Source organism: Mucilaginibacter arboris, assembly GCF_009754915.1.
Classification (GTDB): Bacteria; Bacteroidota; Bacteroidia; order Sphingobacteriales; family Sphingobacteriaceae; genus Mucilaginibacter_A; species Mucilaginibacter_A arboris.
This window is the reverse complement of the sequence record NZ_WPIK01000004.1, coordinates 115,344-230,686: the sequence shown is the minus strand read 5'-3', so window position 1 is coordinate 230,686 and position 115,343 is coordinate 115,344. Positions and strand designations below refer to the sequence as shown.

At 36.6% G+C, this 115,343-nt stretch carries 102 protein-coding genes and 5 tRNA genes (2 of these 107 cut by a window edge); 65 read left to right on the top strand and 42 right to left on the bottom strand.

All coding sequences use genetic code 11. From position 1 onward, the window contains the following. On the top strand, positions 1-602 hold the 3' end of the coding sequence (gene rny, locus GO621_RS05765) for a ribonuclease Y (protein WP_157565052.1). 961 nt of this gene lie to the left of the window's left edge; the window shows 602 of its 1,563 coding nt (coding positions 962-1,563); its start codon lies off the left edge, out of view; it ends in the stop codon at positions 600-602. Positions 603-745: 143 nt separating this feature from the next. Beyond that, positions 746-1,252, top strand: a complete 507-nt coding sequence (locus GO621_RS05760) for a DUF962 domain-containing protein (RefSeq protein ID WP_157565050.1) — start codon at positions 746-748, stop codon at positions 1,250-1,252. A 74-nt stretch (positions 1,253-1,326) separates the two neighbouring features. Here GO621_RS05760 and GO621_RS05755 read toward each other — a convergent pair whose 3' ends face one another. Continuing rightward, on the bottom strand, positions 1,327-3,081 hold the full coding sequence (locus tag GO621_RS05755; protein WP_157565048.1) for a lysophospholipid acyltransferase family protein: 1,755 nt from the start codon (positions 3,079-3,081) through the stop codon (positions 1,327-1,329). Positions 3,082-3,169: 88 nt separating this feature from the next. Here GO621_RS05755 and GO621_RS05750 point away from each other — a divergent pair, with 88 nt between their 5' ends. The 47 genes from GO621_RS05750 (at position 3,170) to GO621_RS05520 (ending at position 52,354) form a co-directional block, all read left to right on the top strand. Beyond that, complete coding sequence (locus GO621_RS05750; RefSeq protein WP_157565047.1) at positions 3,170-4,090, top strand: ComEA family DNA-binding protein; 921 nt, start codon at positions 3,170-3,172, stop codon at positions 4,088-4,090. 318 nt (positions 4,091-4,408) lie between these two features. Continuing rightward, positions 4,409-4,600: a 30S ribosomal protein S21 gene (rpsU, locus tag GO621_RS05745; RefSeq protein WP_157565045.1), complete on the top strand. Its 192-nt coding sequence runs from the start codon at positions 4,409-4,411 to the stop codon at positions 4,598-4,600. Between the two features lie 81 nt (positions 4,601-4,681). Continuing rightward, the gene (locus tag GO621_RS05740) at positions 4,682-5,560 is read left to right on the top strand and encodes a tyrosine-type recombinase/integrase (protein WP_157565044.1); all 879 of its coding nucleotides are present in this window, start codon (positions 4,682-4,684) and stop codon (positions 5,558-5,560) included. Positions 5,561-5,574: 14 nt separating this feature from the next. After that, positions 5,575-5,910 carry a ribosome hibernation-promoting factor, HPF/YfiA family gene (gene hpf, locus GO621_RS05735; RefSeq protein ID WP_157565042.1) on the top strand — a complete coding sequence of 112 codons (336 nt, stop codon included), beginning with the start codon at positions 5,575-5,577 and terminating at the stop codon, positions 5,908-5,910. Between the two features lie 157 nt (positions 5,911-6,067). Beyond that, positions 6,068-6,140 (top strand) — tRNA-Thr (locus GO621_RS05730). Between the two features lie 34 nt (positions 6,141-6,174). Continuing rightward, positions 6,175-6,255: transfer RNA gene (locus GO621_RS05725), tRNA-Tyr, on the top strand. A 10-nt stretch (positions 6,256-6,265) separates the two neighbouring features. Then, positions 6,266-6,338 (top strand) — tRNA-Gly (locus GO621_RS05720). Between the two features lie 71 nt (positions 6,339-6,409). Then, a tRNA-Thr gene (locus GO621_RS05715) sits at positions 6,410-6,481 on the top strand. Between the two features lie 56 nt (positions 6,482-6,537). Further along, positions 6,538-7,725 carry an elongation factor Tu gene (gene tuf, locus GO621_RS05710; protein WP_157565041.1) on the top strand — a complete coding sequence of 396 codons (1,188 nt, stop codon included), beginning with the start codon at positions 6,538-6,540 and terminating at the stop codon, positions 7,723-7,725. A 62-nt stretch (positions 7,726-7,787) separates the two neighbouring features. After that, positions 7,788-7,858 (top strand) — tRNA-Trp (locus GO621_RS05705). Between the two features lie 18 nt (positions 7,859-7,876). Further along, positions 7,877-8,071, top strand: coding sequence for a preprotein translocase subunit SecE (gene secE, locus GO621_RS05700; RefSeq protein ID WP_157565039.1), 195 nt, complete (start codon positions 7,877-7,879; stop codon positions 8,069-8,071). 9 nt (positions 8,072-8,080) lie between these two features. Further along, on the top strand, positions 8,081-8,623 hold the full coding sequence (gene nusG, locus GO621_RS05695) for a transcription termination/antitermination protein NusG (RefSeq protein WP_157565037.1): 543 nt from the start codon (positions 8,081-8,083) through the stop codon (positions 8,621-8,623). An 80-nt stretch (positions 8,624-8,703) separates the two neighbouring features. Beyond that, positions 8,704-9,147 (top strand): 50S ribosomal protein L11, encoded by a 444-nt coding sequence (gene rplK / locus GO621_RS05690; RefSeq protein ID WP_157565036.1) that lies wholly within the window; start codon positions 8,704-8,706, stop codon positions 9,145-9,147. Between the two features lie 26 nt (positions 9,148-9,173). After that, complete coding sequence (rplA, locus tag GO621_RS05685; protein WP_317163393.1) at positions 9,174-9,872, top strand: 50S ribosomal protein L1; 699 nt, start codon at positions 9,174-9,176, stop codon at positions 9,870-9,872. 2 nt (positions 9,873-9,874) lie between these two features. After that, positions 9,875-10,393 (top strand): 50S ribosomal protein L10, encoded by a 519-nt coding sequence (rplJ, locus tag GO621_RS05680; protein WP_157565034.1) that lies wholly within the window; start codon positions 9,875-9,877, stop codon positions 10,391-10,393. A 60-nt stretch (positions 10,394-10,453) separates the two neighbouring features. Continuing rightward, the gene (gene rplL / locus GO621_RS05675; RefSeq protein ID WP_157565032.1) at positions 10,454-10,834 is read left to right on the top strand and encodes a 50S ribosomal protein L7/L12; all 381 of its coding nucleotides are present in this window, start codon (positions 10,454-10,456) and stop codon (positions 10,832-10,834) included. Between the two features lie 151 nt (positions 10,835-10,985). After that, positions 10,986-14,789: a DNA-directed RNA polymerase subunit beta gene (rpoB, locus tag GO621_RS05670; RefSeq protein ID WP_157565030.1), complete on the top strand. Its 3,804-nt coding sequence runs from the start codon at positions 10,986-10,988 to the stop codon at positions 14,787-14,789. A gap of 211 nt (positions 14,790-15,000) precedes the next feature. Further along, a complete protein-coding gene (gene rpoC, locus GO621_RS05665; RefSeq protein WP_157565028.1) occupies positions 15,001-19,287 on the top strand; it encodes a DNA-directed RNA polymerase subunit beta' in 4,287 nt (1,428 codons plus the stop codon). A 348-nt stretch (positions 19,288-19,635) separates the two neighbouring features. Further along, positions 19,636-20,739, top strand: a complete 1,104-nt coding sequence (glf, locus tag GO621_RS05660; protein ID WP_157565026.1) for a UDP-galactopyranose mutase — start codon at positions 19,636-19,638, stop codon at positions 20,737-20,739. 87 nt (positions 20,740-20,826) lie between these two features. Next, the gene (locus GO621_RS05655; RefSeq protein WP_157565024.1) at positions 20,827-21,135 is read left to right on the top strand and encodes a DUF3467 domain-containing protein; all 309 of its coding nucleotides are present in this window, start codon (positions 20,827-20,829) and stop codon (positions 21,133-21,135) included. Positions 21,136-21,431: 296 nt separating this feature from the next. Further along, on the top strand, positions 21,432-23,789 hold the full coding sequence (locus GO621_RS05650) for a GumC family protein (protein ID WP_157565022.1): 2,358 nt from the start codon (positions 21,432-21,434) through the stop codon (positions 23,787-23,789). Positions 23,790-23,883: 94 nt separating this feature from the next. Further along, positions 23,884-24,945, top strand: a complete 1,062-nt coding sequence (locus tag GO621_RS05645; RefSeq protein WP_198170146.1) for a ferredoxin--NADP reductase — start codon at positions 23,884-23,886, stop codon at positions 24,943-24,945. A gap of 13 nt (positions 24,946-24,958) precedes the next feature. Beyond that, positions 24,959-25,729 carry a glucose-1-phosphate cytidylyltransferase gene (gene rfbF, locus GO621_RS05640; RefSeq protein ID WP_157565019.1) on the top strand — a complete coding sequence of 257 codons (771 nt, stop codon included), beginning with the start codon at positions 24,959-24,961 and terminating at the stop codon, positions 25,727-25,729. Next, on the top strand, positions 25,677-26,840 hold the full coding sequence (gene rfbG, locus GO621_RS05635) for a CDP-glucose 4,6-dehydratase (RefSeq protein ID WP_198170145.1): 1,164 nt from the start codon (positions 25,677-25,679) through the stop codon (positions 26,838-26,840). Before rfbF ends, rfbG begins: the two co-directional genes overlap by 53 nt. Continuing rightward, entirely contained in the window at positions 26,840-28,123 is a 1,284-nt protein-coding gene (rfbH, locus tag GO621_RS05630; RefSeq protein ID WP_157565004.1) for a lipopolysaccharide biosynthesis protein RfbH, read from the top strand. Before rfbG ends, rfbH begins: the two co-directional genes overlap by 1 nt. A 273-nt stretch (positions 28,124-28,396) precedes the next feature. Then, a complete protein-coding gene (locus GO621_RS05625) occupies positions 28,397-30,871 on the top strand; it encodes an SLBB domain-containing protein (protein ID WP_157565002.1) in 2,475 nt (824 codons plus the stop codon). Between the two features lie 42 nt (positions 30,872-30,913). Continuing rightward, the gene (locus tag GO621_RS05620; RefSeq protein WP_157565000.1) at positions 30,914-31,975 is read left to right on the top strand and encodes a Wzz/FepE/Etk N-terminal domain-containing protein; all 1,062 of its coding nucleotides are present in this window, start codon (positions 30,914-30,916) and stop codon (positions 31,973-31,975) included. A gap of 4 nt (positions 31,976-31,979) precedes the next feature. After that, the gene (locus GO621_RS05615) at positions 31,980-32,381 is read left to right on the top strand and encodes a sugar 3,4-ketoisomerase (RefSeq protein ID WP_157564998.1); all 402 of its coding nucleotides are present in this window, start codon (positions 31,980-31,982) and stop codon (positions 32,379-32,381) included. Continuing rightward, positions 32,378-32,788, top strand: a complete 411-nt coding sequence (locus tag GO621_RS05610) for a sugar 3,4-ketoisomerase (protein WP_317163392.1) — start codon at positions 32,378-32,380, stop codon at positions 32,786-32,788. The genes GO621_RS05615 and GO621_RS05610 overlap by 4 nt, the downstream gene beginning before the upstream one ends. Then, complete coding sequence (locus tag GO621_RS05605) at positions 32,785-33,852, top strand: ATP-grasp domain-containing protein (RefSeq protein ID WP_157564996.1); 1,068 nt, start codon at positions 32,785-32,787, stop codon at positions 33,850-33,852. The genes GO621_RS05610 and GO621_RS05605 overlap by 4 nt, the downstream gene beginning before the upstream one ends. Continuing rightward, entirely contained in the window at positions 33,852-34,757 is a 906-nt protein-coding gene (locus tag GO621_RS05600; protein ID WP_157564994.1) for an NAD-dependent epimerase/dehydratase family protein, read from the top strand. The genes GO621_RS05605 and GO621_RS05600 overlap by 1 nt, the downstream gene beginning before the upstream one ends. Further along, the gene (locus GO621_RS05595) at positions 34,738-35,352 is read left to right on the top strand and encodes an HAD family hydrolase (RefSeq protein ID WP_157564992.1); all 615 of its coding nucleotides are present in this window, start codon (positions 34,738-34,740) and stop codon (positions 35,350-35,352) included. The genes GO621_RS05600 and GO621_RS05595 overlap by 20 nt, the downstream gene beginning before the upstream one ends. A gap of 55 nt (positions 35,353-35,407) precedes the next feature. Continuing rightward, positions 35,408-36,517 (top strand): DegT/DnrJ/EryC1/StrS family aminotransferase, encoded by a 1,110-nt coding sequence (locus GO621_RS05590; protein ID WP_157564991.1) that lies wholly within the window; start codon positions 35,408-35,410, stop codon positions 36,515-36,517. After that, entirely contained in the window at positions 36,514-37,779 is a 1,266-nt protein-coding gene (locus GO621_RS05585; protein WP_157564989.1) for an O-antigen translocase, read from the top strand. Before GO621_RS05590 ends, GO621_RS05585 begins: the two co-directional genes overlap by 4 nt. Before the next feature lie 91 nt (positions 37,780-37,870). Next, positions 37,871-38,794, top strand: a complete 924-nt coding sequence (locus GO621_RS05580) for a glycosyltransferase family 2 protein (protein ID WP_157564987.1) — start codon at positions 37,871-37,873, stop codon at positions 38,792-38,794. A gap of 300 nt (positions 38,795-39,094) precedes the next feature. Then, complete coding sequence (locus GO621_RS05575) at positions 39,095-40,168, top strand: hypothetical protein (protein ID WP_157564985.1); 1,074 nt, start codon at positions 39,095-39,097, stop codon at positions 40,166-40,168. A gap of 23 nt (positions 40,169-40,191) precedes the next feature. Then, positions 40,192-41,379 carry an O-antigen polymerase gene (locus tag GO621_RS05570; protein WP_157564983.1) on the top strand — a complete coding sequence of 396 codons (1,188 nt, stop codon included), beginning with the start codon at positions 40,192-40,194 and terminating at the stop codon, positions 41,377-41,379. Between the two features lie 16 nt (positions 41,380-41,395). Beyond that, on the top strand, positions 41,396-42,526 hold the full coding sequence (locus GO621_RS05565; RefSeq protein ID WP_157564981.1) for a glycosyltransferase: 1,131 nt from the start codon (positions 41,396-41,398) through the stop codon (positions 42,524-42,526). 16 nt (positions 42,527-42,542) lie between these two features. Continuing rightward, the gene (locus GO621_RS05560; RefSeq protein ID WP_157564979.1) at positions 42,543-43,580 is read left to right on the top strand and encodes a polysaccharide biosynthesis protein; all 1,038 of its coding nucleotides are present in this window, start codon (positions 42,543-42,545) and stop codon (positions 43,578-43,580) included. 8 nt (positions 43,581-43,588) lie between these two features. After that, entirely contained in the window at positions 43,589-44,026 is a 438-nt protein-coding gene (locus GO621_RS05555) for a WxcM-like domain-containing protein (RefSeq protein WP_157564977.1), read from the top strand. Between the two features lie 25 nt (positions 44,027-44,051). Then, positions 44,052-45,170 carry a non-hydrolyzing UDP-N-acetylglucosamine 2-epimerase gene (gene wecB / locus GO621_RS05550; protein WP_157564975.1) on the top strand — a complete coding sequence of 373 codons (1,119 nt, stop codon included), beginning with the start codon at positions 44,052-44,054 and terminating at the stop codon, positions 45,168-45,170. Continuing rightward, entirely contained in the window at positions 45,158-46,018 is an 861-nt protein-coding gene (locus GO621_RS05545; RefSeq protein WP_157564973.1) for a dTDP-4-dehydrorhamnose reductase family protein, read from the top strand. Before wecB ends, GO621_RS05545 begins: the two co-directional genes overlap by 13 nt. A 7-nt stretch (positions 46,019-46,025) precedes the next feature. Next, positions 46,026-47,237, top strand: coding sequence for a glycosyltransferase family 4 protein (locus GO621_RS05540; protein ID WP_157564971.1), 1,212 nt, complete (start codon positions 46,026-46,028; stop codon positions 47,235-47,237). Continuing rightward, positions 47,230-48,132 carry an NAD-dependent epimerase/dehydratase family protein gene (locus tag GO621_RS05535; RefSeq protein WP_157564970.1) on the top strand — a complete coding sequence of 301 codons (903 nt, stop codon included), beginning with the start codon at positions 47,230-47,232 and terminating at the stop codon, positions 48,130-48,132. The genes GO621_RS05540 and GO621_RS05535 overlap by 8 nt, the downstream gene beginning before the upstream one ends. A gap of 3 nt (positions 48,133-48,135) precedes the next feature. Continuing rightward, the gene (locus tag GO621_RS05530; RefSeq protein WP_157564968.1) at positions 48,136-49,107 is read left to right on the top strand and encodes an MraY family glycosyltransferase; all 972 of its coding nucleotides are present in this window, start codon (positions 48,136-48,138) and stop codon (positions 49,105-49,107) included. 196 nt (positions 49,108-49,303) lie between these two features. Then, positions 49,304-51,256, top strand: coding sequence for a polysaccharide biosynthesis protein (locus GO621_RS05525; RefSeq protein ID WP_157564967.1), 1,953 nt, complete (start codon positions 49,304-49,306; stop codon positions 51,254-51,256). A 96-nt stretch (positions 51,257-51,352) separates the two neighbouring features. Next, positions 51,353-52,354, top strand: coding sequence for a glycosyltransferase family 4 protein (locus GO621_RS05520; RefSeq protein ID WP_157564965.1), 1,002 nt, complete (start codon positions 51,353-51,355; stop codon positions 52,352-52,354). A 3-nt stretch (positions 52,355-52,357) separates the two neighbouring features. On the opposite strand, the gene miaA is transcribed toward GO621_RS05520, so the two are convergent. From miaA to GO621_RS05485, 7 genes are all read right to left on the bottom strand, one after another. Then, positions 52,358-53,275, bottom strand: coding sequence for a tRNA (adenosine(37)-N6)-dimethylallyltransferase MiaA (gene miaA, locus GO621_RS05515; protein ID WP_317163391.1), 918 nt, complete (start codon positions 53,273-53,275; stop codon positions 52,358-52,360). 53 nt (positions 53,276-53,328) lie between these two features. Then, positions 53,329-53,973, bottom strand: coding sequence for an IS1096 element passenger TnpR family protein (locus tag GO621_RS05510; RefSeq protein ID WP_157564963.1), 645 nt, complete (start codon positions 53,971-53,973; stop codon positions 53,329-53,331). Positions 53,974-54,005: 32 nt separating this feature from the next. Further along, a complete protein-coding gene (locus GO621_RS05505; RefSeq protein ID WP_157564962.1) occupies positions 54,006-55,424 on the bottom strand; it encodes a CCA tRNA nucleotidyltransferase in 1,419 nt (472 codons plus the stop codon). Positions 55,425-55,514: 90 nt separating this feature from the next. Then, the gene (locus GO621_RS05500; protein WP_157564960.1) at positions 55,515-56,081 is read right to left on the bottom strand and encodes an L-threonylcarbamoyladenylate synthase; all 567 of its coding nucleotides are present in this window, start codon (positions 56,079-56,081) and stop codon (positions 55,515-55,517) included. After that, positions 56,074-57,216: a glycosyltransferase family 4 protein gene (locus tag GO621_RS05495; protein ID WP_157564958.1), complete on the bottom strand. Its 1,143-nt coding sequence runs from the start codon at positions 57,214-57,216 to the stop codon at positions 56,074-56,076. The genes GO621_RS05500 and GO621_RS05495 overlap by 8 nt, the downstream gene beginning before the upstream one ends. Before the next feature lie 67 nt (positions 57,217-57,283). Then, on the bottom strand, positions 57,284-58,102 hold the full coding sequence (locus GO621_RS05490) for a 2,3,4,5-tetrahydropyridine-2,6-dicarboxylate N-succinyltransferase (protein ID WP_157564956.1): 819 nt from the start codon (positions 58,100-58,102) through the stop codon (positions 57,284-57,286). A 256-nt stretch (positions 58,103-58,358) separates the two neighbouring features. Beyond that, the gene (locus tag GO621_RS05485; protein ID WP_157564954.1) at positions 58,359-58,571 is read right to left on the bottom strand and encodes a hypothetical protein; all 213 of its coding nucleotides are present in this window, start codon (positions 58,569-58,571) and stop codon (positions 58,359-58,361) included. 680 nt (positions 58,572-59,251) lie between these two features. Between GO621_RS05485 and GO621_RS05480 the strand changes: the two genes are divergently transcribed. Continuing rightward, positions 59,252-59,656: an RNA-binding S4 domain-containing protein gene (locus GO621_RS05480; RefSeq protein WP_157564953.1), complete on the top strand. Its 405-nt coding sequence runs from the start codon at positions 59,252-59,254 to the stop codon at positions 59,654-59,656. 48 nt (positions 59,657-59,704) lie between these two features. Here the strand turns inward: GO621_RS05480 and GO621_RS05475 are convergent, their stop codons facing one another. Then, positions 59,705-60,187, bottom strand: a complete 483-nt coding sequence (locus tag GO621_RS05475) for a nucleoside deaminase (RefSeq protein WP_157564951.1) — start codon at positions 60,185-60,187, stop codon at positions 59,705-59,707. A gap of 66 nt (positions 60,188-60,253) precedes the next feature. Then, a complete protein-coding gene (locus tag GO621_RS05470; RefSeq protein ID WP_157564949.1) occupies positions 60,254-60,847 on the bottom strand; it encodes an OmpH family outer membrane protein in 594 nt (197 codons plus the stop codon). A 150-nt stretch (positions 60,848-60,997) separates the two neighbouring features. Here GO621_RS05470 and gyrB point away from each other — a divergent pair, with 150 nt between their 5' ends. Both gyrB and GO621_RS05460 read left to right on the top strand, forming a co-directional pair. Continuing rightward, the gene (gene gyrB / locus GO621_RS05465) at positions 60,998-62,965 is read left to right on the top strand and encodes a DNA topoisomerase (ATP-hydrolyzing) subunit B (RefSeq protein WP_157564948.1); all 1,968 of its coding nucleotides are present in this window, start codon (positions 60,998-61,000) and stop codon (positions 62,963-62,965) included. 1,247 nt (positions 62,966-64,212) lie between these two features. Beyond that, positions 64,213-65,316 (top strand): TlpA family protein disulfide reductase, encoded by a 1,104-nt coding sequence (locus tag GO621_RS05460; protein WP_198170144.1) that lies wholly within the window; start codon positions 64,213-64,215, stop codon positions 65,314-65,316. A gap of 85 nt (positions 65,317-65,401) precedes the next feature. Here the strand turns inward: GO621_RS05460 and GO621_RS05455 are convergent, their stop codons facing one another. Continuing rightward, positions 65,402-65,839 carry an aspartyl protease family protein gene (locus GO621_RS05455; RefSeq protein WP_157564944.1) on the bottom strand — a complete coding sequence of 146 codons (438 nt, stop codon included), beginning with the start codon at positions 65,837-65,839 and terminating at the stop codon, positions 65,402-65,404. Between the two features lie 370 nt (positions 65,840-66,209). Between GO621_RS05455 and GO621_RS05450 the strand changes: the two genes are divergently transcribed. Both GO621_RS05450 and GO621_RS05445 read left to right on the top strand, forming a co-directional pair. Next, complete coding sequence (locus GO621_RS05450; protein WP_157564943.1) at positions 66,210-66,815, top strand: hypothetical protein; 606 nt, start codon at positions 66,210-66,212, stop codon at positions 66,813-66,815. A 122-nt stretch (positions 66,816-66,937) separates the two neighbouring features. After that, positions 66,938-68,809 carry a DNA topoisomerase IV subunit B gene (locus tag GO621_RS05445; RefSeq protein ID WP_157564941.1) on the top strand — a complete coding sequence of 624 codons (1,872 nt, stop codon included), beginning with the start codon at positions 66,938-66,940 and terminating at the stop codon, positions 68,807-68,809. A 5-nt stretch (positions 68,810-68,814) separates the two neighbouring features. On the opposite strand, the gene GO621_RS05440 is transcribed toward GO621_RS05445, so the two are convergent. From GO621_RS05440 to GO621_RS05430, 3 genes are all read right to left on the bottom strand, one after another. Further along, positions 68,815-68,976: a hypothetical protein gene (locus GO621_RS05440; protein ID WP_157564940.1), complete on the bottom strand. Its 162-nt coding sequence runs from the start codon at positions 68,974-68,976 to the stop codon at positions 68,815-68,817. Between the two features lie 502 nt (positions 68,977-69,478). Continuing rightward, positions 69,479-69,760, bottom strand: a complete 282-nt coding sequence (locus GO621_RS05435) for a hypothetical protein (RefSeq protein WP_157564938.1) — start codon at positions 69,758-69,760, stop codon at positions 69,479-69,481. A 131-nt stretch (positions 69,761-69,891) separates the two neighbouring features. Further along, positions 69,892-70,320, bottom strand: coding sequence for a nuclear transport factor 2 family protein (locus GO621_RS05430; protein WP_157564936.1), 429 nt, complete (start codon positions 70,318-70,320; stop codon positions 69,892-69,894). A gap of 216 nt (positions 70,321-70,536) precedes the next feature. Here GO621_RS05430 and GO621_RS05425 point away from each other — a divergent pair, with 216 nt between their 5' ends. Then, positions 70,537-73,233, top strand: a complete 2,697-nt coding sequence (locus GO621_RS05425) for a DNA gyrase/topoisomerase IV subunit A (RefSeq protein ID WP_157564934.1) — start codon at positions 70,537-70,539, stop codon at positions 73,231-73,233. A 376-nt stretch (positions 73,234-73,609) separates the two neighbouring features. On the opposite strand, the gene GO621_RS05420 is transcribed toward GO621_RS05425, so the two are convergent. The 8 genes from GO621_RS05420 to GO621_RS05385 form a co-directional block, all read right to left on the bottom strand. Beyond that, positions 73,610-74,989, bottom strand: coding sequence for an aspartate kinase (locus tag GO621_RS05420; protein WP_157564932.1), 1,380 nt, complete (start codon positions 74,987-74,989; stop codon positions 73,610-73,612). A gap of 133 nt (positions 74,990-75,122) precedes the next feature. Continuing rightward, complete coding sequence (locus GO621_RS05415; protein ID WP_157564930.1) at positions 75,123-75,413, bottom strand: type II toxin-antitoxin system RelE/ParE family toxin; 291 nt, start codon at positions 75,411-75,413, stop codon at positions 75,123-75,125. Further along, positions 75,410-75,688, bottom strand: a complete 279-nt coding sequence (locus GO621_RS05410; protein ID WP_198170143.1) for a hypothetical protein — start codon at positions 75,686-75,688, stop codon at positions 75,410-75,412. The genes GO621_RS05415 and GO621_RS05410 overlap by 4 nt, the downstream gene beginning before the upstream one ends. A 257-nt stretch (positions 75,689-75,945) precedes the next feature. After that, complete coding sequence (gene msrA, locus GO621_RS05405; protein ID WP_157564929.1) at positions 75,946-76,485, bottom strand: peptide-methionine (S)-S-oxide reductase MsrA; 540 nt, start codon at positions 76,483-76,485, stop codon at positions 75,946-75,948. Positions 76,486-76,557: 72 nt separating this feature from the next. Beyond that, a complete protein-coding gene (locus tag GO621_RS05400) occupies positions 76,558-77,595 on the bottom strand; it encodes a hypothetical protein (protein WP_157564927.1) in 1,038 nt (345 codons plus the stop codon). 173 nt (positions 77,596-77,768) lie between these two features. After that, positions 77,769-78,650: a class I SAM-dependent methyltransferase gene (locus GO621_RS05395; protein ID WP_157564926.1), complete on the bottom strand. Its 882-nt coding sequence runs from the start codon at positions 78,648-78,650 to the stop codon at positions 77,769-77,771. A gap of 141 nt (positions 78,651-78,791) precedes the next feature. Next, entirely contained in the window at positions 78,792-79,544 is a 753-nt protein-coding gene (locus tag GO621_RS05390) for an ABC transporter ATP-binding protein (protein WP_157564924.1), read from the bottom strand. Further along, a complete protein-coding gene (locus GO621_RS05385) occupies positions 79,541-80,275 on the bottom strand; it encodes an MlaE family ABC transporter permease (protein ID WP_157564923.1) in 735 nt (244 codons plus the stop codon). Before GO621_RS05385 ends, GO621_RS05390 begins: the two co-directional genes overlap by 4 nt. Before the next feature lie 69 nt (positions 80,276-80,344). Between GO621_RS05385 and GO621_RS05380 the strand changes: the two genes are divergently transcribed. From GO621_RS05380 to GO621_RS05365, 4 genes are all read left to right on the top strand, one after another. Then, positions 80,345-81,049 (top strand): SDR family oxidoreductase, encoded by a 705-nt coding sequence (locus GO621_RS05380; protein WP_157564921.1) that lies wholly within the window; start codon positions 80,345-80,347, stop codon positions 81,047-81,049. 19 nt (positions 81,050-81,068) lie between these two features. After that, positions 81,069-81,587 (top strand): PspC domain-containing protein, encoded by a 519-nt coding sequence (locus GO621_RS05375; protein ID WP_157564920.1) that lies wholly within the window; start codon positions 81,069-81,071, stop codon positions 81,585-81,587. Between the two features lie 3 nt (positions 81,588-81,590). Beyond that, positions 81,591-82,568, top strand: coding sequence for a LiaI-LiaF-like domain-containing protein (locus GO621_RS05370; protein WP_157564918.1), 978 nt, complete (start codon positions 81,591-81,593; stop codon positions 82,566-82,568). 343 nt (positions 82,569-82,911) lie between these two features. Next, a complete protein-coding gene (locus GO621_RS05365; RefSeq protein ID WP_157564917.1) occupies positions 82,912-84,237 on the top strand; it encodes a peptidoglycan DD-metalloendopeptidase family protein in 1,326 nt (441 codons plus the stop codon). Positions 84,238-84,303: 66 nt separating this feature from the next. Here GO621_RS05365 and GO621_RS05360 read toward each other — a convergent pair whose 3' ends face one another. From GO621_RS05360 to GO621_RS05320, 9 genes are all read right to left on the bottom strand, one after another. Then, positions 84,304-85,581: a sensor histidine kinase gene (locus GO621_RS05360; protein WP_157564915.1), complete on the bottom strand. Its 1,278-nt coding sequence runs from the start codon at positions 85,579-85,581 to the stop codon at positions 84,304-84,306. Between the two features lie 3 nt (positions 85,582-85,584). After that, the gene (locus GO621_RS05355) at positions 85,585-86,148 is read right to left on the bottom strand and encodes a carboxymuconolactone decarboxylase family protein (RefSeq protein WP_157564913.1); all 564 of its coding nucleotides are present in this window, start codon (positions 86,146-86,148) and stop codon (positions 85,585-85,587) included. Positions 86,149-86,426: 278 nt separating this feature from the next. Next, positions 86,427-87,758 carry a TldD/PmbA family protein gene (locus GO621_RS05350; RefSeq protein WP_157564911.1) on the bottom strand — a complete coding sequence of 444 codons (1,332 nt, stop codon included), beginning with the start codon at positions 87,756-87,758 and terminating at the stop codon, positions 86,427-86,429. Positions 87,759-87,857: 99 nt separating this feature from the next. Further along, a complete protein-coding gene (locus tag GO621_RS05345; protein WP_157564909.1) occupies positions 87,858-89,495 on the bottom strand; it encodes a TldD/PmbA family protein in 1,638 nt (545 codons plus the stop codon). Between the two features lie 83 nt (positions 89,496-89,578). Next, on the bottom strand, positions 89,579-91,384 hold the full coding sequence (locus GO621_RS05340; RefSeq protein ID WP_198170142.1) for a hypothetical protein: 1,806 nt from the start codon (positions 91,382-91,384) through the stop codon (positions 89,579-89,581). After that, positions 91,384-93,528 carry a DUF4175 family protein gene (locus tag GO621_RS05335; RefSeq protein ID WP_157564905.1) on the bottom strand — a complete coding sequence of 715 codons (2,145 nt, stop codon included), beginning with the start codon at positions 93,526-93,528 and terminating at the stop codon, positions 91,384-91,386. Before GO621_RS05335 ends, GO621_RS05340 begins: the two co-directional genes overlap by 1 nt. Then, entirely contained in the window at positions 93,521-95,053 is a 1,533-nt protein-coding gene (locus tag GO621_RS05330) for a BatA domain-containing protein (protein ID WP_157564903.1), read from the bottom strand. Before GO621_RS05330 ends, GO621_RS05335 begins: the two co-directional genes overlap by 8 nt. 207 nt (positions 95,054-95,260) lie before the next feature. Further along, complete coding sequence (locus tag GO621_RS05325; RefSeq protein WP_232335597.1) at positions 95,261-96,145, bottom strand: DUF58 domain-containing protein; 885 nt, start codon at positions 96,143-96,145, stop codon at positions 95,261-95,263. Between the two features lie 38 nt (positions 96,146-96,183). After that, complete coding sequence (locus GO621_RS05320) at positions 96,184-97,185, bottom strand: AAA family ATPase (protein ID WP_157564901.1); 1,002 nt, start codon at positions 97,183-97,185, stop codon at positions 96,184-96,186. Between the two features lie 159 nt (positions 97,186-97,344). On the opposite strand from GO621_RS05320, the gene GO621_RS05315 reads away from it, so the two are divergent. From GO621_RS05315 to ispG, 3 genes are all read left to right on the top strand, one after another. Next, positions 97,345-97,968: a DUF4159 domain-containing protein gene (locus tag GO621_RS05315; protein ID WP_157564899.1), complete on the top strand. Its 624-nt coding sequence runs from the start codon at positions 97,345-97,347 to the stop codon at positions 97,966-97,968. A 118-nt stretch (positions 97,969-98,086) separates the two neighbouring features. Further along, positions 98,087-99,289 carry a GAF domain-containing sensor histidine kinase gene (locus GO621_RS05310; RefSeq protein WP_157564897.1) on the top strand — a complete coding sequence of 401 codons (1,203 nt, stop codon included), beginning with the start codon at positions 98,087-98,089 and terminating at the stop codon, positions 99,287-99,289. A gap of 103 nt (positions 99,290-99,392) precedes the next feature. Beyond that, positions 99,393-101,486 (top strand): (E)-4-hydroxy-3-methylbut-2-enyl-diphosphate synthase, encoded by a 2,094-nt coding sequence (gene ispG / locus GO621_RS05305; RefSeq protein ID WP_157564895.1) that lies wholly within the window; start codon positions 99,393-99,395, stop codon positions 101,484-101,486. Between the two features lie 78 nt (positions 101,487-101,564). Here ispG and GO621_RS05300 read toward each other — a convergent pair whose 3' ends face one another. Genes GO621_RS05300 through GO621_RS05290 form a run of 3 tightly spaced genes read right to left on the bottom strand, consistent with a single transcriptional unit; the run spans position 101,565 to position 103,415 of the window. Beyond that, positions 101,565-102,086, bottom strand: a complete 522-nt coding sequence (locus GO621_RS05300) for a hypothetical protein (protein WP_157564893.1) — start codon at positions 102,084-102,086, stop codon at positions 101,565-101,567. An 11-nt stretch (positions 102,087-102,097) separates the two neighbouring features. Then, positions 102,098-102,811: a hypothetical protein gene (locus GO621_RS05295; RefSeq protein ID WP_157564891.1), complete on the bottom strand. Its 714-nt coding sequence runs from the start codon at positions 102,809-102,811 to the stop codon at positions 102,098-102,100. Positions 102,812-102,860: 49 nt separating this feature from the next. Then, entirely contained in the window at positions 102,861-103,415 is a 555-nt protein-coding gene (locus GO621_RS05290) for an RNA polymerase sigma factor (RefSeq protein ID WP_157564889.1), read from the bottom strand. A 169-nt stretch (positions 103,416-103,584) separates the two neighbouring features. Between GO621_RS05290 and GO621_RS05285 the strand changes: the two genes are divergently transcribed. Next, a complete protein-coding gene (locus GO621_RS05285) occupies positions 103,585-103,998 on the top strand; it encodes an EamA family transporter (RefSeq protein ID WP_157564887.1) in 414 nt (137 codons plus the stop codon). A 4-nt stretch (positions 103,999-104,002) separates the two neighbouring features. Here GO621_RS05285 and bcp read toward each other — a convergent pair whose 3' ends face one another. The 4 genes from bcp to GO621_RS05265 all read right to left on the bottom strand — a co-directional run bounded on the left by bcp (position 104,003) and on the right by GO621_RS05265 (position 107,442). Continuing rightward, positions 104,003-104,470 (bottom strand): thioredoxin-dependent thiol peroxidase, encoded by a 468-nt coding sequence (gene bcp, locus GO621_RS05280; RefSeq protein ID WP_157564886.1) that lies wholly within the window; start codon positions 104,468-104,470, stop codon positions 104,003-104,005. 26 nt (positions 104,471-104,496) lie between these two features. Then, entirely contained in the window at positions 104,497-106,233 is a 1,737-nt protein-coding gene (locus tag GO621_RS05275) for a M23 family metallopeptidase (RefSeq protein ID WP_157564884.1), read from the bottom strand. 1 nt (position 106,234) lies between these two features. Beyond that, positions 106,235-106,846 (bottom strand): fumarylacetoacetate hydrolase family protein, encoded by a 612-nt coding sequence (locus tag GO621_RS05270; protein ID WP_157564882.1) that lies wholly within the window; start codon positions 106,844-106,846, stop codon positions 106,235-106,237. An 83-nt stretch (positions 106,847-106,929) separates the two neighbouring features. Then, on the bottom strand, positions 106,930-107,442 hold the full coding sequence (locus GO621_RS05265) for a T9SS type A sorting domain-containing protein (protein ID WP_157564880.1): 513 nt from the start codon (positions 107,440-107,442) through the stop codon (positions 106,930-106,932). 184 nt (positions 107,443-107,626) lie between these two features. On the opposite strand from GO621_RS05265, the gene GO621_RS05260 reads away from it, so the two are divergent. Next, positions 107,627-109,570 (top strand): KUP/HAK/KT family potassium transporter, encoded by a 1,944-nt coding sequence (locus GO621_RS05260; protein WP_317163396.1) that lies wholly within the window; start codon positions 107,627-107,629, stop codon positions 109,568-109,570. A 54-nt stretch (positions 109,571-109,624) separates the two neighbouring features. Here GO621_RS05260 and GO621_RS05255 read toward each other — a convergent pair whose 3' ends face one another. Further along, positions 109,625-111,325: an APC family permease gene (locus GO621_RS05255; protein ID WP_157564878.1), complete on the bottom strand. Its 1,701-nt coding sequence runs from the start codon at positions 111,323-111,325 to the stop codon at positions 109,625-109,627. 82 nt (positions 111,326-111,407) lie between these two features. Between GO621_RS05255 and GO621_RS05250 the strand changes: the two genes are divergently transcribed. Further along, the gene (locus tag GO621_RS05250; protein WP_157564876.1) at positions 111,408-112,073 is read left to right on the top strand and encodes a phosphatase PAP2 family protein; all 666 of its coding nucleotides are present in this window, start codon (positions 111,408-111,410) and stop codon (positions 112,071-112,073) included. Between the two features lie 15 nt (positions 112,074-112,088). Here GO621_RS05250 and GO621_RS05245 read toward each other — a convergent pair whose 3' ends face one another. The 3 genes from GO621_RS05245 to GO621_RS05235 all read right to left on the bottom strand — a co-directional run. After that, on the bottom strand, positions 112,089-112,295 hold the full coding sequence (locus tag GO621_RS05245) for a DUF433 domain-containing protein (RefSeq protein ID WP_157564874.1): 207 nt from the start codon (positions 112,293-112,295) through the stop codon (positions 112,089-112,091). Between the two features lie 41 nt (positions 112,296-112,336). Beyond that, the gene (locus tag GO621_RS05240; RefSeq protein WP_157564872.1) at positions 112,337-113,530 is read right to left on the bottom strand and encodes a cation:proton antiporter; all 1,194 of its coding nucleotides are present in this window, start codon (positions 113,528-113,530) and stop codon (positions 112,337-112,339) included. Between the two features lie 118 nt (positions 113,531-113,648). Then, positions 113,649-115,343, bottom strand: the 3' portion of a protein-coding gene (locus GO621_RS05235) for a M3 family oligoendopeptidase (RefSeq protein WP_157564871.1). Its footprint extends 6 nt past the window's final position; 1,695 of the gene's 1,701 nt are visible here — the last part of the coding sequence; its start codon lies off the right edge, out of view; it ends in the stop codon at positions 113,649-113,651.

Sequence of the window (115,343 nt, the reverse complement as noted above, 5' to 3'; positions counted from 1 at the left end):
GAATGGTTGGCCGGATGCGCTACCGTTCATCTTACGGACAAAATTTGTTGCAGCACTCGCGCGAAGTAGCTAATTTTTGCGCAACGATGGCAGCAGAATTAGGTTTAAACGTGAAAATGGCAAAACGTGCAGGTTTACTGCATGATATTGGTAAAGTTCCTGATGATAATCCGGAATTACCTCATGCGATTTTGGGAATGCAGTTAGCCGAAAAATATAAAGAGAACCCGGAAGTTTGTAATGCCATCGGCGCCCACCATGATGAAATAGAAATGACTTCCATGATTTCGCCTGTTATCCAGGCTTGTGATGCTATTTCCGGCGCTCGTCCGGGTGCACGTCGCGAAGTAGTTGAAAGTTACATCAAACGGTTAAAGGAACTGGAGCAGTTGGCGATGTCCTATCCGGGAGTTGAAAAAACTTTTGCTATTCAGGCTGGACGTGAGTTGCGTGTTGTGGTAGAAAGTGAAAAAATAACCGATGCGCAGGCAGAAGTTTTAGCAGCAGATATTTCAAACCGTATCCAAACAGAAATGACTTATCCGGGACAGATTAAAGTAACTGTGATCCGCGAAACAAGGTCAGTATCTTTTGCTAAATAAAAAAGGTTGATAAAAGAAGCATATAATCTGCAATGCTTCTTTTATCAACCTAAAATATGCAACTGTTTAAATCAGTAAAATTGGACCTTAAAAAAGCGATGGACATTTCATCGCTTTTTTTGCTTAATCAGCTTTAACAAATTATGGTTAAAAAAGAAACGTCGCAACGAAAAATTGATAGCTACTTTAATTACTATTCAGAAAAATTTCCAAACTTAAATAGTAAAATTATAAACGGAATTTGTGCAATAGGAATGTATTTTGGCTTGTTAGGTTTAAGCTGGTCCATTCCGTTCCCGCATTTTAATTTTCTGGGCCAATACAACAGCTACTTCAATTGGGCATCTTTTGTAATTGCTTTCAGCATTTATTACTATTCAAAATTGTCGCCTTTATTGTCATACCTCATGCTGTTTTTAGCGCTTGTTTTTACTTACGTCATCTCTTTGCTGGCAAGCTATCAGTTAAAAAATGGATTAATTGCTGTTCAATTTTATTTTTTAATCTTATTTGTATGCGGACTGGTCCATTACCTTGCTTACAAAACAAGCGGTAAAAGCAGTACGTTAAAAATGGAATTGTTGTTTATTTTGATCGGGCCAATCTGGGTATTTCATTTTATGCTGAAAAAATTCAACATTAGATACTAATCAGCCTGATGCTTCTTTTATCGCATAAAAACTGTTGATAAAAGAAGCATCAAGCTAATTTTCTTTTGTATGGATTATAGGTTTTTGCCTAACTTCTCCAACATTTCCTGCGGGACTTTTTCCAGGTCAAGCACTAAAAATCCGTCTAAACAATCAGAAAATTTAGGGTCGATATTAAAGCAGATGATTTTTGCATTAAGCGAAATATACTGCCGGAGCAAAACCGGAATTTTCATGTTCCGGCTTTCTACTTCGGATATCAGGTTATCTAAAACTTTAAATGAATTTTCTCCTGCTAAAAGAAGCTCGGTATCAATCTTCGAAAAATCGACCTTAAACTTCTTTCTCGGTTTAACATATTGTGCCATCTCGTGGTCGAAATGGCTTTTGCTGATGTAATCAACAATTAAAGATTTGGAAAATTTGGAGAAGCTGTTGCTGATGCTAACCGGACCGATCAAGTAACGGTAACGCGGATTATCGATCAGGTATTTTAAAATCCCTTTCCAAAGTAAAAACAACGGCAAAGGTTTTTGCTGATATTCTTTGCGGATAAAAGAACGGCCAAGCTCCAAACTTTTTTTCAAAACAGGTGCAAATTCACCTTTAATTTTAAATAGTTCGGCTGTGTAAAAGCCTTTTTTGCCCATGCTGTAATAAATCTCGTCGCCTTTGCCAATACGGTAAGCGCCCACAATTACTTTAGCTTCTACATCCCAGATAAACAAGTGGTTGTAGTAAATATCGTATTCATCTAAATCAGAACTTTTGTTCGTTCCTTCGCCAACTTCCCTGAAAGTAACTTCCCTCAACCGGCCAATTTCTTTGATAATATTGGGCAGTAAAGAAGGCGGAGCAATAAAAACCTCATAATTTTTCTCGACCCAAACTAAATAGTTTTCTCTTAAAGCTTCAACTTCCTGCTCTATCAGGTTTACTTTTACCGGCAAAGCAATCGGTTCAGGCGTTTTTTTTATTTTGAAGAGGTTTCTTGGGTTAAAAATCTTTCTTTCTTCTTCCAGTCCTGTTCCTAACGAATAAGTTTTGGCGCGAAGGAAATTGAGCAGTTTGGTTGTGTTGCCAGCATAAGGAACTTCGTCCAACTGGATCGGTTTACCAATCCGCAGTTTAATTTTGTGGCCTTTTTTATTAAACAATTCTGCCGGAAGCATGGCCGTTCTTAAAGTAGGATGGATTAAACTCAGTAAATTAAACAGTAAGCCATTATTGCCATGAAAATAAATGGGTACAACCGGTACTTTTGCCTTCGCTATAATTTTACCAACAACCGGGTGCCATTGCCTGTCGGTTACTTCTTGGTTTTCAATTTTATAAGTAGAAACTTCGCCTGCAGGGAAAATACCAATTGGTGTGCCGTTCCGCAACATTTCCAACGTATTTTTAATACCGCTGATGCTGGAAGAATGCTCAATATTTTCAAAAGGGTTTACAGCGATAAAATAGTCGCTTAAATTAGGGATTTTTTTAAGCAAAAAATTGGCCATCAGTTTTGCATCAGGCCTTACCATACACAATATTTTCAGTAAAACCATACCTTCCACACCACCGTAAGGATGATTGGCAATAGCTACAAAACCGCCGGTAGTTGGAATATTTTTAAGTTCAGATGGGTCAAACTCAACTTCAACGCCCATGCCAGCTAAAATAGCATCAACAAATTCTGGCCCTTGTTTGGGCTGCGCCTGTGCAAACAGTTTGTTCACATCGTTAATTTTCATAATTTCCATCAGAAAAGCTGCCAGGCCAGGCATCTTCAGCTTATCAATTTTAGTAGCCTTGGCAAATTCTTCTTTGGTAATAACTTTCATTATAAAAATTTAGATATTGTGATTATTTAGATTTAAAAAGTAAATATCTCATTATTATACCTAAATTTCTAACTTAAACTGCTGATGTATGCTTTCTGCTTTTAAAAACTACTTTTCAATTACTAAAAAAGAATGGAACGGAATGCTGGTTTTGGCGGTTTTGATGATAATGGTATTGATTGCGCCGGATGTCTATCAATTTTTTGTTGTGCCGGAACAGGTAGATTTTAGCCGGATAAAAGAAGCACAACGGATTTTGGATGGAGCAAAGGAAGAACAACCAGCTTATAATCGTAGCAGTTATCATCATTATGATAAAGTTGATGCTTCTTTTAGCAGCAAAAAATTGAAGCCTGAATATTTTACTTTCAACCCAAATAACCTTTCGGAAGAACAATGGAAAAAGTTAGGTTTAAGCGATCGGCAAATTAAGGTCATTAAAAATTATGAAGCAAAAGGAGGGAAGTTTTATAAAAAAGAAGACTTGCAAAAAATTTATTCTGTTACGCCCACAGATTATGCCCGCTTAGGACCTTATGTTACTATTCCAGACAGAAATTTCAGTAAAAATTATCCTGCTGCTGCTTCATCTCCTAAAGTAAAACCACTTGTTGTAGTTAATATTAACCACGCCGATTCTGCCCAATTAACCGAAATAAGAGGAATTGGGCCAGCTTTTGCCGCCAGGATTTTGAAATACAGAAGCAGGCTGGGTGGCTTTTACCAGAAAAAGCAGTTGATGGAAGTTTACGGACTGGATTCGGCCAAGTACAACGAAATAGAGAAACAGGTTGAGGTGGATGCTTCAGGTATCAGCAAAATTAACATCAATACCTGTAATTTCGATGATTTAAAACGAAACCCTTATCTCAGTTTTAAACAAATGAACGCGCTTATTCAATACCGCAAACAGCATGGTAATTATAGTTCAATAAAAGATATGAAAAACGTATCCATATTAAATGATGAAGTTTTGGGTAAGATAGAACCTTATTTGATGTTTAAATGATAAAAACAGATTTTTTGAAAATTATTTATTTGAACTGCCAGGAAAAAGGCCAATGTTAATTATTTAAAAACTTCAAATCCTTGGAAACAAAAAGCATGAAAGTTTATATTTTTCAGGTGATAAAAGAAGCATCATAAATTGGACAAAGTTTAAACAAGCTCTTACAGCTAATTATCCAATATTTTGTATTTGTATATTTTTTGCCGGTAAAAGAAGCATTATGATAAATCAATAGCTATAGATTTTTTTTAAAAATTTAATATCAATCTGAAATCTTTACTTAACTTTGCCCTCCCTGAAAGGAGGTATTGTAGGAAAATGATTATTATCAATGTAAAAGACGGCGAATCTTTAGATAAAGCGCTGAAACGTTTTAAAAAGAAATTTGAAAAAACAGGTGTTTTAAGAGAACTTCGCAGCCGCCAGGCATACGAAAAAAAATCTGTGGCCCGCAGAAATGTTGTTAAACATGCCGTTTATAAACAGAATATGTTTGCCGATAACGCGTAATTTTCTTTTAAGGATTTTTCCGCTTACTGATATTTAAAAACTATTTGTATCTTCATATTTAAGAAGATACAGATAGTTTTTATGCATTTAGACCGTTTTTATACATATCTCCAGCACGAGAAACGCTTTTCGGCCAATACTTTAATTGCTTATAAAACTGATCTGTTACAGTTTTTTGCATTTATTAAAGCTGAAGCGGATGCTTCTTTTACCGATGTTTTTTTAATACGTAACTGGATTGTCCATCTTTTGGACAAGCAAACAGATTCCCGGTCTGTAAACCGTAAAATATCTTCTTTAAAAACATATTTCCGATTTTTAGTACGCGAAAAATTGCTGGCAGAAAATCCGATGTCTAAAATACAAAGCCCAAAACTGGCTAAAAAGCTTCCTGTAATTATCCGAGAAGAAACAGTTACGGCTTTACTGGACAGTGACGATATTTTTGAAAATGATTTTACAGGGACACGCGATAAATTAGTGGTTGAAATACTGTTTGGCACAGGTATACGGCTGGCAGAACTGCTTAGTTTAAAAGAAACAGACATTAATTTTTATGAAAATACAATAAAAATTATCGGTAAAAGAAGCAAGCAGCGGATTGTTCCGTTAAATAAAGAACTGTTAATATTAATTAAAGAATACCTTAGCATTAAGAAAAGACAAATTTTTAATAACAATTCTTCAAAATTAATTGTTACCGATGCAGGAACTGATGCTTATCCGAAACTAATATACCGCATTGTGCAGAAATATCTGGGTTATATAACCACTCAAAACAAAAAAAGCCCTCACGTACTTCGTCATACGTTCGCCACATCATTATTAAATAATGGTGCGGATTTGAACGCAATAAAAGAACTTTTGGGCCATGCTAATTTAAGTGCCACCCAGGTTTATACCCACAATTCTGTAGAAAGGTTAAAATTAATTTATAAACAAGCCCATCCAAAGGCATAACAAAAGGAGGAACAATGAAAATTACAGTTCAGGCAATACACTTTAGTGCTGACAGTAAATTGGTAGATTTTATTCAGAAAAAAGCGAACAAGCTAGATCAGTTTTTTGATCAGATTATTACCGGCGAGGTTTATTTAAAACTGGAAAAAGTGGAAGATGAAGCGAATAAAATCTCGGAAATTAAATTAATGATCCCTGGAAATCAATTATTTGCAAAAGAGCAATGCAAAACATTTGAAGAGGCAACAGACCTCGCCATAGAAAGTTTACGTAAGCAATTAGAAAAGCACAAGCAAAAAATCCGTACAAAAGAAACCTCTTTAAAAGAAGTAATAAACAATGATCTTTAAGAGGGTTTAATTATATAATATGCATAAAAAGCCAGCAAAATATTTTGTTGGCTTTTTTTATAAAAAAATTTTGTTCGATGTATAAAAAGTGTAGATTTGCATTCCGTTTTCAAAGGCATGTTCTTAAAGCGGCTTTGTTCTTTTAAAATATATAATTGCCTCCTTAGCTCAGCTGGTAGAGCGACTGACTTGTAATCAGTAGGTCATTGGTTCGATCCCGATAGGAGGCTCTTAAAAGGAGTATCAATAGTATTTCTTTTAAATGGGGGGATACCAGAGCGGTCAAATGGGACGGACTGTAAATCCGTTGCTTCGGCTACGAAGGTTCGAATCCTTCTCCCCCCACAATTTTTAAGCGGAAGTAGCTCAGTTGGTAGAGCGATAGCCTTCCAAGCTATAGGTCGCGAGTTCGAACCTCGTCTTCCGCTCAAATAAAATTACGGGCTACGATTGACGATTACGGATTTGTAAGATATTTAATCGGCATGCGTAAACAAAAGCCGACGTAGCTCAGCGGTAGAGCACTTCCTTGGTAAGGAAGAGGTCATGGGTTCAAGTCCCATCGTTGGCTCGCATTATTATAATGTATTAAAAAGTAAAATTAACCTAATAACAACATAAACAATCATGGCAAAAGAAAAATTTGACCGAAGTAAACCGCACTTAAATATCGGTACTATTGGTCACGTTGACCACGGCAAAACTACTCTTACCGCAGCTATTACAAAAGTATTAGCCGATAAAGGTTTTTCAGAAGCTCGTTCATTTGATTCAATTGACTCTGCTCCGGAAGAAAAAGAACGTGGTATTACTATCAATACAGCACACGTTGAATACTCAACTGCTACCCGTCACTATGCACACGTTGACTGCCCGGGCCACGCGGATTATGTGAAAAACATGGTAACAGGTGCGGCTCAAATGGATGGTGCAATTATCGTGGTTGCAGCAACAGACGGTCCGATGCCACAAACTCGTGAGCACATTTTGTTATCACGCCAGGTAGGTGTGCCTTCATTAGTTGTGTTTATGAACAAAGTTGACATGGTTGATGATCCTGAATTGTTAGAATTAGTTGAAATGGAAATTCGCGAATTGTTATCATTCTACGATTTCCCTGGTGATGATATTCCTGTTATTCAAGGTTCAGCTCTTGGTGGCTTAAATGGTGAGCCAAAATGGGTTGACAAAATTATGGAGTTAATGGATGCTGTAGATAACTACATTCCAATTCCTCCACGTTTAACTGACCTGCCTTTCTTGATGCCGGTAGAAGATGTTTTCTCAATTACTGGTCGTGGTACTGTTGCTACAGGCCGTATTGAAAGAGGTATCATTAACTCTGGTGAGCAAGTTGACATCCTGGGAATGGGTGCAGAAAACTTAAAATCAACTGTTACTGGTGTTGAAATGTTCCGTAAAATTCTGGACAGAGGAGAAGCTGGTGATAACGTAGGTTTATTATTACGTGGTATTGAAAAAGAAGCTATCCGTCGTGGTATGGTTATTTGCAAACCAGGTTCAGTAACTCCTCACACAGATTTTAAAGCTGAAGTTTACGTATTATCAAAAGCAGAAGGTGGTCGTCACACGCCGTTCTTTAACAAATACCGTCCGCAATTCTATTTCCGCACTACAGACGTAACTGGTGAAATTTCATTAGCTGAAGGTGTAGAAATGGTAATGCCAGGTGATAACGTTACTATAACAGTAAAACTGATCAACGCTATTGCGATGGAAAAAGGTCTTCGTTTTGCAATCCGTGAAGGTGGCAGAACAGTAGGTGCCGGTCAGGTTACTGAAATTTTAAAATAAAATTTAAAAAGGTTAATTAGAAACATAAGCCCGTTTATCAGGCTTATGTTTTCTTGTAATAAACGGGCATAGTTCAATGGTAGAATAGAGGTCTCCAAAACCTTTGATCAGGGTTCGAATCCTTGTGCCCGTGCATAGTAAAGTAAACAGAATGGCTAAAGTAACTGAATACGTTAAGGAGTCTTACATAGAGTTAACCCAAAAAGTAACCTGGCCAACATGGGGCGAACTTCAGAATAGTGCTGTTTTAGTACTTATTGCTTCTATTATTATAGCTTTGATTATTTTGGCAATGGATGAATCTGTTGGAAATTTACTCAAATATTTTTACAAATCTCTTGCATAATATTTGAACATGAGCGATCAATTGAAATGGTATGTGGTGAGAGCCATAAGTGGGAAAGAAAAAAAGGTTAAACAATACATAGAGGCAGAAGTAAACCGTTTAGGTATAGCGCACCAGATCCCGCAGGTATTAATTCCTATGGAAAAATATTATCAGATGCGGGAAGGAAAAAAAATTGCAAAAGAGCGCAATTACTTTCCTGGATATGTATTGATTGAAGCGGCTTTAGACGGTGAGATGGAACATATAATCAAAAACACAAATAGTGTAATTGGTTTTTTAGGAGATAAAGCAGGTAATGCTGTACCGTTGCGCCAGGCAGAAGTAAACCGCATATTAGGCAAGGTTGATGAAATGACGGTTCAGGCAGAAACCATGAACGTACCTTATTACGCAGGCGAAAACGTTAAAGTGATGGACGGCCCTTTTAACGGTTTTAACGGTGTTATTGAAGAGGTAAACGAAGAGAAAAAGAAACTGAAAGTTATGGTTAAAATTTTCGGGCGAAGAACACCGCTTGAATTGAACTATATGCAGGTTGAAAAGGAATAATAAACAATTAATTTGTTCAAAAAGCTTAAATGTTACATTGCTTCCACATTATAACATTTGTTGTTAAATAAAATAGTAAAATGGCAAAAGAGGTTAGTGCGTTAATCAAGTTACAAGTAAAAGGCGGCGCTGCAAATCCATCTCCACCAATTGGTCCTGCATTAGGAGCAAAAGGTGTTAATATTATGGAGTTTTGCAAGCAGTTTAATGCGCGTACACAAGATAAGGCAGGTAAAGTATTACCTGTTGTAATAACTGTTTATGCTGACAAATCATTTGAATTTATCATTAAAACACCTCCTGTTGCTATCCAGTTATTGGAAGTATCCGGTTTGAAAGGTGGATCGGCAGAACCAAACCGTAAGAAAGTTTCTAATATTTCTTGGGACCAGGTAGAAACGATCGCTAAGGATAAAATGACTGATTTGAACGCCTTCACCGTAGAATCAGCAATGAAAATGGTGGCAGGTACAGCTCGCAGTATGGGGATTACCGTAAATGGTAATGCACCCTGGAATAATTAATTAAATTAAAATTCAGTTTAAGACAAGTGGCTAGATTAACAAAAAATCAAAAAGCAGCACTTTCCAAGATTGAGGCAAACAAGTTATATTCTTTGCAGGAAGCTGCTTCTTTGGTGAAGGACATAACAACCACTAAATTTGATTCATCGGTTGATATTGATGTTCGTTTAGGGGTTGATCCACGTAAAGCTAATCAAATGGTTCGTGGTATTGCTACTTTGCCTCACGGAACCGGTAAAACTGTTCGGGTTTTAGTTTTGTGTACTCCTGATAAGGAAGAAGAAGCTAAGGCAGCCGGGGCAGATTACGTAGGTTTGGATGAGTACATTACCAAGATTGAAGGTGGTTGGACAGATGTTGATATCATCATCACTATGCCAAGCGTTATGGCAAAAGTAGGTAGGTTAGGCCGTATTTTAGGCCCGCGTAACCTAATGCCAAACCCTAAATCTGGTACGGTAACTACTGAAGTTGGCAAAGCGGTAACAGAAGTTAAAGCTGGTAAAATTGATTTTAAAGTAGATAAAACAGGTATTGTTCATGCATCTATAGGAAAAGTTTCTTTTTCTCCGGATAAAATTTATGAAAATGCGATGGAAGTTATCCAAATAATTTCAAAATTAAAACCTTCTTCAGCAAAAGGGACTTACTTCAAGAGTATTCATCTTTCTTCTACTATGTCTAAAGGTATAGAAATAGAAACTAAATCAGTAGCAGGTATTTAATCATGAAGAAAGAAGAAAAATACGAAGTAGTTAATGCCCTTGCAGAGCAGATTAAAGAGTATGGTAATTTCTATGTTACTGATACATCTAATTTAACGGTTGCAAAAATTAATGTAATCCGTAGAAAATGTTTTGAAAGTGATATCAAAATTCAGGTTGCTAAAAATTCACTGATAAAAAAAGCAGTGGAAGCAATCGGAGGAGACTTCACACCCATGTATGATGCATTAAAAGGTTCTTCATCTGTAATGTTCTCTAAATCAACAACTGCTCCGGCAAAATTGATTAAAGAATTAAGAAGGACGGGTGATAAACCAATTTTAAAAGCAGCATACATTGAATCATCATTTTTTATTGGCGATAACCAATTAGATGCACTGGTTAACCTTAAATCTAAAGAGCAACTGGTTGGAGAAATCGTTGGATTATTGCAATCTCCTGCTAAAAATGTTATTTCTGCACTTCAATCTGGCGGAAATATTATAGCAGGTGTTGTTAAAACATTACAGGAAAGAGGTTAACAGACACCTGAAGTTCTGAAATTTATTACAAAAAAGCATTAAAATTAAATTTTAAATAAAATGGCAGATTTAAAAGCGTTTGCTGAGCAGTTAGTAAACTTAACAGTAAAAGAAGTTAACGAGTTAGCTCAGATCTTGAAAGATGAATATGGTATTGAACCAGCTGCTGCAGCTGTTGCAGTTGCAGGCCCTGCCGCTGGTGGTGATGCCCCTGCTGCTGTTGAAGAAAAAACAGCTTTTGACGTTATCCTGAAAGAAGCAGGCGGCGCTAAATTAGCAGTAGTAAAATTAGTGAAAGACTTAACAGGCCTTGGCTTGAAAGAAGCTAAAGACTTAGTGGACGGTGCACCAAAAGAAGTTAAAACTGGTGTTACTAAAGAAGAAGCAGAATCACTTAAAAAACAATTGGAAGAAGCAGGAGCTGTTGTTGAGGTTAAATAATCTCGCAAATCCTATCCATATTTCACAAGACTCCGGCCTGTTTAGCCGGGGTCTATTGTTGTTTATAACACACCCATTTTTGTTTGAAGTTCAGGAAACAAACTTTAATCAAACAAGTGAAAGTTTATTCATAAACTAAAAAATTAATCCCTTGGCAAACAAAAATAATCAAAGAGTAAACTTTGCAACCAGTAAGCACGTAATTGATTACCCTGACTTTCTGGATGTACAGTTACAATCTTTTCAGGAATTTTTTCAATTGGAAACTACTTCAGACAATCGCCACAAAGAAGGCTTGTTTAAAGTTTTTGCAGAGAACTTTCCAATTTCCGATTCCAGAAACATCTTTGTTTTAGAATTTCTGGATTATTTTATTGATCCGCCCCGCTATGATATTCAAGAGTGTATTGAGCGTGGTTTAACTTATAGCGTGCCGTTAAAAGCAAAGCTTCGTTTATCATGTAATGATGAGGAACACGAAGATTTTGAAACAATTGTTCAGGATGTGTATTTGGGAACAATCCCTTATATGACTCCAAAAGGAACTTTTGTGGTTAACGGAGCAGAACGTGTAATTGTTTCTCAGTTGCACCGTTCTCCTGGTGTGTTTTTTGGCCAAAGCCGTCACACTAACGGAACAAAATTGTACTCAGCCCGTGTAATCCCTTTTAAAGGTTCATGGATTGAGTTTGCTACAGACGTAAACAACGTAATGTATGCTTATATAGACAGGAAAAAGAAGTTTCCTGTTACTACCTTGCTTCGTGCTATTGGTTACGATTCTGATAAAGATATTTTAGAATTATTTGAACTGGCAGATGAAGTAAAAGTGAGTAAATCAGGCTTGAAAAAATTTATCGGTCGTAAGCTTGCTGCAAGGGTACTGAAAAAATGGGTGGAAGATTTTGTGGATGAAGATACTGGTGAGGTAGTTTCTATCGACCGTAACGAAATCATCCTGGAGCGTGAAACCATTTTAGAAGATGACCATATTGATCTGATCATTGATGCGGGTGTAAAAAGTATTATCCTGAATAAAGAGGATGCAGCTACCAGCGGTGATTATACCATTATATATAATACATTACAAAAAGACACTTCCAACTCCGAAAAGGAAGCAGTAGAACATATTTACAGACAGTTACGTAACGCGGAACCGCCTGATGAAGAAACAGCTCGCGGCATTATAGATCGCTTGTTCTTCTCTGATAAAAGGTATGATTTAGGCGATGTAGGCCGTTACCGCATCAACCGTAAGTTAAAACTGGATACTTCTTTTGAGACCAAAGTTTTAACAAAGCAGGATATTATTGCAATTGTAAAATACCTGATCAAACTGATAAACGTTAAAGCAGAAGTTGATGATATTGATCACTTGTCTAACCGTCGTGTACGTACAGTAGGTGAGCAGTTATATGCGCAATTTGGCGTTGGTTTGGCAAGGATGGCTCGTACAATCCGTGAGCGGATGAACATTCGCGATAACGAAGTTTTTACACCAACTGATTTGATTAATGCCAGAACTTTATCGTCTGTCATTAACTCTTTCTTCGGTACAAACCAGTTGTCTCAGTTTATGGATCAAACCAATCCATTAGCAGAGATTACGCACAAACGCCGTTTATCAGCGCTTGGGCCTGGTGGTTTATCCCGTGAACGTGCAGGTTTTGAAGTCCGTGATGTTCACTACACACACTATGGCCGTTTATGTACAATTGAAACACCTGAAGGACCAAATATCGGTTTGATCTCTTCACTTTGTGTACATGCTAAGATCAATAATTTAGGCTTTATTGAAACTCCATATAAACGTGTGGTCGCCGGGAAAGTATCTGTTGATGAGCCTGTAATATATTTATCTGCAGAAGATGAAGACGGTAAAACCATTGCACAGGCAAATGCGCATTACGACGATAAGGGCAATTTTGAAACACCACGTGTAAAAGCACGTTTCGAAGGTGATTTCCCGGTAATTGAGCCAGAAAGGCTGGATTACATGGATATTGCGCCTAACCAAATCACGTCTATTGCTGCATCTTTAATTCCGTTTTTGGAACATGATGATGCTAACCGTGCTTTGATGGGTTCTAACATGCAGCGCCAGGCTGTTCCTTTATTACGCCCGGAAGCGCCAATTGTAGGTACTGGATTGGAAGGGCGTGTAGCAAAAGATTCACGTACTTTAATTAATGCAGAAGGTGACGGAGTTGTAGAATATGTAGATGCAAACGAAATCAAAATCAAATATGATCGTAATTATGACGATCGTTTAGTTTCTTTCGAAGGCGATACACAAACTTACCGTTTAATCAAGTTTAAGAAAACCAACCAAAGCACAACTATCAACTTAAAACCAATTGTTAAAAAAGGACAACGGGTAGAAAAAGGTCAGGTGTTGTGTGAAGGTTATGCAACACAAGACGGTGAATTAGCTTTAGGACGAAACATGAAAGTTGCTTTCATGCCTTGGCAAGGTTACAACTTTGAGGATGCGATTGTAATTTCAGAACGTGTAGTATCTCAGGATATTTTTACTTCCCTTCATATTGAAGAATTTGAATTGGAAGTCCGTGATACCAAACGTGGTGAAGAAGAGTTGACACCAGATATTCCAAACGTTTCCGAGGAAGCAACGAAAGACTTAGACGAAAACGGCATCATCCGTGTTGGTGCTGAAGTTAAAGAAGGCGATATCCTGATTGGTAAAATTACACCAAAAGGAGAATCTGACCCTTCACCGGAAGAAAAACTTTTACGTGCAATCTTCGGTGATAAAGCAGGTGATGTTAAAGACGCTTCTTTAAAAACGCCTCCTTCTATCAGTGGTGTAGTAATTGATACTAAATTATTTTCCCGTGCTAAAAAGACTTCTAAAGCAGAAGAAAAAAGTGCATTGGAAAAATTAGATAACAAGCATGACAAAAGCATTAAAGACCTTAAAAATTCTTTGATTGAAAAGCTTTTTGAAATTGTAAACGGTAAAACATCACAAGGAGTTTACAATGTTTACAAAGAGTTGCTTGTTGCTAAAGGTGTTAAATTCACGCAAAAGATTTTAGTTGAATTAGATTACAACAATATCAATCCAACAAAATGGACTACTGATGAAGACAAAAATGAAATGATCAAGCTGCTGCTTCATAACTTTAACATTAAAGTTAATGAAGAATTAGGCGCTTATCGTCGTGATAAGTTTGCAATAAGTGTAGGTGATGAATTGCCGTCTGGTATTGTGCAAATGGCAAAAGTTTATATTGCTAAAAAACGCAAGCTTAAAGTTGGTGATAAAATGGCTGGCCGTCACGGTAATAAGGGTATTGTTGCCCGTATTGTCCGCGATGAAGATATGCCGTTCCTGGAAGATGGAACACCTGTGGATATTGTATTAAATCCGCTTGGTGTACCTTCCCGTATGAACTTAGGACAGATTTACGAAACTGTTTTAGGCTGGGCCGGAAAAGAACTGGGAATGAAGTTTGCCACACCGATTTTTGACGGTGCATCACATTCAGAAGTGGAAGAATGGGTAGCTAAAGCTGGTGTTCCTGCATCTGGAAGAACCTATTTATACAATGGTTTAACTGGTGATCGTTTTGATCAGCAAACTACTGTTGGTATAATTTATATGCTGAAATTAGGCCACATGGTTGATGATAAAATGCATGCTCGTTCCATCGGACCTTATTCATTGATTACACAACAACCATTGGGCGGTAAAGCACAATTTGGAGGTCAGCGTTTTGGTGAGATGGAAGTTTGGGCTTTGGAAGCATTTGGTGCTGCCAATATTTTGCAAGAAATTCTCACGGTTAAGTCAGATGATGTGATCGGACGCGCTAAAACATACGAAGCAATCGTTAAAGGTGAAAATCTTCCTACACCATCAGTTCCGGAATCTTTCAATGTATTGGTCCATGAATTGAGAGGTTTAGGTTTGGATATCACGTTAGAATAAGTTCTAAAACGTAGGTTTTGAGTGATGAGATTTTAATTTTATCACTCAAAAATCTACAACTATTACCTATAGCTGATGTATGATGCTTCTTTTATCACACTAAAATTAAAATCTAAGTTTAACTTTTCAGAAAAAGCATAATTAAGAATACCAATTTTTAGTTGATAAAAGAAGCATTACATATTCAGCTTTCAAAATTAAAAAAAGAACTATGTCGTATAAAAAGGATAATAAAATCAAAAGTAATTTCACCACAATTACGATCAGCCTGGCTTCTCCCGAATCCATTTTGGAACGTTCGAGCGGTGAAGTTTTAAAACCAGAAACCATTAACTACCGGACTTACAAACCCGAACGTGATGGTTTATTTTGCGAACGTATTTTTGGCCCGGTAAAGGATTACGAATGCCATTGCGGAAAATACAAACGTATCCGTTATAAAGGAATTGTTTGCGACCGTTGCGGTGTTGAAGTAACCGAGAAAAAAGTACGCCGTGAGCGTATGGGACACATTAACTTGGTAGTTCCGGTTGCCCATATCTGGTATTTCCGTTCGTTGCCAAATAAAATTGGTTACCTTTTAGGACTACCGACTAAAAAATTAGACCTGATTATTTATTATGAACGTTATGTTGTAATAAAACCAGGCATAAAAGAAGCAGACGGGATTTCTAAAATGGATTTCCTGACTGAAGAAGAATACCTGGACATTTTAGATACACTTCCTAAAGAAAACCAATACTTAGACGACAAAGATCCGCAGAAATTTGTTGCTAAAATGGGTGCAGAAGCTTTGGAAGAATTGTTGAAAAACCTGGACCTGGATCAGTTATCTTATGATCTTCGTCACCAGGCTGCAAATGAAACTTCCCAGCAGCGTAAAAACGAAGCTTTGAAACGTTTACAGGTTGTAGAAGCTTTCCGTGATTCTAAAACCAGGATTGAAAACAATCCGGAATGGATGATCGTAAAAATTGTTCCGGTTATTCCACCAGAATTACGTCCGTTAGTACCGTTAGAAGGCGGCCGTTTTGCTACTTCCGATTTAAATGACTTGTATCGCCGGGTTATTATCCGTAACAATCGTTTAAAAAGATTAATTGAAATTAAAGCACCGGAAGTAATTTTACGTAATGAAAAACGTATGCTTCAGGAAGCAGTAGATTCTTTATTTGATAACTCACGTAAAGTAAATGCTGTTAAAACGGAAGGTAACCGTGCTTTAAAATCATTATCTGATATTTTAAAAGGTAAACAAGGCCGTTTCCGTCAAAATTTATTGGGTAAACGGGTAGATTACTCAGCACGTTCTGTAATTGTTGTTGGGCCAAACCTGAAACTGCATGAATGCGGTTTACCAAAAGATATGGCTGCTGAACTTTTTAAACCGTTCATCATTCGTAAAATGATTGAAAGAGGTATTGTAAAAACAGTAAAATCAGCCAAAAAAATTGTTGACCGCAAAGACCCTATTGTTTGGGATATTCTGGAAAATGTATTGAAAGGACATCCGGTATTGTTAAACCGTGCACCAACATTGCACCGTTTGGGTATCCAGTCTTTTCAGCCAAAACTAATTGAAGGAAAAGCCATTCAGCTTCACCCTTTAACCTGTACTGCTTTTAACGCGGATTTTGACGGTGACCAGATGGCTGTACACGTACCATTAGGTAATGCTGCAATTTTGGAAGCTCAGATTTTGATGCTTGCTTCACACAATATTTTAAATCCGGCCAATGGTACGCCAATTACTGTTCCTTCCCAGGATATGGTTTTGGGTTTGTATTATATTACTAAAGGACGTAAAACAGATGCCGTCCGGGTTGTAAAAGGCGAAGGATTGACTTTTTATTCTGCAGAAGAAGTTCTTATTGCTTATAATGAGAAAAAGCTTGATTTACATGCTTTTATTAAGGTAAAAGCTAAAGTAAAAGAGCGTGATGGAAGTATTGTAAGCAAAATTATTGATACAACGGTTGGGCGTGTATTGTTTAACCAACATGTACCTGAAGAAGTAGGTTATATCAATGAATTGCTTACTAAAAAATCTTTACGTGATATTATTGGTGAGGTTGTAAAAACTACCGGTATGGCGCGCGCTGCACAATTCCTGGACGAAATCAAAGAACTTGGTTTCCAAATGGCGTTCCGTGGCGGTTTATCTTTCAACTTGCAGGATTTAAACATTCCTGCAGAAAAAGTCACCCTGATTGATCAGGCTTCTAAAGAAGTTGAAGAGGTAATGAACAACTATAACATGGGTTTCATTACCAATAACGAACGTTACAATCAGATCATCGATATCTGGACCCGTATCAACAATCGTTTGACAGCAAACGTGATGGAGATATTATCTACCGATAATCAAGGCTTCAATTCTGTATATATGATGCTAGATTCTGGTGCACGTGGTTCTAAAGAGCAGATCCGTCAGCTTTGTGGTATGCGTGGTTTGATGGCAAAACCTCAAAAATCAGGTTCAGGTGGCGAAATTATTGAAAACCCGATCTTATCTAACTTTAAAGAAGGATTATCGGTATTAGAGTATTTTATTTCCACACACGGTGCCCGTAAAGGTCTGGCAGATACAGCTTTAAAAACGGCTGATGCCGGTTACTTGACCCGTCGTTTGCATGATGTTGCCCAGGATATGATTGTTGGCGAAACAGATTGCGGTACTTTAAGAGGTATTTACACAACTGCTTTAAAAGATAACGAAGATATTGTTGAGCCGCTTTATGATCGTATTCTTGGCCGTACAACTTTAAGTGATGTGCGCGATCCTTTAACTAATGAGTTATTGATTGAAGCAGGAAACGATATTACCGAGGAAATTGCAAAAAGAATAGAAAACTCTCCGTTAGAAGGTATAGAAATTCGTTCTGTATTAACCTGCGAAGCAAAAAGAGGCGTTTGTGCACTTTGCTATGGCCGTAACCTGGCCAGTGGTAAACGGGTACAACGTGGTGAAGCAGTTGGTGTAATCGCTGCACAATCTATTGGTGAGCCGGGAACGCAGTTAACTTTGCGTACTTTCCACGTGGGTGGTACTGCTTCTAACATTGCAGCAGAATCTCAGATCAATGCCAAATTTGATGGTATTATTGAATTTGAAAATGTTAGGACCGTACAATATAAAACAGAAGAAGGTGACGTCGATGTAGTGTTAGGCCGTTCAGGTGAATTCAGGATTGTTGAGAAAGATACCAACAAGGTAATCATGACCAACAATATCCCTTATGGTTCTTACCTGTATGCTAAGGACAATACGCAAATTACCAAAGGGGACCGTATTTGTTCATGGGACCCTTATAATGCGGTAATTCTTTCTGAGTTTGCTGGTAAAGCACAGTTTGATGCTGTTCAGGAAGGTATTACTTTCCGTGAAGAATCTGATGAACAAACTGGCCACCGCGAAAAAGTTATTATTGACACACGCGATAAAACCAAAAATCCGGTTATTCAGATTATCGATAGCGGAAAAAATGTGATCAAAGGATATAATATTCCGGTAGGGGCACATATTGCTGTTGATGAAGGAGAGAAAGTACAAACCGGGCAGGTAATTGCTAAAATCCCTCGTTCTACAGGTAAAACCCGTGATATTACAGGTGGTTTGCCACGTGTAACCGAACTGTTTGAAGCACGAAACCCTTCAAACCCTGCTGTAGTAACCGAAATTGATGGTGTAGTTACTTTAGGTGGGATCAAAAGAGGCAACCGGGAAATCACGATTGAGTCGAAAGATGGTCAGGTTAAAAAATACCTGGTACCACTTTCTAAACATATCCTGGTTCAGGACAACGACTTTATCAAAGCTGGTATGCCTTTATCCGACGGATCTATTTCTCCGGCTGATATTTTATCAATTAAAGGTCCGGCTGCCGTACAGGAATACCTGGTAAATGGTATCCAGGAAGTTTATCGTTTACAAGGTGTAAAAATTAATGATAAACATTTCGAGGTAATCGTTCACCAAATGATGCAGAAAGTAACCATTGAAGATGCCGGTGATACACGTTTCTTAGAAAGAGAGGCTGTTGACAGATGGGATTTCATGATGGAGAACGACGAAATTTACGATAAAAAAGTAGTTGTTGACCCCGGAAGCTCTAATAACTTAAAACCTGGCCAGATTATTTCTGTTCGTAAGTTGCGTGATGAAAATTCTGTTTTAAAACGTAAAGATTTGAAACTGGTTGAAGCACGTGATGCTATCGCTGCAACATCCAGCCAGATGTTACAAGGTATTACCAGAGCTTCATTAGGAACAAAATCATTCATTTCGGCTGCTTCCTTCCAGGAAACAACTAAAGTGTTAAATGAAGCTGCTATTGCCGGTAAACGAGATAAAATGCTGGGACTGAAAGAAAACGTAATTGTAGGGCACTTAATTCCTTCGGGAACTGGTTTGCGTGCTTATGATAATGTTCGTGTAGGTTCTCAGGAAGAATTTGACCGTTTGTTAGCTTCTAAATCAGAAGAAGTAGAAGCATAAATTAATATTATGCCTTTTAAGCCCAAATATCTTTTAATAGATGTTTGGGCTTTTTCATGTGCTAAAAGAAGCATAATATCACTGTTGTTTCGTTAGTTTTTATGCATTATATAAAGTATAATATATTTTTTCAATTAAAATAGTTTTCCCTAAATAGGTTACAGTTAAAAATACTTAAGATTCCAAAAGTTAATTGTAAATTTCTAATGGACTTTATATAAAAGAAGCATTGATAACAAAGGTCATCTCTGTAACTTGTAACCTGATAGGATACAATTTTTGAAATTACCTTATAGGTACTATCATTAAAATTTCACACTTTTACAAAAATAGAAATCTGTTAATTTTATGTACGATTATTTAATTGTAGGTTCTGGTTTGTTCGGGGCCGTTTTTGCATACGAAGCTAAAAAAAGAGGTAAGAAATGCTTAATTATAGATAAAAGAGACCATGCCGGCGGAAATGTTTACTGCGAAAGTGTAGAAGGCATTAACGTACATAAGTATGGCGCGCATATTTTTCATACAAATGATAAACGTATCTGGGATTATGTAAACTCATTTGTAGAATTTAACCGCTACACAAATACTCCGGTTGCTAATTATAAAGGCGAATTGTACAATTTACCTTTCAACATGAATACTTTTTACCAGTTATGGAAAGTAAAAACGCCGGCAGAAGCCAAAGCTGTAATTGCTGATCAGATTAAAGACCTGAACATTACGGACCCGCAAAACCTGGAAGAACAGGCCTTGTCATTAGTAGGTACTGATATTTATGAAAAACTAATTAAAGGTTATACAGAAAAACAATGGGGCCGCGATGCCAAAGACCTGCCTGCTTTTATTATTAAACGTTTACCGGTAAGGTTTACTTATGATAATAATTACTTTAACGATACATACCAGGGCATTCCAAATGGCGGTTATAACAAGTTAACAGAAGGTTTATTAGAAGGAACAGAAGTAAGGTTAAATGAAAATTATTTCGACAATAAGGAGTATTACAACTCTTTAGCGCCTCAAATTGTATTTACCGGTAAAATTGACCAGTATTACGATTATCAGTTTGGTAAATTGCAATACCGTAGTTTAAGGTTCGATCAGCAAACGCTTGATACAGACAATTATCAGGGAAGTGCATTGGTAAATTACACAGAACGTGATATACCTTACACCCGTATTATTGAGCACAAGCATTTTGAATTTGGCACACAACCCAAAACAGTAATTACACACGAACATCCGGCAGAATGGGATGGAAGCAATGAACCATTTTATCCGATAAACGATCAGTTAAACAACGAAACCTATAAAAAATATAAAGAGTTGGCAGATCAGGAGCAGAACGTAATTTTTGGCGGCCGTTTAGCGGAATACCGTTATTATGATATGCATCAGATTATTGGATCGGCACTTAAAAAAGTAGAAACACATTTTGGCACTAAGTAAATATTATTATAATTGTTTCTGCCCTCAATTAACCACGTTGTAAGTTTTTAGTTGATAAAAGAAGCATGCCTTAAACAAGGAATAATTATGGAAGAGAAAAACGAAAATCCGCTGAATATTGAACTGTCTGAAGATATGGCTGAAGGTACTTATTCCAATTTAGCTATCATCACTCATTCTGATTCTGAATTTGTACTTGATTTTATTCGCGTAATGCCGGGTGTCCCCAAAGCAAGGGTTAAAAGCCGTATTATTTTAACTCCAGAACACGCTAAAAGGTTACTAATGGCAATGGAAGATAATATAGAACGGTTTGAAGCGGTTAATGGTAAAATAAAAATTAAGGAAGTAAGCGCTTTACCACTAAATTTTGGTGGCCCGGTCGGCCAGGCCTAAAAACACAGGCATAGTTTTTTTACTGCTAAAAACAGTATTCAATTTTAGCAGTACTAATTCCGTATAAATCAAGTGAGATAAAATACTTTTTTATCTCACTTATTTTTTAATGCACATCGTATTAATATCTACTATCACCCATACTGCTAAATTTAAGCTTATTACAAGGCTAACCGTACTTTTATTAACTTTCAGTTTAAAATAAATCTTCTAACTACTGGCCTATACCAATAGTAAATATTTACATTAGTATAAATGGTAATTGTTTCTAATGCAAATTTGAAATCAAAATACAAATGTATCCTAAAGTATCCGGAGCAGGTATTGAACCTCAATTAGAAGGAGATGGAGTTGGTCTTAAAGATATTCTGGCCAAACTGACGAGCAATTGGTATCTATTTGTAATCAGTACATTTATTTGTTTAAGCCTGGCTGCTGTTTATGGTTATTTTGCTTCTTCTGAATGGGAAATTTGTGCTAAAATTTTAATTCAGGACCAAAAATCTCCCAGAGATACTGAGGCTGATCCTGATTTATTGGCATCTCCGGCAAGTTTAAAAAACAGTACGGACAATGAGATTGAAATACTGAGATCGCGAAAGCTGATGGCACAGGTAGTTCAGGAGATGCAATTACAGGTAAGAACTTATGCAAAATCAGGATTAAAATTTCAGGAGATTTACGAAAATGCACCTTTTAATATCACTATCACTTCAAACCGTGATACCATTAGCGGGCAGGAATACATTGTTCAAATAAAAGATGACAAACATTATCAGATTAAAAACAGCAAGGAAGACCTGGACCAGATTGCGTTATTTGGGCAACCAGTAAAACTTCCTCAATTCTCAATTGCCTTAAATAAAACGGCTTTGTTTAAAAAAAGAGGTAAATACAAAATTACAGTACAAGCGCCTGATGAAGCAGTATCATGTTTTCTTGAAAACTTTAATGCACAGCTTTCTAATAAACAGGCAAGCAGTATTGATCTTTCATTAAATTATCCTAACCCTAAAAAAGGTGAGGCGATTTTAAATAAACTGATGCAATTGTACTTGTATAATAATTTGCTGAATAAAAACAGTATTGCGGATAGTACCATTAAGTTTATAAATAAGCGTTTAGCCACAGTAAGCAAGCAATTAAGTACCATTGAAAAACGATTGCAGGATTATAAGCAACAAAATAATATTGCTGATATTAGTGATCAATCTAAAGCACTAATATCTGGCGCAGGCAATTACTATAAAAAGTTAAATGAGCTTGAAGTACAGCTATTGCTGGTACAAGATATTAAAAGTTACCTGAACAAAAATGATAATAACCAAACTATACCAAGTTCATTAACAACAAAAGAACCAACAATTGCCCGCGAAATTAACGCATATAACGAGTTACTTTTACAGCGGGAAAAATTTAAAATTTTGTCTAACAGTGATAGTATTGCTGTTGAAAACCTAAATCAGCAGACAGCTATTGCACGGAAGGCGCTATTAATAAGTTTAGCTTCTTATGAGCGCCGCTTATCGGTTTCTAAAAATGAATTGGATAAGCTCAATGCTTCTTTTACCGGCAAAATTAAACAGGTGACAGCGAAGGAAAAAGGCTTTTTAGATTATGTCCGCCAGCAAAAATTGCAGCAGGGTTTATCCTTGTTTCTATTACAAAAACGTGAAGAAATAGCTATTTCAAAAACTTTTAATATTTACGGCCCAAGGATTATTGATCCTGCCAAAAGCGATTTTTCGCCTTTTAAACCAAAAAAATCTATTATTTATATTTTTGGATTGATACTTGGCTTGATACTTCCTGCCATTTATTTGTTTTTAAAAGAATTGCTTAATATCCGCATCAATACAAAAGCAGATATTTTAAAACTTACTAAAGTACCGCTTATTGGCGAAATTAACCATTCTGCAGAAGATAAAAATCTGGTAACGCATCATTCGTCAGGTTCTATCATTACCGAACAGCTTAAACGAGTAATTGTTAACCTGCAATTTATATCAAATAACCAAAAATCTAACGTAGTGCTGTTTACATCCAGCATGAGCGGTGAAGGAAAATCTTTTCTGGCCTTAAATTTAGGAAGTACCCTGGCTTTAGGAGGCAAAAAAGTTGTTTTTTTAGAACTTGATTTGCGGAAACCAAAACTTTCAGAAAATATGGGCGTAGATAACAGCGACGGTTATACCAATTATGCCATATCGGATTCTGTAAAAATAGATCATATTTTGAAGCCTTTGTGGTTTCATCAAAAATGCTTTTTGATATCTTCCGGTATTATTCCCCCAAACCCTGCTGAACTATTAATGAGCCCAAAACTGGAAAAATTAATTGATGAGCTGAAAAAACGCTTTGATTACATTATTATTGATTGCCCTCCGATCGGTGTAGTAGCAGATGCCTTACTAATTGAGAAATTAGCAGATGTTATTTTGTATGTTGTCCGCCAGAAGTATACATATAAATCACAGCTAGGGATAGTAAATGATTTAAAGCAGACCGGCAAGGCAAAAAATCTATATTTAATTATCAATGATATTGAAACTGAGAACAATAGTAAAGCCTTCTCCGTCAAAAGCTTTTATAACAAGTATGCTAAAGAACCTTTAAATCAGATTAATTTAAGGAGTATTTCACCGGGTGATTAACTTTATGTTATAAATACCGTACAAGTAGTTAATATTGTAGTATTAATATTAAAAAGAAATACAATAGATAAGATTTAATTTAAACCTGGGTTTCTTGCTGAACCTGCTTGATATGCTACAATATACACTTAAAGTTGCAGAAATACGCCAGGAAACCCAGGATACGGTTACTGTTGTTTTTAAGCAGCCAGCCCTAAAAAAAATAAAATACCATTCGGGGCAATACCTTACTTTGATTTTTCGGATCAATAACCGGAGGTATATCAGGCCTTATTCGTTTTCATCTGCGCCAGGAATTGACAATACATTAAATATAACCGTAAAAAGAGTACCCGGAGGGGTTGTTTCCAATCATATTGCAGATTGTTTAAAGGTGGGCGATATTGTTGAAGTAATGGAACCAATGGGCGATTTTACTTTGGAAAACAAAGGGATCAACGGCAATAGCCGCCTAATACTTTGGGGGGCAGGCAGCGGCATAACACCTTTGTTATCTTTAGCCAAATTTGCGCTTCATCATCAGTTTGCCCGGCATCTTACTTTGGTTTATGGAAATAGGGGCCACGAAAGTGCTATTTTTAGCGGTCAAATAAATGAGTTGCAAAAACAGTATGCAGAATATTTTTCTGTTTGGCATTTTCATACAAAAGCGATTGTAGATGCGGCTTATCCTTATCTTATTCAAGGCCGTATCAATCCGCAAACGGTATTATCAGTTTTGAAAAAAGAAGGCGATCTGGGTAACACAGTTCATTACATTTGTGGCCCTGCGGGGCTAAAAGAATCCGTAAAAAAAGTACTTGAAGAAGAAGGTATAGGCCCTAAACAAATTTTTTCTGAAGAATTTAAGCGGGTAGCTAACCCGAAAGACTTTGAAAACGTAATAACCAGAACGGTTTCCCTTATTAAGGGCGGAAAGGAGCATGCAATTGAAGTTATCAAAGGAAAAAGTATTTTAGAAGCTGGTTTAGATGCGATGATTGATCTGTCTTATTCTTGTCAAACCGGAAATTGCACAGTTTGTAAGGGAAAGTTATTGTCGGGGCAGCTAAAATCAATCCGAAGCCAGGAAACCATGCCCTCTTTAAATAAAGATGAATATTTGCTCTGCTGTAGCTACCCGGTAACCGAAAACATCCAAATTATAGTTGATTAATTAAAATATCTGTATGAAAGTTGTACTATTGGCAGGAGGTTTAGGTACCCGTTTATCAGAAGAAACAGTTGTTAAGCCAAAACCAATGGTAGAAATTGGCGGAATGCCTATACTTTGGCATATTATGAAAATTTATTCTGCATACGGCTTTAATGATTTTATAATTTGCTTAGGCTATAAAGGGTACATGATAAAAGAATATTTCGCTAATTATTTTTTGCATCAATCCGATGTCACCATTGATTTATCTAAAAATGGAATAGAAGTTCATGATTCTCAAGCAGAACCCTGGCGTATAACATTAGTAGATACCGGCAATGATTCCATGACGGGCGGACGGATAAAAAGGATACAAAAACATGTTGGCAATGAAACTTTTATGCTTACTTATGGTGATGGTTTGGCTAATGTTAATATCGCAGAGCTTTATCAATTCCATAAAAATAATAACAAATACTGTACAGTAACTGCTGTTCAGCCTTCCGGAAGGTTTGGTGCATTAAATATCTTGGATAACCAATCTGTACATTCTTTTATGGAAAAGCCAAAAGGAGATGGTTCTTGGATTAATGGAGGCTATTTTGTTTGTGAACCGCAGGTTTTTGATTTTATAGAAGGAGACCATACTTTATGGGAACGTGAACCTATGGAAAAAATAGCAGAACAAGGACAAATGGTTGCTTTTGAGCATCAGGGCTTTTGGAAACCGATGGATACACTACGTGAAAAGCATGAACTGGAAGAAGATTGGACTATGGACCGTGCAAAATGGAAGGTTTGGTAGCATGAGTTTCTGGAATTGTTATCAAGGGAAAAAGGTATTGTTAACCGGCCATACGGGTTTTAAAGGGTCATGGTTAGCCATCTGGTTAAAAGAACTTGGGGCAGAAGTGTATGGCTATTCCTTAGCACCAAATTCCAGTAAGGATAACTTTGTTACCTGTAAATTAGAAAAAGAACTTCATCATTTTGAAGGTGATGTACGCAATGCAGCGAAATTAAAAGCTTATTTTCAGGAAGTAAAACCAGACATTGCCTTTCATCTCGCAGCGCAACCGCTGGTATTATTGTCCTATTTAGAACCTGCAGAAACTTTTGCAACAAATTTGATGGGTGTTGTTAACTTTTTTGAAGCAGTACGACAAACGCCATCGGTAAAAGCTGCTGTCAATATTACCAGTGATAAATGTTATGACAACAAAGAGTGGGTTTGGGGCTACCGTGAAAATGACCCCATGGGCGGCAAAGATCCTTACAGTGCTTCTAAAGGCTGTGCCGAATTAATTACAACTTCCTATATCAATTCATTTTTTACAGGAGAAAATACTTGTGCAGTAGCAACTGGCCGTGCAGGAAACGTAATAGGCGGCGGCGATTGGGCAGCAGACCGCATTGTGCCTGATTATTTTCGTGCTGTTAATGCCGATGAAAAATTAGTTTTGCGTAACCCTGATGCAACCCGCCCTTGGCAACATGTTTTGGAACCTTTAAGCGGTTATTTAACCCTGGGCGCCATGCTGTTTTTACAAGGTAAAAAATATGCCGGCGGTTGGAACTTTGGTCCGCTTGATGCTAATAATTATCCGGTAAAAGAACTAATCGACAAACTTAAACAGATGGAAGGTTCTGGTAATTATTCAATTTCTGAAAATGTTATCCAACACCATGAAGCCAATTTTTTAAAGCTGGATGTATCTAAATCAGTTAGTCAGTTAAAATGGCAACCGGTATTAAACTTTGATGAAACGGTGAAGTTTACAGTTGAAGGTTATCAGGCAGAAAAGAACAAAGAAGCTGTTTTAAAAAGCAGGATACAGCAAATCCAGGACTATACAAAGAAAGCTTTGGATAAAGCATCCTGGGCATCAAATCCCTCTAATTCAACAAACTTGTAATGGCAAATACCCTAATTAAAAATTTAGATTTTAGACTGAATGTTTCCGGAGGGATCGAGCCTGGCAAGGATTATATCCCGGTTACCGGGAAAATTATAGAAGAGGATGACCTGTTACTAGGTATGCAAGCCGTAGCAGATGGCTGGTTAACCGCAGGACGTTTTTGCAACCAGTTTGAAAAAGAATTTGCGGCTTATTTTAATAGGCCAAAAGCATTATTGGTTAATTCAGGTTCTTCTGCTAATCTGGTTGCTTTTTACACTTTAACATCCCCAAAATTAGGCGAACGCGCTATTAAACCGGGCGATGAAGTCATTACGGTTGCCGCAGGGTTTCCTACTACTGTCAATCCAATTATCCAGTTTAGTGCAGTACCTGTTTTTGTGGATGTGGATATTGCTACACATAACGTACAAGCAGACCAGGTGGAACTTGCCGTATCTCCAAAAACAAAAGCCATTATGATAGCGCATTCTTTAGGCAATCCGTTTGATTTGGATGAAATAATGCGTGTTGCAAAAAAAAACAATTTATGGGTAGTGGAAGATAACTGTGATGCATTAGGTGCAACTTATCATGATCAAAAAACCGGTACTTTCGGCGATATTTCCACTTTTTCATTTTACCCGGCCCATCATATTACTATGGGTGAGGGAGGCGCAGTATTAATTAATAACCCAATACTTGCAAAAATTGCAGAAAGCTTCCGGGATTGGGGCAGAGATTGTTATTGTGAACCCGGTAAAGACAATACCTGTGGTTGCAGGTTTTCTCAGCAATTAGGCAACCTGCCTTACGGATACGATCATAAATATACCTACTCGCACATTGGTTTTAATTTAAAAGTGACGGATATGCAGGCAGCTATTGGTGTGTCGCAGTTGCATAAAGCAGATCGGTTTATAGCGAAACGTCGTCAAAATTATCAGGCTTTATATCAACGCATGAAAGAATTTGAAGAAATATTTATTCTGCCAGAGCCAACGCCAGGCACTGATCCTTCCTGGTTCGGCTTATTACTGACCTTAAGAGAAGGAGATGCAAACGACAGGCACATGTTGGTACAACATCTGGAACAACAAAAAATTGGCACCCGGTTGCTGTTTGGAGGTAACCTGTTAAAACAACCTGCCTATGCCAATATCAAACACCGCGTTATTGGTGGTTTGGCTCACACAGATACTATAATGAACCAGTCTTTTTGGCTGGGTGTTTGGCCAGGATTGAATGAAAACCATTATGATTATATCCACGCTATCATAAAATCCTATATTCAGGATTAAAGGAGGTCAAATTTTTTTCATGCTTCTTTTATCGTACAAAAAATGTCAATGTAACAGCATGATAGCAAAAAGGATAAAAACAAAAATTATAGGTATAAAAGAAGCATTATAAATCCTGGATGTAACATAAACCCAACCTTCTTAGGGGTTACCGTAACAGGAAACACATACAAAACCTTATATAGTTTTCTAAAATGATAATTTGGTTTACTTTTGCAGAAATTTAATGTTGCTTATTGGAGTAGTAAAAAAATACTCTGATAAATTTAATTTATGAATAAATTTAATTTTCTTATATTTTTATTTCCCCTTTTTGTTTTTTTTGGGATTGTAAACCGTGCTTCAGCTCAAACCAATCTTCAAAATATTTCTTCAGTTAACGTTGATGATCTTTCTGACCAGCAGATAAAACAGTTAATGCAGCAGGCACAAAACTCAGGGTTAAGTGATGTTGAATTATTACAGCAAGCCCAAAGCAGGGGAATGTCTAATAGCCAGATACAAAAACTGCAAGCTCGGATTAAGGAAATGCGCAGCAAGGCAGGATCTAATAGTTTAACAGACACTAACAGCGTTAGCCAGCGACGGCTGAATTACAAACCAGATAACCTGGATACAACAGCGATTGGAAAAGATATATTCGAAAATTTAAGGCCTAAAATATTTGGCGCTGATCTCTTCAGAAATAAAAGCAATTCGTTTGAGCCTAACCTGAAACTGGCGACGCCGGTAAATTATATCATTGGCCCGGACGATCAGCTTAATATCAATGTTTATGGTAATTCTTTGGTCAATTGGAAGCTGGATGTTTCTCCCGAAGGAAACATTAACATTCCCGGAATAGGTGTTTTAAATGTTGGTGGCAAAACGATCGAAAATGCTACTTCATTGATAAAAAGCAAGCTTGCTGCTAATAATTATGCTATAGGCCGCGGCACAAGTGTACAAGTAACCCTGGGCAATATCCGTAGTATCAGGGTAATCATGATCGGCCAGTTAGAAAAACCCGGTACTTACACTTTACCATCTCTGGCAACCGTATTTAATGCACTTTATGCCGCGGGCGGTCCTAATGAAAACGGTAGTTTAAGGCAAATTGAAATCATCAGGAATAACCGTATCATCAGGCATCTGGATGTTTATGATTTCCTGGTAAAAGGTAATCAAAAGGATAATATTGCTTTACAAGACCAGGATATTATACGCGTACCCACTTACAGGACAAGGGTAGAGATGGCAGGCCAGATAAAAATCCCTGCGTTATTTGAAGTTGTACCAGGTGAAAGCTTGCAGGATATAATCCGTTATGCAGGCGGTTTTACCGACAGTGCTTATACCGCGCGGATAAAAGTATCGCAAATTAGTGATCAGCAGCGCAAATTAACAGATGTGGTGGAGGCTGATTACAAGAATTATATACCTTTGCGCGGTGATAAATATTACGTACAGTCTATTCTTGACCGGTTTGAAAACAGGGTTACCATTAACGGAGCAGTATTTCGCCCTGGAGAATATGAACTGCAAAACGGGTTAACCTTATTGCAGTTGATTGAAAATGCAGCTGGTTTAAAAGAGGACGCATTTACAGAGCGCGGAACGATCACCAGGTTAAAACCGGATAACAGTACAGAGATCATATCTTTTAATGTAAAAGATGTGCTAAACAAAGTAGCCACTATTTCTTTGCAGCGGGAAGATGTGGTTAATATTTCTTCCATATTTGATCTTCGTGATAAATACCAGATCACCATTAATGGTTCAGTTAGGAGGCCCGGCATTTTTGCTTTTGCAGAAAATATGAAAGTAGAGGACCTGATTTTAAAAGCAGGTGGATTTGCCGAAGGCGCAAGCCCTAAACGGATTGAAGTTGCCAGGAGGATAAATAATTCAGATCCGGAATCAAAGAGCAGTAAAGTAGCAGAAGTATTTAGTGTTAATGTAGATAGCCAGTTAAAATTGGCTGGTGTAAATTTTGTATTGAAGCCTTTTGATATTGTTTCTATTTACAGTTTGCCCGGCTATGAAAAGCAAAAAACAGTAAAAGTTGAAGGTGAAGTGTTATATCCGGGATCTTATACGATTGAAACAAAAAATGAAAAAATATCTGGTTTGTTGGCGCGTGCAGGCGGACTGACTGCTTCAGCGGATGTTCAGGGCGGGTCATTAAAAAGGAATAATACTGCGATCTTAGGGATTGATAAAAACAGATCAGATACAATAGCAATAGCACAGGAAAGGGCCGAACGATTGAACCGCTTAAAAAGAGCTTACAAAGATTCTACTGATACAAACGAGGTACAACCCAGAAACAATTATGTAGGTATTGATCTCGAAAGTATTTTGAAATCACCAGGTTCAAAAATTGATTTGTTGCTGGAAGATGGCGATGTTTTAAGGATCCCTAAGCAGCAACAAATTGTCCGTGTAAACGGAGCGGTGCTTTATCCAAGTGCAGTAGTTTACAATCAGTCAAAATCATTTAAAGGATATGTTTTAAATGCAGGCGGCTTTTCGCCGAACGCCTTGAAAAAGAGGGCTTATGTAGTTTATCCAAACGGAACTGTACGAGGCACACGGAAAATACTTTTCTTTAACAACCATCCAAGTGTTAAACCCGGAAGCGAAATTTATGTTCCTGAGAAGCCTAAAAGCGTGGGAAATGCCATTCAGACAGTACTGGGCCTTACTACAGGCTTGGCATCGTTAGGGGCAATTATTTTAGGAATACTTAGTTTACGACATAACTAAAAGCGCTTAATGTTCAAGCTTAAAGTATTAAGAAGATGTTAAATGGATAAGAATAACGATTCTGAAGAAATATCATTAAAAGAACTTATATTAAAATTAAGATCAGGTTTTAATTATATTAAAAGCAAGTGGGCTATAATACTACTAAGTGGTATTTTAGGTGGCGCATTAGGGTTATTATATTCTATATTTAAAAAGCCAATTTATACCGCAACTAGTACATTTGTTTTAGAAGAAAATAAGACAGGAGGACTAAGTCAATATGCAAGTTTGGCATCAATGGCGGGAATAGATATTGGCGGAGGTGGTGCAGGTGGGATATTTCAGGGTGATAATATTCTGGAATTGTATAAATCCAGGGTCATGATTGAAAAAACTTTATTAACTCCGGTAAATATAAATGGTAAAAATGAACTGTTAATTGATCGGTATATTGACTACAATAAATTACGCAATAAATGGAAAGAAAAGGACCATATAGTTTCAATATCTTTTAATGGAAACCCTGAAAAATTTAACAGAAAACAGGACAGTATCATTACTAACATTGTAGAGCTTTTTAACAAAAAAGTATTAAATGTTGAAAAATTAGATAAAAAGTTAAGTATCATAAAAGTTGATGTTGCTACCAGTGATGAACTGTTTTCAAAGGCGTTTAATATTAAACTGGTAGAAACTGTAAATGATTTTTACACACAAACGAAAACAAAAAAAAGCTACCAAAATGTGCAGGTTTTACAGAAACAGGCAGACAGTGTAAAAAGGATTTTAAATTATTCTATAGGTGGAGTGGCCTCCGCTATTGATGCCGCGCCAAATGCAAACCCACTACTGCAAACATTGCGTGTACCTTCGCAAAAAAAACAGGTTGATGTACAGGCAAATTCTGCAATTTATAGTGAGATTGTCAAAAATCTGGAAATTTCAAAAATATCTTTACGCCAGGAGACACCGCTAATACAGGTAATTGATGATCCGGTATTACCATTGCCTATTGATCGTTTAAGTAAATCGAAAGGTGTAATATTGGGTGGTTTTTTAGGAGGTTTTCTAATTGTGGTCTTAATTTCAGTAAGAAAATTTTTTGATATTATACTTAAGTAAAAAAATGTCATTATCTAATTTTAAACTTATAAAACTTCCTAAAATTTTAGATGAAAGAGGAAATCTATCATTTATAGAAGAAAATACCCATATTCCATTTACCATAAAACGTGCCTACTGGATATATGACGTTCCAGGCGGGGAGGTAAGAGGAGGACATTCTTATTTTAAGAATCAAGAATTTATAATAGCTATTTCGGGTAGTTTTGATGTTATAGTTGATGATGGAAATGTAAAACAGACATTCTCTTTGAATAGGTCATATTACGGTTTATATATTCCAAATGGTATTTGGAGACACATGGAAAACTTTTCAACTAACTCATTAGCTTTTGTGGTTGCATCCGAAAATTATAGTGCAAAAGATTATGAATATAATTATGTGGATTTTAAAAAAAATAAGTGAAAACATCTATTTATAATTGTAATGTTATTGAATTACCCAAAATTCATAACCGGGCCGGCAATATTACTCCATTAAATAGTAAAGTAGAAATACCTTTTGATATAAAAAGAGTTTATTATTTATACGATGTACCCGGAGGTGAAACAAGAGGGGGACATGCACATAAACAATTGCAACAATTAATTATTGCAGCGAGCGGAAGTTTTGATATAGTTTTGGATGATGGTATTATCAAAAAAACAGTTACTTTAAACAGGCCAAACTATGGATTATATGTACCTCCAGGAATTTGGAGGGATTTAAATAATTTCTCCTCAGGTGCTGTATTATTGGTATTGGCTTCTGAAAAATATTCTGAAGAAGATTATATAAGGGAATACAAAGATTTTCTAAGTTACGTAAAATGAAAAAAATATTAATAGCAGGAGCAGGTGGGGCACCTTCTGAAGGAGTAATAAATTCACTTTTAAAAAGCAATAAAAATGAAATAATTTTAGGAATGGGAAGTGAGCCCACAGATTTAGTTTTATCTAATGCCCAAGAAAAGTATCATATACCATATGCCGATTCAAATGAGTATAAAAGTTCATTAATATCCTTATTAAATTCCATAAAACCTGATTTAGTTCATTTTCAAAATGATTTAGAAATTTATCATGCTTCAAAGTTTAGAGACGAAATTCATGCATGTGGGGTTAAAACATTTATGCCAGCTCATGAAGTAATTGATACTTGTGTACATAAATATAAAACTTATTTGAAATGTAAGGATGCAGGTATAAAAGTTCCAACTAACTATCTAATAAATGATGAAGAAGATTTAAAAAGGGCTTTTTCTGATTTGGGAAATGGAAAAGGAAATATATGGTTAAGAGCATCCTCTATAGGAGGGGGAGGAAAAGGTGCTTTGCCTACCAATGATTTTGTTTTTGCTAAAGGCTGGATAGAAAGATACAATGGATGGGGAGATTTTGTCGCTGCGGAAATGCTATTACCCGAAACAGTAACTTGGTTGTCTATTTGGTATGAGGGAGAATTGGTGGTTGCTCAAACCAGGATAAGGAAGGGCTGGACACATGGGAATAGAACAGTTTCTGGTGTTACAGGTGTTACCAAGGTTGGTCAAACGTACTCAAACCCGGAAGTTGATAGGATTTCAATAGAAACAATTAAAGCAGTTTCAAATAAGCCACATGGAATATTTGGAGTAGATATGACTTATGATAAAGATGGAATACCTAATCCTACAGAAATAAACATTTCTAGGTTTTTTACCACTGTATTATTTTTTACAGACGCTGGTTTAAATATGCCTGAGATTTTTAAGGACATTGCTTTGTATAAAGAGTTTCCGAAACTAAAGATTAAAATTAATCCTTTAGATGACGGGTTATTATGGCTAAGAGGTATGGACACTAAGCCGTTATTGATGAAATCAGAAGAGATTGAAAAAAGGATAAAAAATATATAATGATATTATTGACTGGGGCTTCCGGTTTTATTGGCCAACATTTACTTTCTGCACTTATTGCAATGTATGGAATTGATAATGTTTTAGCATTAACATCAAATCCAATATCTGGTTGTAAATATTTATTACACAATAATTATCAGTTCGAAAGAAGCTACTTTAGTGAAAGTGGTTATGCTAATTCAATTAATATAATTATTCATGCTGGTGCATATACACCAAAAAATGCTTCACAATCTAATGATTGGAAAAGATGTAATGAAAATATTTACAATACGGAAAAATTATTAGACACTGACTTACCTAATTTAAAAAAGGTAATTTATTTAAGTACATTGGATGTGTATGGTAAGGCTGATCTGATTTCAGAATCATCACTTATAGAACCAATTTCATTATATGGTTTTTCAAAGTTATACAGCGAAAAGTTGATAGCCTCCTGGGCAAACGATAAGAACAAAATGTGTCAGATTCTTCGTGTTGGACATGTGTACGGTCCAGGCGAAGAGGTATATCAAAAGATAGTACCAGTTACTATTAAAAAAATAATTAAAAATGAGCCGGTACAAATTTGGGGTAGTGGAAAAGAACTTAGGGCCTTTATTTATATCAAGGATATAATTAAGTGCATATTAAACGCTTTAAATTTAAATGAAGATATTGGACCGGTTAATTTAGTAAGTAGTAATGCAATCTCCATTGCCGATTTAGTAAACAAATTGATTAATATAAGTGGTAAGGTTATTAATATTGAAACCATAGCCACCACTACTGTTGGGCGAAGCCTTATATTTGATAATAGTAAAATGAAACAATATTTATTACTATCTGAAACAGATTTCGATAGCGGTCTTGCTGAAGAATGGCATTATATGAACCAAAGGAATGGAAAATATATTCTTTGATTTGGATGGTACCTTAATAGAGTCCAGACCTAGGCTTTATCAGCTATTTCAAAATATGATACCATCATCTAAATTATCTTTTGATGAATACTGGACATATAAAAGAAATAAAATTAGTCACAAGGAAATCTTACAAAATGTATTTTCTTATAGTTTGGAAGATATAAGTAAATTTGAAAAAGAATGGTTAGAAAGGATTGAACTTCCAGAGTGGCTCGTTTTAGACACGCCTTTTGAAGGGATATCAGACTATTTGAATAAGTTAAAATACACCTATAAAATATTCATTGTTACTTCAAGACAATCTGAAAAAAGGGCTTTGGAACAAATTGATCAATTTGGATGGTTGGATGTTGTAAAGAAGGTATTTGTAACGGGTCAAACACAAGAAAAACATGATTTGATAAAAAATGGGGTAACTATACACTCAAAGGATTGGTTCGTTGGTGATACCGGAAAAGATATTCAAACTGGGAAAAGATTAGGAATTAATACCGCCGCTGTTTTAACCGGATTTTTAAATGAAAAAAAATTATTAGAGTATAAGCCAGATATTATTGAAAGAGAAGTTATTAAATTGAACTTCAATAAATGAAGTTTAATATAAACACTTATATTATAAGTGATCCGTATAAGTTAAAGCAAGTATAATGATAAATTTTTTAGATCTATATAGTATAAATCAACAATATAAATCAGAATTGAAACAAGCATTTGAACGTGTGTTGGATTCTGGTTGGTACATTTTAGGGAATGAAGTAAAACAGTTTGAAAAAGATTTTTCTTTTTATTGCGGTACAAAGCATACTATTGGTGTAGCAAACGGATTAGATGCTTTGATTCTAATTATTAGGGCTTATAAAGAACTTGGTATTTTCAAGGAAGGAGATGAAATAATAGTTCCTTCAAATACCTACATTGCGAGTATTTTAGCAATTTCAGAAAATAATCTGGTTCCTGTTTTGGTAGAACCCCATATTACTACCTATAACATTGATCCAGATTTAATTGAGGCTAAAATTACCCCAAAAACTAAAGCTATATTGCCAGTTCATTTATACGGACAATTATGTGATATGGCAGCAATTAATGCGATTGCTTTAAAATATAATTTAAAGGTAATTGAAGATTGTGCCCAAGCGCATGGTGCAACAGCTAACGGTAAACGTGCAGGTAATTTTGGAGATGCCGCAGGCTTTAGTTTTTACCCGGGTAAAAATTTAGGTGCCTTAGGTGATGCCGGAGCAATTACTACTAATGATAATGAATTAGCAACGACAATCAGGGCTTTATTAAACTATGGTTCCCAGGTTAAATACCAAAATAAGTTTAAAGGGGTAAACAGTCGTTTAGATGAATTGCAGGCAGCACTTTTGAGTGTTAAACTAAAAAGCCTGGATCAGGAAACTCAAATAAGAAGAGATATTGCTAATCGTTATTTAACATGGATCACAAACCCTGAAATTATTTTGCCTATAGTAAAATTACAGGAAGCCCAAGTTTGGCATTTATTCGTTATTCGTACTAGCAATAGGGAATACTTGCAAAAATATCTTACTGATAATGGCATTCAAACAGTTATTCATTATCCTATTCCGCCACATAAACAAGAGGCTTATCAGGAATGGAACAGCCTTAGCTTCCCTGTTTCCGAAAAAATACATGGCGAAGTAATAAGTTTACCTTTAAGTCCGGTTATGTCTGACAACGAAGTAGACAGCGTGATAGAAGTACTGAATGGGTTTAAGTATAAATTTTGAAATTAGTAAAAACAACCTTTTTTTCTGCTATTATTACCCTTATTCGTATTGCTTCGGGTTTTGTAGCAGGTAAGGCTATAGCTATATTTACCGGACCCGCAGGCGTTGCTTTAATAGGTGCATTTACAAATTTTATTACTATTATATTAACCTTTGCAAATGGGGCTATCAATACTGGTATAGTAAAATATACGGCTGAATATAATGATAACGAGGATAAATTAAAATCCTTATTTAGCACAGCTTTAAAAATATCTTTATATTGTTCAGCAGTTATTGGATTATTACTGCTTGTATTTGGTTCCTATTTTTCAAAGTGGATATTTACCAGTGATATCTTTGCAAACCCGGTTCGGATATTAGGATTAACAATTGTCCTATATGCTTTAAATTCCTTGTTAATATCTATATTAAACGGGAAGGGGCAAATCAAAACTTATACAATTGTCAATACTGCCGGGAGTTTAATTGGTTTAGTATTTACCATTATACTGGTTTATTTTTATAAAATTGAAGGGGCATTATATGCGCTTGTCCTAGCTCAATCCATTGTTTTTTTTGTTACAGCTACCTTAATTTTAAAAAGCCCCTGGTTTTCCTGGGATTACTTCAAACAAGCTTATAATAAAGAAATGGCTATTAATTTAAGCCATTACAGTTTAATGGCTATTGTTACAGCATTAACTGTTCCTGTATCACAAATCATTTTGCGAAATATGTTGATTGTTAAGACCGGTATGAATTCTGCTGGATACTGGCAGGGCATGATGCGGATTTCAGACGGGTATTTAATGCTAATAACAACTTCTTTAAGCACTTATTATTTACCAAAATTATCTTCTCTAAAAGAGAACCGTGAGTTAAGAAAGGAAATTTTTCAAGGATATAAAATAATAGTCCCTTTAGTATTCCTTACTTCTGTTATCATTTACCTTTTACGGTTCTTTATCATAAAAACTTTATATACTGAAAGTTTTTTGTCTATGGAACGATTGTTTTTATGGCAATTAATAGGAGACTGTTTTAAAATAGCAGCATGGATATTAGCCTACTTAATGTTGGCGAAAGCAATGACAAAATTGTTTGTTATTACTGAAATTTTATCTAGTATAAGTTACATCGGATTAGGATATTTATTAGTATTTAAGTATGGCTTTTATGGGATAACTATAGCTTTTGCATTAAATTATATGTTTTATTTTTTCATTATGATTTTCATTTTTAGAAAATTAATTTTTCAAAATCAAACACTAAGATTGTAATGACAAAGAACTACCTGATTTAGGAAGTTTCTGATTTCAATTGAAGATACATGTGCTATTAAGGACAATATTTATTATTAAAATAGATTAAATGATGTTAGAAAGATTAGTCAGTGTAATTGTTGTAGCATATAATTCCGAGGAATTTATTATTGAAACACTTGAAAGTATCTGGCAGCAAAATTATAAAAGCATCGAGCTAATAATTTCCGATGATTGTTCTCATGACTTAACAATAAAATTATGTAAGGAATGGATGTATTTAGATAAGAACAAAAATAGGTTTACCAATATTAAAATCCTAGAACATCATGAAAACACAGGTATAGCTTCTAATTGTAATAGAGGTTTTGCAAAAGCAAGTGGGGAATGGATAAAGCTTATTGCTGGCGATGATTTATTATTGCCAAATTGTATATCTTCATTTATGGATTACTCCCAGAAAAATCCAAATGCAAGGGTATTAGTTTCAAAGCTAAAAACATTCAAAGATACACCTGATAATGTATTAAGTACCTGGCCTTATAAATCTGTTTTCCCTTCAAAATTAAAAACACAAATAAAAGAACAATTAAAGGCTAATTTTATTAAAGCACCGGCTGTTTTTCTTAATAGAGTTATGCTAAGTAGTTTAGGTGGGTTTAATGAAACTTATCCATTTTTAGAAGACGACCCTTTATGGACTAAAATATTAATCAATAACATTAAATTTCACTATATTCCTAAGTGTTTAGTGGCATATCGTATTCATAATAAAGGAGTTTCACATACACCTGGTTTAAATCTAAAATTTTATGATTCTGTTTTGAGATATTACAATGATATAGCTATTCCATTGATGATTGAAAAAAAAATGTATTTCTGGGTTTATTTATTGAAACTTGAAATCAGTATTTGGAATAATGCAATTAGTAAGAAAAATAAAAAGAGTTTTCTTACTATCAAACAACGATTACTTTTATCTGTGATTGGTTGGAGTAAAAGAATTAATTTATTGTTTAGAAGCCTGGGGTAAGTTGATGATAATTTGATCTTTTAATGTATAAGCATGTCGTTTTTAAAAAACGTATTTATATAATAGTGTAAATTCCGAAAATATTAAGTTGATAGAAACATCCTTAATTATAGAACTTGTTTAAACTTATTTTTTTGTGCTTTATACCATGCTTCTTTTACCGCCTAAAAATTTGTATTGCCTGGTTTTGATTGATTTAGGTCGATCAAGGCACCAGTTTTAATAGGTTAAAAAAAGCATCAGCCCCAAAATAGAGACATAGAAAAAAGTTTAAACACGTTCATAATATTAACACAACACATGAAATACCATATATATATAAATGTAATTAATAATGAATTAAAGCATGCAGGAAATAAAGCTGTTAATGACTGCACAAAAATACTTGAAAAGCAAGGGTATGAACTTATTCAATTGAATTTTTATAAGCATAAGTATTTAATTTTTGTCAACTTAATAAAAATACTATTTCAACTAATAGTTATAATATTAAAAATAAAACCAAGATCATTGATTATAATTCAGTATCCTTTATTTGGATTAAAAGGTTATTTTAAAGTGTTTATTAAATTATTAAAGTTTAGAGATTGTTTTTTTGCTTGTATGATTCATGACTTGGATTCTTTGAGGTTTCAAAAGTCTAATCAAAAGGTATCTTATGAAATTAGTAATTTAAATGCTTATGATGTGCTTATTACACATAATGATAATATGACACAATGGTTGAAATCTAAGTCTATTAAAGCAGAAATTATAGTATTAGGTATTTTTGATTATTTATATACAAACGAAAATGAATTCAATCGTTTATCAATATTTAGTAAAGGTAAAAAAGATGTAGTAATTGCGGGTAATCTGGCTAAGGGTGAATATATCTACGATTTAGATAGTATCTCGAAAAATATTTATTTTAGATTATATGGACCAGGTTTAAATTTAAAGCGTCTTGAAAAACAAGAGCATGTAATATGGGAAGGAACCTTTAGCGCAGAAGATCTTGTTGAAAAGTTAAAAGGTAGTTTTGGTTTAATTTGGGATGGAAACAATATTGAGCAGTGCGACGGGCTATATGGTAATTACATTGCTTATAATAATCCACATAAGATCTCATTATATTTGGCATCTGGGCTTCCGGTAATATTACCCAATAATGCAGCTTTAAGTAAATTTGTTTTAGAGAATGGTATTGGCATTGTTATTAATAACTTAATTGAACTAAGCGATATAATTGATAAAATAAATGTTGATCAATATGAGGCCATGTTAAAAAATATAGATTCAATAAAAAGTAAACTTAAAGTGGGATATTTTTTTCAAACAGCAATAGAACAGACGGAGGCTATTTATAATAGTCGTATTAGTAGTTTTGAATAGCCATTATATTATGAAAGTTTAAAATGATAAAAAAAATACTTTTTAACCCTAATTTTATATATATATTTTCTTTTATTGTTCCTTTTGTTTTTTATTCTTTTCAATGGTCAACACTTTACCCCAGATTAGGTATGGGTCTACTTCTATTTTATATATTTACTTTTTTAATATGCGGAATATTGGGACTTGTTATAAACCTAATTAAGCCTTTTAAGTATACAAAAATTAAAGAATCGAGAACAAATGCAATTATAATATCAATCATCTTTGCACTTTATACTTTTGAAGCATGTTATTCAAGAAACATCCCTTTGATAAAATTGTTAAAAGGAACATATGAATATACTACTGAAGATTCATTTGGCATACCTGTTATACATACCTTCTTGGTTTCTTTTAATACTTTTTATACTATTTATTTATTTCACCAATACATTTCTTTAAAAAAAGGAAAACTTTTTTTGTTTTTCCTTATTTCTATTGTTCCATTTCTACTGCTAGTTTATCGGTCAAGTATTTTAAATATTTTATTGGGAACACTGATTGTATATTTGTTGGGGAAAAGGGAAATATCTGTAATGCTTATTTTTAAAACTATAATAGGCGTAATAGTAGTGCTGTTTATGTTTGGCTATTTGGGCAATCTTAGGTCGGGTGAAGGCGACCCAACTTATATTCCTAGGTCTTCAGGAGCTACAGAGGAGTTTCTTAGCAGTTCAATACCAAAAGAATTTTATTGGTCATATTTGTATGTGGCTTCTCCGGTTGCCAATCTTCAAAATAATATTAACTATGTTAGAAAGCCAGAAGGAAGCTATAGTAACTTAATACTAAATGAATTCCTGCCTGGTTTTTTTACTAAGTTTTTTATTAAGCAGGATCAAAAGGAGTTTAATCAAATTAATCCTTTCTTAAACGTAGGTACAATGTATGTTTATAGTTTTTCATATTTACGCTGGAAAGGGATAATATTTTTATTTCTTTATTTCATAGCAATAGTTAATCTGTATTACTTTTTAATTCAGAAATCAGATACTTATAAAGTTACAGGCTTAGCAATACTTTTTAATATAATTATATTGGCTAATTTTCACAATACAATTTCTTATTCTGCAGCAAGTATACAACTGATTTATCCAGTAGCCTTTTCTATGATAAAACATCAATTGAATAAAAAAAATAATTATAATAAAGAAGAAAGTATTGAATAATGCAAAGAAAATTTCCATGATATCAGAAAAAAGTACTAGCAGCAAAAAAACAATTGTTGTGAATGCAACAGCTACTGTTACGAGTGGGGCTTTAACAATACTTCAGCAGTTTCTTGAAAGTGTTAATGAATTTAATTTAAATTTTATAGTATTCTGTTGTGTTAAACTTGAAATTAAAGCAGTAACAAATATTGAGTTTATTATACTGAATAAAAAAAACTATTTAGAGAGAGTATTTTGGGATTATTATGGCTTTAGGCGAAGTATTAAAAAACTGAAGATTGAACCATTTCTTATTATGTCTTTTCAAAATACAGGGGTTGTTTTTGATAAAAAGATTCCTCAACTTATTTATTATCACAATATAATTCCTTTAATTTCAAGATACTGGAATCCCATTAAAAAGAACGAAAGAATTCTATGGTTTTATGCTAAAATATATCCTTTTTTTGTATCGTATTTAATTATGCGTAATACATATTTTATAGTGCAGGCTGAATGGATAAAAAAGAAGCTTTCGAAAAAATTTGATGTTGCTTTAAAAAAAATATTTGTTATACCACCATCTGTAGCTTTGCATATCGTTGATGACCAATTAGTAACTGTATCGGAGATATATAGATTATTTTATCCAGCAACAGGTTTTATATATAAAAATCATAATTTGCTATTTGAAATGCTAAAAATTCTAAAACTTGTTAATAACGATTTATTTAAAAGAACCAATTTGGTGTTAACCCTTACAGAAGATGAAATTAAAACATTGGGATTAATGGAGGATTATAGTTGCATGAAAAATAACATTACTCTCACAGGTAATCTTAGTAAGGATAGGATATGGCAGGAATATACTCAATCTAAAGTTGTTTTGTTCCCTAGTACTATTGAAACCGTTGGCTTACCTTTGATAGAAGCGGCTTCACAAAACAAATATATCTTTTGCGCAAAAGAGGAATATGCTTTAGAAACGCTTGCAGGATACAAGAATGTAGAATTTATAGATAGTTATGATTCTCAGGCTTGGGCAGATGCTTTTAATAATTTAATTAAGTATGAAAAGGCAATCATTCCTTCGAATATCTGGAATAAGCACTCAGCCAATACTTGGATAGAGGTATTAGGCACAATCAATAAAATAACTCATTAGGATAGATATAATTAATATGTTTAAAGACAAAGTTCTCTTAATTACTGGTGGCACTGGTTCATTTGGAAACGCAGTATTGCATCGCTTCTTAAATACAGATATAAGAGAAATACGGATTTTTTCGCGTGACGAAAAAAAACAACATGACATGAGGGTTGCTTTAAATAACCCAAAGCTGAAATTTTATATTGGTGATGTGCGAGATTATAATAGCATAGAACGTGCTATGCATAGTGTCAATTATGTTTTCCATGCTGCTGCTTTAAAACAAGTTCCTTCTTGTGAGTTCTTTCCAATAGAAGCTACTAAAACAAATGTTTTCGGTACTCAAAACACAATAGATGCAGCTATTGCTAATAAAGTTAACAGGGTTATTTGCTTAAGTACAGACAAAGCTGCGTATCCAATAAATGCTATGGGTATTTCTAAGGCACTAATGGAAAAAGTAGCAATAGCTGCCTCTCGTAACATTACCGACAATACTACTACAATTTGTTTGACAAGATATGGTAATGTAATGGGGTCACGCGGATCTGTTATTCCGCTTTTTTTGAAGCAAATACAGAATAAAGAAAGCATAACAATTACAGATCCTGCTATGACACGTTTTTTAATGTCATTAGAAGAAGCCGTAGATTTGGTTTTGTTTGCTTTTACCAAAGGTAACCAGGGCGATCTTTTCGTAAATAAAGCTCCTGCCGGTACTATAGGTGATTTAGCACAAGCACTTATTGAATTATGTAAATCTAATTCTAAAATTAAGATTATTGGAACTCGACATGGGGAAAAGCTTTATGAAACTTTGTGCACCCGTGAAGAAATGTTGAAAGCAGAAGATATGGGCGAATTTTATAGAATACCAGCTGATAATAGAGATTTAAATTATAATCAATATTTTTCGGAGGGTAAAAAGGATATCTCCAATGTTGAAGATTACCATTCACATAATACTAAGCAAGAAGGAGTGGAAGGGATGAAAAAATTATTATCAAAGCTTCCTCTAATTAAAAATGAAGTTTTTGGTAAAGAGGAAGTTGTTCAATACAATGGATAGTAATAAACATGGTACAAAATATAAACAACATTACACTCATTACAGGTAATAAACATACGGATGAACGTGGAGTACTAAGTTATTTCAATGATTTTAACATGTACCCAATTAAACGGATGTATTTAATTGAACACTCACATGTGCATAATATAAGAGCATGGCAAGGGCATAAAATTGAAAATAAATGGTTTTATGTTTTAAAAGGTGCCTTTAAACTTGTATTTGTTAAACCTGACGACTGGTATAGTCCATCCACTGATTTAGACTATGAAGAATATAACTTAGAAGAAGGAGTAAATAAAATCTTACATATTCCGGGTGGTTATGCTTCTGGTATTAAGGCTACCAAGACTAATTCAAAATTGATGGTATTTTCAAATCTAACGGTAGAAGAGTCTAGTAACGATAATTTTAAATTTAATAAAGATTTTTGGTATAGATGGTAAAAGCATATATAGCTTTAAAATAGAAATGAGGAAATTAAAAGTAGCAACAATAGTTGGAACAAGACCAGAAATTATTAGACTAGCTGAGTGTATTAAAAAATGTGATTTGTTTTTTAATCATATTTTAATACATACAGGACAAAATTATGATTACGAGTTAAATGAAGTATTCTTTGAAGATTTAGAGCTAAGAAAGCCTGATTATTTTTTAAATGTTGCCGGAAGTAATTTAGGGGAGACTATTGGTAATGTAATTGCAAAATCATTCGAAGTATTACAAACAGAGATGCCAGATGCCTTGCTTGTATTAGGAGATACTAATAGCGTATTGAGTACAATTGCTGCTAAAAGATTGAAGATTCCAATTTTTCATATGGAGGCGGGCAATAGATGTTTTGATCAAAATGTACCCGAAGAAATTAATAGAAAAATATCAGATCATATTAGCGATATTAACCTTGCCTATACTGAACATAGCCGTAGATATTTATTAAGCGAGGGATTTAGAAAAGATCATGTGTTTGTCATAGGTTCACCGCTAAAAGAAGTTTTAATTAAATATACAAATAACATACAAAATTCGTGTGTATTAGAAAAGATGGGTTTACAAGATGGCAAATATATTGTAGTAAGTGCACACCGGGAAGAAAATCTTGACTTAAAAGATAACTTCAATATTTTGGTTGATGCCTTAAATGCTGTTGCCGAAACATATAAGATGCCAATCATTTTTTCCACTCATCCACGTACTCAAAAAAAGATTAAAGAAAAAGAAATTAAATTTCACCGACTTATAAAAAATATATTGCCTTTAGGCTTTTTTGATTATGTAATGCTGCAAAAGCAATCCTATATAGTTTTGTCTGACAGTGGGACAATAAGTGAAGAATCAGCAATGATGAATTTTCCAGCTATAAGTATCAGAACTAGCACAGAACGTCCAGAAGCAATTGATACTGGATCAATAGTTTTAGGCGGAATAAACAAAGGGCAAATTTTACAATCTATTAATTTAGTAAAAGGTACGCAATTAGAAAAAATAGAACTACCCATTGAATATACGGTACAAAATACATCCAATAGAATTGTAAGAATAATTCAAAGTTATACTTCCATCATAAATAAGGTTACATGGAACAAATAAGCAAGATAATGATAATTGGCTCAAAAGGAATGGCGGGACATGTTATCTATTATTATTTAAAAGAACACACATCTTATAGTATTGTTGATATTGCCCGAGGAACAGACTTCTTTGTCCCAAATTACCAATTGGATATTACTGACTTTGTAAAACTTGAAGAAGTAATAAAAAAAGAACTTCCCCGTATCGTAATTAATTGTATTGGAATACTAAATCAAAATGCAGAGAGGCATCCAGATAAAGCAATTTTGCTTAATAGCTATTTGCCGCACTTCTTGGCTAAAGTTGGTAGTAATCTTGGTTTTAAAGTAATTCATATAAGTACGGATTGTGTGTTTGATGGAAAGAAAGGCGGATATACTGAAGATAGTATTAAAGATGGACATGGTTTTTATTCGCAAACAAAAGCTCTTGGTGAATTGAATTATGGAAATAATTTAACAATTAGAACTTCAATTATTGGCCCTGAACTTAAAAAGGATGGAATTGGACTATTTCATTGGTTTATGCAACAGTCAGGAAATATTAAAGGATACTCAGAAGCTTATTGGACAGGTGTTACCACCATTGAATTAGCTAAAGGTATTGTCGCTGCTATTGAACAAAATGTAAAAGGGCTTCATCATTTAGTTAATAATTATAAGATAAATAAATATGATTTGCTGGTTTTATTTAAAAATGCATTTAAAAGAGATAACGTATTAGTAGATAAATTCAATGATTATCATGTTGATAAATCCTTGATTAAAACCGATCAAAGCTTTGTTTATACCATACCAGATTATAAATTTATGATAGATGAAATGAAATTATGGATAGAAACACATCCATCTCTTTACAATTTATAATTTATTAATGCGGATATTAATTGTTACACAATATTTTTGGCCAGAAACTTTTAGAATTAATGACCTTGCTTTAGCACTCTCAGAACGAGGACATATAGTTGAGGTATTAACCGGTAAGCCGAACTATGGAAAAAGTGGGTTTTATAGTAATTATTCATTTTTCAACAAACAGTCTGAAACTTGGAATGGTATCAAAATACACAGAAGCTCATTAATTCCAAGAGGCAATGCAGGTAAGGTTAGACTGATAATTAATTATTTATCTTTTGCATTATTTGCTTCAATAAAAGCTTTTTTTTTACCTGGTAAGGTGGATAGAATATTTGTTTTTGAGCCATCACCAATAACGGTTGGGTTTCCTGCTCTGCTGTTAAAATGGAAAAAAAAGGCTTCTATATATTTTTGGGTACAGGATTTATGGCCTCAAAGTGTTACCGCAGGGGGAGGCATAAAGAATAAGATTGTCGTAAATTTCTTAGATAAAATTACACGTTGGATTTATGAGAGAAGCGATAAAATACTTATACAATCAGAAGCTTTCCGTGAAATTATTTTTAATCAGGGTGTAAATCCGGAGAAAATAATTTTTTATCCAAATTCTGTCGAAGCGATATTTAAAAAAAAAAAAGCACATCCTGAGTACATAAGAATGCTTCCCGAAGGTTTTAAAATTATGTTTGCCGGTAACATAGGTGAAGCACAAGATTTTGAGACAATTTTAGCAGCAGCAGCATTAGTAAAAGGAAAAAATAAAGCTATTAAATGGGTTATTTTAGGTAATGGAAGAAAACGTGAGTTTGTGGAAAAAAGAATTGTAGAACTTGACTTACAAGAGTGTTTTTTTTTGATGGGAGAATTTCCTGTTGTGCAAATGCCAGATTTTTTTGCTTGTGCCAATTGCTTATTGGTTAGCTTAAAAAAAGATTACATATTTAGTCTGACAATTCCATCGAAACTACAATCATATCTAGCCTGCGGCAAACCAATATTAGCTTCTTTAGATGGAGAAGGGGGAAGAATAATTAAAGAAGCCAAGGCTGGATTAGTTAGCGAAAGTGAAAACCCTAAATTATTGGCTGAGAAAGTTATTGAGTTTTATAATTTAACAACTGCAGAGTTAGATGAAATTGGACAAAATGCAAGGGCTTATTTTGAATCTAATTTTGAAAGAGAAATACTAGTGGATAAATTAGAAGATATTTTTTTAAAAAATGAATAAAGTTCTTGTAACAGGTGTTAGTGGATTTGTAGGATCTAATTTGTCAACATATTTTAATACGCAAGAAAATAAAATTGTTCCCTTGCATTTAAGAAAAGGTGTTAAGGAAAATAGTCTTGATGATATATATATGATAATTCATCTTGCTGGTAAAGCCCACGATTTAAAGAAAACTTCAAATCCTGAAGAATACTACCAGGTTAATTTCGAACTCACCAAAAAGTTGTACAATGCTTTTTTGACTTCTAAAGCAAAGAAGTTCATTTTTGTAAGTTCTGTTAAAGCTGCCGCTGATATGGCAGTTCAAGTATTGACTGAAGATGTTGTTCCAAATCCTAAAACAGATTATGGCAAATCAAAGCTTATGGCTGAACAATATATCCAAAACCAGCCACTTCCCGAAGGTAAATCTTATTATATCCTTCGCCCTTGCATGATCCATGGCCCAGGGAATAAAGGAAATTTAAATTTGCTTTATCAGGTTGTAAAAAAAGGTATTCCTTATCCATTAGCAGGATTTCAAAATAAACGTTCATTTCTAAGCGTAGAAAATTTATGCTTTATAATTAAAGAATTGATCTCAAGGGATGACATCGAAAGTGGTATTTACCAGGTTGCAGATGATGAAGCGCTTTCTACCAACAAAGTAGTTTCTATATTAGCGGCTTCGTTAAATAGAAAACCACATCTGTGGAATATACCAACAAATTTAATTGCCTTCTTTGCAAAGATTGGTGACGTTCTCCATCTTCCTTTAACTACTGAAAGATTAGGAAAACTAACAGAAAGTTACATCGTTAGCAACACTAAAATAAAAGCAGCAATCCAGAAAGAATTACCATTAACTGCAAAAGAAGGTTTACAGAAAACGGCTGCTTCTTTTAGCAAAGTATAACTTATGCTTTTACCTATTGTTATTATCAGTACAATTATTCTGTTTTCAGCAGAATTGCTATATTTTAAAATAGCAAATCATTATAACATCATTGATAAGCCTAACCACCGCAGTTCGCATACAAAGGTAACTATACGGGGAGGAGGAGTTATTTTTGCATTTGCACTTCTTGTCTATTCGTTATATGCTGGCTTAACCTATCCTTATTTTTTGCTCGGATTACTGCTTATCAGTTTTATAAGCTTTATGGATGATATTCAGGAACTAAGCAGCAAAGTTCGTATCCTGTTTCACTTAGCAGCTGTAGCGTTACTGTTTTACCAGACCGGGTTGTTTATGCTCCCGGTTTATTGGATTGCTCTATCTTTCATCTTTGTAATTGGTACCATCAACGCCATTAATTTTATGGATGGTATAAACGGTATTACCGGAGGGTACGGTTTGGTAGCATTAGCTACACTATATTATATAAACGCCTCAGTAGCTAAATTTACAGATCCTGGCTTTTTGCTAACAGCAATTTTAGCAGTACTGGTTTTTAACTTTTTTAATTTCAGAACAAAAGCTAAATGCTTTGCCGGAGATGTAGGCAGCGTAAGCCTGGCTTTTATTATTCTTTTCTTTTTATTGCAGTTGATTATTAAGACAGAAAATCTAAGCTATATTGTCCTGCTTTTATTATACGGATTAGATGCGGTTACTACTATTGCATTTCGGCTGATTAGGAAAGAAAATATTTTTGAAGCCCATCGAAGTCACTTTTACCAGTTTTTAGTTAATGAACGAAAAATTCCACACGTATGGGTTGCTTCGTTTTATGCCCTTGTACAGCTGGTAATGAATATTTTACTAATAATTTGTTTACCTAAGTCCAACTATGGCCTATTTTTATCGTTGCTTATTATATCAATGATATTTATTTCGGTCAGATTAATTATAGAAGGGCCGCGCAGATTATTTAATGTAACAGAATAGTATAGCTTTTACGTATAATTATATAAATGCAATTGGTAGTTTTGTTAACTTTATTTAAAAGTGATTTGCGCCTTATTTAATAAAATTTTTATAAGGTTTAAATGAGGACTTTTAGGAACAATTATTATAAGTATTGTTGCTTTTTAATGTAAAGGTTAATTTTGTACTTGATTGAAGTTTTTCATAACAATTTGACATGAATTCATCTGCTTTGTTCAACCAAATCAATATAGTCCCCCGCTGGATAATTTTCACGCTCGATTTATTGATTGGCTTACTGTCAATGACAGGTGCTTATCTAATTAAATATAATTTTGATTTATCAGCCCTGAACTATATACAGTTTAGCCAAAATGTCTTAATTATCTCCGTTATAAGCACCATCGTTTTTTTTGCTGCAAAAACCTATTCGGGAATTATCAGATATACCAGTGCGCAGGATTCTTTTAGGATTTTATTTGCCGTATTAATTAGCAATGGTGCATTTTTTATTCTGAACATGTTTTCAGTAGCAACAACTAAGCAGCCTTTTATTTCCAACAGTATATTGATTATTAATGCTTTGCTATGCTTTTTATTGATGGTTACCTACAGGATTCTGGTAAAATATTTTTTTTTATATATCAAAAACCTGAAATTAGATAAGATAAGGGTTATTATTTATGGTGCAGGGCAAGCTGGTGTAGCTGCAAAAAGAACGTTTGACCATGATTATAAGGTTAACAAAAATATTATAGCGTTTGTGGATGATGACCAGAGAAAGGTAGGAAAGACCATTGATGGCATTAAAATCTTAGATGCTAATGATTTATTGCCACTGATTGAAGGGCATGAACTGGATGAAATTATTTTTGCGTCTTATACCATACCGCTTGAACGAAAAAACAAGATCGTGGATATTTGTCTGGAAAACGATATCAAAGTATTAAATATTCCACCACACAATGTATGGCCAAGCGGAAAGTTACAGCCAACGCAGATCCAGAAAATTAATATAGAAGACCTTTTAAACAGAAAAGCCATTCAAATTGATATAACCAGTATCCAAAATGAATTGAAAGGAAAAAGGATATTAATTACGGGTGCAGCCGGTTCTATTGGTAGTGAAATAGTGAGGCAATTATTGAAATTTGACATAGGGTTAATTATCATGTGTGATCAATCTGAAACTGCCTTGCACCATATGTACCTTGAAATTGAAGACAAACATGCTAATACAAACTTTCATGCCTTTGTTGGTGATGTAAAGGATGAAAATAGGATGCGGCATCTATTTGAAACTTACAAGCCTCATTACGTATATCATGCTGCCGCTTATAAGCATGTTCCTTTAATGGAAGACAATGCTTCCGAAGCTATAAAAACAAATGTACTAGGTACCAAAACCATAGCAGACCTTTCTGTAAAACATGGGGTGCAAAAGTTTGTAATGATCTCTACAGATAAGGCAGTAAACCCTACGAACGTAATGGGTGCATCAAAAAGAATTGCCGAAATTTATGTGCAATCATTAAATAAGTCAATTAGCAGTAAAGATTTCCATTTTAACAATGGTTTAAGTAAATTAAACCAAACTAGGCCTGTTACCAGGTTTATTACTACACGTTTTGGAAATGTATTGGGTTCAAACGGTTCAGTTATACCCAGGTTTAAAGAACAAATAGAAAAGGGCGGACCGGTTACGGTAACACATCCGGAAATAACGCGTTATTTTATGACCATTCCTGAAGCTTGCAGGTTAGTTTTGGAAGCAGGTTGTATGGGCAATGGTGGTGAGATTTACATTTTTGATATGGGCAAATCTGTAAAAATTATTGAATTGGCCAAACGGATGATACGGTTAGCCGGGTTAATTCCTAACCAGGATATAAAAATTGAATATACGGGTTTAAGGCCGGGTGAGAAATTGTTTGAAGAGTTATTGAATGATAACGAGAATACGATGCCTACCCATCATGAAAAAATCATGATCGGAAAAGTAAGGGAGTATTTATTTAATGAAATTGAAAGTCAGATTTATGATTTAATAAATCATGCCAAAAACAATGACGATTTACAAGTTGTGAAAGTAATGAAACAAATTGTGCATGAATTTAAAAGTAAAAATTCTGTTTTTGAGGAGTTGGATTGTATATCTAAAGTTAGATAAATCATTAAGGATTATGTTTAACTAAAGGCTATAAAAATTATATTTTGTAGAAGTCAATGCTTCTTTTATCATATCAAATTAGGTATGTAATGGAATATGCGATATAAAAAACATATCACCCTGATTTATCGCAAGCAATTTCCGTTAACATATAGTATTGAGTTTATCTTTGATCAACTTATATCTTCCCCCAATCCATCTTGTAAAATAAACAAGTTCATTCTTCCGCGGTTCAGCAATTCCTTTTTCAATCGTATCATCAACATACTCGCGATGCTTCGTTTACGGCATCAAATTGTGCATGTAACCGGGGATGTGCATTATACAATTTTGGGTGCCTGTTTTAATTACCGCATTTTAACCATTCACGACTTGGCTTTTATGCACCAAAATAAAGGCATTAAAAGAAGCATTTTAAAGTGGTTTTGGATTACGTTACCGGTAAAATTTGCGCATCAGGTTACCGTTATTTCCGAAGCTACCAAAACTGATTTGTTAAGTTATGTTGCTGTTGATCCAAAGAAAATAAATGTTATTCCTGATTTTATTTCAGCTACTTATCAACCGGTACCTGATCGGAAATTTAATGCTGATCTGCCCCGTATTTTACAAATTGGTACAGCTTTTAACAAAAATATTGATCGTTTGGCAGAAGCCATTGCTGGTATTCCTTGTACTTTAATTATTGTTGGAGAGTTAAGCGAACTACAAAAAACCATATTAGAAAAGTTTAAAATAGACTTTATAAACAAATTAAATTTAACAGAACAAGCTTTATATCAGGAATATGCAAATGCAGATTTATTAACTTTTGTTTCTACCATAGAAGGTTTTGGCATGCCAATTTTGGAAGCAAATGCTTGTGGTTTGCCGGTAATTACTTCCAATTGTTCTGCTATGCCTGAAATTGCCGGCGATGCAGCATTACTGGTTAATCCGTTTGATGCAACTGCTATCCGAAACGGAATTTCAGAAATAATCAAAAATGAAACTTTACGAAATAAGCTGATTGAAAAAGGTTTTGAAAATGTCAAGCGCTTCTCTAAAGAAAAAGTTGTTGAGCAGTATAAGCGGCTTTACGAAGAAGCGGAAAACTGAAAATCATCCAATTAAAGGTAAAATATAATCCAAAACTGGTTTTACATCTGCCGAATCAAACCATTTAATTTCCTCATCTTTTTTAAACCAGGTGATTTGCCGTTTGGCAAAATGCCTGGTATTCTGTTTGATCTTTTCTAATGCTTCTTTTACCGGCAAATTATTGTTAAAAGCTTCAAAAAGTTCTTTATAGCCAACTGTTTTTAAAGCGTTTAAATGTTGATAGGGCAGAAGCTGTTTTACTTCTTCAATCAAACCATTTTCTACCATCAGATCAACCCTGCGGTTAATCATATCGTACAAAATTTTCCGGTTTGGATTGATACCAATTTTGATGATCTTAAAAGGACGCTCTTTTTTTATTTTGGTGAGAAAAGAAGAAAATGTTTTTCCGGTAGAAGATGATACTTCCAGCGCACGAATGATGCGCTGCGGATTCTGTACATCAACCTTTTGATAATATTCCGGATCAAGGATTTTCAGTTGCTGTTGTAAATATTCCAGTCCTTGTTGCTCGTAAAGCTGGTTCCAGCGTTCCCTTTCCTGTAAATCCGCCTCCGGTATTTCATCAAATCCCTGCTCAACAGCCTGCAAATACAAACCTGAACCACCAACTATTATGGCAACATCATGTTTTTGATAAAGTTCTGCTAATTTTTCAAGTGCTGCTTTTTCAAAATCGGCAACAGAAAAACGGTCTGTAATAGAATGGGAACCAATAAAATGATGCGGCACAGCAGCCAATTCTTCTGCGGATGGCTTGGCTGTGCCGATTGACATTTCTTTATAAAACTGCCTCGAATCTGCTGATAATATTTCTGTTTTAAAATATTTGGCCAGCTGAATAGCTAAGGCTGTTTTGCCTGCAGCAGTTGGGCCGGCAACAACAAGCAATACTTTTTTCAGATCATTCAGCTTCAAACGCTCAACAAATTACGCATACTGTTTTTACCGGATAAAAAATGGCACGAAAATTAGTAATCGTCTTTTGCACTTAAATCTTCATCTTCCAAGTGCTCGTTATCCGCAAATTCATCGTCAAATTCATCATCAGGTTCATCCGCAACCGTTGGTATTAAATCCTCCTCTGCTTCTTCTTCGCCTAATTCAGAAAAATCTGCGCCGTCTTCCGGGTTTAAGCCTTCTTCATGCAAAAAGTCAAAATCCTCATCTGCAATTGCTGCGCTTGGTGCGGGTATAGTTGTGCCTAATGGTTTTGGTGCGTCGCCGACAGAACGTACAATTTGCGGATAAACTTTACCTGTAACATCATCAAGCAAAATTTTAATCAGTTCGATATGGAAATCATAAGGACGGTCGAAATTATAAGTATAGTAAAATTTTTGGTGAGGATCGTCAATAAAATTACTGAGTTTTGATTTTTCCATCAAAGCTACGCCCCGGTCAATTTTTTTGGCAGAAGGCATAAAAGCAATTTCTTCGCCTTTGATCCAGTAATCGTTACTTACATAGAATGAAGAGGATGCTTCCGGATTGTAACCGGTTGATTGTTGTATTGCGCGGTGCAAATCTTCAAACGTTTGTTTAGATTGAATTTCGATTTCCCTGAAAATATCATCATAGTCCTCAAAAACAACTTTAAACCTGTAAACTGCCATTCTTATAAATTTGTAAATTTGTAAATTAGTAATTAGTTATGTTCAATTTTAGCTACAACTTTTAAGCCAATATCTTCTCCTTTTTGTATCATCAGCTTTAAAGCTTCGGTTCTCGAATTAAAAATTTCTCCTTCCAGAATAGCTTCCCTGATACTATTTTTAATGATACCAACTTCTCTGCCGGCATTAATGCCAAAAGTTTCCATAATATCTTGTCCGCTAACAGGTGGTTGCCAGTTGCGCATGTTGTCGCGCTCTTCCACGTCTTTCAGCTTTTGTTTAACCAGCTCAAAGTTGTTGCGGTATTTTTTTATTTTATATTCGTTTTTTGTGGTAACATCGGCATTGCACAACAGCATCAAACCTTCCAAATCTTCGCCTGCATCAAATAATAAGCGCCTTACTGCCGAATCTGTTACCATTTCCTGTGCCAGCACAATAGGCCGCATGTGCAATTGTACTAATTTCTGTACCAGTTTCATCTTTTCGTTCATCGGAAGTTTGAGCTGTGCAAAAATTTTAGGCACCATGCGCGCGCCTTTGTCTTCATGGCCGTGAAAAGTCCAGCCGTGCCCGGGTTCAAAACGTTTGGTAGCAGGTTTGGCAATATCATGAAGAATAGCTGCCCAGCGCAACCACAAATCAGTTGTGTTTTCTGCGATGTTATCCAGGACCTGCAAGGTATGGTAAAAATTATCTTTATGCCCTTTTCCGTTGATGTAATCAATGCCTTGCAAAGCACTCATTTGCGGAAAAATGATTTGAAGCAAACCAGTATCAAAAAGATAAGTAAAACCAACAGAAGGTTTTTTAGAAGATATAATTTTATTCAGTTCGTCTGTAATCCTTTCTCCGGAAATAATTTTTATCCTTTCGCGGTTGCTTTTGATGGCTTCCAAAGCAGCCGGATCAATGGTAAAACCTAATTGCGAAGCAAAACGGATAGCACGCATCATGCGCAATGGATCATCAGAAAAAGTAACCGACGGATCTAAAGGTGTCCGGATGAGTTTGTTTTTCAAATCCTGAATTCCATTAAAAGGATCAAGCAGCTCGCCAAAATTCTCTTTATTTAAAGCAATCGCCATGGCATTGATGGTAAAATCGCGCCGGTTTTGGTCATCTTCCAAAGTTCCGTCTTCCACTATCGGCTTGCGCGATTCTAATCGGTAAGATTCTTTCCGCGCGCCAACAAACTCCAGTTCCAGGTTTTGATATTTTAAACTTGCCGTGCCAAAGTTTTTAAATACAGCTACTTTTACCTTCAGTTTTTGGGCAACTTCTTCTGAAAATGCAATTCCGTTGCCTAAAACTACCACATCAATATCAGCAGAAGGACGTTTCAAAAACAAATCGCGCACGTAACCTCCAATTACAAAAGCTTGTACCTGCCGGTTTGCAGCAACGCTTGCGATTACGTTAAATACCGGATGTTGTAGGTGTTGCTGCATAAATTTTGGACAAATACCAATTTTTAGGTGGTAAAAACAGTATCACGATTTAAACCGGATGCTGTTTTTAAGGCACAAAAATAAAGATTATTACTTTCTGATAAAGGTAAAACGGCCATCAGGTTCGAGTTTCATAATGGTTGAGGGCTTTTTTTCCTGCAATTCGTGCTGTTCTAAGTTCACTACGTAATCTACGCCTTCCAAAATTTCAGCATCAATATCCATAAAATTTTTTGGAGAAGCTTTTCCGCTGATGTTGGCCGAAGTAGAAACCAAAGGTTTGCGCAAACGCTGGATCAATTGCTCACAAAATGGATGTTTTACGATACGGATGCCAACGCTGCCATCAGCATTAATTAAAGCAGGAGAAATATTTTTGGCACCGGATAAAATAAGCGTCAAAGGATTTTCGGCAAACTCAATTAAATCATAAGCAATATCTGGAACTTCCCGAACGTAACTCAAAAGCTTGTTATCGTTATCCAGCAAAATTATCATGCTTTTACTTTCTTCGCGCTGTTTTAGGTCGTAAATTTTCTTCACAGCTTCAGTATTGCCGGCATCACAGCCAATTCCCCAAATCGTATCGGTAGGATAGAGGATAATGCCGCCTTCCTGTACAACTTTAAGTGCTTTTGCAACTTCTTCTTTAAGCATAATTTAGCGCTTGCTGGTAAACGTTCATTAAATTTTGTGCGATATTTTTTTCTTCAAACTGCTTTGCATATTTCAGGCCTTTTGTTTTCATTTTGGATTGAAGCTGATTATCCTGCAAGATTAAATTAATTTGTTTTGCCAAAGAAATAGCATCATCCGGATCAACATAAATACTGTTCGGCCCGCCGGCTTCTTCCAAACACGAACCTGTTGCCGCAATTACCGGCGTTCCGGAACATAAAGCTTCTACAATCGGAATACCAAAACCTTCGTACCTGGAAGGGTAAACAAACACTTTTGCCATTTGATAAATAGTTGTCAAATCTTCAAAAGGCACATTGGTTAAAAACAAAACACGGTTTTGTAATGCTTCTTTTACCAGGTAATTTTTTACCTGTTTTGCATATTTTGTTTGTCGGCCAACTACAACTAAGGAAACTTCTTCGGGGATATTTTTTAAAGCTTTTGCAACCAACAGTAAATTTTTGCGGGTTTCTATCGTTCCAACATTTAAAATAAATTTTCCCGGTAATTGATACTTTGCTTTGACTGCTTCTTTTACCGCATCATTTTTTTGTTGCCTGAATATTGGACCACAGCCCTGGTAAACTACTTTTATTTTCTGCGGAGAAAGATTAAACGCCGCCACTAAATCTGCTTTGGTTTGTTCGCTTACTGCGATAATCAGATTTGCATTTTTACAAGCTGTTCTGGCTTTCCATTCGTAAATTTTTCTGTTGATGAAACTAAAATATTCAGGATATTTTAAGTAGATCAAATCGTGGATAGTTACTACTGTTTTTATATCCCAATTTTTGATACCAAAAGGAAGTTCCTGACTTAAACCATGATAAAGTTGAATACCGTCCCGCTTTAAATCTTTAACAATACTTTTACTTCGCCAAAAAGATTTAAACAAATTGGCAGCAGGAAGTTTAGTTCGTGTATTGTTTAAATCAGGCAAAAAGTCAGGACTAATTTCAGTCCCAACTTTTGGCGTATATAAATAATATTCGTTTTCGGGAAAATAAACAGCTAAAGCATAAATGGCTGAGCGGCTGTAATTACCCAAACCGGTTTTATTTAGAAAAGCACGCTTGGCATCAAAACCAATTTTTAGAGGCTGAAGGTTCATGGTTAATAGTTCATAGTTAGATCGCTATTTCTGGCTATTATCCATCAACTATTAACCATCAGCAAAATTAAACCGCTACGTTATGCTCGCGCAATGCGTTGTTTAACGATGTTTTTTTATCGGTTGATTCTTTTCTCCGGCCAATAATTAAAGCACAAGGAACCTGATATTCGCCGGCAGGAAATTTTTTAGTGTAAGAGCCCGGAATTACAACAGAACGTGCAGGAACAAAGCTTTTGTATTCTGTCGGCGTTTCTTTGGTTACATCAATAATTTTGGTTGATGCGGTTAAAACTACGTTCGCGCCCAAAACAACTTCGTGCTCTAAATGCACACCTTCCACCACAATAGCACGAGAACCGATAAAGCAATTATCCTCAATAATAACCGGAGCCGCTTGTATCGGTTCCAAAACACCGCCAATGCCAACGCCGCCGCTTAAATGTACGTTTTTACCGATTTGAGCACAAGAACCAACAGTTGCCCAGGTATCAACCATTGTGCCTTCATCAACATAAGCACCAATATTTACATAAGAAGGCATCATGATAACGCCTTTTGCTAAATAGGCCCCATAGCGTGCAATTCCGTGCGGTACAACCCGAACACCAGCTTCTTTAAAGTTGGTTTTTAGTTTCATTTTATCATAAAACACAAAAGGGCCAACTTTAACTTCCGCCATTTCCCGAATTGGAAAATACATAATTACGGCTTTCTTAACCCAATCGTTAATGTGCCAGCGGCCGGTAATTAATTCTGCAACGCGTAGTTTTCCTTTGTCCAGATCGTCAATAACGCTTTCTATAGCAATAATATGTTCTTTTGACCCTAAAAGGGTACGGTCAATCCAGGCATCTTCAATCAGGTTTTTTACATCTGTGTACATATCGGTATTTATCTAATTTTTTGTTATGGTGTTGATTTAAATCTATTGCAAGCACAACGTAAATAATGTTCTGCTGTGGCAAACATAACAAAAATTGAGGTTTAAATTTCGACAAGTAAACACAAAGCAATTAATGCCGCAAGAAAAAGCAGGTTATTAATAAATGTAAATAATTGGATAGTTGGGCTGGATTAAACGGACCTGAAAATGACCAGAAAAAGGGGCAATATAGGTTTGAGCAACTCTGAAATTAAGGCTAAATGCACTTATTGATGAGTGATAAGAGTGCAGGGTCTATCACACAATTTTTGTTTACGGGTACACTAACCCCGTCTTTTTTACAAATTTTAAAATTCTCCTCATCATCAATCATTATCTCGGCTTCAATACTCATGTCAGCATTTTTAACTTCGTTTTTAACTGATATTTTAATCAGTTCGTCATTGTAAGTGAACACTGCGTTTTTCATGATTTTTAATATTGATAAATTAACTATATTGGTTATTTAGGTATACTTGTACAAGTGCAATTGGTTACACTTATTTTGCTATAAAATTAATAAAAGCTAATAAAATTGCAAAATTTATAAAAAAAATAATTTTTTAAGCAGGTCTATTGCTTTTTTTGTAACAAAAAAAACATAAAGAAGTAATGCTTCAAAAAATATCGCACTTATTTGTTTTTGATTGAGATTGTTTAAACTTTTTGGTACCCATTTAAATTTGGTCCTTCAGCATGCCCAGCTTTGGTGCCCATGCTTCTTTTACCAGGTAAAATTGGTGTTTACATTTAATCACTAAAGACCTGTAAGGTTTTCAAAACCTTATAGGTCTTTAGCGAAGGGCCAACATTTTTAGGGATAAAAGAAGCATCGGCCAAAAAAAAGAAGGCCACAAAAAAAGTTTAAACAACTTCAATATCAAAAAAACTTATTGTTTCTTTTAGCTTATGGTTTTATGTTTGTTTTTTAAGATATGGGACACCTCTATTTTTAGGTGATAAAAGAAGCATTCAAAATAATTTGTATAAAACTTAAACAGGTTTTATACAAAGGCTAAATAAAAGTTATAGCTAACAGCCAATGCATAATAAATTGTACTTTTTAACAACAGGCAACGTTCACATTTTTAATACAAATACATTTAAAATATGCCGGAAAAAGAGAAGTTAAGGATTGATAAGTATTTGTGGTCTATCAGGATATTTAAAACCCGCACTCTGGCTGCCGATGCCTGCAAGGCCGGCAAGGTGAAGCTGGACGGGCAAAATATAAAGCCCTCGCACGAAGTGCGTATCGGGGAAACCTACCAGGTGAGCAAAGGGATAGAAAAAAAAGTTTTAAAAGTTACGGGCTTACTGGAAAACCGGACCGATGCTAAAACGGCAGTTCAGTTTTATGAGGATTTAACGCCTGTAGAACAAACTTATGGTTACAAATCTGTTTTTCAGGCACCTATGATCCGGCGCGACCAGGGAGCAGGGCGGCCAACTAAAAAAGACCGGCGGGAAATTGATGATTTACAGGATGGCTTTTTTGATCAGCCTAAACAATAAATCTGATGCTTCTTTTAGCATCTAAAAATTTGTCTGATAATATTTCTATTAATACCTGATATTTAAATCAGAAGCCTGCCATTTTTTAAACGCCGTTTGTGCTTCGTCGCGCAGTAATTGTATGGCGGGCAGTTTACGTTCTGCAGGCGGACGATCAATTTCTTCATAAATAAATTGGTCATCAAATGCAATTGCTGCTGCATCAGCTTTTGTATTGGCATAATAAATCTTATCTAAGTGCGCCCAGTAAATGGCGCCGAGGCACATGGGGCAGGGCTCACAACTGGTATAAATAACACAGCCTTCCAGATTATGGGTATCCAATTCTTTGCATGCTAATCGGATTACAGAAACTTCTGCATGTGCAGTCGGGTCTTTTTGCGGAACTACCCTGTTAGCACTTCGGGCAACTACCATTCCGTTTTTTACAATTACAGCCCCAAAGGGCCCGCCCAGGCGCTGTTCTACATTTTGCTCGGAAAGCTCTATGGCCATCCGCATAAATTTTTCATGATTTTGTTGCCCGTCCATTTTTTAGCATTAAAAAACCCCGGTCTGGCCGGGGTTAAAACTTAAGTTTTCTAATTGGTATAAATGCTATTTTTTTTCTTTTTTGTAGTTGTCGTTCAAAATTTTAACCACATCGTTCGTAACGTTCAGGCTTTCATCCCCAAACAAAACAGTTGGGTTGGCTTTAGAGTAAGTTAAAATCAGCTTGTACCCTTTTTCTTTGGCGTAACCTTTCATAAAATCGGCAATCTTATCATATAATTTTGCATTTTCTGATGCCTGTTCCTGTTGTATCTGTGCACTTGCATTCTGGTTGTACGTTTGCAGTTCCTGCTGTTTACGTGCCAAACGTTGTTCGGTTGCAGCACGTTGGTCGGCACTTAAAGTAGCTGCGCCTTTTTGGTATTCTGCAACTTCCCGCTGAAAAGCCTGTCCTTTAGAGGAAACATCTACCTGTGCCTTTTTGCCTTTATCTTCCAGGCGGCTGCTCATATCTTTAAAATAATCGTATTTAGAAAGTAAAGAATCAGAGTTTACATACACAATTTCTGCTTTTTCTGATGTTGAAGTAGCTGGGGTTTTTTCAGCAGTGGCGTTAGTAGTTTGCGGCTTTTGGTTACAGGCAACTGCCATTGCGGCAACAGCTATTCCTAAAGTTAATCGGGATACCGTTATTTTCATGTTTTTTCAAAAAATTTTGACAAAGATAAACTTTAACTGCAAGTATCCTAATGTTTTGATTAGCACATTTACAACCCGTTTTGTGAGAATAAAAGCCTCTTTTATCGGCTAAAAATCGTACTTTTGAAGGTTAATGTTTGATACAGATTTATGAGTGAAACAAAAGAATTATTAGAAGACAGATCCAATTATTCTGCAGATAATATCCAGGTCCTGGAAGGTTTGGAAGCAGTTCGGAAACGCCCGTCCATGTATATTGGTGATACCGGGGTAAAAGGTTTGCACCATTTAGTTTATGAAGTTGTAGATAACTCTATTGATGAGGCGCTTGCCGGTTACTGTGATACCATTAAAGTAACGATACAGGAAGGTAATTCCATTTCTGTAACGGATAATGGCCGCGGTATCCCAACCGGCTTTCACCAAAAAGAACAACGTTCGGCACTGGAAGTAGTAATGACAGTGCTTCACGCTGGCGGAAAGTTTGATAAAGATACTTATAAAGTTTCCGGTGGTTTGCACGGTGTTGGCGTAAGTTGCGTAAATGCACTTTCTACCCATTTAAAAGCGTTGGTTTATCGGGAAGGGAAGATTTTTACGCAGGATTACGAGCAAGGCAGGCCGATGTATCCGGTAAAAGAAATTGGCGAAACAGAAAAACGCGGAACGACCATTATTTTTACGCCCGATCCTGAAATTTTTACCATCACCACAGAATATAAATACGAAACTATTGCTGCCCGTTTGCGTGAGTTGGCTTATCTGAATAAAGGTATCCGCCTTTCATTAACAGACGAGCGGGAAACAGACGAAACAGGCTTGCACCCTTTTGAAGAATTTTATTCTGAAGGCGGCCTAAAAGAATTTGTTAAATATTTAGACGGAACACGTACTTCTATCATTCCGGAACCTATTTATGTTGATGGAAACAAACAGGGAATTCCGGTAGAATTAGCGCTACAGTACAATGAAACTTATACGGAGAATGTACATTCCTATGTCAACAATATCAATACGATTGAAGGTGGTACACACGTTGCCGGTTTTCGTCGTGGTTTAACCCGTACTTTAAAGGCTTATGCTGATAAATCCGGCTTGTTAAAAAACGTAAAAATTGAAATTACAGGAGATGACTTTAGGGAAGGCTTAACTGCAATTATTTCTGTAAAAGTACAGGAGCCGCAGTTTGAAGGGCAAACCAAAACCAAGTTAGGCAACAACGAGGTAATGGGAGCCGTTGATATGGCTGTTGGCGAAATTTTGGGCAATTACCTGGAAGAAAACCCGAGAGAAGCCCGCATGATCGTCAATAAAGTGATCATGGCGGCTACTGCCCGTTCTGCTGCCCGAAAAGCACGCGAAATGGTACAGCGTAAAAACGTAATGAGCGGAACAGGTTTACCGGGAAAACTGGCCGATTGTGCCGATAGTGATCCGGAAAGATGCGAACTGTTTTTGGTTGAGGGAGACTCTGCGGGTGGTACGGCTAAGCAAGGCCGTGACAGGCATTTCCAGGCCATACTTCCTTTACGGGGTAAAATCCTGAACGTGGAAAAGGCAATGGAATACAAGATATACGAAAACGAAGAGATCAAGAACATGTTTACAGCGCTTGGTGTAAGCATCGGAACGCCGGAAGATGATAAAGCTTTAAACCTTGCAAAGCTTCGTTATCATAAAATCGTGATCATGACGGATGCGGATGTGGATGGTTCGCACATTACAACCCTCATTCTTACCTTCTTTTTCCGTTACATGAAAGAACTGGTAGAATTTGGTTATGTTTATATTGCTGCGCCGCCGTTGTATCAGGTTAAAAAAGGTAAGGAATTTCAGTATTGCTGGGATGATACGCAGCGCGATGCTGCTATCCAGCGTTTAAAAGGCGGCGGAAAAGAAGACAGCGTGCATGTACAGCGTTACAAAGGTTTGGGCGAGATGAACGCCGAGCAGTTATGGGAAACCACCATGAACCCAAGCACACGCACGCTTCGCCAGGTTAACATTGATAATGCTGCCGGTTGCGATCATACTTTTTCTATGTTGATGGGAGATGAAGTTGCACCACGCCGCGAGTTTATCGAGAAGAATGCAAAGTACGCCAAGATTGATGTATAATTTATAGTGATAAAAGAAGTATGGAAACCCTGTTCATTTGCCGGACAGGGTTTTTTGTTTAGACCTGGCCTTGTTCTTAAATTACCTGCTGGTTTATAATTAATTTAATTACTAACTTTAAATTTTTAGACATGAATACGGAAACGTTGGAAATATACGAAATCCTGAAAAGGAATTTTACAGAACAAGACGCTAAAAAAAGTAGTTAACTACTTTGAGGATACAAAAGAAAAAGCAATTACATCGGCTGTGGAACGTAAAATTGAACACATGGCAAGCAAATCAGATTTGGCTGAAACTAAAGCCGACATCATTAAATGGATGTTCATATTTTGGATGGGTCTTTTAATACCGCTTGGTGGCCTTTTAATTGCAATACTGAAAAAATAATATGAAGCCCTAAACGGGTAAAAGAAGTATGGAAACCCTGTTCCTGAATTAGGAGCAGGGTTTTTTGTTATAATTAAAAATTTAGTTGATAAAAGAAGTATTAGCTATTTATTTGTATATCTTTATAAATAGCATATATCGAAGTTGTTTAAACTTTTTTTCTGACCCTCTTTTTTTAGGGCCGATGCTTCTTTTATCACCTAAAAAATGTTAACCATTATTTTTTTGATCGATTTAATCACTAAAGACCTATAAGGTTTTCAAAACCTTATAGGTTATGTAAACACCAATTTTTACCCGGTAAAAGAAGCATGGCACTAAACTTGGGCATGCCGTAGGATCAAATTTAATTGGCACCAAAAGTTTAAACAACCTTATCTTAATTAGTTATACGACTTTATCTTTATTATAATAATGATTGAGGTTTATTCAAAAAACGTTTAACTACTGCGTAAATAATAAAAGGTATCACAATGAAAAGATTTTATACATGTTGTATTTTGCTCTTTGTTTTTTCAACAAGTGCTTTCGCTAAAAACGCCACCGTACATTTCACCATAAAAAATTTTAAAGGATCTATTTTTATACATGATCCTGTCTTGCTTTATGATTTGACGAAAAAGAAAGTAAACGAACTTCAATTGGATGCGCATCAATCAGCATCTTTTACAATTGATATTGATCAGCCAACTTATTTGATTTTCTATTTATCTGATAGGTATTTTCGTTACAGCCTTTTTTTAACGCCTGGAGACGAGCTTTTTTTAACAGTAGATTTTGCTCAAAAAAACAATCAATTTAAAGTAACGGGTAAAGGCAGCAATAATAATCAGCCTGAAATTTTTGCCTTAACCAATATGGATACGCAACCTTTTAATAACGACAAAAACCCGGAACGAGTGATTGCTGCGATCAACAAACAGTATTTGCTGAATAAAGGCCTATTGGCTAATTATATAAAAGCAAACAAACCTTCCACTGCCTTTATCAAAAATGCTATGATTAACTTAAAATATTTTGCTCCCGCAAATTATTATGAGTTTAGTCATAATCATACTCTTTTTAAGTCAAAAGAAGAGTTAAAACCATGGCTGAAAATCCAGGACAGCCTGTTCAAAACTATAAAACTGAGCAATGATGAGGCATTGAACGCCTATAATTATACCGAGTTGATTTATAATTTTATGTTTCGTGAAACGGAAGCTCTCGAGATTGAATATCAAAAACAACCGGCAGTGTTTTATAAACAATGGTTTCATACCAATCCTGCCAAAGGCGATAGTACTTATAAGAGTTGGTATTTGGGCGTTATAACTAAAAAAGTTGTCGACAAATACTTTACAGGCAAAGCTGCTGAGTATGCATACGTCCGCGCATTAAAATATAGATTCTCTCGCGCCGATTATCCGGCCGTTGTTTCGATATTCAATTACTTTAAAAAAGAATATCCACATAGTGCCTATGTAAAGGGATTTAGTCCTACCATCGCTGAGTTGGTAAAAAAACAACAGCAAACCTTTAGTAAAGCAACAATTTTTGTTAAAAACAACGGCACCCGGCTAAATACATTTAAGGATGTGCTGGCGCTAACCAAAGGCAAAGTTGCGCTGATAGATATGTGGGGAACGTGGTGCACGCCTTGCAGAGAGGAAATAGAAAAAAATGCCTTAAAGTTAGAGACTTATTTTAAAGGTAAAAATGTGAATTTTATTTATATAGCCAATTTTGATGTTGGACGGGAGAAAGAGTGGAAAAAAGCGATTGCGTATTTTCAAATCGAAGGAATGCAAATTTTGGCCAATCCTGCATTAACAAAAGATATTATGGACAAAGTTAAATCAACTGGTTATCCTACTTATATTATTATAAATAAAGATGGAAGTTACAGAAAAACAGCAACACAACACCCTGTAAACGTTCAGGCAATGATAAAAGAAATTGAAATTGCCAACTTGCAGTAATCTTACCTGATTATTGGATTTTTTTAATCCAACAGATACTTCTTTTATCACCTAAATTTATACTGCTTGCTTCAAAGCCAAAGCGTTATTGTTCCGCCCTTTTCAAAACCATTTTACATTTAGCATAATCAATAACCGCTTGATATTCCATCAAAACATCTCCGCCTAAAACGCCAAGTACAGGTGCAATTTCTAATTTTCCATAAGCGGTATTAATGGCAGATAAATCTAAAACAGCAACTTCTATCATCGGGATATGAAACTTTCCAATATACAAATCTGTAATGGCGGTTGTAAAAGATTCCATATTGTTTGTACCGAGGCCGGTTGTTAAATGTCCGGAGTTTTTCAATTCATTTTCATGGACCAGTTCCAGCAAAAGGGCTTTATCAAAAGCGGTTTTAGAAGCGCCGGTATCCAAAACCAGTTTAAAGGTTTTTTTAAACAGCATAATATTCACCAGTACGTGGAAACCGTTTCCGTTTAAATCAATAACTTCCAGTTTAATACTTTTTTTAGCCATTAAAAATATATTTATATCTGCTTTAAATGGTTTACAGCAGTTAATGCAAACGCGAATATAGAAGCAATTTTTTGTTACGCCTTAACGCTGATGCTTCTTTTACCGGTAAAAAAATGTTAACAGCTTTAATTGAAATGACAGGATTGATGGAGAAGGAAATAAAAATTAATTTTTATAAAATATTGATAATAATAGTAACTTACATGCTCCAATTATCACTTAATAAATTCTATGTCAAAAGAAAAATAGTCCTTTAATTATTAAAATTTAAGCCGGTACTAATTAAATTACATTTAATAGAGCAACGAAATTAAGTTGGTTAAAATTAAAACTAATAGTTTTTCTTTAAAAACCTTAAACTGATCTGTTGATGAAAAATATACTGCCCTTATTGTTATTGTTATCATTTTCGGTTGCAGCCTGTTATGCACAAACGGCAGCAACTTCGCCACAGTTTAAAATTTTTGAGCAAACCCTCTCGGCAGCTAACCTGCAATTTTCATTTCCAAAGGATTTTAAAGAGATTAAAGCGCTTCATACAGTAACTACTAATGTGGATTATGCAATGGAACTTCCTAATGCCAATTTTCAGGTCTGGTATAAAGTTAAAGATTTGCAAAAAGAGTGGCCAAAATTTAAAGTAACAGAAGATGACCCTAAACGGTCAGCTACCAATCCCGATTCACTTTATAATCTGGAATCTTTATCAGCAGCTACAAAACTGGCCGGGAAAGATAATTTTACCGCTAAAACTTTACCGCCAGATTTATTAACTGTTTTTCATGCAGATGAAGGTAAATCTTACCAGCTAAATTTATACGACAGGCCGGAAACGGGACATTACCAATACGGCTTATTAATGTGCTTGCAAAAAAACGGGACCGGCTATATTTTGATGCTTTTTTTAGGCAACGAAAACGGGCCGGAATTTTATAAAAAAGTTAATAAAGCTTATTACTCGGTCAGGTTTAACTGATACTGTTTTTATCGCTATAATTTTATCAACATTTACTTTAAATTATCAAGATAATGCCGGTTGGATAAGGTAAAATAGTTAGATTTTTAATAAATTTGTGCTAAAATTAGTAGCAATTTATTATGGCGGTAAGCACTGCAACTCCAACTGATCCGGTTAATTATAGTGAAGACAGTATCCGTTCGCTCGATTGGAAAGAGCACATCCGCTTGCGTCCGGGCATGTACATTGGAAAACTCGGCGATGGTTCTGCTTATGATGATGGCATTTATGTACTCCTGAAAGAAATTGTAGATAATTCCATCGATGAGTTTGTAATGGGTGCTGGCCGTACCATCGACATCAATTTAAGCGAACATAAGGTTGCTGTTCGGGATTATGGACGAGGAATTCCGTTAGGAAAAGTAATTGATTGCGTTTCCAAAATAAACACCGGCGGCAAGTACGATAGCAAAGCTTTCCAGAAATCTGTTGGTTTAAACGGTGTTGGAACAAAAGCGGTAAATGCATTATCAAGCAATTTTATAGTACAATCTTATCGAGATAACCGGACTAAAATTGCCGAGTTTAGCAAAGGCGAACTGTTGCGCGAAGAAGAAAAAGATACGACGCAGCGAAACGGTACGGCAATCAGTTTTTTGCCTGATGATACTATTTTCAGGCATTACCGTTTCATTCCGGAATTTGCTGAGAACATGATCTGGAACTATGTTTTTTTGAACGCCGGTTTAACGATCAATTTTAACGGTCAAAAATATTTTTCTGAAAAAGGGTTACACGATCTTTTAGTTCGAAATACCGATGCCGAAAATCTTCGCTATCCAATTATCCATTTAAAAGGTGAAGATATTGAAATAGCGATGACACACGGACAGCAATACGGCGAAGAATATTATTCTTTTGTAAACGGCCAGCATACTACGCAAGGCGGAACACATCAGGCAGCTTTTCGCGAAGCGGTTGTAAAAACCATCCGCGAGTTTTACAAGAAGGAGTTTGATGCAGCCGATGTTCGCGCTTCTATTGTTGCAGCCGTTTCTATCCGCGTGCAGGAACCGGTTTTTGAATCTCAAACCAAAACTAAATTAGGTTCGCAAAACATTGCGGAAGATGGCCCTTCCGTTCGCGCTTTTATCAATGATTTTGTTAAAAAAGCACTGGACGATCATCTGCATAAAAACCCTGCTACTGCTGATGGATTATTAAAACGGATTTTACAATCAGAACGGGAACGTAAAGATATTGCCGGTATTAAAAAACTGGCTAATGAACGTGCAAAAAAAGCTTCTTTACACAACAAAAAACTGCGTGATTGCAAATTACATTTTGAAGATACGCACGAGCGCAAGCAAGATACAACGTTGTTTATTACCGAAGGGGATTCTGCAAGCGGTTCCATCACTAAATCACGCGACGTACAAACGCAGGCAGTTTTCAGCTTAAAAGGAAAACCGTTGAATTGCTTCGGCCTAACCAAAAAAGTAGTTTACGAGAATGAAGAATTTAACCTGCTGCAGCATGCACTAAATATTGAAGATGGTTTGGATGGATTGCGCTACAACAACATTGTAATTGCAACTGATGCCGATGTGGACGGTATGCATATCAGGTTGCTGTTAATGACCTTTTTTCTGCAATTTTTCCCTGATCTGGTAAAAGCTGGCCACGTTTCTATCCTGCAAACGCCGCTTTTTAGGGTTCGTAATAAAAAGGAAACCATTTATTGTTACAGTGACGAAGAACGACAGCGGGCAATAAACAAGCTGGGCAACAAACCGGAAATTACACGTTTTAAAGGTTTAGGTGAGATTTCGCCGGAAGAATTTGGCTTGTTTATCGGAAAAGATATTCGTTTAGATCCTGTTTTTTTAAAAGAAGCCAACATCAAATCGTTGCTGGAATATTTTATGGGGAAAAATACGCCTGATCGTCAGCAGCATATTATTCAGAATTTAAGAATTGAGGTTGATATTTTGGAGGAAGAAGCAGTTTAATAATTTTAATTCTTTAAAAACAGCAAGATAAAAACAAAAGTAACAGCAATCTGTCCGATCCAAAAAATGAATATCCACTTGATTGTTTCGGCTTTGTTTTTTGCCATTTTAGTTTCAAGCTTTGCCATATCCTCTTTAGTTGCTAATGATTCATACTTTGAATTCATCCCTCTACTGGTCGCGGGTTTGCAACCCCGACCTTTGCGCTGGGGATTTCTAATCCTGTAATAAAATTAGGCCAATAGTGATACTCCTTTTATAGACAAAAATTAGTATGATTAACAAGCTGTAAACCTTTAGGTTTTCCAACAGTAAGGAAACAATTTTGTGATGTTCAGAGATTTACATAACTTCCGGAAGAAGCAGAGGCAGCCTAATGCTGTTTTTATCGGTATAAAATTAAGGTATTTTTGCGGTAAAAGAAGTAAGTAAGTTTTTGATTAATGGGAATGGAAATCCACAGCTCGATGGTCTGTATCGCAGATCCTGACCAGTAGGAGTCTGTTTCTCTTCGAGTGCAAACAAATGCTATTTCATCAGTATAAAATTAAATTTTATGCTCAAGCAAGGGATGTAATTTATAACTTGCTTAAAAATCTGCAATTGAAAAAACGGTATTGTAGGATACAACTCGCAGAAAAGTTACTTTGAAAATTTGAAAATAAGATATCACTTCTTCAAAAACAACAATATAAAACCAAAAGTAGCAGCAATTTGTCCAATCCAAAAAATGAACATCCATTTTATGGTGTCTGCTTTAGCTTCAAGAAACTTTTCAGTTAGTTTTGTCTCAAGCTTTGACAGGTCTTGTTTTGTAGCTAAAATATCTGATTGTCTGTCAAATTCAGCTTTGATTTTTTCCTCAATATAACCAGTCAAGTTTTCAGCAGTTTCTTTGCCTACTTTCTCATTTAAAAGAGAATATAATTGAGTGATGCTAACTGTTGTCATAGAATAAGTAAATGTAAGAATATGTATTCAATAAATAGTATTTAATAATAACTGAAACTGCAAAATTGAAGGTATAAAAAAAGCATCCCCGCGTCAACAAGAATGCTTCTTTTATCACCTAAAAACTGGGCTTAGCTAAATACGGTAGAAACGTTAGTAATCTTCCAGCCATTGCCAGTATCAGTCATGGTTACAAAGTTAATGCGCGAAAATTTTTCGTATTTCATTTGTACTTTATATACAACCAATTTTGCTGTACTTTCAACAATTCGGGCAGTAGTGGTGCAATTTTGTTCTACGTCTTGCTGGTTCTTAAGGCTTTCTAAAATCTCGTTTTTGCTGAAGCTGATTATTTTTTCGCCGCGGGTATGCGAAAATTTTGCGCTGTCATCAATAACATCTGCAAGCCCGGCACATTTGCCATGTGTAAAAGCATCAACATAAGCAGAAATTGCATAACGCATGGTCAGCCTTTCGCTGCGGTTTGGAAGGTTTGCTTTGCTAATGCTGTAAGTTACGGTTAGTAACAAGGCGAGCAGGGTTGTTTTTAAAGTTTTCATGATATTTAAAATTTAAGTTTTTGTGGTTGTTTTGGTATATAGACGCCACCAGGTATAGATTCGTTACAGCTTTTCTATTAATATTTTGTTAAATGCTATTTTATTGTAATTTCTTTTTTTTGTGATAAATGGCATCGGCAATGTAAAAGCAGCTTTAGCCTTTTGCATCTAAATTTTCTTGTTTGTAGTATATTTGCATCTTTTAGCCAATACCGAATGAATGACAATTTAAGTCAGCAAAATGAACAGCTGTCTAATGTAACTTCCCTTTCGGGACTGTATGAAAACTGGTTCCTGGATTATGCTTCTTACGTAATCCTGGACCGTGCCGTACCGCATATAAATGATGGGTTAAAGCCTGTGCAACGCCGTATCCTGCATTCTTTAAAGGAAATGGACGACGGCCGTTTTAACAAAGCAGCCAACGTAATTGGCAACACCATGAAGTATCATCCGCATGGCGATGCTTCTATTGGTGATGCGATGGTGCAGATTGGACAGAAAAACCTGCTGATTGATTGCCAGGGAAACTGGGGCGATCCGGTTACAGGAGATTCTGCTGCTGCGCCGCGTTATATCGAGGCGCGTTTATCTAAATTCGCGCTGGATGTTGTTTTTAATCCGGATACAACCGAATGGCAATCCAGTTACGACGGCCGTAATAAAGAGCCGGTAACACTTCCGGTAAAGTTTCCGCTTTTGTTGGCACAAGGTGCCGAAGGAATTGCGGTTGGTTTGGCGACAAAAGTAATGCCGCATAATTTTATAGAACTGATTGATGCTTCCATAGAAATATTAAAAGGTAACCGTCCCGATTTATTACCTGATTTTCCAACTGGCGGACTGGCAGATTGTTCAGCTTATAACGAAGGCCAGCGTGGCGGCAAGGTCCGTATCCGTGCTAAAATAGAAGAACGTGATAAAAAAACACTTGCTATTACAGAAGTTCCGTTTTCTACCACAACCGGAAGTTTGATCGACAGCGTAATTGCAGCCAATGATAAAGGCAAAATCCGCATTAAAAAAATTGAAGATAATACCGCAAAAGATGTAGAAATTATCATTCATTTAGCACCCGGGATTTCGCCGGATGTTACCATTGATGCGTTGTATGCTTTTACCGATTGCGAAGTTTCCATCTCCCCAAATACTTGCGTAATTAAGGATAACAAACCGCACTTTATGAGTGTGAACGATATCCTGACGGAGAGTACTGTTTTTACCAGGGAATTATTGAAGCAGGAGCTGGAGATCAGGTTGGATGAGCTGAAAGAGAAAATTTTTTTCAGTTCATTGCTGAAGATCTTTATTCAGAACGGAATGTACAAGCATCCGGAATACGAATCATCCGGAAATTTTGAAGCCGTAATAAAAGTGCTGTACAAATTATTTGGGCCTTTTTTACCACAGCTTTACCGGGCAATTTTGCCAGAAGATTTTAAAAAGCTGATTGATAAACCGATGAGCAGCATCACGCGCTTTGATGTAAAAAAAGCGGACGAGCAGATGAAATCGCTGGAAAATGAGATCAAGGAAGTAAGCCAGCACCTGAAACACCTGACCGATTATGCCATCGATTGGTTCCAAAAGTTAAAAGAAAAGTTTGGTAAAGGCCGCGAACGCAAAACCGAACTCCGCGTTTTTGACAGGGTAGAAGCAGCACAGGTTGCTTTAGCCAATGTTAAAATTTATATGAACCGTGCCGATGGTTTTGTGGGCACCGCTTTGAAAAAAGATGAGTTTGTAGGAGATTGTTCTGATCTGGACGAAATTATTGTTTTTAGGGAAGATGGCCGTTTCCTGGTTACGAAAGTGCAGGAAAAGGTTTTTGTTGGAAAAGATATTATCTACGCTGGCATCTTCAAAAAAAATGATGAGCGCACGGTTTACAATTTTATTTATAAAGATGGGGAAACCGGTACTGCTTTTATCAAACGTTTTTTTGTGCAAGGCATTACCCGCGATAAAGAATACGATTTAACCAAAGGATCAAAAGGCACAAAAACGCTGTACTTCACCCATAATCCAAATGGTGAGGCAGAAGTGGTAAACGTACAGCTAAAACCACATTCAAAGCTTAAAAAGCTTAGTTTCGATCTTAATTTTGCAGATGTTGCTATCAAGGGCAGAAATTCGCAAGGCAACATGGTTACCAAATATCCGATTAAAAAAATCACGCTTAAAGCAAAAGGTATTTCTACGTTGTCTGGTCGCAAAATTTGGTATGACGAGGTGCTAAAACGTTTAAATGTTGACGGACGCGGTACTTTTTTGGGAGAGTTTGACGGTGAAGATAAAATTTTGAAAGTATTAAGCAACGGCGTTTGTGAGTTGACAAGTTTCGATTTGACGAACCATTTTGAAGATAAAATGATTAGGATTGAAAAGTTTAACCCCGATCAGGTTTATACGGTTGTTCATTACGAAGGCAAGCTGAAGAATTATTTTGTAAAGCGTTTTACTTTTGAAAACCTGGTTTTGGGCAAACCTGTAAACCTGATTAGTGAAGAAAGCGGTTCTAAAATGATCCTGATTTCGGGCGCTTCACAGCCAGTAATTAAAGTGGAATTGCTGAAAGGCAAAACGCATTTGCCGGAAACGACAGAACTGAATTTGGCTGATCTGATTGATGTAAAAGGCATTAAAGCACAGGGAAACCGGCTTTCTCCGCACGAAATTAAAACTATCGAACTAATTGCCGAACATGATGACGAAGAAGATGTGCCGGACCCGGTTGCAGAAGTTTCTTTAAAAGAGATCGTTTCCGAAGAACACAAAGAAGAAGAAGCCGAAAAAGAAATCTCGCAGAAAGAAGAAGGGCCTCCGGTTAAACCAGCTAAAAAGATAGAACTGGAAATTACCAACCCGGAAGAGGTAGATATAAAAGGTAAAGGCCAGTTGCCTTTGTTTTGAGTCATGCAGAACTTGTTTCGGCATCCCATCAGAAAGATCTAAATCTTGAAAGAGGGATTCTGAAACAAGTTCAGAATGACAGAGCAAACCTTAAAGTTAAATCAAAACGTCAGGTTGCCCAATGCTTCTTTTATGCTGCTGTTTTAGCCAAAGCATTCTGAAAATATTTTTCGTAATAGATTTTCTGACCAAATAAAGGCTGGAGCAAAAAAACAGGCAGTAAAAGAAGTATCAGTTTTTTCATATTTCAAATTAAAATTGGTTTCCTAATATAATGGATTTACGTATCGTTTAAAAATAGTAAGGGAACAATTACTGCTGATAATCATTCCCTTAAAACTAAAAACAGGAAGTTTGGGCAATGCTTCTTTTATCCCTAAAAAAACATGGCCTTATTTAAAGCGATGATTGCTTTTGCAAAATCTTCGCGGTCAATTAAAAACTGGATGTTTACTTTTCTTAACGAAAAACCACAACTTTTAATATTAATGCCTTCATTGGCCAACCCTGTAGCAGACCTGGCCAGCAAACCAGGCTGATCGATGTTGGAGCCGATAATGCAAACCATTGCTGCTTTTTCTACGGTGATTTTTTCGAACTTTTCCTCCAGTTCGTGGATTAAGGATTCCTTGAAATCTTTCTCCCAGATAACTACAGAGATACTATTTGCGCTGGTAGCTTTGTAACTGTAACTCACACCAAGGTTAAAAAATACCTGCATAATTTGTAAATCCGAACCAACATTGCCAACCATTATCGGATCGTAAATATCTATAATCAAAACTTTATCCGTTCCTGTGATCACTTCAACCCGTTTCTTTTCAGAAATATAATCCTGGGTAATTAATGTTCCGGGGTGCTCGGGTTCAAAAGTGTTTTTGATACGAAGGTTAATCCCGTTAATTTCCAAAGGTTTGGATGCTTTTGGATGGATGGCTTCCATGCCCACGTCTGCCAATTGATCTGCAACATCATAATTGGTAAAACCAACAGGCGCACAATTATCAATCCCAACTAAAACCGGGTCAGCCGTACATAAATGGTATTCTTTATGGATAATTGCTTCCTGCGGTTTTACGGCAACGGCAATTTTACTGAACGTAACTTCGGAGTAACCGCGGTCAAATTCGCGCATAATCCCTTCCGTACCTTTGGCATAGCCAGTTACAATACAAATGGTTTTGCTGAAATCAATATTCTTAAACGCTTCTTTTATGCGCTGATCTATAGTGTAAGAATTGTGATCGTCAAAGCCACTCAGATCAATACAAGTTGCGTTAATATTTCTGTTTTGAAGGATATTGGTGAAGTTAAAAGCCGAATGCGTTTCGCCAATAGAAGCCAGGATTTCTCGTGCAGCCTGTAAAATCCCTTCTTTGCTTACATAACCAGAAGCCAGGATATTCACTAAATTTTCCAGGTAATTTTGTGCTTCGCGGACACGTTTTTCTATAAACCGGTCGGCAGTAGCCAAATCCAAACCCAATTCAACATAATTTTTATTGATAGTTTGTAGTTTAACAATCAGGTCATCTAAAGCAGTATGAAAATCCTGGTAATTGGCAATTAAATGATATACGCCTGGCGCACCGGTTTTCTTGTTTTCCAACAATAAATTAGTAACGCCCGAAAAAGCCGAAACCACAAAAATGCGGTTATACAACTCATTGCCGGTACGGTTAAACAGAATGATATTTTTTAGCACGTCGTGCAGGGCAGTCATGGAAGTGCCCCCGATTTTTTCTACAGTCAGCATCAGATCAATATTTTATACCTTAAAAACAGTATGTTGTGTTGTTGTTTTTAAAGGGTTCAAAGCTATTAAAAAAGCTGAAAGTGGGTAAGTTAAGTTTGAGGATTTTTAGGTGGTAAAAGAAGCATGGAAGTTTTTATTTAGGTTTCTTTTTTGGATCTTGTCTAACATCAAAAAAGGTCAGAATAATCATATTTTGATCTTTAATTCTATAAAAAACAGTGGTTAATTTTGTTAATCGAAATGCCCTGATTTGCTTGCTTTTTACCTCAACTGATCCTATTTGAGGATAGGTTTTTAATAAGTGAAGAAAATCTGTAATCTTTTGTTCAAAAACTTCTGCTACAATTTCTCCAAAATTTTGCTGGATGTATTCTTTAATTGAAATGAAGTTTTGTTCTGCACGCTTGGTTAAAATGATCTTCATCTAAAATTTCTGAAAACTGTTTTTGCATCAACCAGATTTCCTTCATCCTCAGATTCTTCAAAAGCAAGCATTACTTCCTTTTTTTGTTCTTCATTTAAAGATTCCCAAAGTGAACCGTCCTTTTCGTTTTCCTTCGATTTCAAAAAATCATATAACGTTTGTAAAACCTGCTCGTTTTGAATAGCATCTACTATTTGATGAATATGAAATTTAAGTTCTAATGCTTCCATTATATCTAATCTTGGTTCTACTAAATTATTTAAAATTATTGGCATCAACTTAAAAAAGCCTGAAAGTTGCTAAATTTAAGTTTGAGGATTTTTAGGTAGTAAAAGAAGCATGAAAGTTTTATAGGAGTTGCTTTTTTGTCATTTCTACCAACAGGAGAGACCTTCATCGAAGCGGTTTAATTATTATTATTATTATTTGAAGAAGATTCCTCTTGCATCGGAATGACAACACGACAAAACTAAAAAGAAGCACCTGCTTTACACAAATACTTCTTTTACCGGCAAAAAATCAGGATTGCTTTTTAAGAGGCCAAATTCGTTTTTTCTTTAAACTCTTTGATAAACTTGTTCAGCTTAGGCTGGATTACAAACGCGCAGTAAGGCTGCGAAGAATTGTTGTTAAAATAATCCTGGTGATAGCCTTCTGCTTTATAAAAAGTTTCTGCCGGAACTACCTGCGTTACAATTTTATGGTCGAAAATGCCTTCTGCATCCAATTGCTTGATCATGGCTTCGGCTGCTGCTTTCTGCTCATTATCAGCATAAAATATAACGGAACGATATTGCGTACCAACATCATTTCCCTGACGGTTTAAGGTAGTTGGATTATGTGTTTTAAAAAAGATCAGCAATAATTCCTGATAAGAAACAATTTCCGGGTTATATTCCACTTCAATTACTTCCGCATGTCCGGTATTACCGCCGCAAACCTGTTCGTAAGTGGGGTTTTTAACCTGTCCACCCATGTAACCTGATACAGATTTGACTACGCCTTTTACATTTTGAAAAACGGCTTCCGTACACCAAAAACATCCTGCGCCAAATGTTGCTTTCTTGTTCATACTTTAATAAACGCAGATAACCGTTTTTTGATTTTGTATGCTGTTTTTAATGAAGCAATCTGACAAAACAGCTTACTGATACTGGATATAAATCGGTTTTGGTTTTAAAGCAAGCACTTCTCCCGGAGTCATCATGTGGTTTGGCGCTTTCTTCAAATCGTTTTTGTAGAATAATTTAAAACCGGTAAATTGAACGGGTTCTTTATAAATATGGTTGCGGTAAGTACCTTTTTTCAATTCCGGTTCGCCCCAGCCGTCCATATCCATTACCAGCTGTACTTCCGGATGCAATTTAATATTTTTATAATTAGTAACCATTCCTTGTGTAAAGCGGTGTACAATTAAAATTTTAGGCGGAAGGTTGTTCTGTTTAACCAGTTTGGCCAAATAATCTGATACATAATTTACATCGTCAGCATCATAAGTACCAATTTTAGTGCCTGGCCTTGCACCGGTTTTCATAGAAAACTCCGGGTCCATGGCAAAATGGACATTTGGCATTTTCAGGTAATTCTCAAACAAAGGCAACTCTGCACGAATGGTACTTAGCGCAACCTGTACATCAATAAAAACCAAAGCATTACGTGTTTTAGCCAAAGTTAAAACAGAATCAATTTGTTTAAAAGGCATGCGGTAACGGTATTTGCCATCTTTTCCGCCATCGCCTTGTGCCACAACAGCAATATAATGCAATGCCGGGATAACGGGTGTACTAGGATCTGCTTTTTCCCAGGTTTTTACTTCGCCATCCAGTTTTTTCAACATTTCCTTTGGAGGAAGTTCGCCTAAAATCCCCATTCTTTTAGAGTACAGGTTTCCGTAAAAAGCCACAACTCTTTTATAAGGTAAAATAGCGCCGGTAAGCGGATAAGGTGTTTTTGCTACCGGCCATTTTCCGGTTGTATCACCATTGGCCAGCTTTTTCATCAGCGAATCGTACTCTTTGGTGTTAATAGGCTGCGGGGCAGGTTTTGCAACAATAGTATCTTTTTTTGATACAGCTATGCCCGAAACTATTTTTCCGGCCTTACTGCTTTCGCTGCAATTGGTAAGCAGGGTAAGCGAAGTAGCCGCAAGTGTTAAAGTAAGAAGTAAATGTTTAACGTTCATTTTAAAATGTGATAGTTGGTTCGGCTGATTTTGGTAGGCCTGGTGTTTTAATAGCTGATTAATGTTTTGTGCTCATACGTCTTTTTACTCCGTCAGTTTCACGATATGTAAATATAGTAGCAGCAAGCACAAACATAACAGGTTTAAGGCAATTTATAAGATTTAATTTTAAACTAAAGGTTATTGAATTTTCCAAACACGCCCAAAGGTAACTTGCTGCCTGCTGTTGCCTGTAAATATAATTCTCCGGTTTCCAGGTTTTTTGCTTTTGGATAAGCGTTTAAAATCAGGTTTTCTACAATGACGGAAGAAAAGCCAAGCGAGTAAGTATTCAGGATCAGGAAATGTTCCTGCTCGTCCAGCAGTTTAACTACGTCCAGCATCATTTCCAGGATATTATCTTCCAGTTTCCATTTTTCGCCGTTCGGGCCATGGCCAAAAGCAGGCGGATCGAGAATGATACCATTGTATTTGTTGCTTCGTTTAAGCTCTCTTTTTACAAATTTTAGCGCATCTTCTACCACCCAGCGGATGTTATCCAATCCTGATAATTGCATATTTTCGTTTGACCAGGTAACAACCTGCTTAATCGAATCCACATGCGTAACTTCTGCACCGGCTGCCCTTGCAATCAGCGAAGCTGCGCCGGTATAAGCAAACAGGTTTAAAAATTTAGGCTGAGGTGTTTTTAGTTTTTTAATGTTGGAGGAGATGTAATCCCAGTTTACAGCTTGTTCAGGAAAAACGCCGACATGTTTAAAAGAAGTTAAACCGAGGCGCAGACGGATACTAACTTCCGGGTTCTGGTATTCAACGTGCCAGCGGTCTGGCGTCGACTGGTTCTTTTTCAGCCATTCGCCGGATGTTGCAGAGCGGCCTTTAAAACGGATATGATGCTGTTTTTGCCACTCATTTTCTGATAAGGCTTTGCTCCAGACTGCTTGTGGTTCCGGCCGGATCAAAATTAAATTGCCAAATCGTTCCAGTTTTTCAAAATTACCGCAATCGATCAGGTCATAATCTTTCCAGTATTCTGGCGTAAGGAGTTGGATCATTTTTTGTTGAGGTGTGAACTTCGAGGTGTGAGGTGTCAGGTTTGAGGTATCAGGTTTGAGGTATTGGTATTGACACTTAGTATTAAGCAAATTGCTCGCACCTCAAACCTCGTACCTGATACCTCACACCTCAAACTTCTTTTACAATTTCTCTTTTGCTGCCCGCATAAATTTGCTGGCAAATACAAAACTATTTAATTCTGGATTATCAGTATGGGCAATTTCATTGTTTGTTCCCTGCCACCATTTTTCGCCATTGTGCAGAAATAAAATGTTATCACCAATTCCCATTACAGAATTCATATCGTGGGTTACTACAACAGTTGTAATGTTATTTTCATCGGTAATATCCTTAATTAATTCATCAATAACGATAGATGTTTTTGGGTCGAGGCCAGAGTTAGGCTCATCACAAAACAAATATTTGGGCTGCATGGTGATAGCGCGCGCAATACCAACACGTTTTTTCATCCCGCCGGAAAGTTCTGCGGGAAATAGTTTGTTGGTACCTTTAAGGTTTACTCTTTCCAGGCAGTAATTGGCGCGGTCAACTTTTTCTGCTTTCGACATTGCTGTAAAGAGGTTTAATGGAAAAATGATATTTTCTTCCACAGTCATCGAATCAAATAAAGCCGAATTTTGAAAAAGCATGCCAATTTCTTTCCGTATCGGAATTCGTTCCTCAAAATCCATTGTCGTAAAATTCTGGTTGCTGTATAACACTTCGCCTTTTTCGGGTTCGTGTAAACCAACAATACATTTTAACAAAGTAGTTTTTCCGGAACCGGAACCACCAATAATCAGGTTAGACATACCTTGATTAAAAATGGCAGAAATCCCTTTCAGCACATGTTTATCTCCAAAGGTTTTATTAATATCTTTAATCTCAATCATAACATCAACTGGGCTATCAGGTAATCGGCACAAAGAATAATAATACAGCTCATTACCACGCCGCGGGTACTTGCTTGTCCAACTTCTAAAGCTCCGCCCGAAGTGTAATAACCCTGATAAGCAGAAACACTGGTGATGATAAAGGCAAAAACCAATGCTTTTATTAAGGCAATACGTGCAAAAAGCGGATTGAAATCTGTAGTTAAACCAATTACATAATCATTAGGGGAAACGGCGCCAGAAGCAGCGCCGGCAATATATCCGCCAAATAAAGAAAGGCAAACGGAGATAATTACCAGCAAGGGAAACATGGTAATACCACCAATTACTTTCGGTAAAATTAAATATCCGGGCGCATTTACGCCCATAATTTCCAAAGCGTCTATTTGTTCGGTTACGCGCATCGTTCCGATTTGCGAGGCAATACTGGAACCAACACGTCCGGCCAAAACTAAGGAAGTAATCGTCGGACTGAATTCTAAAATGGCCGAATCCCGTGTAATACCACCAATAATAGAACGCGGAATTAAATTACTAACTAACTGAAAAGCAGTTTGTACGGTAGAAACCGCACCAATAAAAACCGAAATGATACAAACAATTCCTAAAGAACCAATGCCGATAGAAACCATTTCACGCATAATCTCGCTCCAGTAAACCTTAAATTTTTCGGGCTTTTTAAAGCTCGCTTTTAGCAGTAAAATATATTTGCCTAAGTGGTAAAATATCATTCTTTAAAATTTTTTAAAAATACATTTTTTCAATTTAAGACCTCATGTTGTTTTTAGCTAATTTTATCCATGCAAAACGCACTGATAACAGGGGCAACCAAAGGAATAGGATTGGCCATTGCCAAAGCACTGGCTAAAGAAGGAATTAATCTGGCTATTTGTTCCAGAAATAATGAAGATTTATTGCTGGTAAAAGAAGCATTGCTGCAAATTAATTCTAACATACGTGTTTTTACACGTGTTACTGATTGCAGTTTACGTAAAGAACTCATCAGTTTTGCAGCAGAAGCAGAACGAGAATTGCAATCCATACAAATCCTGATTAACAATGCAGGACTGTTTTTACCGGCAAGTATTTTGGAGGAAGAAGAAAATGCCTTGCAAAAGCAATTGGATTTAAACCTGATGGCAGGTTACGAATTGTACCGTTATTTCGGTAAAAAATTAATAGCTGCCCGTACCGGACATATTTTTAATATCTGTTCTGTAGCAGCAAAACAAGTTGTTGTAAATGCCGGAAGTTATTCTGTAACAAAGTTTGCACAGCGTGGTCTTAATGATGTTATGCGCGAGGAAATGAAAGCCCATCGGGTAAAAGTAACTGCCATATTGCCGGGATCAACGCTAACAAGTTCCTGGTCTGGGACTACCATTCCGCCAGAAAAATTTGTAATGCCTGAAGATGTGGCTGCTGCCGTAATTAATTGTTTAAAAATGAGTGCAGGCGCCAATGTAGATGAGCTGATTATCCAAACCACAACAGAAGAAATATAAAAAAACAGAATTGAAGATCATGGAAAAGAAATTGTACCGCGATGAAAGCAGAAAAGTGATAGCTGGTGTATGTGCCGGTCTGGCCGATTATTTTAGCATTGATGTTACCCTGGTGCGCTTGCTTTTTGTTTTAACGCTTATTTATCATGGCGGCGGCACGCTGGCTTATATTGTTTTGTGGATTGTAATGCCGAGAAGAAACGTTGTTTTAAATGAGCCGGTAGTAGATTATACCGTTCATGGCGAAAACCCACCTTCTCAACCTTTCAGGCCAAGTTTCAAATCAAACAATAATAAAGATATAGCCCAAATTGGTGGTGCCGTACTTATTTTATTAGGCATTTTTTTCCTGCTGGACCAGTTCGACTTTATTCCGTACTGGTTTAATTTCGAGCAGTTCTGGCCGGTAATCCTGGTCGTTATTGGTTTAGGGCTAATCCTCCGTTCCAAAAATAAAACAGTAGAACCAAAAACCGAGGAGAAGAAAGAAGACTGGTCTGGCATCAACCCAAATGATAACAACACAAAAGATATTTAAACCATGAAACGCGACAGATTATTTACCGGTTTGTTTTTGCTGGGCATTGGCATACTGTTTTTACTGGATAATTTTAATGTGATCAATTTCCACTGGGGAAACATCATCAGGCTTTGGCCGCTGTTCCTGATTTTATCTGGCGTAAACATGGTTTTTTCCCACCAAAATTCTGGCAGCGCTACTGCTGTAAAAGTAGCTGTTTTTATAGCAGTTTTTGCACTGGTTGTGTATCGCGGCGCTATGCCGGCCGATAGCCATTTCTGGAACAATCATTTTAACAACAATGCTTTTTTTAATGATGATAGCAGCGATGACGATGACGATCATGAGGGAAAAGGTGTAACTAAATTAGAAGGGAACAGCACCTACCAGGAACCCTACTCGCCGCAGGTAAAAGTTGCTACATTAAACATTAGAGGTGGCGGCGCTACTTATATTTTACAGGATACAACCGCCGAACTTTTTAGTGCAGCTACACATGAGTTATCCGGAAAGTTTGTTTTTAACACCCTGGCAACCGATTCTGGCAAAACCATCAACTTTAACACCAGAAGTTCCAGGCATTCTATTAACTGGGATAGCGATAAAGGTAATAAGGCAACTATTAAGCTTAACACAAACCCCGAATGGAATATTGATGTTGCATCTGGCGCAAGTAAAATGAACTTAGATTTAAGTAAATTTAAGATCAGGAATTTGCATGTAAAAGGCGGCGCTACTTCAATGGATGTAAAATTGGGTGAGCCGGTAAACAACATGCTGGTTGATATTTCTACCGGAGTTTCCGAAGTAAACATCAGCGTACCAAAGGATGCGGCTTGCCATATCAACAGCAAAACAGGTTTATCCTCCAAAAATTTTGATGGGTTTGAATCTAAAAGCGACAGCCAGTATGAAACGGCCGGTTTTGCTGCGGCACCTAAAAAAATATACCTCAATTTAAAAGGCGGTATTTCTGATTTTAGTGTGAAACGTTACTAAAAAGACCTCCCATTTTAATCATGTAAACTCTTGACATAATTTTTTATGCTGAGGGTTTTGCATCTTTATCCCTAAACCAATACTGTTTTTACCGGCATAAAAACAGCATCAAAATATAAAAAGCTTAGTTTTACGGCTGATGTTTATACTCAACCTCAAACAGCGTTTCATTCTTTCGCTCATTGTTTTTTCGCAGTTTGCAATAAATATTATATTACTTGATGAAGGTTTCTCTTGTTGGTAAAACTGATAGCAAACCTTTGATAAAGGACCATCCCGGCCATCAGTTTGCAGCAAACATTCATACTTCTGGAAGGTTAAAATTGAAAGTCAATTTACATTTATGAATTTACTAACCCAATCCAAATTAAGCGCTCTAATTTGGATGCTTCTTTTAGCAACTATTTTTTCGTGTAACAGTATTGGGCCTGCTGGTTTATTTAAAAAAATGTCTCCTCATGATACTTATGGCAACCGTTTGAAAACTGCTGGTTTGCAGCAAACGGCCATAGGAAGCCAGTGGCTGCAAATGGCAGATCAAAGTTTGGGCAAAGCAATCCACATCACCATTCCGTATAAAGAAACCGGTTTTTTTGCTGCAGAACGTGTTCAGGCCGCTACTTTTCAGTTTGAAGGCAAAAGAGGGGAGAAGCTGTATATCAGCCTCAGTAAAAATCCCGCACAAAATTTTAATATTTTTATAGATTTATGGCAGCAAAAATCCCAGCAAAACAAATTACTGGCTTCTGCCGATACCTCCGGGAAACCTTTAACTGTAGAAGTAAAGCAGGGCGGAACCTATTTGCTTCGTTTACAACCAGAATTATTGAAGAGCGGAGAATATACGTTGATAATCCAATCTGGCCCGGCTTTAGCTTTTCCAGTTGCCGCTTCCGGCAAACCAAATATTGGCAGTTTTTATGGAGCTGATCGCGATGCCGGAATCCGCAAGCATGAAGGCGTTGATATTTTCGCTAAAAAAGGAACGCCAGCTTTAGCGGCAGCCAACGGGATTGCTCAACCAGGCGAAAATAAATTAGGCGGAAAAGTAGTTTTTTTGCATCCTGACGATGCGGACTATACTTTGTATTACGCACATCTGGATTCGCAACTGGTACACAACGGTCAGCATGTTTCTGTTGGTGATACCGTTGGTTTGGTTGGCAATACCGGCAATGCTAAAACTACACCTTCACATTTGCATTTTGGCATTTATACCAATGGCGGCGCTGTTAATCCGCTTACTTTTGTTGCACCTGTTACTAAAAAACCTGAACCTGTTACCGCTCCTCTGCAAAACCTGAATACCATGGTTCGGACAGATACCCGAAACAGCAAATTACTTACAGAAGCTACCGAAAAAGCACCGGTAAAAGAAGCATTGCCGGAAGGAACAGCTTTGCATGTAGATGCTGCTGTTGGAAATTATTACAAAGTAACGCTGCCAAACGGACAAACAGGTTTTTTAAACAGTAAATCTGTTAATACTATAAACGCGCCGTTAAGAAAATATACGTTAAAAACAGCACAGCCTTTGTATAACCAACCCGATACTTTATCACCAAAAAAGACAATCCTGGCAGCCGGAAAACCGGTAAATGTACTGGCTGGTTTTGAGTCTTTTTATTTGATAGAAGATGGAAATGAAACAGGCTGGCTGAAGAAGTAGCAATCAGGATAAAAGGATGTTGGACGGAAATTAAAATAAATATTGGATGATGAAACGTTTCTTTGTTTAAGCTGGAAGACCTATGTTAAATGCCGTAAATACACCTGCTTTGCTTTCAACAGTAATTTTTCCGTTAAGCATTTTTACCAGCTTTTTAACAATGTATAAACCAAGCCCGGTGCCTGTAGAACGTTCATTTCCACGGTAATACATAGCAAATATTTTATCTTTTATTTCTGGGGGAATGCCTGTTCCGTTATCTGCAAAACGGATCAGGAGGCCAGGGCCTGAATTTTCTATGTGAATATCAATTTCAGGTTGTGCGCTACAAAAGCAAATTGCATTTTCAAACAAATTTTCAAAAATGCACAAAAGCATTGCTTTGTGACATGAAAAACTGTTTAAAGTTGCATCTGAAAATCGGACAACAATATCATTAGACTGGATCTCGTTCTGAAATTTTTGTTTTATTTTCTGAACAATATCTTTAAAATCAATTTTTTCAAAGTTCTTTTCAAACTCAAAAGAACTCATGGTATTTAACTTAAACAGCATTTTGTCTAAACCGCCAACAACTGTTTTACACTTATCGAACAAGTTTAGAACATCAGGATCATCAGTAACCATTTCTGCCAGGTTGGCCAACCCTACAATATTAGCTAAAGGCGCCCTGAAATCATGGCTGGTACGGTAAAACAAGGTCTGTAATTCCAGGTTTGCTTCTTGCAGTTCAACTGTCCGCTGGCTTACTTTTTCTTCCAGCGTTTGGTTTAAAATAGTTATCTGTTTGTTTTTTTGTTCAAGTTCAAGCCGTTTTTGTTCAATTTGCCGGATTAGAAATAACTGGGAAAGTTTGCTTGCTATCAAATCACTGATAAGTCGCAAAAACTTAAAATCAGATTCAAGCGATAAATCTTCCTGTCGCAAAGCATTGGTTACGATAATTTGATGCTGGCTGTTAACAGTTGGTAATACGGAAAGGGAATGAACTTTTGGATGATGGTATACAGTTTGGTTTAATGTTGGGTTTTCTTTGATTTCTGCCCTGGTTACCGATACGGGGATCCCTCGGGATAAAACTTGCTTCTCAAATTGCAAAACAGAATCAACTGTACCTTCCAGGAAGGTACAGTTGCCACGAAAAACTTCAAAAGTTAAGGTTGAGTTATCAAACTGATAACAGATCCGGAAAATAAAGGAATCTAAAATAAACTTAACCTGGCCGGAAAGAGCAACAGCTATAGTATTGTAGGTATTACAATTGTTTATTTCAGTAGCAAAATTGGCAAAAGCTTCATATCGAATCCGCTGCGTATTTTGCAGGTTATCAAATGAAACAGCCATTGTTTATTTTACTTCCATCAGTTCATTATCAATCTGAATGCCCGAAATGTCGGCAATCGTATTCACCATGTTGGTTAGGTCTGCAAGGGCCATCAGTTCTTGTATCTCTAAATCCGAAAAACCTTCGTCCCGCAAATCTTCATAATCTTCTATTGTTGCGTTTTTTGGTGATAAAGCCAGATTGGTAACAATTTTAATAGCAGTTTTATAAGCCGAAGGAATATAGCTGCTGTTCAGGTCGTCGGTAAGTTTTTCTGCATCATTTCCGGTCAGCATTTTACTCATGCCATCTGCAATAACACCATGTGTATGCGCACAATATTTACATCCTTTTAAAGTGGAAATATTGTAAATAATCAGTTGCTTTAAAATGAAAGGCACATTGCCAACCAACATTGTTGAGCGCAACTTTTCCCAGTTGCCACGAAGCAGCGTAGCATTATTTCCCTGGCATTTAAACCAGTTTAAAACAAAAGGAATTCCAAGTTCCCTCATTGTTTCATCATAAATTGATTGGACTTCAGCAGAAGCTGAATCATATTCAACGATGTTTAATCCGAAATTCATTTTTAGTAAGAGGATTTTAAGTTTGATTAATTAAAGTCGTTCATACTAATGCAATTAGAAAAAAGTTACATCATTAAATAATATGACAATAGTTATGTGTTTAAGCTTTATAAGAAGTAAGGTTTTTTAAAGAAACGTTCTTAGGTTGAAGATGATAGGATGCAGTTTTTTTGCTGCTAAAAGAAGTATTGTACCGATGCTGTTTTTACCGGTTAAAAATTGTTGTTAAAACAAAAGCACGACCGAAATCGTGCTTTTTAAATTTATTGCTTTCGAGATTAAACAGCGTCTGATAAGGAACTGAAAGTGAAATCCCTGATCTTCATCGGCGGGATTAAGTAACTGCGATAAGATTCTACACTGATACTTCTTTCTGGTTTGCCTAACGCTTCTACGTTGTTCAGCATAATTACAGGACTTTCATTAAAGCGGAAGTTTTTAACCGGATACATGATTTTTCCGTTCTCAATATAAAAAGTACCATCGCGGGTTAAGCCGGTTAAAAGAAGCGTTTGTGGGTCAACCATTCGGATATACCAAAGTCTGGAAACCAAAATTCCTCTTTCCGTGCTTTTGATCAGGTCTTCAATAGAAGCCGTGCCGCCTTCCATAATAATATTGCTTGGCCCAGGTACTGGTTTTACACCTTTTTTATCCGCCCAATAACGGGAATAGCTTAGGTTTTTAACGACACCTTTATCAACCCAGGTTGTTTTTTCCAGCTTTTCCCCTTCGCGGTTCCAGGTAGAACCAGGCAATTCCGTGTTAAAAGGATCAGAATAAATGGTTACTTTTTCGTCCATCAGTTTCTCGCCTAAACGCGTTCCGCCGCCAGGTTTGCTTAAAAAGCTACGGCCTTCGTCTGCCATACGGGCATCAAACCTAAACATGTTTTCGAGCATGTAAGTAGCAGCAACCGGTTCTAAAATAACGGTGTATTTCCCCGGTTCTATGGCTTTTGCACCTTTAGAGCCATTTGCTTTTGTAGCAGCAATTTTGGTAGCAGTTAAAGTATCAAGCTTACTAATATCGTTAAAACCGCGCGCAGCATAACCAGAAGCTGTTCCTTCTGCATTACGCGTAGTTACCGAAAATATAACATCGGTATCTTTATCATAACCAAACAAGCCTTTAGAATTCATGAAGGCATTAAAACCAGTTGTGTTTTCCAGAAAGCCTGCTGCCTGCAAATTAGCCGCTTTACAAACTTCTATGCTTTTTAAAACCGCTTCAGCACGTGTATCAGGTGTCATGGCAGCAGTTGCTTGTACATAACCAATTCCTTCAGGAAAATCCTGCGGGCCAGCTAAAGGCATGTGTTCCGGGTTTTCCGGTGCTAATCTGGCTAACTCTTCTGCTCTTTTTACGACTGTTTGAAGAGATAAATCATCAAACTGATCGATGGTAGAAGTGGCAGATTTCTTACCAAAAGTAGAAGTTACCGCAAGCCCTAATGTACTGATATCTCCCGCGGTAGAAACGCCGTTTCGGGCATAACGGATATTTCCGCCTTCTCTGCCACTTAAACCAACTTCACATTCATCTGCTTTAGAAAAACTGAGTACTTTTTTGAGTATCGTCTGGGCTTCTTCTTTACTTAATATCGCCATTTTTTTATTTTATTGTGATTTCACAGAATTTAAGAGATTCCACAGAATTAATAGTGTAAAAAAAGCATCCTGTTAATTCTTAAATTCTCTTAATCCTGGTTAAATTTTTCTTGCTGTGTTAATAACGTTAACACCATTAAAACGAGTGGTTGCAGAACCATGCGAAACAGCGTTTGACTGCGAAGGCTGTCCTTTTCCGTCATTAAAAGCACCACCTAAACGGTAATCGCTTTCATCAGCAATTGCTGCACAGGAATTCCAGAACTCCCGTGTGTTGGCCTGGTAAGCAACATCGTTCAGCATTCCTACAATCTTGCCGTTTTTGATTTCGTAAAAAGTTTGTCCGCCAAACTGGAAATTATACCGTTGCTGATCGATCGAGAAAGAACCGTCACCAATAATATAAATACCTTTTTCTGTATTTTTGATCAGATCATCAACACTCATCTTTGTTTTACCGGGTTGAAGGGAAACGTTCGCCATCCGCTGGAATTGAACATCGTCCCAGCTTTGTGCGTAGCAGCAGCCCTGAGATTCTTTTAGGCCGATAATATGTGCCTGATCGCGAATAGCCTGATAATTCACTAAAATACCATCGCTAATCAAATCCCATTTTTTACATTTTACGCCTTCATCATCATAACCAACTGCGCCTAAAGAGCCAGGCTGAGTTTTATCAGCAACAACATTAACGAGCTTGCTGCCAAACTGGAATTTCTTGGATTCCCATTTATCCAACGTTAAAAAACTGGTTCCTGCATAATTGGCTTCGTAACCTAAAACACGGTCTAATTCCGTTGGGTGGCCAACAGATTCGTGAATGGTTAACCAAAGGTGGGAAGGATCGAGAATTAAGTCATATTTTCCCGGTTCTACTGTTTTTGCCTTGATTTTCTGGTTGGCATCTGCCGTTGCTGCTTTTACATCTTCCAACATATCATAACGGCCTTTGTAGCGTGTTACCACACCTGCAACTTTATCCTGCGGACGCGCATTCAGATATTCATAACCCATTCCCATCGGAGAACTTAGGGATTTACGGGATTGAAACTTGCCCGAAGCAGCATCAATTTTAGTAACCACAAAGCTTGGGAAAATGCGGTGAATATCCTGATCGATGTAAGAACCATCTGTAGAAGCAAAATATTTCTGCTCGTTCACTGCAAAACAAGTAGAATTGATAAAGCTTGCGCCGCCCGCTTTTGCTGCCGCATTTACAGATAATAAAAGATCTGTTTTATCTTTTATCGGCACTTCAAAAGCATTAATTTCTATTGGTGTTTTCCAGCTTACTTCGCCAAAACCTTTTTGTGGCGCTAATTGCACCGGTTCTGCCTGTATTTTAGCGTTTGCTTTGGCTACGGCAACGGCGCGTTCTGCTGTTTTGGCAACATCTTCTTTCGTCATGTTGTTAGAAGCCGCAAAACCCCAGCAACCATTTGCAATTACACGGATACCAACGCCTTGCGATTCTGTATTAGCAATATTTTGTATCCGGTTTTCACGCGTAATTACGGCCTGGTTCAAGTAACGGCCAATGCGTACATCCGCATAAGAAGCACCTTTTGAGCGGGCAGCATTTAAAGCTACATCAGCGAGTTGCTTTTTTTGCTTCACATCCATTCCATCGTACAATGCAGCCATCGGATCAATGGGACGTGCAAAAGCAGGCATTTCGGGTAACATCAAAGAACCAAGTCCTAAGCCCGAGAGGTAAAGAAAGTCGCTTCTTTTCAATTGATCTCCTCCAAATTTTTAGTTAATGTAATTTATAAAAAGTTCCAATTTAGTTCTTTTATGTTAATGTAGATGAAAAAAAATTATAATAATTTCGTTTCAAACCATAAAAATGTACAAGAGAGCAAAAAAAGCAGGTAAAACCAGATTGGTGATACAAAAATAGCTTCATTTTTTTGCTGATCCTGTTTTTTTAACTCGTTTGCAGCAAATTGTTTAGTGTATTTTTTGGTTAAATTGATTTTTTTGATTGATTTTATCGGATTCCAATCTCTGTTTTCATTAATATAAATTGAACCCGCGTTGTTACCGTTTTCAATTATCGAAATCCATCCTGCTTTTTTAGGCCAGAAAGTAGCTTCCTGTAAAAAAGGAATAGAAGGATTTTGATTGAATGCCATTGTTGTTCCATCCACTTTTACATTCGCTGTTTTTGCTGAAGTCTCCAGCATAACGGGAACCATACTGTTTTTACCGGCAAAAAATGTAGTAAATACGTTTTCTTTCCGGCTTATTTTTCTTGCTGCTTTTGATAACAGCATCGACCAAAATGCAGAATATGCTGCCGGTTTGCCCGAAAGCTGCCAGGTAAACGTATTGTTTAAAGTAGATAAAATTAGTTTTCCTGCGCCATAAAGTTTGCTGTTAACTACTATATGAGCAGTTTCATCCTGAATCAAAGCTTGAGAATTTGGCTGATTACGAATGAAAGCAGGATGGTCGGTTTGTATAGTTAAACGCATGCCTGAGTTATCATTCAATTTTAACCGGAGCTGTTTCTGCGGATTATTTGATTCCTCAACCGGAAACTTTTCCCTGATAAAAGAAGCATTGGCAGAACTATCGGCACGAAAAATCAATCCTAAACCTTTTCTGCTGGTTTGTGCCAGAATTGCTGCTGCTTCTGGTTTGCTTAAACTTCCGAATGCGGTTGCATCACAAATTAAAACGTCGAAATTTTCGAGCAGGGAAGGAGTAATCCTGTCAAGCAATAACTTATTCAAATTGGCAAAATCTGAAGTGGTTTTGTTTTTGCTGATAATACTGCGCGAAGCAACTGCATAAGCATTTTGGGCCAACCAGTTTTTTAGAAAGCGGCTTTCAAAATCGGGCGAAGCATTTAACATTAATACTTTCAATGTTCTTGATGGCCCAACCGAAAACGGAATCGGTTCATCTTCAATCGTATCTTTTCCTGAAAGTGCAATTAACCGAAAAACTGCTTGTCCGCTTTGCTTTGGAATTGTGCTGAAATTAAAATCAATGCTTCTTTTAGCACCAATTTCTATCGAATCCAGACTTGTATTTAATCCTTTTAAAACGAGTTTGACTTTAGCATCTGTTTGGTTGAGAAAGTTTCCTTGCACTTTGAACAATTCTCCTGCATTTAAACGATGTGTCCAGTTTACTTTTTGAATTCCGGAAGGTAATTCGGGCGCATAAAAACGAATGGGAGTTTGATTCAGGTTTTGCAGTTCATCTTCCTCCAAACCATCTCCTAAAATATGAATTGCCGTGTTAGCTGGAATTGTGTTTCGCCACAAATCCAGATCAGCAATAAAATGAACAGCAGGAGATTTTAAAGTTTGAAAAACACCTGCATCAGCAGTATAAATAAAAGGTTGCTGCGAAGAAGAATTGCGGTATTTATTCAAACTGTCTTTACTAAAACCATCCGTTAAAAGCAGTATTTCTTTGGATGAAACGTTGCTCTTTTTTCCTTTAAAAGAAAGTGGCACCGCCAGAAAAACCAAACTCAAAACAGTCAGAAACGAAGCTAATAAACGCCAGCTTAAACGTAAACGATTTGTCCGACTGATCTCTTTCCAAAACAGGTAAACCAGCAGTAAAAATGAAGCAGCAAGTACCAGGATATTCCACGTCATCATTACCTAATTGTGCGGGTTAAACTTTGAAAATAAGTATTTGATAAACCCTGGTCTGGATTAATTTGTGCTGGCGCCGGCAATTTTGCAACAGGCGGAAGCATCTTTTGTATCGCTTTTTCAACCGTCCAAATATCCTCTTGACTGATATTTTTTGGTTGAGAAGCATTAGCCAGAATTTTACGGAAAGCGGTTACGGCAGGCAAATAAACCGACGGTTGCGAAACGGCTTTACTGCTGATCTGCACATTGCTCTGATGCAATATTTGCAGTGAGGACGCACCTAAACCAGCGCCATTTTTAAGCTGATTAAGCAAGGCAGCAGATTGCCTTAAAGGCAAATAAGGATCAGTTTGCTTTTTAAAATCCTGTTGGTTTACGGGGTCAATAATTTTAGTCAGGTCGCCGGTCAGCCTTTTTTCTGCTGGTTTTAAAGGTGCTATTTTCGCGCTCGTTTTGGCAACATAAGCACGCGATTTTTGCTGCAAATCTTTCAATAAACGCAAAGCTTTATAAGCAAAAGGCAACGCCTCGTGCGGTTTGTAGGTACGCAAACGCAGCTCTGCACTCCACATTTCATTTAATGTTGCTTTTAACTGGTTTTTAGTTTGCGGATCGATAAAAGTAGCATCTTCCGCATTGTCGTGTTTATCTGTATAAGCATCTAAAATTTTTGTTGCGTTGCTAAAATCTTTTGGATCTGATAAGGTATTTCCTTCTTCCGGATCGCCGCCTGATTCATTTTCTTCACCCAAAAACTTGCCGTAGCGCAGCCGAAGCAGCTTCTGGTCGAAACCTAAATTATTGCTTCTTTTCTTAAATTCTTCAACCTTAATCGTGTCTTTATCTTTTAGCAATTGTTCTGTTTCAATGATGATTTGCCGCTCGCTCCTGAATAATTCCGGCTTCAAATCCAGGCTGTTTATCATGCCTTCAAGCTGCATCAGTTTTGCTGTATCAGCAATAGAAACGATGTAAACTTCGGAACGTGTTTCCTGGTTATGGTTATCTTTTGCCTTGATGTAAAAATACAATTCATCTCCCGGCTGCATGCCTAATTGCTTTAAATCCAACAGTTTCTGCAACTGATATTGAGTTTGATGGCCGTTAAAAGCAGCAGCGAAAGCGATTTTTTGTTCCTTAAATTTTACTGCTTCGCCGGTGCCGCTTGCAATAGTTGCATAGATGTACGCATCGCTGATACCATAATCATCTGTTAATGCTGTTTTTAGCAGTGTTTTTTGCGGCTCGCCATAATCAATTACCGAGTTTGGATTTGGCGATTGGATTCGGATCACCGGAGGAGAATCTTTAATCACTTCAATCTGGTACAATTCGGACATTTTTCCATCTAAATCCACCTGATAAAAACCCGGCGCACGAATTGCTTTTGCTGTTTTCCACAAAGTATGTTCTGCATTTGCTGCTTTTAACGGTAGTTTTTCTTTGTCATTAAAAACAAAACTAACCTGTTTAACCGCTTTGTTGGTTGTAATTTCCCAATTTACCATCGCGCCATCTTCCGCAGAAATCGTAAATTTTTCCTGTTCCCTTGCGCTTTTTCCGGTATAAGCAGGAGGCGTAATTTTTAGGTTGAAGTGATCGATCTCCGGCAAAATAGCTTCTGGTTTTGCAGGTTTTCCGGTTGCGTCGAATGCTTCTTTTACCGGGTTAAAATGTTTGTTTTGAAGAGAAAAAGGAAGTTTAGTAAGTAAGAAACTAATGGCTAAGGCGCCAGCAAAAACGATAGCGCCGACTTTTAGCCGCTTGTAAAATTCTTTTGGCTGAGGTAACTGCGGTAAAATGCTTTCTACTTTTTGCCGCTGCAAACGTTCCAGTAAATTAAGTGAACCTGTTGGTTTTAACGCAAGTTCTGTACTTTCTTCCAGTTCAGGGAAAGAAGTATTTAAAAAACGGGCAACATCAGCAATACCAATTTTCCAGGAAGAATCGAAATAAAAAAAGACAGTTCCAAAAAGTAAAAACAACGGCAACAACCACCAAAACGAAGTAGCAAAAACCAGATGAAAAAGAGCATTTAAAAAAATTGCTGCGGCTAAAGCCAATAAGGCAAGTGATAAAATATTGCTGTTTTTCCACTTTTTCTGCCAGTTGCTGATGACCAATTTTCCCTTTGCCTCAACCATAATTTTCTTCTTTTTTTGTTTGAGAAAGAATCCGTTCCAATAAAAAAACCAGGAACAAGGCAATCCAACATGCGTGTTTTAAATCAATCATATCCATTTGCTTGCTGTTTTTATAAGATGGATCTGATGAAATTGCTGTGGAAATTTGCTTTTGATCTTCACCCATAATTCTTCTGTCATTATTAGAAAAATCTACTGGCGGAAAACTTTCGTAAATCAGGTTTAAAATCATTTTTGGAAAATCACTGCTCCAGGGCAGATCATTCCAGGAAGGATTAAAGCGGCTGTAAAAGCGATAAATATTTGTATTTCCGTTTTGCTGTAAGCTTAAAACCGGTCCACCAAAACCATCCTTCCAAACAGTTTCGCTATTTTCATCAGCAATGCTTCTTTTATCGGCTAAAAAATGTTGATATAAATTGATCGGTTCAGAAGCACTTCTTCCAAAACTCTCAGAACTGTTAATCCATGAATTAATTGCTTGCTGTTTGCCCGTTTCATATTCAAATAAATTTCCGCCTGCAACTAATTTTTGATTTTTTTGAGGAAAGTTTTGATTGGATAACCAGAAAATCCAGTTCTGCTTTGCCGGAATTTGGTTGAAGTTTGTTGCAGAAATCAGTTTTATTTTCCTACCGCTAAACTTTTTAACCGCTTGTAATGCAGCTTCCAGATAAGCAGCGTCTGCAGGAAACTGGTTTTGATAAATGGTTATTTTTAAGGTTGATGTATCAACAGGGACCGGTGGTTGCGGACTATTTTTTAAAGCTGCAACAGGTTTCCCTTCTTCAACAGAAACGTTAAAAAGCGGATTGCCACGATCGGTCGATTGCAGATTTATCTTGCTAAAAGAAGTACCGGAAGCTTTGCTGTTGCCAACAATTAATTGAATGCTATCGGTTGGTGTTAAATAAGCGCCCTGGATCCAGGTTGAAACAGAATCAGCAGGTGTATGGGTTTTCCAATGAAGATCAAGAGCTAATTCCGGGCGATTGTCTTTAAAGTAACGCAACTGATTGGAAGTGAATAAATAAACGGGTGTTTTCTGTGGCAGTTGCTGCTCCAGCAACTTTAACAAAGACCAGTAGGAGCGAGACTGAGATTTGGTTGAATCCTTTAAAATTTCTTCAGGTTTTATTGCCTTAAAAGAAGCATCAAACTCATGGATTTCATAACCAGCTTTTATTAACGAATCTATTTGCGGTTTAAAGCGGGCGTATACTTCTTTTACCGGTTGTTTTTCTAATAAAACCCAGCCTTTTGCTTTGGTTAGTTTTGCTTGTTTCTGCCAGAAAGGTGCTGTTAATAAAAGTGCCAATATGATCAGCATTAAACAGCGCAAAAGCAGTAATATTAAATCTGTTATCCGAAAACTACGCGAACTTTGACGCGCACTTTCTCCCAACAAAGCAATGCTTCCGATTTTAAGCGTTTTACCGGTTTTAATATGCCACAAATGGATAACTATCGGAACGATGATTCCGGCGATAGTCCAAAGCCATAAAGGGTTTAGTAGTTGAAGCATAATTAGCTGTAAGGTATGAGGTTTGGGGTATGAGGTTTGAGGTTTGAGGTATGTGGGTAGGGTTTTGAGTATGGGGTTTGAGTTAACTGCTTTTCTTACTTTTTTGATATAGTTATGTTTAGTTTGTTTAAACTTCTTTTTATTTACCTGCTGCTGCCTCCTAACTCCTACCTCCTACCCCAAATCCTAAACCCCATACCCTTTCTCCTAAAACCCTTTTGCCCGCTGGTTTAAAAAATCGCGTAAAGCCAGATCTAAAGGTTGGTCCATACTGATTAAACGGTAAAAAATACGTCGATCCAATAATTGGGTTTTAATATAAGCCAAACGTTCATCTAATTTTTGTTTATAAATTTTGCGTGCTTGCGTGGCATTAACTTGTATGGTTTCTCCGGTTTCCAAATCTTCTAAAGTAGAATAACCGGAAAAATCCAGTTCCAATTCGTTTTTTCCGATTAGTTGGAACACGATGATTTCATGTTTTAAGGCTGATAATTTATCCAGCAGAACCAAAATCTCATCACTTTCTTCATAAAAATCAGTAACGAAAACTAACAGTTCTCTTTTTCCCGTTCCTGCGAAAATTTCTTTGTAAGCTATAGGTTCTGTAAATTTCCCTTTTGGTTTAAGATTTTCAAGTTGATAAAACAAACGGTTTAGATGCTGCATGCTTTGCCTCGGCACTAACGAAAATAAGCTTCCGTTTTGAAACACATATAAACCTGTTGCATCGCTTTGTAAATTAGCGAGATAAGCAAGCGAAGCCGTTAAATAAGCAGCATAAGTACTCTTTTTAAAACCGGCATCTTCATGGTTCATAGAAGCGCTGGCATCAACCAGAAAACGGACAGAAATATTGGTTTCTACTTCAGATTCCCGGATATAATACCGATCTGAACGAGCAAACATTTTCCAATCCAAAGAGCGTAAATCATCGCCCGGCTGGTAGCTTCTATACTGACTAAATTCCATTCCCGGGCCTTTAATCGTGCTTTTGTTAACGCCACTTAAAAAGCCATCAATTACTGTTTTTGCAGCTAATTGTAAGCTTTTGATCGACATAACAACTTTCGGATCGAGGAGCGAAGGCATTATAATTTTTTTGTGGATAAAAGCAGTATTCCGCTTATTTACAAACCAACAACCTTTGACCGTTCTATCGCTTTAATTAACTCCGCAGTAACCATATCCGAGCTTACATTTTCGGCATCAGCTTTAAAGTTCATTAAAATACGATGGCGCAAAACCGGAAAAACCATATTATGGATGTCTTCCATCAAAACTGCATATCTGCCTTTAAATAAAGCACGCGATTTTGCGGTTAAAATAAGTGCCTGTCCGGCACGTGGGCCAGCGCCCCAACGTACCCATTCTTTTACGTAAGGAACGGTGGTAGTATCGGGTCTTGTTGCACGAATCAGGCTGCTAACATAATGTATTAAATCATCATTAATCGTTACATCTCGCACTAAATCTTGCAGCTGTTTAATTTCTTCTCCGCCTAAAATTGGGTTTACCTTTACTTTTTTGCTTCCGGTTGTACTGTTTAAAACACCAAACTCTTCCTGTACAGTTGGATAGCCAATTTTTACATATAACAAAAAACGGTCTAATTGTGCTTCAGGCAAAGGATACGTTCCCGCTTGTTCAATCGGATTTTGCGTTGCGAGGATAAAAAAAGGACGGTCTAAAGGATAAGTTTGTCCGCCATACGTTACCTCAAACTCCTGCATCGCTTCCAGTAAAGCAGATTGTGTTTTTGGCGGCGTACGGTTAATTTCATCAGCCAGAACAATATTGGCAAAAAGCGGGCCTTTGTTAAACTTAAAAAAACGTTTTCCGGTTACGTGGTCTTCTTCCAGGATTTCTGTACCTACAATATCTGTTGGCATTAAATCTGGCGTAAACTGAATTCTGTGAAAGGATAAATGCAAAGCTTGCGATAAAGTACGTACCATTAACGTTTTAGCTAATCCCGGAACGCCTTCCAGCAAACAGTGTCCGCCAGCTAATAAGGCAACCAATATTTCATCTAAAACCTGGTCCTGGCCAATAATTACTTTTTGTATTTCATTTTTTAACAATGAAAGTTGCGAGAGTAGACTTTTTATGGTACTTTCTGTAGTTTCCAAAACGTTTTATAGTTAAAATAGGCAAAGCCTGTATTTGTTATTGGAGTAAATTAGAAATAAAATGGCGGAATTTAGAAATTTTATGAATAGTAGCAGAAACTTTACAAAAATTATAATGATAAAACAAGTTATCAATAATTTTTGCAATAATTTAGGACAATGAATGCGGCCAAGTTTACTTTTACCCGTTTAAGATATACTTCCGGAGATTGGGACACCGATCAACGTATGCCTTCTAATATCCTTAATTCGCTGATAGAATATACAACTATTCCGGTTAATACACAGGAAAAGATTATTGATTTAAGCAGCAACGAAATTTTTTCTTCTCCTTTTTGCTACCTCAGCGGGCATAAACTGGTGCAGTTTAACGCCATCGAGCGCAGCAACTTTAAGCAATATGTGCAAAACGGCGGTTTTATTTTTGTTGATGACTGCAACCATGATATCGACGGGCTTTTTGCACGTTCTTTCGAGGCGCAGATGTCGGCTTTGTTTGGTCCGCATGCTTTAAAGAAAATTCCCGCCACACATCCTATTTATTCTTCTTTTTTTAAATTTGAAAAAGGCCCACCCAATACGGCTTTCGAGTTAAATGGCTGGGGCGATGACCTGATCCACGATTACCTAAAAGCAATTGAAATAAACGGCCGTATCGCTGTTTTATACAGTAACAAAGATTACGGCTGCGAGTGGGACTACGATTTCAGGAACAAACGCTTTCTGGCAGAAGACAATACTAAATTTGGGGTAAATATTGTGCTTTATGCTATGGGAAGCTAAGTTCAGCTTCTTCTTTCAATTAGAAATAAAATCATCACACTTTTCCGGCTGTTTGATGTATATATATAATTATAATCAATATTATATTAAATAATATTGATATAGTGATAACTATATTATGAAGGAGCTTTTTTTAGAAGATAATGAAGCGGAAAGGTTAAAAGTGCTTGATTCTTATAAAGTGTTGGATAGCTTGCCCGAAAACGGTTTCGATGATATCACGAAGCTGGCTTCTCAAATCTGCGAAACACCTATTTCTTTAATCAGTCTGATCGATAAAGACAGACAATGGTTTAAATCCAGGTACGGAATAGACGTGCACGAAACACAAAAAGACCACGCTTTTTGCACCCATGCTATTTTAAACCCTGATGAGGTGATGATGGTGCCGGATTCGCTTAAAGATGACCGTTTTAAAAATAATCCGCTGGCTACCGGAGCCCCTCATGTTGTTTTTTATGCCGGTGTTCCCTTAGTTAATCCTGAGGGTTATCCGTTAGGAACATTATGTGTGATCGGACACGAGCCTAAACAGCTAACACCTAATCAGGTCGAAGCATTAAAAGTGCTGGCAAAACAAGTAATGAACCAGCTGGAACTGCGAAAGAAGGTAAACGAGTTAAAGGAAACGGCAACCAATCTGCAGGAATCTTACCAGTATTTGGAGCGTTTTGCAGTAATGGCTTCGCATGATATCAAAACGCCTTTAACCAGCATTATTTTATCAGCACAAATGCTTAAAGCGAGGTATGGCGATTTGGTTGATGATAAAGCCAATCATATGTTGGATACCATCAATCATTCTTCAAAAAAGCTGCTTGATTATTTAAACCAGATGTTGGATTACTCCAAATCAAACACAGTTTTAACCAAAAGAAAACAAGAGGTTTTTTTAACAGATTTAATCCAGCATATTATAAAATTGCTTAACATTCCTGCGTCTATCCGTTTTGAATTTCATGAACGTAACGTTTACTTAAAAACCTCTCGTATTGCTTTAGAGCAGATCTTCATCAACTTAATCAACAACGCGGTAAAATATTCGGATAAAGAGAATGGTTTGATCAAGCTGGAGTTTTTGGAGGAAAAGCAATTTTACCGGTTTAAGTTAACTGATAACGGAAAAGGGATTGCCCCGAAGGAAATAGATACTGTTTTTATATCTAAAATGTTAATTAGCGACGAGGATAAAATGCAGGACAGAAACGCCAAAATAGGATTATCAACCGTAAAAAACCTGGTAGAAAGCTTAGGGGGCGAAATCAAAGTAAATTCTGTACTAAACGAAGGCACAACCTTTGAATTTACTCTCCGTAAATAATCAGATGCTTCTTTTATGGCATAAAAACTTGCATCCCGTTTACATTAGCTTAACCTGTAAAACTACAGGATTTTATACTTTTGTTAGATTTTGATTTTGCTCCATGAACCTTGAAACCATTAAAGCTCTTCCGGGGCGTTACTGTAATTCGTTAAATTCTTATTCGCGATGGTTAACCCGCGAAGTAACTATTGGCGATGTACATATGGGCGGAAACAATCCGATCCGGATCCAAAGCATGACTACCACGGATACGATGGACACTGCAGGAACGGTAGCGCAAACCATCCGAATGGTGGAAGCTGGTTGCGAATATGTCCGTATTACAGCGCCAAGCGTAAAAGAAGCACAGAACCTGGCAGAAATTAAAAAGCAGTTAAGGCAAAAAGGTTATCAAGTTCCGTTGGTTGCTGATATTCACTTCACTCCAAACGCGGCAGAAGTTGCAGCGCGGATTGTAGAAAAGGTACGTATCAATCCTGGAAATTATGCAGATAAAAAACGCTTTGATGAACTAACTTATACTACAAATGAATATCAGGCGGAGCTGGAACGTATTTACAAAAAGTTTACGCCTTTGGTAAATATTTGTAAAGAGTATGGCACAGCTATGCGTATCGGTACAAATCATGGTTCTTTATCAGATAGAATTATGAGCCAATATGGCGATACGCCTCGCGGAATGGTAGAATCGGCTATGGAATTTATCAGGATGTGTGAGAGTTTGAATTACTATAACCTCGTCATCTCCATGAAATCCAGTAATCCCCAGGTAATGGTTCAGGCTTACCGGATGCTGGTAGAAACAATGGTTGCTGAAGGCATGAATTATCCTTTACATTTAGGCGTTACCGAAGCCGGGGACGGCGAAGACGGGCGGATAAAATCTGCCGTAGGTATTGGTACTTTATTGGAAGATGGTTTAGGCGATACCGTTCGCGTATCTTTAACAGAAGAACCTGAATTTGAAGCGCCGGTTGCAATTGCTTTAGTTAACCGTTATACAGAGCGGGGAGCGAAGAAGAAGGATCGGAGGAATAGCATTTATGAAGCTGCAAATCCGCTCTCCGAACCTTTATCTCCGCACTTTTCTCATTCTCCCTACGAATACAAAAAGCGCGAAACCTACGAAGCCAATGCCTTTATAGGCGGTCACATGGTTCCAAGAGTTGTGCTTGATTTATCTGCAAAAAACTTAAAAGATCCGGCTATTTTGGCTGATGCTGGCTATTTGTATTCGCCTTTGCTGGATAAATATAACATGGCAGATCAGTCGGTAGATTTTGTATATCTGGCCGATGAGTTGCCTTCTTTTGCTTTTCCGGGAAACCTGAAGCAGTTGTACAATTACAAAACCTGGAGTTTTTTAATCGATAAAAAGAACTGCCATCCAGTTTTTTCTTTGGAAGAATATAATACTTCCGCAGAAAAAGACACAGCGTTAAATTTAGTCAGGATTAAAAGCAGGGATTTAGAAACGGATGCATTTCAACAATTAAGTTTTGACAAAACACTGGTTTTTGTATTGGAAACAGATGCTGTAAATGGTATGGCAGATCAGCGCGCATGCTTCTTTTACCTGCAAAAAAATGATATTGATATTCCGGTAATTGTGAAAAGAAGTTACAGGTTTGAAGGAGCGGGGAGCGGGGAACGAGGAGCGGAAAATATTGCCGCTATTCCAGATACGCTTGAAATATCTTCAATCTTCGCTCCCCGTTCTTCTGATCTTACAACCAAATTGCAACTCTATGCCGCAACAGATTTTGGTGCTTTGTTAGTTGATGGTTTTGGTGACGGCATTTGGATTGATGCAAAGGAAATAGCTTCTAAAACAATCACTTCCACTGCTTTTGGAATTTTGCAGGCTACACGTTCCCGGATTTCTAAAACAGAATATATCTCTTGTCCAAGTTGCGGCAGGACTTTGTTCGATCTGCAAATTACAACGCAGAATATAAGAAGCCGTACTTCTCATTTAAAAGGATTAAAAATTGGGATTATGGGTTGTATTGTAAACGGTCCCGGCGAAATGGCAGATGCAGATTATGGTTATGTGGGTGCCGGCCCTGATAAAATTACCCTTTATCGTGGCAAAGAAGTGGTAAAGAAAAATGTATCAACCGCTTTAGCTTTAGATGAATTAATAGACATTATTAAAAATGACGGTAACTGGATTGAACCGGAAGTGGTTTAGCGAGATTGATAATTAGCGTTTAAAACAAAAGGCTTTCAAATCAATTTGAAAGCCTTTTGTTTTAAAATTTCGGTTGGTTTAATTGTTGTCATCCTTTCGGTTTTTAAGCCTTTTGATCATTTCATCATTAAACAAACGTTCGCTTTTATATAAATGCATTAATTTATCGGGAGGGAGTATGCGCGAAAACTCTTCATTATAATGCTTTTTAACAGCTAAAATTTTTGAATCATAATCGAGGTTATCATTCACAATATCTTGCGGGTTTTTTTGCGAATTGAGCATGTTTTGCCTTTTTTGATGCAAAAGCACAGTCAATTCTTTTTGATACTGATTGTACAAAGGCCAGAATTTATCAGCTTCATCTGAATTAAGGTGCATGTTTTCAGACAAATAATTAAACTTAATCGATTCTATTTTGTGCATGCCAACCGTATTGTCAATATTGCTGTTGCTAAAATTGCTTCTGGTATCCATAGAACGTCCGGGTGCACGAAAACTTTGTGCCACAGTCCATTCTGCTTTGCCAAACAGCGCTATCAGGACCAGGCCAATGCCAATGCTTAATTTTTTGATCATTTTTACTTTATATGCATTCATACCGCAACTGTTTAATGGATGTTTGTTTCGTTGCTATCTGTACTCGTTTGGTTATTTTGAATATCCACATCCGTATCCAATGTGCTGTTTTCTAAAATAACGTGGTTATCATACGTATCTGCGTGTATCTGTAAATAGTTTTCAATATCTGCATCAGGCAAATTAGATAGCTGCATTTGCACATTGTGTGCAGATTGATATTGCTTAATAAAAAAACCGGTTGCAACAGCAACGGCAATACAGGCAGCAGTAGCATATTTCCAGGCAGCCCTTGTAAATAAACTACGCACTTTTGCCGGTTGCTGTACTTCTTTTATGCCTGTTTTCTGGATAATACGGTTTGTAAGATCATTAAAATAATTGTCCGGAACAGTAAAACCACTTCCGTTTTCTGCGTATTCATTTATTTTTATCCGGGCAGCAATAATACTTTGCTGTTCTTCAAAAAACTGATCTGATTTAATGTAAGTTTCGGTTGGACGTATTTCTTCCAGTTTAACAACTGAAAGAATTTGTTCTTCCATATTTTTAAAATAACCATCCGGTATGATAAAACCAGCAGACGGAAGTTTTTTGCTCAACTCATCTGCATAAATAGCCGCATGGATACGTTCCTGTTGTTCCTCGAAAAAATTTTCGGGCACACGGAAAGGATTTTCCCTGCTTTGGTTTTTCAAAGCGGGATAATCGTTTAGCCAGTCTGTATTTTCAGTATTCTCATTCATCACTAAGGATAGAATCAATTTTTATAAAAAGGTTTAAAATCTTTTTCTATTAATCTTCTGCCAGTAAATACGCTTCTATTTTTTTAACCGCTAAATGGAAAGATGATTTTAATGCGCCAACACTTGTGCCTAAAACATCCGACATTTCTTCGTATTTCATCTCATCGAAATATTTAAGGTTAAAAACCAGCCTTTGTTTTTCGGGCAAAGTAAGGATTGCTTTCTGTAATTTACGCTGTGCCTTATCGCCGTCAAAATAAGCAGATTCTGTTAAAGATTCTGATAATTCGTAAGATACATCATCAAAAGAAATATTGTTTTTAAGTTTTTTACGGTTTAAAAAAGTAATGCATTCATTGGTAGCAATGCGGTACATCCAGGTGTACAGTTGTGCATCGTTACGAAAGCCAAGCAGGTTTTTCCAAACTTTTACAAAAACTTCCTGCGATAAATCATCTGCATCATCATGGTCAATCACCATGCGGCGGATATGCCAGTAAATTTTCTGCTGGTATTTTTTTAGTAACAGATTAAAAGCTTCATTCCTGGTTTTTTCCTGCTGAAATTTTGCGAGTATCTCGTTATCATCAACCTGTATGGACATCTAATACTAATATTTTGGATTATTGGATTTTAATTATACAAACTTAACCTTTTAAACAGATTAATGTTACTGTTGAAACAATATTAAGAACTGTTGCAATTAATATAAAATAAAGATTATAATTTTTTAACTCTTAAAAGAAGTATTAATAACAAAATTAATTTATTATATGTGGTGGACCTACGCTTTGTTGTCTGCAGTTTTTGCTGCCCTTACGGCCATTTTTGCAAAAATTGGTATTAAAAACGTTAATCCTGATCTGGCCACTGCTATCCGTACCGTTGTTATTTTATTAATTGCCTGGGGGATTGTTTTGTTTAAAGGAAGCGGCAGGCAGGCGCACGATCTAACGCAACAAAATTGGACTTTTTTGCTGCTTTTTGGTTGTGCAACTGGTTTGTCGTGGATCTTCTACTTTAAAGCTTTGCAGTTGGGCGAAGTATCGCAGGTTGCACCGGTAGATAAGCTGAGCGTAGCAATTGCTATTATCCTTTCAGCTATATTTTTGGGCGAACCGCTTACTATAAAAACAGTGCTTGGCGCCGGATTAATTATAGGCGGAACATTCGTGCTGATTTTTTAAAGGATTACGGTAGCAGCTCCAATACTTGTTGCGATGCGTTTTTTGTATCTACTTTTTCAATAATTTTTTGAATGATACCATTTTTATCAATTAAAAAAGTAGTCCGGGCTGTGCCCATATAAATTTTACCATACATGTTTTTCTCCACCCAAACACCATAACTTTCTACAATCTTTTTATCATCGTCTGCAATGAGCGGAAAAGGCAACGAATGTTTAGTGATAAACTTTTGGTGCGATTGCTCATCGTCTGTACTTACACCAACCACATTGTATCCCTGTTGTAACAAGGATTGATAATTATCGCGGAAATCACAAGCTTCGGCAGTACAGCCCGGTGTATCATCTTTCGGATAAAAATACAGGATCAAAGTTTTATTCAGAAAATCAGTTAACGAAACTGTTTTTCCGTTTTGGTCTTTGGCAGTAAAGCCTGGTGCTTTATCACCTTCTTTTAAAACTGTGTTTTTCATATGCTGTATTTGTTCTAATGCTTCTTTTACCGGTAAAAAATCAGTGTCAGTTTTTTTACATTATCTTTTAAATCCGTAACTACCATTTCCAGTTTATGTTTTCCGGCCGGGCAATGTTCATCAAAAAAATAACGAAACGTTTTGGTTTTATAATCATGCTCCAATAAAACCCACTGCCCGTCAATATAAGCTTTATAAGTTTTTATTCCTGATAAGTTATCGCTTATCCGAAATATCATATTACTTGTCGCAGACATATTTTTTCCTTCGGAGATGTTAACAGGTGTGATAACTGGTGCAATTGTATCTATCGCAATATAATAATTCCCAAACTCCCGGATGCTTGCTTTTACATAACCATCTTTAAAAACTCCTCCAAAACAGCCGCCGCCTGTATTTACAATAACAGCTTTATCAGCATTGGCACCAAGCGAAACATCTGGTTTTATCCAAAGTTCAATGCTATTATTGAGTTGGGTAAAACGATTATGAATGCGATGGACAACAGAATAAGCACCGGTTTTACGGGGTAGGGTACTGTAAATAAAATTCAGGTTATCATACAAACTTCCGGCAGGGATAATTACTTTAACCAGCTCTGTAGAAAAAATATTTTGCTGGTCGAACTTAAAAAAACTGCCTTTTGCAGCAACCGTTTCTGTTATTGCCGGCGGCGATGATTTTACCTGAAATTTAAGTACCGAAGTATTTCCTGCAATATCTTTTACTATATATTCCATATCATGGAATGCATCATCATTAAAATTAATAACGCCGCGGTTTTGAGTGCCGTTGTATAAACCGATCTGGTTTCCGGGATCAACAAAACTTTTCTGCACCCACCGGCCAGAAGTTAAAAAAGCAGGATAATCTATGTGCGAGTTAATGGCACGGGTTTGATCAAAAGCAAAACGGTCAACCGTAAAAACATAAACCACTTTTCCATCAGCATTTAGCTGAATAGAATAAATGCCATTATGGTTTAACGAACTACTGTTCATATCATTGGTGGTGATACCAAAAGCAGATTCTCCGCTTAATTTAATTGGCGATGCTTCTTTTAACCGGTAATTTCCTGCAGAACCTGTAACTGCAACAAACTGCTTTGTTGTGTTTTCGCTGAAAGGTTTTCTGTTGAGATGATAAGCAGCAATAGAATAAATAGTAGGCGGAACACGATCCGGAATAGTTAAGCCAAATAATTGTGCGTTGATGGTTTGCTCTGTTTGTGTGTCCCGCAATTCAAAATGCAAATGCGGGCCGCCAGAAGCGCCGGCATTGCCAGACCAGGCAAAAACATCTCCTTTTTGTAGCGGAACTTGTGTTGGTTCTAAAAGAATATCTGCTTCCCAGGTCTGGTTTTTATACTGATAATCTTTAATAATTTTGGTTAACTCTGCTGTAAGATGATCCAGATGGCCATAAACAGAAGTATAGCCATTGGGATGAGCAATGTAAACAGCCAAACCAAAACCACCATATTGAACACGAATACGTGCAACATAACCATCAGCAACTGCATGGATCGGGTAGCCCGTACGCTGATTGGTTTTAAAATCCAGGCCGGAATGAAAATGGTTCGGCCTTAACTCACCAAAAGAACCGGCGGTACTGGGCGGTAAATCTAAAGGGTAACGAAAATAATCTTGCGGATAGCGGTAAATACTTTGCGGTAAACTGGTACTTTGTGTTAAAATTTGTGCTGTTAAATGATTGTAAAAAACAAATAGCGAACAAAACCCCAATAAAAATTTATTAAACATCTTATCGCACAAAAAAATCAAGCAGTTTTTCATTTTCCAGGTAACCTTCCAGGTGGTCGCCAGCTTTTACGCGGGATACACCTGCCGGGGTTCCTGTAAAAATCAAATCCCCTTTTTTTAAAGTGATGTATTGTGATACAAAAACGATGATCTGTTCAAAAGAAAAAAGCAAATCTTTAGTGTTTCCTGTCTGCCGTGTTTCCTGGTTTATATCCAAATGAAAATTAATCTGATAGATATCAGGAAAATTAGACTTAGGCACAAAATTGCTTACTGGTGCAGAATTATCAAAGGCTTTAGCTAACTCCCAGGGTAGGCCTTTTTCTTTCTGGCGCTGTTGTATGTCCCGTGCAGTAAAATCAATCCCTAAAGCAAGCTCGTCATAATAAGTAGAAGCAAACTTTTCACTGATATTTTTGCCTTCCTTGCTTACTTTTAATACGATTTCTATTTCGTGATGAATATCTTCCGAAAACCCAGGATGATAAAAAGGTTTATTGTCTTTTAATAGGGCAGTATCAGGTTTCATAAAAATAACCGGTGCTGCAGGTACAGGGTTATTTAATTCTTTGGCATGTTCTGCATAGTTCCTGCCGATGGCAATAATCTTCATTTTTATAAAAGTTTGTGCCAAAACTAAAAAATAAAAAGGCGCTATCTGTATAAAACGATAGCGCCTTCGTTATAAAATAGCTGTTACAGTACAGAAATGCGTTTAATTACAGACTCTGTACCTACAATCATCCTTACAAAATAAAACCCGCTGGACAATCTATTGCTCAATTGAAACGTATTTTTTTGTTCGCCGGCCTCTACCCGCTGAGACATTAATGTAATTACTTCGTTACCTAACACATCCATTATTTTTATAGAAACAGTAGTGTTTTTGCGGACGTTGTAAGTAAGGTAAAGCTTATCTGTAATGGGGTTCGGAAAGATGCTAACGTCTGTAAGCAGTTTTTCATTTTCTATTCTTACAGGGTTTTGTTTAGGTGTATTTACTTGATTTTGAACAGGTTTAACAGCAGGAATGATTGCTTTTAGACCATTTTTTAGATAAGAAACACGTTCCGCTTTTAGTTGAAACCTGGATGGGATACTATCAAAACCCGCTTTTACTGAAACATTTTTTTTCAATACAAAACCCATTAGCAACGTTGCCGATAGCAAAACCAACAGGGTATAGAAAATAGAGTAGATTTGTTTCATGTAAATATTTGCAATCAAAAGTATAGATTTACTTACGCACTAAAAATAACATCGATAAAAACAGTATTTATTTAACAATATTTAACATCTGTAAAATGTCTAAATTCGTGCCATATTTTTAGGCAGATATGTTTTGTATTTGTTATAAATGTAATATTATTTTAAGTAGTTTAACTTTATTTAAATCGTGAATCACAAAGATCTACACAAATTATCTGCTGCCGGTTTTTTAATAAGTTTAGGAATAATTTATGGTGATATTGGTACATCGCCATTGTATGTTTTTACAGCCATTGTTAGCAATCAGCCTATTTCTAATATATTAATTTTAGGAGGAATGTCCTGTATTTTCTGGACACTGACCCTTCAAACAACCTTAAAGTACGTGGTAATAACCCTTCAGGCAGACAATAAAGGGGAAGGGGGCATTTTTTCTTTGTTCTCTTTGGTCCGTAAAAAGGCTAAATGGTTAATCGTTCCGGCCGTAATAGGAGGCTGTGCCTTATTGGCCGATGGTATTATTACACCACCAATTACCATTTCTTCGGCTATACAAGGGCTTGATATTCTTTATAAAGGCCTGCCAACTATATATATCGTGGTAGCAATTATTGCCGGGTTATTTTTAATCCAGAAGTATGGTACATCTTTAGTTGGTAAAGCTTTTGGCCCTATTATGCTTATTTGGTTCACTATGATGGGTGTTCTCGGCCTTTCCTACATCATCCAGATGCCCAGTATTTTTAAAGCAATAAACCCTTATTATGCTTATCAGCTATTGGCGCATGATCCTAATGCTTTTCTTATTCTGGGAGCGGTGTTTTTATGTACAACAGGTGCCGAGGCTTTATATTCTGATCTTGGCCATTGTGGCAGGGAAAATATACGTGTAAGCTGGGTTTATGTTAAAACCTGTCTGATCCTTAATTATTTAGGGCAGTCTGTATGGTTATTGCACCATGAGGGCTTGAAGTTAGGAGGCCGCAATCCTTTTTATGAAATTATGCCGGCCTGGTTCCTTATTTTTGGTATCGGTATTGCCACTATGGCTGCTGTTATTGCCAGTCAGGCTTTAATATCAGGTTCTTTTACCCTGATATCAGAAGCTGTAAGGTTAAACCTGTGGCCTAAAGTAAGGATTAATTATCCGAGCATGCAAAAAGGACAGTTATATGTGCCGAGTGTTAATTGGTTGCTGTGTGCAGGCTGTCTGGCTGTTGTAGCTATTTTCAGAAGATCGGAAAGAATGGAATCTGCTTATGGTTTAAGTATTACCATTGCCATGCTGATGACTACTATATTAGTATCGGTGTATCTGAAGCGCAAAAAATACCCTAATTATTTAGTGTACTTATTTTTAGTAGTCTTTGTGCTGATAGAAGGAGCTTTTTTTGCAAGTAACTTAGTCAAGTTTGTTCATGGAGGCTGGTTTGCTGTAATGATTGGTTGTTTCCTGTTCTCGGTAATGTGGACCTGGCATACTGCACGAAGGATTAGAAACCGTTATGTGAAGTTTATTGAACTGAGCGACTACTATGAAATTATCAAGCAATTGAGTGATGATGAGTCTGTTCCTAAATTTGCTTCGCAATTAGTGTATTTAACAAGTGCTAATTTTACTTCGGAGATCGAATCTAAGATCATTTATTCCATCTTACAGAAACAACCTAAACGGGCAGATATTTATTGGCTTGTACACGTTGATGTAATGGACGAACCTTATATACGGGAGTATAAAGTAGATTTTTTAGTGCCTAATAAACTAATCAGAATTGATTTTAAATTAGGTTTCAGGGTAGAGCAGCGTATTAATTTACTGTTTAGAAAAGTAGTGGAAGATTTGGTTAAAAATGGCGAAGTAGATATTACCAGTAAATATACTTCGCTTAATAAATATAAAATTGTGGGCGATTTCAGGTTTATTATTTTGGAAAAAGTATTGTCCAGGTCCCATAATCTTTCTTTTATAGAACATTTTATAATGGAATATTATTTCATCCTGAAAAACCTTAGCCTTTCTGAAGAACGTGGTTTTGGCCTCGACCTAAGCTTTGTAACTGTTGAGCAAGTTCCGCTTTTATTGGCCGATCCGGAAACAATAACCATTAACAGAATTCGTACCCATTAATATTTAATGCTTCTTTTAGCACATAAAAATTTGTGTGCTAAAAGAAGCATCAGCTTAACTGGCTGCATTTAATTTACTATGCCGATAGCTGTAAGTAAAATAAATAACCAGGCCAATAACCAGCCAGATTAAAAAACGGAGCCAGTTGGTATAACCCAATTCAGTCATTAAATAAAAGCAGCTTACTAAACCTAAAACGGGAATAAGTGATAAATTTTTGATGAAAGCCAAAACCGTTATGATGGCAGAAAGCCCAATAAACAGAAAGTACGGCAATTTATCCTGATCTCCTGTATAGTGAAATAATGCAATAAAAGGCTTCCAGAAAACAACCAGGCCGATCAAAAATAAAACAGGTACAATAAATTTAGAGTTGACGTAAGGGATTTTAAATTTTTTATGGCTTCCTGCTTCCGGTATTTCCTCATCTTTTGGCAACAGTAAAACACCGCCGCAAACCAGTACAAAAGCAAACAAAGTTCCGATGCTGGTCAGATCGGTTACTTCCGTCAGGTTTAAAAACAAAGCCGGAACAGCAACTACAAAACCGGTAACTACAGTTGCAAAAGAAGGCGTTTGATATTTTGGGTGGATGCGCGAAAAAGCTTTTGGCAGCAAACCATCGCGGCTCATACTCATCCAAATGCGTGGCTGGCCCATCTGGAAAATCAGCAAAACGCTTGCAGTTGCAATAACCGCACTGATGGAAATTACATAACTGATGTTTTTTAAACCGATGCGTGCAAAAACAAATGCCAGCGGATCTTCTACCTGTAATTCTTTATAATTTACCATTCCGGTTAAAACCAGCGCAATCAGGATATATAAAACAGTACAGATAATGAGCGAATAAATCATACCGCGGGGCAGATCGCGTTGCGGGTTTTCGCATTCTTCCGCAGTAGTAGAAATGGCATCAAAACCAATATAAGCAAAAAATACACCCGAAACACCTTTCATTACGCCGGCAAATCCGTTTGGTAAAAACGGGTGCCAGTTAGCTGGCGTTACATAAAAAAAGCCGAGGACAATTACGCCCAGGACGACCGCAATTTTAAGCATCACCATGGCATTGGTTGCTTTCTTGGTTTCTTTGATACCGACATAAACCAGCCAGGTAATAATAAAAACAATCAGTAAGGCAGGCACATCTGCAATAAGTTTTAAACTTCCTATTTGCGGTGCGCTTGTCCATGCCGCTGCTGCCAGTTTTGTGTTTTGGTCTATTGCAGCACTTCCGGTTTTAAGTTTTTGCAAAGCTTCGGAACCGCGGTAAGCAGAAAGATAATCCATCGTTAAAAACCCCGGAATATGAATATGGAAGCCTTCCATCAAATTAGTAAAATATTTACTCCAGGAAATGGCAACGGCAATGTTCCCAATGGCATATTCCATCAATAAATCCCAACCGATGATCCAGGCAATCAGTTCGCCAAAAGAAGCATAAGCATACGTGTAAGCGCTGCCCGAAACCGGTATCCGCGAAGCAAATTCAGCATAACACAAGGCAGAGAAACCGCAGGTAATGGCAGTAATTACAAAAAGTATGGTTACACCCGGGCCACCGTTATAAGATGCTACGCCGATGGTAGAAAAAATACCCGCGCCAATAACGGCTGCAATGCCCATAAAGGTTAAATCTTTTGTGCGAAGGACTTTATTCAATTTGCCGCCTTGCTGATGTTCGCTGTCGCCGGAGGCAAGGTCTTCCAATAATTTAGAAACAGATTTTTTTCGGAATATACTTTTGTTCATTTACTGTATTATTGTGTTGGCAGTTTAATCAAACTTATCAAAAATAACCATACTATTAACGAGAACGCATTAATTTGTACGAATGAAAGTTAAATTGCAGCATTTTTTAAACAAAACCAGTTCATTACTATACCCATATTTGATTTTACTGGCTTTATGTATTTTACTAATGTTCTTTTTTACAAAAGAAGAGTTGTATTTTGCTGTTAACCGTATCCATACTGTTTTTACCGATGTTTTTTTTACCCGTGTTACCCAGTTGGGCGCAAGTGCAGGTTGTATAATTATTTCTGGTATTGTAATTCTTATCAATTACAGAAAAGGGTTTTTACTGGCTTCCAGTTACTTACTTACGTTTATCATTTCTCAAACCATTAAACATTTGGTACAGGCCCCGAGGCCACATTTGTTCTTTGCAAAAAAACTAAGCGGAATTTATATGGTAAAAGGAGTAGTTATGTTAGATACCAACAGCTTTCCATCAGGCCATTCGGTTTCTGCTTTTACGGCCGCCCTTGTGTTAACTTATGTTGCTAAAAAGAAATGGTGGGGGCCGTTAATGCTGCTACTGGCTGTTCTGGTAGCGTATTCGCGCATGTATTTAAGCGAACATTTTTTGGTTGATGTAACAGCCGGTTCCGCTTTGGGTATTTTGGTAACTGCTTTTTGGCTGATGTGGATCGATCAGCAACCGTTTTTGCAAACAGAAAACTGGAACAGCGGTATTTTCAGCAGAAAGAAAAAATAAATTTGCCGAAGTAACTCAGTTGGAAAGAGTTGTTGTAAGCTGATCTTCTGCCAGTTCAAGTACATCCAGCACTTGTTCTAAGTTAATCTGCGGATACTCTTCCAAAAAAGCTTCGGTACTTTTGCCTGCTTTTAAGTAGTTAAATAAGATAGATACAGCTGTATCTGTTCCGGTAAAAATAATTTCTCCGTTTTGATTTTGAACTGGTTTTGAGGCTGACATTTGAGGCGGATTAAAATTTGATGAAGTATTTGTAAGGGTAATTAGTCAAATATAGGTTCTGGTGCTTCTTTTTTTCCCGAAAGTAATAAACCTAAGCTCATAATAATGCTGGTCCCCAGGATAATTAAAAATAATAATCCTGTTTCAATTCCTTTTAGCTTCAAATTATCCGGCAAATTGTAGTATAATAAAATAGTAATTAAACCCCGGGGCGAAATAAATATTTCGGGCAGCAGTTCTGTTTTGCCTATATATTTTAGGCTGATAAAACGGATCAGGTAAATCGCAACCAAAATTACAACCCCATATTCCAGCACTTCCAGGTTTATCAGTTCCTGTAAATTCATAGTGAAACCAAATATCACGAAGAAAAAAGTACGGATAATAAAAGCACTTTCTGCGGATAACTGGAAAAGCTGGCGTAAATCGCGCGAAAGTTTTGGATATAAAAAGTATTTTCTGAACCATTTTAGTTTAATCCGGTTGGCATTGTTTAGAAACAAGCCAAAAGCCAGCACCAGGATTAATGCCGATAAATGAAATTGCTCCCCAAAAGCATAAACTAATATCAGGATAGAAATTATCAGGAAAAACTTAACATGATGCTGTAAACGGCTCAGCAGATACAGCATAAATAAACAGGAAACTACCGATAAAAGAAGTATGGAAAAAGTTTCGATCCCAAGATTAACGAAAGAACCTGCTTTAACACTGGGATTGTTCAGCATAAAATTAAACAGCACAATGCCCAGAATATCAGAAAAAGAAGCTTCGTAAACAATGTATTCTTTTTTGTGGTCTTCCATCGCTTTGGAAGACGGAATGGCAATTGCCGAACTGACAATACTGAAAGGAATGGCATTTAAAAAACAGGCCGAGAAAGTATTGCCCGAAAGATGTTGCAAAATAAGCGCTAAAACGATACTTGTACTTACTAAAATGGTTAATGCGGAAAAAAAAGAACGAAGGATCAACCCGTTTTTTTCTTTGTCGTATTTAAGTTCCAGTGCGCCTTCTAAAACAATCAGAATTAAACCAATGGTACCTAATGCCGGTAAAATGGTTAAAAAATTAAATGTTTTAAAACCGATATAGGTAACCAGGAAGTGCAGGCCAATGCCCAAAGCAAGCAGCAGCAAAACTGCCGGAACGCGGGTCCTTTTAGCAATAAGATCGAACAGGTAAGAAAAAATAACCAGTCCGCTAAGTATAATGAGCGCAGTGTAAGTAGTCATAGTCGTTTTAAAAATGCGTACGGCTGTTGCTCTTTGCCCTCACAAATAAAAATATCCGGTAAAAACAGTATGAACGTAAAGTACAACATACTGTTTTTACCGGGTAAAAATAGGTAAATTAAATTTTCTCCATTTCTGCTTTTACAAAAGCAGCCAGTTCTTTTACGTATGCTGCACTAAAATCAAATTTAATACCGGCAGTTTCGTAAATTTCGGTAATGGTTTTGGTGTAACCGAGCTTTAAAGCATCCAGGTATTGCTGCAAGCCTTTTTCCGGATTTTCCTTGTAGTTTTTCCAAACCGCAATTGCACCAAGTTGCGCCATTCCGTATTCGATATAATAAAACGGAACTTCAAAAATGTGCAACTGTTTTTGCCACAAGTTTTGTTCGGCTTCGCGATGGTCGCTCCAATCTACAAAGCTGGCACCAAAACGTTCAAAAATTTGCATCCAGGCTTCGGTTCTTTCTTCAGTTGTATGATCCGGATTGGTATAAATCCAATGCTGAAACTGATCAACCACGGCAACCCAGGGAAGTGTTTTCAAAACATCAACCAACTGATCGCGTTTGGCACGTTTTAAATCTTCTTCGTTATCAAAATAAACATTCCAGTTATCCATAGAAATCAATTCCATCGACATGGAAGCTAATTCTGCAACTTCGCTCGGACAATGTTTAAAATCATTCAGCTCCAAGCCAGCCGTTAAAAAAGTATGAATTGCGTGTCCGCCTTCATGAACCATCGTAGTTAAATCGCGAAAAGTTCCGGCCGAATTCATGAAGATAAAAGGGGCACCGGTTTCTGCCAGCGGATAATTATAACCGCCCGGCGCTTTGCCTTTTCGGCTTTCTACATCAAAAAGCCCGTATTCGCGCATTGTATTTAGTTTTTCGCCTAAATCCGGATTGATATTATTAAAACATCTGATCGATTTTCCAATCAATTCTTCTCCGCTTTGAAAAGGTTTTAAAGCAGGTTTTCCTGAAATATCTACTTCGGTATCCCAAGGTTTCAAGGTTTCCAAACCTAAAGCTGCTTTGCGTTTTTCGGCTTGTTCTTTTAAAATCGGAACAATTTCGGTTTCGATCGCTTCATGGAATTTATAGCAATCGTGCGGCGTGTAATCGAAACGGCCTAAAGCCTGGAACATATAATCGCGAAAGTTTTCAAAACCGGCATTTAAGGCAACCTGATGGCGTACTGTTTTTAGGTGGTTAAAAAGAGTATCCAACTGATCTTTGTCCTGCAAACGGCGGAAGGTAATTTTTTCCCAAACCTGCTGGCGTTTTTCGCGGTCGATGCCTTTTAAAAATACCGCAGCTTGTTCTAAGGTATATTCTTTGTCATCAATAAAAACCGACATGGCGCCGGTTATAGACTGATATTTTTGTGCTTCTACCTGCAATTCTGTTTGCAGCGGAATATTGTCTTCGCGGAACAACTCTAAAGATTTCTTGATTCCACGTATCAGAATGAAGTATTTCTCTTCATTCAACTGATCTTTAAACGGATTGTCTATCAGTTTTTTATTCAATTCATTGTTTAACGGAGCAATTTTAGGTTCAATTTCAGTAGCAAAATATTGGAAGCTTTGCAGCAGTTCTTCATTTGTTGTATCGCAGGTCATGCGGATGTAGCGCCAGGCGAAATCTTCTTCCAAAGCAGCTTCCAGTTCGCTTCGGTCGCGCAGCCATTGTTCTAAATTAGTAACGGAATTAATTTGACGATTTTCTAATTCGGTAAACATCGGCTCTAAGTTTTCCCACTTAATTTCGAGGTTTTGAGGGATATATTTTTTCTCTTTTTTGAG

Excerpts from the sequence above, each read along its gene's own strand:
- GO621_RS05760 (WP_157565050.1), top strand. The coding sequence starts at position 746 with ATGGTTAAAAAAGAAACGTCGCAACGAAAAATTGATAGCTACTTTAAT.
- GO621_RS05755 (WP_157565048.1), bottom strand. The coding sequence starts at position 3,081 with ATGAAAGTTATTACCAAAGAAGAATTTGCCAAGGCTACTAAAATTGAT.
- GO621_RS05750 (WP_157565047.1), top strand. The coding sequence starts at position 3,170 with ATGCTTTCTGCTTTTAAAAACTACTTTTCAATTACTAAAAAAGAATGG.
- rpsU (WP_157565045.1), top strand. The coding sequence starts at position 4,409 with ATGATTATTATCAATGTAAAAGACGGCGAATCTTTAGATAAAGCGCTG.
- GO621_RS05740 (WP_157565044.1), top strand. The coding sequence starts at position 4,682 with ATGCATTTAGACCGTTTTTATACATATCTCCAGCACGAGAAACGCTTT.
- hpf (WP_157565042.1), top strand. The coding sequence starts at position 5,575 with ATGAAAATTACAGTTCAGGCAATACACTTTAGTGCTGACAGTAAATTG.
- tuf (WP_157565041.1), top strand. The coding sequence starts at position 6,538 with ATGGCAAAAGAAAAATTTGACCGAAGTAAACCGCACTTAAATATCGGT.
- secE (WP_157565039.1), top strand. The coding sequence starts at position 7,877 with ATGGCTAAAGTAACTGAATACGTTAAGGAGTCTTACATAGAGTTAACC.
- nusG (WP_157565037.1), top strand. The coding sequence starts at position 8,081 with ATGAGCGATCAATTGAAATGGTATGTGGTGAGAGCCATAAGTGGGAAA.
- rplK (WP_157565036.1), top strand. The coding sequence starts at position 8,704 with ATGGCAAAAGAGGTTAGTGCGTTAATCAAGTTACAAGTAAAAGGCGGC.
- rplJ (WP_157565034.1), top strand. The coding sequence starts at position 9,875 with ATGAAGAAAGAAGAAAAATACGAAGTAGTTAATGCCCTTGCAGAGCAG.
- rplL (WP_157565032.1), top strand. The coding sequence starts at position 10,454 with ATGGCAGATTTAAAAGCGTTTGCTGAGCAGTTAGTAAACTTAACAGTA.
- rpoC (WP_157565028.1), top strand. The coding sequence starts at position 15,001 with ATGTCGTATAAAAAGGATAATAAAATCAAAAGTAATTTCACCACAATT.
- glf (WP_157565026.1), top strand. The coding sequence starts at position 19,636 with ATGTACGATTATTTAATTGTAGGTTCTGGTTTGTTCGGGGCCGTTTTT.
- GO621_RS05655 (WP_157565024.1), top strand. The coding sequence starts at position 20,827 with ATGGAAGAGAAAAACGAAAATCCGCTGAATATTGAACTGTCTGAAGAT.
- GO621_RS05650 (WP_157565022.1), top strand. The coding sequence starts at position 21,432 with ATGTATCCTAAAGTATCCGGAGCAGGTATTGAACCTCAATTAGAAGGA.
- rfbF (WP_157565019.1), top strand. The coding sequence starts at position 24,959 with ATGAAAGTTGTACTATTGGCAGGAGGTTTAGGTACCCGTTTATCAGAA.
- rfbG (WP_198170145.1), top strand. The coding sequence starts at position 25,677 with ATGAACTGGAAGAAGATTGGACTATGGACCGTGCAAAATGGAAGGTTT.
- rfbH (WP_157565004.1), top strand. The coding sequence starts at position 26,840 with ATGGCAAATACCCTAATTAAAAATTTAGATTTTAGACTGAATGTTTCC.
- GO621_RS05625 (WP_157565002.1), top strand. The coding sequence starts at position 28,397 with ATGAATAAATTTAATTTTCTTATATTTTTATTTCCCCTTTTTGTTTTT.
- GO621_RS05620 (WP_157565000.1), top strand. The coding sequence starts at position 30,914 with ATGGATAAGAATAACGATTCTGAAGAAATATCATTAAAAGAACTTATA.
- GO621_RS05615 (WP_157564998.1), top strand. The coding sequence starts at position 31,980 with ATGTCATTATCTAATTTTAAACTTATAAAACTTCCTAAAATTTTAGAT.
- GO621_RS05605 (WP_157564996.1), top strand. The coding sequence starts at position 32,785 with ATGAAAAAAATATTAATAGCAGGAGCAGGTGGGGCACCTTCTGAAGGA.
- GO621_RS05600 (WP_157564994.1), top strand. The coding sequence starts at position 33,852 with ATGATATTATTGACTGGGGCTTCCGGTTTTATTGGCCAACATTTACTT.
- GO621_RS05595 (WP_157564992.1), top strand. The coding sequence starts at position 34,738 with ATGGAAAATATATTCTTTGATTTGGATGGTACCTTAATAGAGTCCAGA.
- GO621_RS05590 (WP_157564991.1), top strand. The coding sequence starts at position 35,408 with ATGATAAATTTTTTAGATCTATATAGTATAAATCAACAATATAAATCA.
- GO621_RS05580 (WP_157564987.1), top strand. The coding sequence starts at position 37,871 with ATGATGTTAGAAAGATTAGTCAGTGTAATTGTTGTAGCATATAATTCC.
- GO621_RS05575 (WP_157564985.1), top strand. The coding sequence starts at position 39,095 with ATGAAATACCATATATATATAAATGTAATTAATAATGAATTAAAGCAT.
- GO621_RS05570 (WP_157564983.1), top strand. The coding sequence starts at position 40,192 with ATGATAAAAAAAATACTTTTTAACCCTAATTTTATATATATATTTTCT.
- GO621_RS05565 (WP_157564981.1), top strand. The coding sequence starts at position 41,396 with ATGATATCAGAAAAAAGTACTAGCAGCAAAAAAACAATTGTTGTGAAT.
- GO621_RS05560 (WP_157564979.1), top strand. The coding sequence starts at position 42,543 with ATGTTTAAAGACAAAGTTCTCTTAATTACTGGTGGCACTGGTTCATTT.
- GO621_RS05555 (WP_157564977.1), top strand. The coding sequence starts at position 43,589 with ATGGTACAAAATATAAACAACATTACACTCATTACAGGTAATAAACAT.
- wecB (WP_157564975.1), top strand. The coding sequence starts at position 44,052 with ATGAGGAAATTAAAAGTAGCAACAATAGTTGGAACAAGACCAGAAATT.
- GO621_RS05545 (WP_157564973.1), top strand. The coding sequence starts at position 45,158 with ATGGAACAAATAAGCAAGATAATGATAATTGGCTCAAAAGGAATGGCG.
- GO621_RS05540 (WP_157564971.1), top strand. The coding sequence starts at position 46,026 with ATGCGGATATTAATTGTTACACAATATTTTTGGCCAGAAACTTTTAGA.
- GO621_RS05535 (WP_157564970.1), top strand. The coding sequence starts at position 47,230 with ATGAATAAAGTTCTTGTAACAGGTGTTAGTGGATTTGTAGGATCTAAT.
- GO621_RS05530 (WP_157564968.1), top strand. The coding sequence starts at position 48,136 with ATGCTTTTACCTATTGTTATTATCAGTACAATTATTCTGTTTTCAGCA.
- GO621_RS05525 (WP_157564967.1), top strand. The coding sequence starts at position 49,304 with ATGAATTCATCTGCTTTGTTCAACCAAATCAATATAGTCCCCCGCTGG.
- GO621_RS05520 (WP_157564965.1), top strand. The coding sequence starts at position 51,353 with ATGCGATATAAAAAACATATCACCCTGATTTATCGCAAGCAATTTCCG.
- GO621_RS05510 (WP_157564963.1), bottom strand. The coding sequence starts at position 53,973 with ATGGCAGTTTACAGGTTTAAAGTTGTTTTTGAGGACTATGATGATATT.
- GO621_RS05505 (WP_157564962.1), bottom strand. The coding sequence starts at position 55,424 with ATGCAGCAACACCTACAACATCCGGTATTTAACGTAATCGCAAGCGTT.
- GO621_RS05500 (WP_157564960.1), bottom strand. The coding sequence starts at position 56,081 with ATGCTTAAAGAAGAAGTTGCAAAAGCACTTAAAGTTGTACAGGAAGGC.
- GO621_RS05495 (WP_157564958.1), bottom strand. The coding sequence starts at position 57,216 with ATGAACCTTCAGCCTCTAAAAATTGGTTTTGATGCCAAGCGTGCTTTT.
- GO621_RS05490 (WP_157564956.1), bottom strand. The coding sequence starts at position 58,102 with ATGTACACAGATGTAAAAAACCTGATTGAAGATGCCTGGATTGACCGT.
- GO621_RS05485 (WP_157564954.1), bottom strand. The coding sequence starts at position 58,571 with ATGAAAAACGCAGTGTTCACTTACAATGACGAACTGATTAAAATATCA.
- GO621_RS05480 (WP_157564953.1), top strand. The coding sequence starts at position 59,252 with ATGCCGGAAAAAGAGAAGTTAAGGATTGATAAGTATTTGTGGTCTATC.
- GO621_RS05475 (WP_157564951.1), bottom strand. The coding sequence starts at position 60,187 with ATGGACGGGCAACAAAATCATGAAAAATTTATGCGGATGGCCATAGAG.
- GO621_RS05470 (WP_157564949.1), bottom strand. The coding sequence starts at position 60,847 with ATGAAAATAACGGTATCCCGATTAACTTTAGGAATAGCTGTTGCCGCA.
- gyrB (WP_157564948.1), top strand. The coding sequence starts at position 60,998 with ATGAGTGAAACAAAAGAATTATTAGAAGACAGATCCAATTATTCTGCA.
- GO621_RS05460 (WP_198170144.1), top strand. The coding sequence starts at position 64,213 with ATGGATACGCAACCTTTTAATAACGACAAAAACCCGGAACGAGTGATT.
- GO621_RS05455 (WP_157564944.1), bottom strand. The coding sequence starts at position 65,839 with ATGGCTAAAAAAAGTATTAAACTGGAAGTTATTGATTTAAACGGAAAC.
- GO621_RS05450 (WP_157564943.1), top strand. The coding sequence starts at position 66,210 with ATGAAAAATATACTGCCCTTATTGTTATTGTTATCATTTTCGGTTGCA.
- GO621_RS05445 (WP_157564941.1), top strand. The coding sequence starts at position 66,938 with ATGGCGGTAAGCACTGCAACTCCAACTGATCCGGTTAATTATAGTGAA.
- GO621_RS05440 (WP_157564940.1), bottom strand. The coding sequence starts at position 68,976 with ATGAATTCAAAGTATGAATCATTAGCAACTAAAGAGGATATGGCAAAG.
- GO621_RS05435 (WP_157564938.1), bottom strand. The coding sequence starts at position 69,760 with ATGACAACAGTTAGCATCACTCAATTATATTCTCTTTTAAATGAGAAA.
- GO621_RS05430 (WP_157564936.1), bottom strand. The coding sequence starts at position 70,320 with ATGAAAACTTTAAAAACAACCCTGCTCGCCTTGTTACTAACCGTAACT.
- GO621_RS05425 (WP_157564934.1), top strand. The coding sequence starts at position 70,537 with ATGAATGACAATTTAAGTCAGCAAAATGAACAGCTGTCTAATGTAACT.
- GO621_RS05420 (WP_157564932.1), bottom strand. The coding sequence starts at position 74,989 with ATGCTGACTGTAGAAAAAATCGGGGGCACTTCCATGACTGCCCTGCAC.
- GO621_RS05415 (WP_157564930.1), bottom strand. The coding sequence starts at position 75,413 with ATGAAGATCATTTTAACCAAGCGTGCAGAACAAAACTTCATTTCAATT.
- GO621_RS05410 (WP_198170143.1), bottom strand. The coding sequence starts at position 75,688 with ATGCCAATAATTTTAAATAATTTAGTAGAACCAAGATTAGATATAATG.
- msrA (WP_157564929.1), bottom strand. The coding sequence starts at position 76,485 with ATGAACAAGAAAGCAACATTTGGCGCAGGATGTTTTTGGTGTACGGAA.
- GO621_RS05400 (WP_157564927.1), bottom strand. The coding sequence starts at position 77,595 with ATGAACGTTAAACATTTACTTCTTACTTTAACACTTGCGGCTACTTCG.
- GO621_RS05395 (WP_157564926.1), bottom strand. The coding sequence starts at position 78,650 with ATGATCCAACTCCTTACGCCAGAATACTGGAAAGATTATGACCTGATC.
- GO621_RS05390 (WP_157564924.1), bottom strand. The coding sequence starts at position 79,544 with ATGATTGAGATTAAAGATATTAATAAAACCTTTGGAGATAAACATGTG.
- GO621_RS05385 (WP_157564923.1), bottom strand. The coding sequence starts at position 80,275 with ATGATATTTTACCACTTAGGCAAATATATTTTACTGCTAAAAGCGAGC.
- GO621_RS05380 (WP_157564921.1), top strand. The coding sequence starts at position 80,345 with ATGCAAAACGCACTGATAACAGGGGCAACCAAAGGAATAGGATTGGCC.
- GO621_RS05375 (WP_157564920.1), top strand. The coding sequence starts at position 81,069 with ATGGAAAAGAAATTGTACCGCGATGAAAGCAGAAAAGTGATAGCTGGT.
- GO621_RS05370 (WP_157564918.1), top strand. The coding sequence starts at position 81,591 with ATGAAACGCGACAGATTATTTACCGGTTTGTTTTTGCTGGGCATTGGC.
- GO621_RS05365 (WP_157564917.1), top strand. The coding sequence starts at position 82,912 with ATGAATTTACTAACCCAATCCAAATTAAGCGCTCTAATTTGGATGCTT.
- GO621_RS05360 (WP_157564915.1), bottom strand. The coding sequence starts at position 85,581 with ATGGCTGTTTCATTTGATAACCTGCAAAATACGCAGCGGATTCGATAT.
- GO621_RS05355 (WP_157564913.1), bottom strand. The coding sequence starts at position 86,148 with ATGAATTTCGGATTAAACATCGTTGAATATGATTCAGCTTCTGCTGAA.
- GO621_RS05350 (WP_157564911.1), bottom strand. The coding sequence starts at position 87,758 with ATGGCGATATTAAGTAAAGAAGAAGCCCAGACGATACTCAAAAAAGTA.
- GO621_RS05340 (WP_198170142.1), bottom strand. The coding sequence starts at position 91,384 with ATGATGACGTGGAATATCCTGGTACTTGCTGCTTCATTTTTACTGCTG.
- GO621_RS05335 (WP_157564905.1), bottom strand. The coding sequence starts at position 93,528 with ATGGTTGAGGCAAAGGGAAAATTGGTCATCAGCAACTGGCAGAAAAAG.
- GO621_RS05330 (WP_157564903.1), bottom strand. The coding sequence starts at position 95,053 with ATGCTTCAACTACTAAACCCTTTATGGCTTTGGACTATCGCCGGAATC.
- GO621_RS05325 (WP_232335597.1), bottom strand. The coding sequence starts at position 96,145 with ATGCCTTCGCTCCTCGATCCGAAAGTTGTTATGTCGATCAAAAGCTTA.
- GO621_RS05315 (WP_157564899.1), top strand. The coding sequence starts at position 97,345 with ATGAATGCGGCCAAGTTTACTTTTACCCGTTTAAGATATACTTCCGGA.
- GO621_RS05310 (WP_157564897.1), top strand. The coding sequence starts at position 98,087 with ATGAAGGAGCTTTTTTTAGAAGATAATGAAGCGGAAAGGTTAAAAGTG.
- ispG (WP_157564895.1), top strand. The coding sequence starts at position 99,393 with ATGAACCTTGAAACCATTAAAGCTCTTCCGGGGCGTTACTGTAATTCG.
- GO621_RS05300 (WP_157564893.1), bottom strand. The coding sequence starts at position 102,086 with ATGAATGCATATAAAGTAAAAATGATCAAAAAATTAAGCATTGGCATT.
- GO621_RS05295 (WP_157564891.1), bottom strand. The coding sequence starts at position 102,811 with ATGAATGAGAATACTGAAAATACAGACTGGCTAAACGATTATCCCGCT.
- GO621_RS05290 (WP_157564889.1), bottom strand. The coding sequence starts at position 103,415 with ATGTCCATACAGGTTGATGATAACGAGATACTCGCAAAATTTCAGCAG.
- GO621_RS05285 (WP_157564887.1), top strand. The coding sequence starts at position 103,585 with ATGTGGTGGACCTACGCTTTGTTGTCTGCAGTTTTTGCTGCCCTTACG.
- bcp (WP_157564886.1), bottom strand. The coding sequence starts at position 104,470 with ATGAAAAACACAGTTTTAAAAGAAGGTGATAAAGCACCAGGCTTTACT.
- GO621_RS05275 (WP_157564884.1), bottom strand. The coding sequence starts at position 106,233 with ATGTTTAATAAATTTTTATTGGGGTTTTGTTCGCTATTTGTTTTTTAC.
- GO621_RS05270 (WP_157564882.1), bottom strand. The coding sequence starts at position 106,846 with ATGAAGATTATTGCCATCGGCAGGAACTATGCAGAACATGCCAAAGAA.
- GO621_RS05265 (WP_157564880.1), bottom strand. The coding sequence starts at position 107,442 with ATGAAACAAATCTACTCTATTTTCTATACCCTGTTGGTTTTGCTATCG.
- GO621_RS05255 (WP_157564878.1), bottom strand. The coding sequence starts at position 111,325 with ATGAACAAAAGTATATTCCGAAAAAAATCTGTTTCTAAATTATTGGAA.
- GO621_RS05250 (WP_157564876.1), top strand. The coding sequence starts at position 111,408 with ATGAAAGTTAAATTGCAGCATTTTTTAAACAAAACCAGTTCATTACTA.
- GO621_RS05245 (WP_157564874.1), bottom strand. The coding sequence starts at position 112,295 with ATGTCAGCCTCAAAACCAGTTCAAAATCAAAACGGAGAAATTATTTTT.
- GO621_RS05240 (WP_157564872.1), bottom strand. The coding sequence starts at position 113,530 with ATGACTACTTACACTGCGCTCATTATACTTAGCGGACTGGTTATTTTT.